The 115,343-nt window shown below is 57.4% G+C and carries 90 protein-coding genes and 1 pseudogene (1 of these 91 cut by a window edge); 37 read left to right on the forward strand and 54 right to left on the reverse strand.

Features of this window, described 5'->3' with window-relative positions; all coding sequences use genetic code 11:
• The 6 genes and pseudogenes from KGD89_RS04925 to KGD89_RS26315 all read right to left on the reverse strand — a co-directional run.
• A protein-coding gene (locus KGD89_RS04925; protein ID WP_025258699.1) for a toxin VasX crosses the window boundary here: on the reverse strand, positions 1 to 647 show its beginning. The gene continues 2,674 nt to the left of window position 1, outside the view; only the first 647 of its 3,321 coding nucleotides appear in the window; its start codon is at positions 645 to 647; its stop codon lies beyond the left edge, outside the window.
• The gene (locus tag KGD89_RS04930; protein ID WP_025258700.1) at positions 644 to 1,543 is read right to left on the reverse strand and encodes a DUF4123 domain-containing protein; all 900 of its coding nucleotides are present in this window, start codon (positions 1,541 to 1,543) and stop codon (positions 644 to 646) included. The genes KGD89_RS04925 and KGD89_RS04930 overlap by 4 nt, the downstream gene beginning before the upstream one ends.
• A complete protein-coding gene (tssI, locus tag KGD89_RS04935; protein WP_025258701.1) occupies positions 1,536 to 3,578 on the reverse strand; it encodes a type VI secretion system Vgr family protein in 2,043 nt (680 codons plus the stop codon). The genes KGD89_RS04930 and tssI overlap by 8 nt, the downstream gene beginning before the upstream one ends.
• Before the next feature lie 78 nt (positions 3,579 to 3,656).
• Entirely contained in the window at positions 3,657 to 4,172 is a 516-nt protein-coding gene (locus KGD89_RS04940) for an Hcp family type VI secretion system effector (RefSeq protein ID WP_025258081.1), read from the reverse strand.
• 546 nt (positions 4,173 to 4,718) lie between these two features.
• A complete protein-coding gene (locus tag KGD89_RS26310) occupies positions 4,719 to 5,585 on the reverse strand; it encodes a methyl-accepting chemotaxis protein (RefSeq protein ID WP_371874973.1) in 867 nt (288 codons plus the stop codon).
• A 39-nt stretch (positions 5,586 to 5,624) separates the two neighbouring features.
• Positions 5,625 to 6,749 (reverse strand): annotated as a pseudogene (locus tag KGD89_RS26315) (nitrate- and nitrite sensing domain-containing protein); the annotation flags it as partial.
• A gap of 328 nt (positions 6,750 to 7,077) precedes the next feature.
• On the opposite strand from KGD89_RS26315, the gene KGD89_RS04950 reads away from it, so the two are divergent.
• Positions 7,078 to 8,343 (forward strand): AAA family ATPase, encoded by a 1,266-nt coding sequence (locus tag KGD89_RS04950; RefSeq protein ID WP_200995188.1) that lies wholly within the window; start codon positions 7,078 to 7,080, stop codon positions 8,341 to 8,343.
• Positions 8,330 to 8,773, forward strand: coding sequence for a hypothetical protein (locus KGD89_RS04955; protein WP_025258704.1), 444 nt, complete (start codon positions 8,330 to 8,332; stop codon positions 8,771 to 8,773). The genes KGD89_RS04950 and KGD89_RS04955 overlap by 14 nt, the downstream gene beginning before the upstream one ends.
• 12 nt (positions 8,774 to 8,785) lie before the next feature.
• On the opposite strand, the gene KGD89_RS04960 is transcribed toward KGD89_RS04955, so the two are convergent.
• From KGD89_RS04960 to KGD89_RS04975, 4 genes are all read right to left on the reverse strand, one after another.
• Positions 8,786 to 9,610 carry an SDR family oxidoreductase gene (locus tag KGD89_RS04960; protein WP_025258705.1) on the reverse strand — a complete coding sequence of 275 codons (825 nt, stop codon included), beginning with the start codon at positions 9,608 to 9,610 and terminating at the stop codon, positions 8,786 to 8,788.
• 10 nt (positions 9,611 to 9,620) lie between these two features.
• The gene (locus tag KGD89_RS04965) at positions 9,621 to 10,085 is read right to left on the reverse strand and encodes a hypothetical protein (RefSeq protein WP_025258706.1); all 465 of its coding nucleotides are present in this window, start codon (positions 10,083 to 10,085) and stop codon (positions 9,621 to 9,623) included.
• A gap of 130 nt (positions 10,086 to 10,215) precedes the next feature.
• On the reverse strand, positions 10,216 to 10,662 hold the full coding sequence (locus tag KGD89_RS04970; protein WP_025258707.1) for a hypothetical protein: 447 nt from the start codon (positions 10,660 to 10,662) through the stop codon (positions 10,216 to 10,218).
• 344 nt (positions 10,663 to 11,006) lie between these two features.
• Positions 11,007 to 11,411, reverse strand: a complete 405-nt coding sequence (locus tag KGD89_RS04975; RefSeq protein ID WP_025258708.1) for a hypothetical protein — start codon at positions 11,409 to 11,411, stop codon at positions 11,007 to 11,009.
• 370 nt (positions 11,412 to 11,781) lie between these two features.
• Between KGD89_RS04975 and KGD89_RS04980 the strand changes: the two genes are divergently transcribed.
• The 3 genes from KGD89_RS04980 to KGD89_RS04990 all read left to right on the forward strand — a co-directional run bounded on the left by KGD89_RS04980 (position 11,782) and on the right by KGD89_RS04990 (position 20,440).
• Entirely contained in the window at positions 11,782 to 14,556 is a 2,775-nt protein-coding gene (locus KGD89_RS04980; protein ID WP_025258709.1) for an RHS repeat-associated core domain-containing protein, read from the forward strand.
• Positions 14,557 to 14,691: 135 nt separating this feature from the next.
• The gene (locus tag KGD89_RS04985) at positions 14,692 to 17,526 is read left to right on the forward strand and encodes an RHS repeat domain-containing protein (RefSeq protein WP_025258710.1); all 2,835 of its coding nucleotides are present in this window, start codon (positions 14,692 to 14,694) and stop codon (positions 17,524 to 17,526) included.
• A gap of 136 nt (positions 17,527 to 17,662) precedes the next feature.
• Entirely contained in the window at positions 17,663 to 20,440 is a 2,778-nt protein-coding gene (locus KGD89_RS04990) for an RHS repeat-associated core domain-containing protein (protein ID WP_025258711.1), read from the forward strand.
• Positions 20,441 to 20,597: 157 nt separating this feature from the next.
• On the opposite strand, the gene KGD89_RS04995 is transcribed toward KGD89_RS04990, so the two are convergent.
• The 13 genes from KGD89_RS04995 to yaaA form a co-directional block, all read right to left on the reverse strand.
• The gene (locus KGD89_RS04995) at positions 20,598 to 22,049 is read right to left on the reverse strand and encodes a mannose-1-phosphate guanylyltransferase/mannose-6-phosphate isomerase (RefSeq protein WP_025258712.1); all 1,452 of its coding nucleotides are present in this window, start codon (positions 22,047 to 22,049) and stop codon (positions 20,598 to 20,600) included.
• 128 nt (positions 22,050 to 22,177) lie between these two features.
• Positions 22,178 to 22,846, reverse strand: a complete 669-nt coding sequence (locus tag KGD89_RS05000; RefSeq protein WP_025258713.1) for an alginate O-acetyltransferase AlgF — start codon at positions 22,844 to 22,846, stop codon at positions 22,178 to 22,180.
• Between the two features lie 12 nt (positions 22,847 to 22,858).
• Positions 22,859 to 24,034, reverse strand: coding sequence for an alginate O-acetyltransferase (locus KGD89_RS05005; RefSeq protein WP_025258714.1), 1,176 nt, complete (start codon positions 24,032 to 24,034; stop codon positions 22,859 to 22,861).
• 10 nt (positions 24,035 to 24,044) lie between these two features.
• Positions 24,045 to 25,595 (reverse strand): MBOAT family O-acyltransferase, encoded by a 1,551-nt coding sequence (locus KGD89_RS05010; protein ID WP_025258715.1) that lies wholly within the window; start codon positions 25,593 to 25,595, stop codon positions 24,045 to 24,047.
• Between the two features lie 166 nt (positions 25,596 to 25,761).
• Positions 25,762 to 26,895: a mannuronate-specific alginate lyase gene (locus tag KGD89_RS05015; protein ID WP_025258716.1), complete on the reverse strand. Its 1,134-nt coding sequence runs from the start codon at positions 26,893 to 26,895 to the stop codon at positions 25,762 to 25,764.
• Between the two features lie 8 nt (positions 26,896 to 26,903).
• On the reverse strand, positions 26,904 to 28,343 hold the full coding sequence (locus tag KGD89_RS05020) for an alginate O-acetyltransferase AlgX-related protein (protein WP_025258717.1): 1,440 nt from the start codon (positions 28,341 to 28,343) through the stop codon (positions 26,904 to 26,906).
• A 14-nt stretch (positions 28,344 to 28,357) separates the two neighbouring features.
• A complete protein-coding gene (algG, locus tag KGD89_RS05025; protein WP_025258718.1) occupies positions 28,358 to 29,962 on the reverse strand; it encodes a mannuronan 5-epimerase AlgG in 1,605 nt (534 codons plus the stop codon).
• A 27-nt stretch (positions 29,963 to 29,989) separates the two neighbouring features.
• Positions 29,990 to 31,498, reverse strand: a complete 1,509-nt coding sequence (locus tag KGD89_RS05030; protein WP_025258719.1) for an alginate export family protein — start codon at positions 31,496 to 31,498, stop codon at positions 29,990 to 29,992.
• On the reverse strand, positions 31,495 to 32,904 hold the full coding sequence (gene algK / locus KGD89_RS05035) for an alginate biosynthesis TPR repeat lipoprotein AlgK (protein WP_025258720.1): 1,410 nt from the start codon (positions 32,902 to 32,904) through the stop codon (positions 31,495 to 31,497). Before algK ends, KGD89_RS05030 begins: the two co-directional genes overlap by 4 nt.
• Positions 32,905 to 32,906: 2 nt before the next feature.
• On the reverse strand, positions 32,907 to 34,076 hold the full coding sequence (locus KGD89_RS05040) for an alginate biosynthesis protein Alg44 (RefSeq protein WP_025258721.1): 1,170 nt from the start codon (positions 34,074 to 34,076) through the stop codon (positions 32,907 to 32,909).
• A gap of 40 nt (positions 34,077 to 34,116) precedes the next feature.
• Complete coding sequence (gene alg8, locus KGD89_RS05045) at positions 34,117 to 35,598, reverse strand: mannuronan synthase (RefSeq protein WP_025258722.1); 1,482 nt, start codon at positions 35,596 to 35,598, stop codon at positions 34,117 to 34,119.
• A gap of 101 nt (positions 35,599 to 35,699) precedes the next feature.
• Complete coding sequence (locus tag KGD89_RS05050) at positions 35,700 to 37,016, reverse strand: nucleotide sugar dehydrogenase (RefSeq protein WP_025258723.1); 1,317 nt, start codon at positions 37,014 to 37,016, stop codon at positions 35,700 to 35,702.
• Between the two features lie 796 nt (positions 37,017 to 37,812).
• The gene (yaaA, locus tag KGD89_RS05055) at positions 37,813 to 38,592 is read right to left on the reverse strand and encodes a peroxide stress protein YaaA (protein ID WP_025258724.1); all 780 of its coding nucleotides are present in this window, start codon (positions 38,590 to 38,592) and stop codon (positions 37,813 to 37,815) included.
• A 184-nt stretch (positions 38,593 to 38,776) separates the two neighbouring features.
• On the opposite strand from yaaA, the gene KGD89_RS05060 reads away from it, so the two are divergent.
• The 5 genes from KGD89_RS05060 (at position 38,777) to moaE (ending at position 42,986) form a co-directional block, all read left to right on the forward strand.
• A complete protein-coding gene (locus KGD89_RS05060) occupies positions 38,777 to 39,913 on the forward strand; it encodes a polysaccharide deacetylase family protein (RefSeq protein ID WP_038400205.1) in 1,137 nt (378 codons plus the stop codon).
• Positions 39,914 to 40,248: 335 nt separating this feature from the next.
• Positions 40,249 to 41,643 (forward strand): PhoH family protein, encoded by a 1,395-nt coding sequence (locus tag KGD89_RS05065; protein ID WP_025258726.1) that lies wholly within the window; start codon positions 40,249 to 40,251, stop codon positions 41,641 to 41,643.
• A 163-nt stretch (positions 41,644 to 41,806) separates the two neighbouring features.
• On the forward strand, positions 41,807 to 42,292 hold the full coding sequence (gene moaC, locus KGD89_RS05070) for a cyclic pyranopterin monophosphate synthase MoaC (RefSeq protein WP_025258727.1): 486 nt from the start codon (positions 41,807 to 41,809) through the stop codon (positions 42,290 to 42,292).
• The gene (locus tag KGD89_RS05075; protein ID WP_025258728.1) at positions 42,289 to 42,534 is read left to right on the forward strand and encodes a MoaD/ThiS family protein; all 246 of its coding nucleotides are present in this window, start codon (positions 42,289 to 42,291) and stop codon (positions 42,532 to 42,534) included. Before moaC ends, KGD89_RS05075 begins: the two co-directional genes overlap by 4 nt.
• A 2-nt stretch (positions 42,535 to 42,536) precedes the next feature.
• Entirely contained in the window at positions 42,537 to 42,986 is a 450-nt protein-coding gene (moaE, locus tag KGD89_RS05080; protein WP_025258729.1) for a molybdopterin synthase catalytic subunit MoaE, read from the forward strand.
• A 55-nt stretch (positions 42,987 to 43,041) separates the two neighbouring features.
• Here the strand turns inward: moaE and rhlB are convergent, their stop codons facing one another.
• Complete coding sequence (gene rhlB / locus KGD89_RS05085) at positions 43,042 to 44,496, reverse strand: ATP-dependent RNA helicase RhlB (RefSeq protein WP_025258730.1); 1,455 nt, start codon at positions 44,494 to 44,496, stop codon at positions 43,042 to 43,044.
• 127 nt (positions 44,497 to 44,623) lie between these two features.
• Positions 44,624 to 45,283: an alpha/beta hydrolase gene (locus KGD89_RS05090; protein ID WP_025258731.1), complete on the reverse strand. Its 660-nt coding sequence runs from the start codon at positions 45,281 to 45,283 to the stop codon at positions 44,624 to 44,626.
• A 480-nt stretch (positions 45,284 to 45,763) separates the two neighbouring features.
• Here KGD89_RS05090 and KGD89_RS05095 point away from each other — a divergent pair, with 480 nt between their 5' ends.
• The 7 genes from KGD89_RS05095 (at position 45,764) to KGD89_RS05125 (ending at position 52,255) form a co-directional block, all read left to right on the forward strand.
• The gene (locus tag KGD89_RS05095) at positions 45,764 to 46,792 is read left to right on the forward strand and encodes an amino acid ABC transporter substrate-binding protein (RefSeq protein ID WP_025258732.1); all 1,029 of its coding nucleotides are present in this window, start codon (positions 45,764 to 45,766) and stop codon (positions 46,790 to 46,792) included.
• Between the two features lie 70 nt (positions 46,793 to 46,862).
• Complete coding sequence (locus KGD89_RS05100) at positions 46,863 to 48,044, forward strand: amino acid ABC transporter permease (RefSeq protein WP_025258733.1); 1,182 nt, start codon at positions 46,863 to 46,865, stop codon at positions 48,042 to 48,044.
• 10 nt (positions 48,045 to 48,054) lie between these two features.
• The gene (locus tag KGD89_RS05105; protein ID WP_025258734.1) at positions 48,055 to 49,152 is read left to right on the forward strand and encodes an amino acid ABC transporter permease; all 1,098 of its coding nucleotides are present in this window, start codon (positions 48,055 to 48,057) and stop codon (positions 49,150 to 49,152) included.
• Positions 49,153 to 49,162: 10 nt separating this feature from the next.
• Positions 49,163 to 49,927: an amino acid ABC transporter ATP-binding protein gene (locus KGD89_RS05110; protein ID WP_025258735.1), complete on the forward strand. Its 765-nt coding sequence runs from the start codon at positions 49,163 to 49,165 to the stop codon at positions 49,925 to 49,927.
• Between the two features lie 146 nt (positions 49,928 to 50,073).
• The gene (locus KGD89_RS05115) at positions 50,074 to 51,300 is read left to right on the forward strand and encodes a CynX/NimT family MFS transporter (RefSeq protein WP_025258736.1); all 1,227 of its coding nucleotides are present in this window, start codon (positions 50,074 to 50,076) and stop codon (positions 51,298 to 51,300) included.
• Between the two features lie 117 nt (positions 51,301 to 51,417).
• Positions 51,418 to 51,909, forward strand: coding sequence for a nuclear transport factor 2 family protein (locus KGD89_RS05120; RefSeq protein ID WP_025258737.1), 492 nt, complete (start codon positions 51,418 to 51,420; stop codon positions 51,907 to 51,909).
• On the forward strand, positions 51,902 to 52,255 hold the full coding sequence (locus KGD89_RS05125) for a GIY-YIG nuclease family protein (RefSeq protein WP_025258738.1): 354 nt from the start codon (positions 51,902 to 51,904) through the stop codon (positions 52,253 to 52,255). Before KGD89_RS05120 ends, KGD89_RS05125 begins: the two co-directional genes overlap by 8 nt.
• Here KGD89_RS05125 and KGD89_RS05130 read toward each other — a convergent pair.
• The gene (locus KGD89_RS05130) at positions 52,245 to 57,575 is read right to left on the reverse strand and encodes an RHS repeat-associated core domain-containing protein (RefSeq protein ID WP_081741912.1); all 5,331 of its coding nucleotides are present in this window, start codon (positions 57,573 to 57,575) and stop codon (positions 52,245 to 52,247) included. The two genes, KGD89_RS05125 and KGD89_RS05130, sit on opposite strands and share 11 nt — an antisense overlap.
• Before the next feature lie 353 nt (positions 57,576 to 57,928).
• Between KGD89_RS05130 and KGD89_RS05135 the strand changes: the two genes are divergently transcribed.
• Together KGD89_RS05135 and KGD89_RS05140 are read left to right on the forward strand one after the other, a co-directional pair.
• Complete coding sequence (locus KGD89_RS05135; RefSeq protein WP_025258740.1) at positions 57,929 to 58,864, forward strand: glutathione S-transferase family protein; 936 nt, start codon at positions 57,929 to 57,931, stop codon at positions 58,862 to 58,864.
• A 403-nt stretch (positions 58,865 to 59,267) separates the two neighbouring features.
• Positions 59,268 to 61,478, forward strand: a complete 2,211-nt coding sequence (locus KGD89_RS05140; RefSeq protein ID WP_025258741.1) for an alpha/beta hydrolase family protein — start codon at positions 59,268 to 59,270, stop codon at positions 61,476 to 61,478.
• A gap of 133 nt (positions 61,479 to 61,611) precedes the next feature.
• On the opposite strand, the gene KGD89_RS05145 is transcribed toward KGD89_RS05140, so the two are convergent.
• Positions 61,612 to 61,962, reverse strand: coding sequence for a glutaredoxin family protein (locus KGD89_RS05145; protein ID WP_025258742.1), 351 nt, complete (start codon positions 61,960 to 61,962; stop codon positions 61,612 to 61,614).
• A gap of 5 nt (positions 61,963 to 61,967) precedes the next feature.
• A complete protein-coding gene (gene yejK / locus KGD89_RS05150; RefSeq protein WP_025258743.1) occupies positions 61,968 to 62,969 on the reverse strand; it encodes a nucleoid-associated protein YejK in 1,002 nt (333 codons plus the stop codon).
• A gap of 390 nt (positions 62,970 to 63,359) precedes the next feature.
• Between yejK and KGD89_RS05155 the strand changes: the two genes are divergently transcribed.
• Positions 63,360 to 63,641, forward strand: coding sequence for an HU family DNA-binding protein (locus KGD89_RS05155; RefSeq protein ID WP_020304671.1), 282 nt, complete (start codon positions 63,360 to 63,362; stop codon positions 63,639 to 63,641).
• A 158-nt stretch (positions 63,642 to 63,799) separates the two neighbouring features.
• On the opposite strand, the gene rlmF is transcribed toward KGD89_RS05155, so the two are convergent.
• From rlmF to KGD89_RS05180, 5 genes are all read right to left on the reverse strand, one after another.
• Complete coding sequence (rlmF, locus tag KGD89_RS05160) at positions 63,800 to 64,768, reverse strand: 23S rRNA (adenine(1618)-N(6))-methyltransferase RlmF (protein WP_038399754.1); 969 nt, start codon at positions 64,766 to 64,768, stop codon at positions 63,800 to 63,802.
• Between the two features lie 135 nt (positions 64,769 to 64,903).
• Positions 64,904 to 67,750, reverse strand: a complete 2,847-nt coding sequence (locus KGD89_RS05165; protein ID WP_025258744.1) for a valine--tRNA ligase — start codon at positions 67,748 to 67,750, stop codon at positions 64,904 to 64,906.
• 151 nt (positions 67,751 to 67,901) lie between these two features.
• Positions 67,902 to 68,354: a hypothetical protein gene (locus KGD89_RS05170; RefSeq protein WP_025258745.1), complete on the reverse strand. Its 453-nt coding sequence runs from the start codon at positions 68,352 to 68,354 to the stop codon at positions 67,902 to 67,904.
• Between the two features lie 7 nt (positions 68,355 to 68,361).
• Positions 68,362 to 68,790, reverse strand: coding sequence for a DNA polymerase III subunit chi (locus KGD89_RS05175; protein ID WP_025258746.1), 429 nt, complete (start codon positions 68,788 to 68,790; stop codon positions 68,362 to 68,364).
• A 57-nt stretch (positions 68,791 to 68,847) separates the two neighbouring features.
• Positions 68,848 to 70,338 (reverse strand): leucyl aminopeptidase, encoded by a 1,491-nt coding sequence (locus KGD89_RS05180; protein ID WP_025258747.1) that lies wholly within the window; start codon positions 70,336 to 70,338, stop codon positions 68,848 to 68,850.
• 327 nt (positions 70,339 to 70,665) lie between these two features.
• Here KGD89_RS05180 and lptF point away from each other — a divergent pair, with 327 nt between their 5' ends.
• Both lptF and lptG read left to right on the forward strand, forming a co-directional pair.
• A complete protein-coding gene (gene lptF / locus KGD89_RS05185) occupies positions 70,666 to 71,787 on the forward strand; it encodes an LPS export ABC transporter permease LptF (protein WP_025258748.1) in 1,122 nt (373 codons plus the stop codon).
• Positions 71,780 to 72,841 carry an LPS export ABC transporter permease LptG gene (gene lptG, locus KGD89_RS05190; protein ID WP_025258749.1) on the forward strand — a complete coding sequence of 354 codons (1,062 nt, stop codon included), beginning with the start codon at positions 71,780 to 71,782 and terminating at the stop codon, positions 72,839 to 72,841. The genes lptF and lptG overlap by 8 nt, the downstream gene beginning before the upstream one ends.
• Before the next feature lie 50 nt (positions 72,842 to 72,891).
• Here lptG and KGD89_RS05195 read toward each other — a convergent pair whose 3' ends face one another.
• The 13 genes from KGD89_RS05195 to gap all read right to left on the reverse strand — a co-directional run bounded on the left by KGD89_RS05195 (position 72,892) and on the right by gap (position 87,455).
• Complete coding sequence (locus tag KGD89_RS05195) at positions 72,892 to 73,377, reverse strand: RDD family protein (protein ID WP_025258750.1); 486 nt, start codon at positions 73,375 to 73,377, stop codon at positions 72,892 to 72,894.
• Between the two features lie 101 nt (positions 73,378 to 73,478).
• Positions 73,479 to 73,691 carry a cold-shock protein gene (locus KGD89_RS05200; RefSeq protein ID WP_007934683.1) on the reverse strand — a complete coding sequence of 71 codons (213 nt, stop codon included), beginning with the start codon at positions 73,689 to 73,691 and terminating at the stop codon, positions 73,479 to 73,481.
• A gap of 394 nt (positions 73,692 to 74,085) precedes the next feature.
• Complete coding sequence (gene gcvT / locus KGD89_RS05205) at positions 74,086 to 75,210, reverse strand: glycine cleavage system aminomethyltransferase GcvT (protein WP_025258751.1); 1,125 nt, start codon at positions 75,208 to 75,210, stop codon at positions 74,086 to 74,088.
• An 81-nt stretch (positions 75,211 to 75,291) separates the two neighbouring features.
• On the reverse strand, positions 75,292 to 78,147 hold the full coding sequence (gcvP, locus tag KGD89_RS05210) for an aminomethyl-transferring glycine dehydrogenase (RefSeq protein ID WP_025258752.1): 2,856 nt from the start codon (positions 78,145 to 78,147) through the stop codon (positions 75,292 to 75,294).
• Between the two features lie 10 nt (positions 78,148 to 78,157).
• The gene (gcvH, locus tag KGD89_RS05215; RefSeq protein ID WP_025258753.1) at positions 78,158 to 78,541 is read right to left on the reverse strand and encodes a glycine cleavage system protein GcvH; all 384 of its coding nucleotides are present in this window, start codon (positions 78,539 to 78,541) and stop codon (positions 78,158 to 78,160) included.
• A gap of 312 nt (positions 78,542 to 78,853) precedes the next feature.
• Positions 78,854 to 80,356: a sigma-54-dependent transcriptional regulator gene (locus KGD89_RS05220; RefSeq protein WP_025258754.1), complete on the reverse strand. Its 1,503-nt coding sequence runs from the start codon at positions 80,354 to 80,356 to the stop codon at positions 78,854 to 78,856.
• Between the two features lie 84 nt (positions 80,357 to 80,440).
• Positions 80,441 to 80,797 (reverse strand): DUF5064 family protein, encoded by a 357-nt coding sequence (locus KGD89_RS05225; protein ID WP_025258755.1) that lies wholly within the window; start codon positions 80,795 to 80,797, stop codon positions 80,441 to 80,443.
• A 110-nt stretch (positions 80,798 to 80,907) separates the two neighbouring features.
• A complete protein-coding gene (locus KGD89_RS05230) occupies positions 80,908 to 81,369 on the reverse strand; it encodes a YbaN family protein (protein WP_025258756.1) in 462 nt (153 codons plus the stop codon).
• A complete protein-coding gene (locus tag KGD89_RS05235; RefSeq protein WP_025258757.1) occupies positions 81,366 to 81,980 on the reverse strand; it encodes a biliverdin-producing heme oxygenase in 615 nt (204 codons plus the stop codon). The genes KGD89_RS05230 and KGD89_RS05235 overlap by 4 nt, the downstream gene beginning before the upstream one ends.
• A gap of 128 nt (positions 81,981 to 82,108) precedes the next feature.
• On the reverse strand, positions 82,109 to 84,679 hold the full coding sequence (locus KGD89_RS05240) for a TonB-dependent receptor (protein ID WP_025258758.1): 2,571 nt from the start codon (positions 84,677 to 84,679) through the stop codon (positions 82,109 to 82,111).
• Between the two features lie 124 nt (positions 84,680 to 84,803).
• On the reverse strand, positions 84,804 to 85,709 hold the full coding sequence (locus KGD89_RS05245; RefSeq protein ID WP_025258759.1) for a FecR family protein: 906 nt from the start codon (positions 85,707 to 85,709) through the stop codon (positions 84,804 to 84,806).
• A 130-nt stretch (positions 85,710 to 85,839) separates the two neighbouring features.
• Positions 85,840 to 86,358, reverse strand: a complete 519-nt coding sequence (locus KGD89_RS05250) for an RNA polymerase sigma factor (protein WP_025258760.1) — start codon at positions 86,356 to 86,358, stop codon at positions 85,840 to 85,842.
• 95 nt (positions 86,359 to 86,453) lie between these two features.
• Entirely contained in the window at positions 86,454 to 87,455 is a 1,002-nt protein-coding gene (gene gap / locus KGD89_RS05255) for a type I glyceraldehyde-3-phosphate dehydrogenase (RefSeq protein WP_025258761.1), read from the reverse strand.
• A 219-nt stretch (positions 87,456 to 87,674) separates the two neighbouring features.
• Between gap and edd the strand changes: the two genes are divergently transcribed.
• From edd to KGD89_RS05275, 4 genes are all read left to right on the forward strand, one after another.
• Positions 87,675 to 89,501: a phosphogluconate dehydratase gene (edd, locus tag KGD89_RS05260; RefSeq protein WP_025258762.1), complete on the forward strand. Its 1,827-nt coding sequence runs from the start codon at positions 87,675 to 87,677 to the stop codon at positions 89,499 to 89,501.
• The gene (locus KGD89_RS05265) at positions 89,498 to 90,463 is read left to right on the forward strand and encodes a glucokinase (protein WP_025258763.1); all 966 of its coding nucleotides are present in this window, start codon (positions 89,498 to 89,500) and stop codon (positions 90,461 to 90,463) included. The genes edd and KGD89_RS05265 overlap by 4 nt, the downstream gene beginning before the upstream one ends.
• Positions 90,464 to 90,538: 75 nt before the next feature.
• The gene (locus tag KGD89_RS05270; protein WP_025258764.1) at positions 90,539 to 91,276 is read left to right on the forward strand and encodes a response regulator; all 738 of its coding nucleotides are present in this window, start codon (positions 90,539 to 90,541) and stop codon (positions 91,274 to 91,276) included.
• Positions 91,266 to 92,729: an ATP-binding protein gene (locus KGD89_RS05275; protein WP_122321847.1), complete on the forward strand. Its 1,464-nt coding sequence runs from the start codon at positions 91,266 to 91,268 to the stop codon at positions 92,727 to 92,729. Before KGD89_RS05270 ends, KGD89_RS05275 begins: the two co-directional genes overlap by 11 nt.
• A gap of 27 nt (positions 92,730 to 92,756) precedes the next feature.
• Here the strand turns inward: KGD89_RS05275 and KGD89_RS05280 are convergent, their stop codons facing one another.
• Positions 92,757 to 94,082, reverse strand: coding sequence for a delta-60 repeat domain-containing protein (locus tag KGD89_RS05280; protein ID WP_025258766.1), 1,326 nt, complete (start codon positions 94,080 to 94,082; stop codon positions 92,757 to 92,759).
• A 409-nt stretch (positions 94,083 to 94,491) separates the two neighbouring features.
• Between KGD89_RS05280 and KGD89_RS05285 the strand changes: the two genes are divergently transcribed.
• The 6 genes from KGD89_RS05285 (at position 94,492) to KGD89_RS05310 (ending at position 101,239) form a co-directional block, all read left to right on the forward strand.
• Positions 94,492 to 95,778 (forward strand): ABC transporter substrate-binding protein, encoded by a 1,287-nt coding sequence (locus KGD89_RS05285; protein WP_025258767.1) that lies wholly within the window; start codon positions 94,492 to 94,494, stop codon positions 95,776 to 95,778.
• A gap of 104 nt (positions 95,779 to 95,882) precedes the next feature.
• The gene (locus tag KGD89_RS05290) at positions 95,883 to 96,791 is read left to right on the forward strand and encodes a carbohydrate ABC transporter permease (RefSeq protein ID WP_025258768.1); all 909 of its coding nucleotides are present in this window, start codon (positions 95,883 to 95,885) and stop codon (positions 96,789 to 96,791) included.
• On the forward strand, positions 96,784 to 97,629 hold the full coding sequence (locus tag KGD89_RS05295) for a carbohydrate ABC transporter permease (RefSeq protein WP_025258769.1): 846 nt from the start codon (positions 96,784 to 96,786) through the stop codon (positions 97,627 to 97,629). Before KGD89_RS05290 ends, KGD89_RS05295 begins: the two co-directional genes overlap by 8 nt.
• A gap of 2 nt (positions 97,630 to 97,631) precedes the next feature.
• On the forward strand, positions 97,632 to 98,789 hold the full coding sequence (locus KGD89_RS05300; protein WP_025258770.1) for an ABC transporter ATP-binding protein: 1,158 nt from the start codon (positions 97,632 to 97,634) through the stop codon (positions 98,787 to 98,789).
• Between the two features lie 119 nt (positions 98,790 to 98,908).
• Complete coding sequence (locus KGD89_RS05305) at positions 98,909 to 100,267, forward strand: carbohydrate porin (protein ID WP_025258771.1); 1,359 nt, start codon at positions 98,909 to 98,911, stop codon at positions 100,265 to 100,267.
• Positions 100,268 to 100,387: 120 nt separating this feature from the next.
• Positions 100,388 to 101,239 carry a D-hexose-6-phosphate mutarotase gene (locus tag KGD89_RS05310; protein ID WP_038400209.1) on the forward strand — a complete coding sequence of 284 codons (852 nt, stop codon included), beginning with the start codon at positions 100,388 to 100,390 and terminating at the stop codon, positions 101,237 to 101,239.
• A gap of 123 nt (positions 101,240 to 101,362) precedes the next feature.
• Here the strand turns inward: KGD89_RS05310 and KGD89_RS05315 are convergent, their stop codons facing one another.
• Positions 101,363 to 102,229, reverse strand: coding sequence for a MurR/RpiR family transcriptional regulator (locus KGD89_RS05315; protein ID WP_025258773.1), 867 nt, complete (start codon positions 102,227 to 102,229; stop codon positions 101,363 to 101,365).
• Positions 102,230 to 102,435: 206 nt separating this feature from the next.
• On the opposite strand from KGD89_RS05315, the gene zwf reads away from it, so the two are divergent.
• Genes zwf through KGD89_RS05330 form a run of 3 tightly spaced genes read left to right on the forward strand, consistent with a single transcriptional unit; the run spans position 102,436 to position 105,297 of the window.
• Complete coding sequence (zwf, locus tag KGD89_RS05320; protein WP_025258774.1) at positions 102,436 to 103,905, forward strand: glucose-6-phosphate dehydrogenase; 1,470 nt, start codon at positions 102,436 to 102,438, stop codon at positions 103,903 to 103,905.
• A complete protein-coding gene (gene pgl, locus KGD89_RS05325) occupies positions 103,892 to 104,605 on the forward strand; it encodes a 6-phosphogluconolactonase (protein WP_025258775.1) in 714 nt (237 codons plus the stop codon). Before zwf ends, pgl begins: the two co-directional genes overlap by 14 nt.
• A 17-nt stretch (positions 104,606 to 104,622) precedes the next feature.
• Positions 104,623 to 105,297: a bifunctional 4-hydroxy-2-oxoglutarate aldolase/2-dehydro-3-deoxy-phosphogluconate aldolase gene (locus KGD89_RS05330; RefSeq protein WP_025258776.1), complete on the forward strand. Its 675-nt coding sequence runs from the start codon at positions 104,623 to 104,625 to the stop codon at positions 105,295 to 105,297.
• A gap of 146 nt (positions 105,298 to 105,443) precedes the next feature.
• Here KGD89_RS05330 and KGD89_RS05335 read toward each other — a convergent pair whose 3' ends face one another.
• The gene (locus tag KGD89_RS05335) at positions 105,444 to 105,677 is read right to left on the reverse strand and encodes a DUF3820 family protein (protein WP_025258777.1); all 234 of its coding nucleotides are present in this window, start codon (positions 105,675 to 105,677) and stop codon (positions 105,444 to 105,446) included.
• A gap of 219 nt (positions 105,678 to 105,896) precedes the next feature.
• On the opposite strand from KGD89_RS05335, the gene KGD89_RS05340 reads away from it, so the two are divergent.
• Positions 105,897 to 106,367: a PA2169 family four-helix-bundle protein gene (locus tag KGD89_RS05340; RefSeq protein WP_025258778.1), complete on the forward strand. Its 471-nt coding sequence runs from the start codon at positions 105,897 to 105,899 to the stop codon at positions 106,365 to 106,367.
• Between the two features lie 56 nt (positions 106,368 to 106,423).
• On the opposite strand, the gene KGD89_RS05345 is transcribed toward KGD89_RS05340, so the two are convergent.
• The 5 genes from KGD89_RS05345 to KGD89_RS05365 form a co-directional block, all read right to left on the reverse strand.
• On the reverse strand, positions 106,424 to 107,935 hold the full coding sequence (locus KGD89_RS05345; protein ID WP_025258779.1) for a sensor domain-containing diguanylate cyclase: 1,512 nt from the start codon (positions 107,933 to 107,935) through the stop codon (positions 106,424 to 106,426).
• Positions 107,936 to 108,106: 171 nt separating this feature from the next.
• Complete coding sequence (locus KGD89_RS05350; RefSeq protein WP_025258780.1) at positions 108,107 to 109,471, reverse strand: heavy metal sensor histidine kinase; 1,365 nt, start codon at positions 109,469 to 109,471, stop codon at positions 108,107 to 108,109.
• Positions 109,461 to 110,138, reverse strand: a complete 678-nt coding sequence (locus KGD89_RS05355) for a heavy metal response regulator transcription factor (protein WP_025258781.1) — start codon at positions 110,136 to 110,138, stop codon at positions 109,461 to 109,463. The genes KGD89_RS05350 and KGD89_RS05355 overlap by 11 nt, the downstream gene beginning before the upstream one ends.
• A gap of 10 nt (positions 110,139 to 110,148) precedes the next feature.
• Complete coding sequence (locus KGD89_RS05360; RefSeq protein ID WP_025258782.1) at positions 110,149 to 113,250, reverse strand: multidrug efflux RND transporter permease subunit; 3,102 nt, start codon at positions 113,248 to 113,250, stop codon at positions 110,149 to 110,151.
• Complete coding sequence (locus KGD89_RS05365) at positions 113,247 to 114,407, reverse strand: efflux RND transporter periplasmic adaptor subunit (protein ID WP_025258783.1); 1,161 nt, start codon at positions 114,405 to 114,407, stop codon at positions 113,247 to 113,249. The genes KGD89_RS05360 and KGD89_RS05365 overlap by 4 nt, the downstream gene beginning before the upstream one ends.
• A 350-nt stretch (positions 114,408 to 114,757) precedes the next feature.
• Here KGD89_RS05365 and KGD89_RS05370 point away from each other — a divergent pair, with 350 nt between their 5' ends.
• Positions 114,758 to 115,138 (forward strand): hypothetical protein, encoded by a 381-nt coding sequence (locus KGD89_RS05370; protein WP_025258784.1) that lies wholly within the window; start codon positions 114,758 to 114,760, stop codon positions 115,136 to 115,138.
• Positions 115,139 to 115,343: the final 205 nt, after the last annotated feature.

Raw genomic sequence — 115,343 nt, forward strand, 5'->3', positions numbered from 1 at the left:
AATTGGGTCGCTTGCTCCCAGAGGTAGTCCTTGCTTTCCTCGGGTTTGGCACCTGCAATCGCGGGTGCCTTGCTTGGCTGTTCGGCAATCTCAGCGATCCACTTTTCTGCCTGCTTGGGTGTCAGCAGGTTGGCCGCACCTTTCTCCGGGTCGGCCTTGGCAAGACTGACCTTCTGCATGAAGTGCTCACGCTCGGATTTGTGCTTGATGACCTGCGCGCATTTGGCGGCAGTCCATTGCACTTCGGAGTAGTTGACATAGAGAGTGTCCGAGCGCGGAAAGACCAGCGCGGCTTCGCCTACGTTGTTTGTGCGTTTATCGGCGCTGACTTCGCTTTTGTTCCACAACAATTGGGTCACGATGCCATCTTGAATCCGGTATTCATGAAGGATGGCTTGAGGCTTCTTGTCGACGATGACGTAGAGCCAGCCGTCGCGGATCAGGCGAATGCCCAATGGACGTGAAGTGGTCTTATACGGCATTACCAGTTCGCTCGACGGGTCGAGTCGCTCGACCAGGCCATAGCGCAGAGGGATGAGCTGAATCTTGGCTTTCATCAGGGGGCAGCCGCCCATGGCGGATTTGCCATCGTCTCGGCTCTTTGCAACGGCGTTCGGGCTTTTGCCGGCCGACGTGGGCGTGGTCATCCTTGGCTCCTGTTGAAGGCTTCAGCCCGTTCCTGTGCAATATCAGCGACCCGTTCGAGTCGCTGGGCGGGCGTTTGTTCCGATGGGGTCTTGAGAATTGCATCGAGGTCTGGATGATCTTCCAGCGCTCGCTCCCCCAGAAACCCGTGAATATTGGCGTAAAGGGTAATGTCGAGTTCGGTGTTGAAGCCTCGGTCATAAGAGGTCGACGCAAGGGTATGCAGATGTTCCCAACGTTGCAGGGGTGTGGCTTGCGCCTGATAGGACGGGAAGTATTCGTGCATGTGTTCATCGAGCCGAAGGACAAGACTGCGGAAATTCACTTCGTTTAGCTGGCTGAGTTGTTCGTCGCTCAACCGGTAGAGCTGCTTGTGGTCAGGCTCCAGTGCCTTGCCCGGTCGTTGATCCACATGCCAGCACCCCAACGCTGCATCGGCAGTGACGATCTGTGTACAAGGACCGAACAGGGTCGCGTCCTTGATGCTGTTTGCATGAGCGAGCAGGGCATGGGTCACGGCGGGATCGGCGATACGCAATAAAACTTCTTCACCTTGCGGATGCACCACACTGGTGAGCCAGCGAAAATGCGCGACCATGCGATCCCATGGCTGGTCGCTGAAAACAAGGTAGCCCCACTCTTTGGGGGCCGCGCTCAGGAATTGCATCAGGATCGGGTTGTTCTGTGCTTTTACCCGGACAAGGCAGGGAGAAATATCACCCAGTTCTGCCCACCGCGTACCCAGGTAAAGCGGCTCGAACTCCGGATTGTCCGACCACTGATAGAGGTGCCGTGGCAGATGCTCGACACTCACGCCATCGAGCAGTAAACCTACCGTGCCGTTCCACGGCAGGCCTTTGGGAAGGCCATTTTCCAGCGCCCACTCGGACTTAAGCATCCTGCGCCTCCTGCTTGGCAGCTTCGCATACCGCACAAATCGGCTTCTTCTGCATCAATGCCTGACGCTGTGCCGGGATCAGCAGTTTCCCGGCCTTGTCCGCATCCGCCTGCTTCAACGGCCCCGGCAACAACGGCGCTGCCCCCGTCCCGCTCCCTGGGCTGCCACCGTCATTGACGTTGACCATTGGCCCGCTCAGGGTTACGCCGCTGGCGTCGATCTTGATGAAGGTGCCGCCGGTTTTGAGGGTTATTTCGCTGCCGGCTTCGATCACGAGTTTCATGCCGCTGCTCAGGTGAATTTCCTGCCCGGCCTCAATGAACTGTCCCGTTCCGATCTTGACGTGCTGGTTGGTCGCGACGGTCAGATGATCGTCGGCCCGCGCTTCAACCTTGCGGTCGGCATAGGTTGTGTGATGCTCCTCGGCCTTGAACTCGCTGTAGCTGTTCTGCTCCACGGTGTCGTGGCGTTCGTTGCCGACGCGGATCTTCTGGTCGTGCTCGATGTTCTCGTCCCAGTCGCGCTGGGCGTGGAGGTAGATCTGCTCCTGACCTTTCTTGTCCTCGATGCGCAGTTCGTTGTAACCACCGCCGCCCGGTGAACTCAGGGTCTTGAAGGTGCTGCGGGTCTTGTTCGCCGGCAGCTCGTAGGGGACGACGTTTTCCTTGTGGTACAGGCAGCCGCTGATCAGCGGCTGGTCGGGGTCGCCTTCCAGGAAAGTGACCAGCACCTCCATGCCGATGCGCGGGATGGCGATGCCGCCGTACTGGGCGCCAGCCCAGGCGGAGGACACGCGCAGCCAGCAACTGGTCTTGTCGTCGGCCTGGCCTTCACGGTCCCAGTGGAACTGGACCTTGACGCGGCCGTATTGGTCGCAGTGGATCTCTTCGCCCTTGGGTCCGGTGACCACGGCGCTCTGGCTGCCGAGGATGCGGGGTTTGGGGTGCAGCAGCGGCGGGCGGTTCGGCACGTCCCAGGGCGTGGCCTTGAAGCGGTTGCGATAGCCCTGATGGAAATCGTCCTTGAGCGCTGTCGTGTCGCTGGTCACCGACTCTTCCAGCACTTGAGGCTGTTTGCCCTCGTGGACGATTTCGGTCAGCAGCCACAGGTCGTTCCACTTGGCCTTGGGGTGTTGGGTCAGGGCCAGGAAATGGCCGCTGACCAGCAACGGTTGATCACTTTTGCCTTCGGCCAGCTGGTAGTCGCTGCGATGACGCTCAAGGGCGCGCTTGGCCAGGTGCTTGCCGCGCTCGCGGTCCACGAAACGACCCGGGTAGTCGTAATCCTCGAGGTCGGGCAGAGCGTCGCCCCGGTTTTCGCTTTCCAGCGTCAGGCGGGGTTTCTCGAAGTCGTAATCGCGACGGGTGGTGCGGCTGGTGCGGGTTTCCAGGCGCAGGTCGAAGCGCTTGATGACCGGGTCGTTGGCGACCAGGCCGGAGTCTTGCTGATAGGCCACGGGGGCGAGTTTCGGGAACACCGTCTGGTCATCGCCGAACACCAGCTTGTGGGCCGTGCGGCTGTGCTGGAAGTGGTAGTGAATCCCTTCTTCCTCGCACAGGCGCTGGATGAAGTGCAGGTCCGATTCATCGTACTGAACGCAGTAGACGCGCTCGGGATAAACCGACCCGACCTTGAATTCGTAGGCGTTGCTCTGGATGCCATGCTCTTCGAGGACCTGGCCGATGATTTTCGGCACGCTGAGGTTCTGGAAGATGCGCTGGTTGATGCGGTGGGCCAGGTAGGACAGTTGCGGGCGCAGGGTCACCGAGTAACGGGTCAGTCGCTTGCCGGAGTCACCCTGGGCGGCACGATGGATCTGGCCGTGAATGCCGCTGCCGTCCGGCGAAAGCTGCAGGAAGGCGGGCTTGTGCAACAGGGTTTCAAGGTCCAGGGACGGCTGCTCGCTGACCAGTTCCACGTCGAACACGAACGGTTGGCTGATGGCTTCCCGTCCGTTGAGGGCCAGGACTTGCAGGTCGCTGTTGGAGCCTTCGATGGTCAGGCTGAAGTGGGTCTGATTGGCCGGCGCGAACATCCCTTGTTCCTCGATTCTGAAAGGGCGTAAACAACATCGACCAGCAGAAGCTGGCCGATGCTTGAAACCTCAGCCGTCTCAGGCCACAGGCGAACGCCAGTCATCGGAGCCCGAAGTACCGGACACTTCGTGGGTCCAGGTGATTTTGCGGTAGGTCATTTCGATGTCTTCCAGGTGCGTGAAATGCGCGTTCGCAGGGTCCTGGCAGTTGTGCATGTAGTCCTTGGAGCTGACGAGGATCGCGTCTTCCAGAACGGTGGTGTAGTAGTGCTCCTGAGTGCCTTGAGCCGAGGTGCGGAACCATTTGATTTCGACTTTGCTCAGGCGCTCGCCGGAAGTCAGGGCCGCTTGCAGCAGAGGCGAGGACTTGTCGAAGACCTTGGTGATTTTCACCGGCTTGTGAACGCGCTGGCCGGTTGGCTGGCCGGACTGTGGGTCACGCGGGATGATCACGTCGTGATGGAAGGCTTGCACCATCACTTCGTCTTCGTGGCCTTCCTGGAAGGTGTTGCCCACGGAGTCGGCGGTGAAAGCGCCGGCAGTGATCAGGCCTTGTTTTTCGCCGGTGATGGACATGTACGCGGGTGTAGCCATGGATGCTCTCCTTGCTGAAACTTGAGGGTCCCGGGAGGCGAATTTGCCTGGTGGGTGGCAAATACTCATCAAGCTTTGTGCCAGTCCGAAAAATAGCTATATAAATCAATACTATGCATGATTTGTTCGTGGCCTTGAGGACTTTTCATGGGTGAAATCTCTTGAAAGTGCGCAAGAAGTTGCGCACCACTGCGCAACTTCTTGCGCACTCGTCTACAGGCTTCTAAACACAAGCCTTGTAGAGAACTGTCCACAGGTTACTCACAAAAAATTGCGCAACTTCTTGCGCATAATAGCGATGTGATGTCATTCGGGTAGGAAGCGCCTCAAGAGTGGTTTTTTGGAGAGCTTCATGAGGCGAGGAGCGGTTCACAGGCCACAATCCGTCGCAGCCAAGGCTCAAGGTCTGCGAGTCAACGGGGGGAAGTGGGAGGCAGCTTGCTGGCGACTTCAGCATACAGACGCAGAATATCTGTCGGTTTTCAGGCCTTTTTCGCCAGCAAGCTGCCTCCCACAAGTTTTGCTCATGCCTTGACTGATCGGTTATCAAACCACCTTGAAGCGGTTGACCAACCCTTGTTGAAGCTCGGCCAGACGTGCCAGTTCGCGGCTGGTATGAGCCGTTTGTTCGGCGCCTGCGCTGACTTGAACGACGAGTGTGTTGATTTCGTTGACGTTGCGGTGGATTTCTTCGGCCACCAGGCTCTGTTCTTCGGCAGCCGAGGCGACCTGAATGTTGCGGTCGCTGATGCTCGCGATGCCGTTGGCGATTTCCTCCAGCAAGTCGCCTGCACGTACCACGTTGCTTGCGCCTTCCTGAGCCTTGTTCAGGGTTTCCTTCATGGATTGTGCTGCGCTGTCGGAGCCGGCTTGCAGGTTTGCGATCATGCTCTGGATGCTGACGGTGGAGTCCTGGGTTTTCTTGGCCAGTTGGCGTACTTCGTCGGCCACGACGGCGAAGCCACGGCCCTGTTCGCCAGCCCGTGCGGCTTCGATGGCAGCGTTGAGTGCCAGCAGGTTGGTCTGCTCGGCGACACCACGGATCACGTCCAGCACGGAGGAAATGGAATCGCTCTCGCCCTTGAGGTTATCGATGATCTGCGAGGTCTGTTCTGCCTGCACCGAAAGGTCCTTGATCAGGCGAATGGTGTTGTCGATCTCGGTCTTGCCCTGGACGGTGCTGGTGTTGACGCGCTGTGACATCTCGGCGGCGTCGGTGGTGCTGCGAGCGACATCCTTTACCGTGGCACTCATCTCGCTGATGGCCGTGGCGACCTGATCGGTGCCCAGACGTTGCTGGGCTACGTTCTGGCTGGTCTGGACCGCAACCGCCGAGGATTCATCGGCTCCCAGAGCGACTTTGGTGGTCGCGCTGCCGATCTCCCGGATCACTTCGCTGATCTGCTGCGCCATGTTGTCGAGGTTGCGCGAGATTTCACCGAACTCATCCGTGCCGGTGTATCGGGTTCTGACAGTCAGATCCCTTGTCGACAGGGCGATCAGGGTACGGTTGACATCGCTGACCGCAAATTTGATGTTGCGGATGATCAACTGTGACAGGCAAAGCACTGCGATCAGCATCACAATCACGGTCGCGATGGCGATATACAGGCTGCTCTGTGCACTTGCGCGGGCATGGGTTGCCAGGTCCAGTACGGCCTGACTCAGTTCTTCCTCGACAGCACCCATCTGATCGATACGGTTGGTCGACAGGTTGAACCAGTCTTCAGGCTTGATATTGAGCGGGTCACCCAGTGGCGTGTCGAAGGCCAGACGCTGCAGACGGGCCACTTCGAGCGAACCGGGTTGCTGAAGGACGTTGTCCATCTTGGTTTTGAAGATCTGCGGTGCCCAGCGCTGGAAGGCTTCAAAGTAGCCGCTGAATTCCCCCAGGTTACGGCTGAAACGCGACAACAGGCTCGCATCGAAACGATTCTGGTTGAAGGCCAGACCGAGCAGCACTCGCTCGCGACCGGCACGCTCTTTCATCGCCACGAACTGGTTGAGCGAGCTCAGCGCCCGAAGGATTGCGGGCTCATCGACACTGGCTTCCAGCGAATAGGTGAAGTCGACCAGGTTTTTGATGATATCTGTGAAGCGCGCACCCGACTCAGTGCTGTTGAGTCCCATCGCATCTACCTTCTGACGCAAGGGGCCCAGCTCGTCTATGGTCTGCAATACCTTGTCCAGGCCACTCTGGCGAGGCAGAGCCTTTATCACTGCGGCTGCCTTGTCGGTGTCTGCACGGAAACTCTTGAGCTTGTCCTGCATGGACTTGCCGCCGCTGCCCAGGAATACCCCGCTTGCACCTCGTTCGCGCTGGAGGGTCGTGACCAGGTTGCTCAGTTTTTGTGCAGTGCTGCTGGCCGAAACGGTGCGGCTCATGGCATCCAGAGACTGGATCTTGTCGGCAATGTAGATACCGGAAAAGGCTAGAAGCCCAAGGAGGGGGAACATCAGAATGAGCATTAACTTCATACTCAAAGGAGCATTTTTAAGCATTGCAGACCTCATTTCTTGCAGACTGACCGTAAACGGATGTGTGTTGCTATCGCTCCTTGCTGTAAGGAGTTGCATAGATGATCGAATATCAGCCTGCCATAGCGGTCTTGCCTCCGTTTGAGTGTATCGGCAGCTCAACGGTAAGCTTTATGGGTTGTGCGCACTGTTGGTGCGAAGATGGGTGAGGGTGGTGCGAAATGGGGCGCAGTTATTAGTGAACAAATCCGCTCCCTGAAAGAGTTTTTTGTAGGGTTTTAGGCAGTTAATCGCATTTTTTGTAAAAAAATTGCGAATATTGATGATAAGTGATAGCTTCGCATGATGTTAATGCGGGGTGCTACAGATGCTTGTTCAATACCGGGTACAAAATTTTTTGTCGTTCAACACCGAACAGACATTAAGTATGTTGGCGTCAACGTCAACCAAAGAAAATCATCATCAAAGTAATGTGTTTGATGTCAACGCATTGGGAATAAGGAGTCTGGTAAAAAGCGTCGCGATTTTTGGTGCCAATGCTTCAGGTAAGTCAAATCTGTTTCGTTCCTTGGCCATTTTTAAGCACTTGGTATTAGGGGCGCTAACTTCGATTACCTCTGAGCGGATTGGTTTTTCCATCCCGTTTTTCCTGAAAGAAAACTATTATGATAGACCGACTGAGTTTGAAGTGACCTTCCTGAAAGGCGACAGGCTCTATAGATATGGCATAGCCCTTGATGATGGTATTATTACTGAAGAGTGGCTTTACTGGACTCGTGAGTCCAGAGAAACACTGCTTTTTCATAGAGAAGGGCAGGAAATAAATTTTAACCAGCGCTCTTTTTCTGAGGCAAAACTTTTTGTTTCAAGATTCGGTGATAAAAATATTGTTGAAAAAACAAAACCGACTGTACCTTTCATTGCAGTATTGTCTTCCTTCGATGGAGAAAAGTCTAATCAGGTTGTCGAGTGGTTTAGGAACTTTAATGCTATTTCTGGCATTTCAGATGATGGCTATAAAGAGTTTACGACTACCCTTTATCAGAAAGACCCTGAGTTTAAAGCCTGGGCTCTGGACGTTCTGAAAAGTGTCCAGATCGATGATGTGGAAATTATCGAGGAAGAGGCGAAGGGGCCTTTGTCATTTTATGAGGGAAGACATTCTTCTGGAGCTGCCTCCGGTATGGAGCCTTCGGTAAAAAATGACAGTGGTAAAAGCAAAAAGATAAATATTGTGAAATCCAAGGGCGAGGACGGTGAACGCTATGAAGTTCCCTTTGCCTTAGAGTCGGAGGGCACCAAGAAATTATTCTATCTGTTGGGGCCTTGGTATAACTCAATAAAAAAACAAGAGGTTTTATTTGTTGATGAATTTGACAGCAAGTTTCATACCCTGCTGAGCGAATTCATCATCAAGCTCTATCATGAAAAAAACACCCAGGGCAGTCAGCTCTTGCTGACCTGTCATGACACTAACTTGCTGGATAAAAAGATTTTTCGTCGTGATCAGATATGGTTTGTCGAAAAAAACCAAGAGCAGGAAAGTGAGCTGTTTTCGCTGTTGGAATACAAAGAGCACTACACACGAAAAGGCGATAGCTACAGTAAAGATTATTTAGCCGGAAAATATGGCGCCATTCCCCTGTTTTCAACGTCTCAGCTTTTGGATGAGGTTTGCGATGGGGAGGGATAGATCCGGGCGTGGCAAGCTTGAGCGTAAAGAGAATACCCGTGAGGAGCGCAAGCCTGTTGTGCTGGCAGAGCTTATTGTGTTCAGTTTTAAACACCTTGAGGAGTCTCAGCCCAAAGATGATCCTCAGACCCTTCAAGTGTGGCAGCAGGAAAAGCTGTTTCCTGCTTTATTGACGCGTCTGAAAGAGCTGTCTCGTTTGACCCGAGACGAGGCTGTTAAACAGCAGCTTATCAAGGTATATGGTGACTTTCCGCCTCGTAGTGATTTCACCGCCCCAAGCCACATTGACAAAAATGTGGCTTGGGGCGTGATAAAGGGAGTGGGTGGCCAGAGGGGCACGGTGGCGGGCTATATGATTGAAAATACGTTTTATGTGGTATTTCTGGATAAAGACCACCGCTTCTGGATAACAGAAAAGAAAAACACATGATCGTGTAAAACCTTACAGCACTTTGTCCAGCCCGAAGCGTTTTTTCAATCCTCCTTCCAGTAGCCCCTTGGGCAACAGCCATGACATCAGCGGCAAGACCCGCGAGCCGTTGCCCAAGCGCAGCAGGCGTGGCGGGTTTGCCTGCTGGATGGCCTTGAGCAGTTCCCGGGCGAAGTCGGTGGCTGGCGTCGGGTTGTCCTGGGATGCTTTGGCTCTGGAGCGGATGCCTTCGCGTATGGGCCACCAGGGGGATTGTTCGCTGATCAGTTGTTCGGCTTCATGGGTGGCGTTTTTCGCGAAACTCGAGGCGATGGCGCCGGGCTGTACTTCCATGACCTGAATCGAGAACGGTGCCAGTTCCAGGCGCAATGCATCGCTCAGTGCATGCACAGCCGCCTTTGAGGCGCAGTAGGCTCCAGCAAAGGGAGTGACCAGCACGCCCGAGACGCTGCCGATATTCACCACCAGCCCTTTGCTGCGCCGCAAGGCCGGAAACAAGGCCCGGGTGACGCCCACCACGGAAAACACATTGGTCTCGAACTGACGCTGCATGGCCTCTACGCCACCATCGAGCAGCGGCCCCATCGCGCCATAGCCTGCGTTGTTGATCAGCACGTCCACGCCGACGCCTTGCCGTTCAAGTTCACTGGCCAGGTGTTCCAGGGCGGAGCTGTCATTGACGTCCAGTTGGATGGCGCTGAAACCGGCAGCATTGAGGCCTGCGACGTCTTCAGCCTTGCGTGCCGTGGCCCAGACGTCATAACCCGCGTTTTTGAATGCGTCCGCCAGAGCCCGGCCAATGCCGCTCGAGCAGCCGGTGATAAGTGCTGTAGGCATGTGGTTTTCCTTAATCCGAGAAGCTGCCTTGAAGGTGTTCGGGACGAAACTCCAGGCTTTGTGGGCGATAGCCCGGCCGCAAGGGAGGTAACGGCAGGCAATCCTGCCACTGACTGCCTGGCTGCAATGCACCGGGACCGCTGTAATGCGGTGCAGTGTAGGCGTCTTCAGCCAGGTTCACGGTATCGCCGGGTGCATAGGCCGCCACGCGCCAGCGTAGTTCGCGCAGGGGAACCGTGTTGGTATTGTCGATGAGCACCAGCAAGGGTTTGCCTGCCGGGCATTGTTGCGGCGCGTAATCCAGACGCAACCCCAGGCGCTCCAGTTGACGCGCTTCGCGGCTGTCCTGCCAGATCACGACGGTAGCGACTACCCCCAGGCCTGCGGCAGCCGCCAGTGATACCGGCAAGGCCTTTGCCGGATAGCGCAGCAGCAGGATGAGCCAGGTCAGGATAAGCACAATACCAATCAGCATGATGTGCATCTCGTCAGCATGGAAGCTGGCATCGTACCGAAAGGCAGGTGGGCTTTACCAATGGCAGTCATGAATGACGGGATATTCTGCCTGTCCCTGTTGTGTCGAGGTTAATTCTTCAGGTCGCAGCCTAGACAATGCTGTACTCGATGGACTCTTTGCCCGCCACCCAGATATCAGGCGTTATGCTGAGAAAGACCTGAATCCTGGCCTTGTCGCCAGGCTTGAACGCCTTGAGGATTTCGTTCTGTTTGACGGCATCAATCGAATCTTTTCCCTGTTCAAGGTTGAGCCGGGTCGAGATGATTTTGCCACTGTTGTCCGGGGTGGAGAATGTCATCAACACTTCATGGAATGCCCCGTCCTCGAAGCCCGGTAGTACAAGCGTGAACCCTTTGTTGGCGATGAGGGCGCTCAGTTCTGCGCGCTCGTTTGCTTCGCGTATATAGGGCTGTGTGACAGACTCGGAGACGGCCCCGTCACTCAACGGTATTGTGAATTGTGTGGTTTCAGATGGATTTTCGGGGGTGTTGATCTCGACCGTTACGCCAGTAACGTCTATGCCTTCGCTGCTCATTTTTGACTGTCCTGAAAGATAGAGTGTTTTTATAGGTGTGTTATATCGATTGGTAATTACGTGCTGTCTTATCGCTACTCTCGTGTCGAGAGGCTTAAGCAAGCCCGGTAACTTTCAGTCAAGCCTGTTTGCCGAGGCTTATGACATGGGGCGACGAGTGGGGGAGTATGTGTGGCTACAAGCTACAAGCTACAAGCTACAAGTTCGCAATTGGCTTGAGGCTTATAGCTTGAAACTTGACGCTTACCTGCCACTTGTCCGGGCCAGGCTTTTACCCATTGCAGGGGTGAGTGGCTAGATAGCCCGAAGGATTCCTGACCTGTTAACTATTCACGCGGCAGCATTTAAACGATGTTGTACTCGATGGAGTCTTTACCGGCCATCCAGATGTCACCATAGACCCTGAGAAACACCCGGATCCTGGCTTTGTCTCCGCGCTTGAACGTGCCGGTGATTTGGTCTTTTGTCACGGTATCAATCGAGGCCTCCCCTGATTTGAACGTAATCAAGTTCGAGTTGATATTAGCGCTATAGTCCAGTGTGGAAAAAGTCATGATCAGCTCATCAAAGATCTCTTCCTTGAAGGCCGGAAGTACCAGAGTGAACCCTCTGTTTGCAATGCTGACATCCAGTTCTGAAGTTTCGTTTGCCTCGCGTACATAAGGCACCGTGATAGCCTCGGAGGGAGTGGCGTCACTCAGTTGGATTTGCAGGTTTATAACGTCTGATTTGCTTTTGGTAGTGCTCATTTAATTTCATCCTGAAATAAATTTATAAAAGGTATATGGGTTTTTAATGCGGGGTGGTAGGTGTCTATTTGATGGCCAGATGTTACTTCCATGTCATGATGTTTGAACAAGGTTAAGAGTGTCTTGAAGAATATGTCTACTGTTATTTGTTACAGGAGGCGACAGACGGATATGTATAGAATTAATGGTTTCAAGGCGTAAGGTTTTTTGAGAAATAAGTTACAGATTGTAATTTCGGGCAGCACGTGAGTAAGTTGCTTGAAACTTGAGGCTTATAGCTTGCCGCCTAAAACTCCACCTATCCGAAACTTTCTCTGCGCTGGCAACCGCTGAACTAGCCTTCATGCAGTGACTGGCAGAGGTTCACGCCATGGATGGCTTATCCGCAGATCTACATCGAGACACACCGACGCTCGCGGTCGTTGATCCGCGGCGTCTGTCTGTGCGCTCCGTGGCCTGGTACCGCAAGCAAGCCAATGATGCGCCTGCCTTGCGTATCAATCGCTCGCTCTTTGATCCGGCTGGCCGGCCGATTGGCAGCCACGACCCCAGGCTCTGGGAAGAAGGCGCGCCGGCCAATCTCGTCAATGTTCATTCCCTCAGTGCTCAAGTGCTGGCCAGCGAAAGCGTCGATGCCGGTTGGCGGGTTTCGTTGCTGAGCGAAAGTAGCGAAGTGCTGCAAGCCTGGGACAGTCGAGGCACTGTCCGGCGTGTGGAATATGATGAACTGCTCAGACCAACAGGTGTTTTTGAAAATGACCGCTGCATTGAGCGTCTGGCGTATGGCGATGTTGATTCAGTTCCCCACAACCAGTGCGGCCAGTTGATTCGTCACGACGACCCGGCAGGCACGTGTTTGAATATCGAGTTTGGCCTGACCGGCGCAGTGATCGAGCAGACGCAGCATTTTCTCAAGGACTTCACCGGCCCCGACTGGCCCGAATCGCTGTCAGAGCGCGACGCCTTGCTGGAACCTGGTAGCGGCGCGACCACGGGCTGGGCTTATAACCCGCTCGGCGAGGTCATCGGGCAAACCGATGCGCAGGGTAATGTTCAGCGTTTTGCCCAAACGGTGGCAGGTGAGTTGCACTCCTGCCATTTGCAACTCAGCGGGCAGCCTGAGCAGATACTGGTCAATGAGATTCGCTACGACGCCCAAGGCCGTGTGGAGTCGGAAACGGCAGGTAATGGCGTAATCACCACTGCTCGGTATGGTGATGAAGACGGTCGGCTGCTTGAGTTGAAAGCGATACGCAGCGCCGGTGAGTTATTGCAGGGCCTGGCTTACGACTACGACCCGACGGGTAATGTCATCCGCATCGAAGATCGTGCCCAGCCGATCCGGTACTTCGCCAATCAGCGCATCGAGCCGGTTTCAACGTATCAATACGACACGCTGTATCAACTGACAGAAGCCACGGGCCGAGAGTTGGCGACGGTCAATCACGGCCCCGTCTTTGCAGATTTTCAGAGCCCAGCGGACCCCGCACAACTGGCCAATTACACGCAGACCTACGATTACGATGCGGGTGGCAATCTGAAGCAGTTGACTCATGTCGGGTCGCAAAGTCATTCCAGAACGCTGGTTACAGCCAGGCTCAGCAACCGAAGTCTACCGGTGATCAACAACCAGCCACCCGACGAAGACACCATTGCTGCCGCCTTCGATGCCAATGGCAACTTGCTGCAACTTCAGGCTGGGCAAACCCTGATCTGGGACCTTCGTAACCAGTTGCAGGAGGTAAGGCCGGTTGCGCGCGAGTCCGGCGTCGACGACAGCGAGCGCTATATCTACGACGCCAGTGGCCAACGCCTACGCAAAGTGCGCACGACCCAGGCCAAGGCCGTCGCCCATATCGCAGAAGTGCGCTACCTGCCGGGTCTGGAAATCCGCACCGATACTGCGACCGGCGAAACCTTGCAGGTGATCACGGCACAGGCCGGGCGCAACGGCGTGCGTGTTCTGCACTGGCAGGCCGGAAAACCTGCCGAACTGACCAATGATCAATACCGCTACAGCCTGACCGATCATCTGGGGTCAAGCACCCTGGAGCTGGACAAGGATGCTCAGATCATCAGCCAGGAAAGTTATTACCCATTTGGTGGGACTTCATGGTGGGCTGACCGCGATTCTATTGAAGCCAACTACAAGACGGTGCGTTATTCCGGCAAAGAACGGGATGCGACCGGGTTGTATTACTACGGCCTGCGGTATTACGCGCCGTGGTTGCAGCGTTGGATCAATCCGGATCCGGCGGGAACTGTGGATGGTTTGAATCTGTTCTGTTTTGTCAGGAATAACCCATGCAGTGGTTTTGATAGTGACGGCAGGGGGTATAAAGGTATTAACGATGAATTTGAGAAAGGAACAGAACAACGTCGGAAGATCATATACCGGGGTTTGGAGGAGATGAAAAAAGCGGGCGAGAAGGGGTTGGTAGCGGATATTGATCTTGCTATCGAGAAAAGCGTGTTCCTGATGACTCGTGAAATGAATCGCTTGAAGAAAAATGATGCGTCCTCCCTTTTCGAATTCATTGGTATGCGACCTCCTGAGGACTTGAGTGCTTCAAAAGGCTATATAGGGCATGTGATTGCCGGTTATGAAAAACTCATCAAAGCTATGTCCCGCTATCAGAAAGGTGGGGACTTGCGTGAGCAGTTTGTTTTTGTGAAAGACGTCGAGAATGAGCGGCGCTTCGCACATGTGGGCAAGGATGATCCACACAAACGTATATTTTTTACAGGAACCTTTCGGGTGCAAAGTCCTGTGTCAAAAATCGGATCTCTCATACATGAGATATCGCATATTGAATTGCAGACCAGTGATGATTTTTATTACGAAAAAGACGCGGTGTTTTTATCTATGAAGCCCGATACTGCGACCTACGCTTTGAAAAATACAATTAATAATGCCATTGCGAAAAATGTTCGCTTACGAGAAGAGTACAAACCCAAGGGGCCTGGCGCTCCATCATTCAGAGCATGGTTGACCACTGTCGCGGATTTCTGGGGTGTTTATACCATGGCGCAAATAACGCCTGAAGAAAGTGCGAAGTTTCACGGCTTATCCAAAGACCGCTTCGTTCAGGTCCGGAGTAGAAGCAGTGACCATCCTCCGCGCAAAGAGGTGTTGTGGCAGTGAGTCAAAAAAAACCAACGACACCCTGCGGATGGAGATACGCAGGGTGTTGCCAGGGGGCTGACGCACTTCCTGGCTACAAGCTACTTGAGGCTTATAAATAAAAAAGCTGCAGCTTAGAGCCCCCAAGGACAAAACATGAATAGTCGATCTGCCGCATTATACCGGCATACGCCAGAACTACAGAGGATGGACCCTCGCGGCCTTCCTCTGGCCGCGGTGGCTTTTTGTCGTAGGGATGCAGCCGAGGAGCCTCAGGTTCGTGTCCATCGAAACTCTTTCAATGCTGCGGGGCGTGCCGCTCTTCAGTGGGACCCGAGGTTATGGGCCGACCAGGCGCCTGCCAATCTCGCGATGACTTACTCTTTGAGCGGTCGGATGCTGGCCTGTGACAGCGTCGATGCCGGCTGGCGCTTGGTGCTGCCGGGGGACGCAGGCCAGGCGGTTGAAAGTTGGGATGGGCGAGGAACCGTGAGTCGTATTGTTCACGATTTGTTGCTTCGGCCGATTGCCGTGTCTGAAGGTTCTCTGTGCGTGCAGCGGTTTTCCTATGGGGGGCCGGATTCGGCTGATCAGAATCTGTGCGGTCAATTGATTCGCCATGACGATCCGGCGGGCACGTGGCTGAATAGCGAGTTCGGTTTGAATGGTGCAGTCATTGAGCAGACGCAGCATTTTCTCAAGGACTTCACCGGTCCCGACTGGCCCGAATCACTGACAGAGCGCGACGCCTTGCTGGAGCCCGGTAGCGGTGCGACCACGGGCTGGTCATATAACCCGCTTGGCGAGGTCATTCGGCAAACCGATGCGCAGGGGAATGTTTATGCGTTGGCGCATTCTGTTGCTGGTCAGTTGAAAGAGAGCCGCTTACAACTCAAGGGCAAGTCGTCGCAGGTTATCGTCAGCGATATTCACTACGACGCTCAGGACCGGGTCGAATCTGAAGTGGCTGGCAATGGTGTGATCAGTACGGCGCAGTACCAGAACGAAGACGGCCGTCTGGTGCAACTCAGTTCCAGGCGCAGTAACGGGCAGGTCTTGCAGGAGCTGACTTACAACTACGACCCGGTCGGCAACGTGATTCATATCGAAGACCGTGCCCAACCTATCCGGTACTTCGCCAATCAGCGCATCGAGCCGGTTTCAACGTATCAATACGACACGCTGTATCAACTGACAGAAGCCACGGGCCGAGAGCTGGCGACGGTCAATCACGGCCCCGTCTTTGCAGATTTTCAGAGCCCAGCGGACCCCGCACAACTGGCCAATTACACGCAGACCTACGATTACGATGCGGGTGGCAATCTGAAGCAGTTGACTCATGTCGGGTCGCAGAGTCATTCCCGGATTCTGGTGACCGCTTTGCATAGCAATCGCAGCCTGCCAGTGATCAATAACCAACCGCCCAGCGAAGAAGACATCGCCGCAGCTTTTGATGGCAACGGCAACCTGCTGGCATTGCAAGCGGGGCAAACCCTGAGCTGGGACCTTCGTAACCAGTTGCAGGAGGTAAGGCCGGTTGTGCGCGAGTCCGGCGTCGACGACAGCGAGCGCTATATCTACGACGCCAGCGGCCAACGCCTACGCAAAGTGCGCACGACCCAGGCCAAGGCCGTCACCCATATCGCAGAAGTGCGCTACCTGCCGGGTCTGGAAATCCGCACCGATACCGCCACCGGCGAAACCTTGCAGGTCATCACGGCACAGGCCGGGCGCAACGGCGTGCGTGTTCTGCACTGGCAGGCCGGAAAACCTGCCGAACTGACCAATGATCAATACCGCTACAGCCTGACCGATCATCTGGGGTCAAGCACCCTGGAGCTGGACAAGGATGCTCAGATCATCAGCCAGGAAAGTTATTACCCATTTGGTGGGACTTCATGGTGGGCTGACCGCGATTCTATTGAAGCCAACTACAAGACGGTGCGTTATTCCGGCAAAGAACGGGATGCGACCGGGTTGTATTACTACGGCCTGCGGTATTACGCGCCGTGGTTGCAGCGTTGGATCAATCCGGACCCGGCGGGAACTGTGGATGGGTTGAATCTGTTCTGTTTTGTCAGGAATAACCCATGCAGTGGTTTTGATAGTGACGGCAGGGGGTATAAAGGTATTAATGATCTGCGTGAGCTGTCTCTTAAATATATCAGGAAGCTGAATGTTAAATACCGAGGGGTTGAGGAAATGCAGAAGGCGGGTGAGCATCCTTTGGTCTTTACTCTCGATGTTGCGATAGATACAAGTCTGCAAATGATGGAACGCGAAGTGAGGCGTTTGAAAGCCAATGATGTGACCAGGCTCTATGAATTTGTGGGCGCTCCGGTTCCAGATAACTCGAATCATGAAGATACGTTTGCGACCTATGTGGCTGCCGGTTATGAAGAGCTTATCAAGGGTATGTCTGCCTATCAGGCAGGGGGAGATTTACGTGAGCAACTCGTTTACGTGGAGCATGGAAAGGGACATAAAGACGCTTCAGATACATTGGCATTTACTCTTTTGTATGATCCCAATAAGCGGATATTTTTTAATCAGAATTTTAGAGGGCAAAATGTCATGGGGCGAATAAATACGTTGGTACATGAACTGTCGCACACAGTTTTGGATACGGGTGATGCATTCTATTATGACGTATTCGATACGAGGGCTGATTATCCGGTTGAATATACGTGCGGAGAATTAAGTCGTTATAAGGAAAGAGCGATTGAACAGAACATTGATTTGCGGAAGGGCTACAGATCCTGGGCTCATGGGTTCAAGTCATTTGAAATGTGGTTGGCCCAGAGTGCGGATTTTTGGAGTGTTTATGTCGGTCTTCAGACTTCATCCCAGGAAAACGAGGTTTTGCATAATGTGTCTGTGGACCGTTTCGATACAAGGGCGGACGTCAGGAACGATTTTTCATTCAATGATCATCTAGATCAGATAATGAAACTCCGATCCGGTCAGGTCAGGCGGCCTGACCTGCGATGAAAACCACCCTCTATCCAAAGAGGGTAGTGGTCGCAAGCCGTATCCGCTGAAATCAATGCCGCCCATCCAGTGCATACCTTCCTGACGTTGGTTGACAACTAGCCTTAAGGGACTGGATTCAGGGACGATTCTAATCATGGCTGGCTGGTCCGCTGATTTGCATCGACACACTCCGAGCTTGCAGGTGATAGATCCGCGCGGTCTGCCTGTCGATACAATTGCATTCTACCGTTGCCAAGTGACCGAAGAGCTGGACGCCCGTGTTGGCCATGTGCAATTCGACCTTGCAGGACATCTGGTTCGTACTTGGGATCCTCGGCTGTTGGAGCCACAATTGACGGCCAACCTTTCCATGATTCATTCGCTCAGTGGCAAGATATTGGCCACTGAGAGCGTCGATGCCGGTTGGCGGGTTTCGTTGCCTGGCGAGGGGCGTGAAGAGCTGAACGCCTGGGATGGCCGAGGCACCATTCGGCGCATGGAATACGATGCGTTGCTCAGGCCAACGGGTGTTTTTGAACGTGACCGATGTGTCGAGCGTCTCGCCTATGGTGATGTGCATTCGGCTCCCCGCAATCAGTGTGGCCAGTTGATTCGTCACGACGATCCAGCGGGCACTCTGTTGAGTCGTGAATTTGGTTTGACCGGTGCAGTGATCGAGCAGACGCAGCATTTCCTGCGCACTATCGATTCGCCCGACCGGCCCGAATCACTGTCAGAGCGCGACGCCTTGCTGGAGCCCGGTAGCGGCGCGACCACGGGCTGGTCATATAACCCGCTTGGCGAGGTCATTCGGCAAACCGATGCGCAGGGGAATGCTCATGCGTTGGCGCATTCTGTTGCTGGTCAGTTGAAAGAGAGCCACTTACAACTCCAGGGCAAGCCGTCGCAGGTTATCGTCAGCGATATTCACTACGACGCTCAGGAGCGGGTCGAATCTGAAGTTGCTGGCAATGGGGTGATCAGCACGGCGCAGTACCAGGATGAAGACGGTCGTCTGGTGCAACTCAGTTCCAGGCGCAGTAACGGGCAGGTCTTGCAGGACCTGACTTACGACTACGATCCGGTGGGCAATGTGACTCGTATCGAAGACCGCGCCCAACCTATCCGGTACTTCGCCAATCAGCGCATAGAGCCGGTTTCAACGTATCAATACGACACGCTGTATCAACTGACAGAAGCCACGGGTCGAGAGATGGCGACGGTCAATCACGACCCCGTCTTTGCAGATTTTCAGAGCCCAGCGGACCCCGCACAACTGGCCAATTACACGCAGACCTACGATTACGATGCGGGTGGCAATCTGAAGCAGTTGACTCATGTCGGGTCGCAGAGTCATTCCCGGACTCTGGTGACCGCTTTGCATAGCAATCGCAGCCTGCCAGTGATCAATAACCAACCGCCCAGCGAAGAAGACATCGCCGCAGCTTTTGATGACAACGGCAACCTGCTGGCATTGCAAGCGGGGCAAACCCTGAGCTGGGACCTTCGTAACCAGTTGCAGGAGGTAAAGCCGGTTGTGCGCGAGTCCGGCGTCGACGACAGCGAGCGCTATATCTACGACGCCAGCGGCCAACGCCTACGCAAAGTGCGCACGACCCAGGCCAAGGCCGTCACCCATATCGCAGAAGTGCGCTACCTGCCGGGTCTGGAAATCCGCACCGATACCGCCACCGGTGAAACCTTGCAGGTCATCACGGCTCAGGCCGGGCGCAACGGCGTGCGTGTTCTGCACTGGCAGGTCGGAAAACCGCCCGAACTGACCAATGATCAATACCGTTACAGACTGACCGATCATCTGGGGTCAAGCACCCTGGAGCTGGACAAGGATGCTCAGATCATCAGCCAGGAAAGTTATTACCCATTTGGTGGGACTTCATGGTGGGCTGGCCGCGATTCTATTGAAGCCAACTACAAGACGGTGCGTTATTCAGGCAAGGAGCGAGACGCAACCGGGTTGTATTACTACGGCCTGCGGTATTACGCGCCGTGGTTGCAGCGCTGGATCAATCCTGATCCGGCGGGAGTGGTGGATGGTTTGAATATGTTCCGCTTCGTTCGCAATTCACCTCTGCGGTATACCGATAGTGAAGGCGCTGATCCCCGCGATGTCATTGTTGCGACGGGGTTTTCCAATTTTACCCCCCTGCAGCAAGCCAAGCTGAAAGATGCTCTTGATGTGTCTGCCAAGCTATTGCGACGCACCATCGCTGAGCTGGGCAAAAGTCGCCCTGAGCATGGTGTTTCAAAAGCCTTTGCTGCAACCTATGGCCGGGATCTGCCTCCGGAGTTGAAGAAGTCTACTGTTGCTGGAGTACGAAAAGAGCTAATCGAACAGCAAAATTTTTTGTCATCCCTCCTTAAGCCGGAAATGGCTGAATCCCTTGAGCTTTTCGATACCGATACTGATGTATTGGCCAAAACGTATGTGAGTGATGAAATGCTCAGGGAGTTTGTCCGTATGCAAATATCCAGAACGTTTCTTGAGTCATATCATGCGCTGAACATTGCCCAAACATTGATTCATGAAGCGTCTCATGCGGTTAGTGCCACCGTGGATGCTTTTTACAATGGGAAGAGTTTTCTTCCAGCCAAAGTCAGCCCGGTAGTGGTTAAACAGTGGTCAAAAGAAATCAGAAAGACCCTGAAGTACATCGTGCTGAATGGACCGGAGGCACATGAGTTTGCTCCGTCCGCTTATCGAGATGCCATGCTGGCTCTCGATGATAATGCGGACATAAGGGCGCGTCGAACAGAAGCATTTGGTGATCCCAAAATCCGGGCTTCGTTATTAAGAATGAATGCCGACCATTACGCTGGACTTGTCATGGCTTCAAGACTGCCGGCAAGGCTGATGGCCAAGCGAGTGCGAAGAGAGAGACGTCGAGAGGCTAAACGTCAGAGAGTGGCATGACTGGCATCGGATTGAACCAATAAAAAACCCCCAGTAACACCCTGCGGATGGGGATACGCAGGGTGTTGCCGAGGGCCTGTTGCTCTGTAAGCGACAAGTTGCAAGCTACAAACCTCAAGTTACTTGAAGCTTCCAGCTTGAAGCTTGCCGCTATCTTTTAACGTGCAATCGTCTGCGTTTTCACGCCCGCTTCCAGCGCACCGGAACGGCCATACACATCTTCGTAGCGTTCGATGTCGTCTTCGCCCAGGTAGCTGCCGGATTGGACTTCGATGATTTCCAACGGGATCTTGCCCGGGTTTTTCAGGCGATGGACCGACGCGATCGGGATGTAGGTGGACTGGTTTTCAGTCAGCAGGAACACGTTCTCGTCGCAGGTTACCTGAGCCGTACCGGATACCACGATCCAGTGTTCGGCGCGGTGGTGGTGCATTTGCAGCGAGAGGCTGGCGCCCGGTTTGACCGAGATGCGCTTGACCTGGAAGCGGCCGCCCATGTCCACCGAGTCGTAGGAGCCCCACGGACGATAGACTTCCAGGTGGTTCTGGGTTTCGCTGCGGCCCTGCTCGTTGAGGGTGTTGACCATCTGCTTGACGCCCTGGACCTTGTCCTTGTGGGCAATCATCATGGCGTCCTTGGTTTCGACAACTACGATGTTGTCCAGACCGATCACCGAAACCAGTTTGCCGTTGCCATGGATCATGCAGTTGCGGCTGTCCTGGATGACGACGTCGCCTTTGGTGACGTTGCCGTTGGTGTCTTTTTCATGCACTTCCCACAGCGACGACCAGCAGCCGACATCGCTCCAGCCAGCCGACAACGGCACGACGCAAGCGCGTTGGGTTTTTTCCATGACGGCGTAGTCGATGGAGTTGTCCGGGCAGCAGGCGAAGGTCGCGGCATCGATTTCTACTGCACCGGCGTCTTCCTGGCTGCGCTCGAGGGTCAGCAGGCAGGTGTCGTAGATGTCCGGATCGTGCTTTTTCAGCTCTTCCAGGAAGCGGCTGGCGCGGAACAGGAACATGCCGCTGTTCCAGTAGTAACCGCCTGCTTCGACGAATTCGGCAGCGCGTTTTTCGTCTGGCTTCTCAACGAAGTGCGATACGCGGCTCACGCCTTCAGGCAGCAGGGCATCGGCGGTGGACTTGATATAGCCGTAGCCGGTTTCAGGCTTGTTGGCCGGTACGCCGAACAGAACCATTTCGCCGCGCTCGGCTGCGACGGTGGCCAGGGCCAGTGCGCGCTGAAGGGCTTTCTGGTCTTCGATCACGTGATCGGCCGGCATGACCAGCATCAGTTCGTCGTTGCCTTCATTGACCAGCATCATCGCAGTCAGGGCCACGGCGGGTGCGGTATTGCGCCCGAACGGCTCCATCAGGATGGCCTGGGTGTTGAGGTCCAGTGCTGCCAACTGCTCGTTTACGATGAAACGATGCTCCTTGTTGCAGACCACGATGGGCTCTTGCATACCCTCGAACACCAGACGCTCCAGAGTTTGCTGGAACAGAGTATGTTCGCCTGTCAGTGCCAGGAATTGTTTAGGGAATTGTTTACGCGAAAGCGGCCAGAGTCGTGAACCGCTACCGCCTGACAAGATCACTGGAATCATTTTGTTTCTCCAATAGCATTCAATAAGTCAATAAGGGCTGTACGTGGTTTCTGTCGTTTCTGTCTTGTTCTTGTACTGCGTCGGCGGGTCCGTGGCTGACAGAGGCCATGAACCCGCCAACTTGATCTTTAGCGAGTCGCTACTGGTGGCTTGACCCACACTGGCGAGAGGTTGCTGCCGCTGCCTGTGATGTACAGCACGGCGGCTTCGCCACGCTCCAGGGCCACAGGCTTCACGTCAGTAACTTTCTTGTCGCCGTCGTACAGCGCCAGGCTGACTTTGACCGGGTTGATTTCACGCTCGCCGGTGCTTTTGGCTCCTACGGTCTTGACCACTTCGGTCTTGCCGTCGGCAGTCTTCAGGGTCAGCGACTTGTCGCTGAGGTTCTGTACGCGAACCAGGGACTTCTGCTTGTTCTTGAACGGAGCTTCTTCAACCAGTTGCGGCTTGCCGCTGGCGTTGTTGACGATGGTGTAATAGTGATCACCCGCCAGTTTCACCGGCAGGGTCTGGCTGCCCAGTTTGGCGGTGTAGTCGCCCTGTGGCATGAAGCTGAACGCGGTGCTGCCCAGTGGCGCGACTTCGTTCAGGTTGGTGTTGCCGACGCTGGCGCTGATCTCGGCGTTGCTGGCGTTGTAGACGCGCACGAAAGTCGAGCCTTTCGGTGCGGTCGGGCCGTAGAGGGCGGAGTCACCGGCAAAGGCTTGCAGGGACATCAGGCCCAGGGTTGCAGCCAGCGCGCAGGTTTTGAACAGGCTTTTCTTGGCCGAACGATTTGGAGTGTGCTGTAGGGTCATAATTGAGTCCTCTCAGTTTTGCGCCTGGTCAGGCGACTCGGATTGTTTGGTGTTAAGGGCCAGGTTCTCTTGGCTATCACGTGACTTCTTCAACTCGGCGATCCACTTTTGATCGAACTCGCCCAAGTCGTTATGAGCAGGCAGATAACGCTCCGGGAACTCCCAGATAACCACTTGTGGTGGAGTGGTCTTGAACGCATCGGTTTGCAGATACTTGAGCATCGGCAGAATCGGTCCGTGACCGTCTTCTGCATAGTTGACGACGTCGCTGCGTAGTGCCTGCTTCAGTGCGCCGACGAAGTTCCAGTTAGGGTTGGCGCTGTAACTGGTGCCAACCAGGCCAACAGGAATTTCGGTGTCTGCAAACAAGGCATCATCACCGGCAGCAGTTCCTTCGACAGGATTTGTGCTGCGTTGTTGCAAATCATCTGGCTTTGGAAGCAAATTACTGAACAGCGGATCCAGTGGCAGGAAGTTGGTCAGGTCGCCTTTGTAAGGTGTTGCTTCTTTGGCCTGAGTAACGAATTGCTCGGGTTCACCTTCCAACGGAGTCTTGCTGGAAATCGCGACACCCAGTTGCTGCGCGGCCACTTCTGCACCCAACGGGGTCCAGTGAGTGTCGGTGCGCAGGAACACCTGGCCTTTCTGCTTGGCGGCCTGCAACGGCGCCAGCAGGTCAGGGGCGAAGATGCCGGCTTGCGCGACCTGCGCATGGAATTGCTGGTACAGGTCGGTGTGCAAGGTGGCCGGTTTTTTATCGCCCATGTGCTCGGGATACAGACGGGTCTTGGCTGGAACAATCGCCAGTACCAGTTCCGTACCCTGCTTTTTCAGCTCGTCGCGTACGCCCTGGATAATTGCCAGGTTGTCCGCTTCGTTTTTCTCGCTATTGGCAATGGCATCGAACTCTTCGTCGGTGTAGAGCCACTGGTCTTTGCCGACCACGACGCCTGGACGGCCTTCGTTGAACAGCTTGAAGTCCAGGGCAGCCCAGAGGTTGGTGCCCAGGCGCTTGATCGGGAACTCATCGTCGTAATGAGTTTCCGCCGCCTTGGTCCACTTGCCGTCGAGCACGGTGGTTTCAGCCGAGGTCGAGAAGTTGCTGAAACTGCGCAACGACCAGATACCCAGGATCACCAGCAGTGACATGAACAGCGTGACGTAGAGGATTCGTAATGAACGGGTCATGTCAGGCTCCTCAGAACTGGAAGTAAAGGAACGGCGAGAAGCTCTGCGCCGAAAGTTTGAGAATCGAAGCGATGAACAGCAGCAGGATCAGCGCACGCATGGCGTAGCGAGACCAGTCGGCAGTCCAGTAGGCCGGTTGCACCTGGGCGTTGGTACCGACGGTGTAGCCAGGCAGGTTGATGCTGCCAGGTGCGTCGCCAGGTACTGCCTTGATGGTGCCGGGCTCTGCGGTCGCCGGGCCGTCTGCCTTGGGCTTGTCGCTTTCCGAGCGGCCCTGGTAGAAGTCGCGCAGACCGAAGAACGCCAGAGTTGCGTAGGCCAGGATCAGCGTTGCCACTTGAATGCCGGTCAGGCTTGCACGGTTGAGTTCCGACAGGTTCCAGTCGCCGAAGCTGAACATGGCGCTGTACATGCGGCCTGCAACGTGCAGGTTTTCAGCACGGAAGATGACCCAGCCGATAACCACCAGCAGGAAGGTCAGCGCCCAGCGGATCGGGTTGAAGCTGTAAGGCTTGGTGTTGATGCCTACCGCTTTTTCGATCGCCAGCCACATGCCGTGCCACGCACCCCAGATCACGTAAGTGATGTTCGCGCCGTGCCACAGACCACCGAGCAGCATGGTCAGGAACAGGTTGCGATAGGTTGCGATTTTGCCGCCACGGTTGCCGCCCAGCGTGATGTACAGGTAGTCACGCAGCCAGGTGGAAAGGCTGATGTGCCAGCGACGCCAGAACTCGGTGATCGATTGGCTGATGTAAGGCTGTTTGAAGTTTTCCATGAAGCGGAAACCCATCATCAGACCCAGACCGATTGCCATGTCGCTGTAACCGGAGAAGTCGAAGTACAGCTGTGCGGTGTAGGCCAGTGCACCCAGCCAGGCATCGCCTGTGGTCGGGTTTTCCAGCGCGAAGCAATGGTCGGCGACAATGGCCAGGGTGTCGGCGATGAACACTTTCTTGATGAAGCCCTGCATGAAGCGCGTGCAGCCTTCGGAGAACTTGTCCAGCGTGTGCGTGCGGTTGTTGAACTGGTCCGCCAGGTCACGGAAACGCAGCACAGGGCCTGCAATCAGGTGCGGGAAGATCGCAACGAATGCAGCGAAGTCGATCAGGTTGCGCGTGGCCGGTGTATCACCGCGGTAGACGTCGATGATGTAGCTGATGGACTCGAAGATGTAGAACGAGATACCGATCGGCAACAGCACGTGGGTCAGGATGAAAGGTTCCAGGCCCATCGAGGTCATGGCAGCGTTGATGCTGTCCACACCGAAGTTGGCGTACTTGAAGTAGCCCAGGATACAGAGGTCTACGCCCACGCCGAGCAGCAGCCAGCGCTGCGCCGGTTTGGTCCTGACTCCACTGGCCCCGATCTGCAGGCCGATCCAGTAGTTCCAGACAGTGACGGCGATAAACAGCGCCAGGAAGTCCACACGCCACCAGGCATAGAAGATGTAACTGGCGATCAGCAACAGCAGGTTGCGGTAGCGTTGCCCGCTTATGTAGTACAAGCCGAAGAAGATCGGCAAGAACAGAAACAGGAACACGTTGGATGAGAAAACCATCCTTATCTCTCCGTTTGTCCAACATTCAAGGGCTCAAAGCCCCCCCAAACCCCCCATGAAATTCGGGGGGGAATACTGCATTTACCTGTGCCTGTTCTGTGGGAGGGAGCTTGCTCGCGAACAGCTCAGTCGCGAGCAAGCTCCCTCCCACAGAGCCATGCGTGAATCACGAACCGCCTTTGTCACCTTTGTCATGGGACGGGTCGTAGACTTTGGTCAGGTCGCCGCCCAGACGGAACGTCTTGAACGGTTGCATCTCATGCTTGTGTTCGATCACATCCGGGCTGCAGCTGTAGAGCGAGCAGAACGGTTCGAGCCAGGCGAATTTCGGATCTTTTTTCAGCTCGCTCATGTCCTGCTTCACGCCACCGCGGGAAGAGAAGTCGTCAGGATCCTTGACCCCGGCGAGTACGCGGTCACCCAGGCGTTTGAGCGCGCCGTTGTTTTCGTTACGCAGATCGATGCCATTGGCCAGGGAGAAGCTGGCGATCATGGCCAGCGGCGGCAGGGCGTAGTTGTGATACGCCAGTGCGCGCTGACGACGCTTGACTTCGTTCGGCAGGAAACCGTCCTTGTCGATCTGGAAGGCAGCGATCTTGTATTCCTTGATTGCCCAGTCGAACAGGTCGCGGCGGTTGGTGGCGACAGCGGTCGCCATCACCGACCAGGCGGCCCAGTACGAATGGTTGTTGATCTTCTCCATCGGCAGGTTGCTCCAGTCACTGACCACCTGGTCGGCCAGCTTGCTGAACCAGGCTTCGATGACTTGAGTCTGCTGCTGACGGTTGGCCAGCGGGCGCGACTCGGAGAACTTCAGGTGCAGATAGGACGAGGCCATGCTGCCCAGTGCCCATTTGCGCATGGACTTGCCGGTGTGGTTGAACTCACGGGACTCCAGCGCATCGGCCTGGGCCCAGGTGGTGAGCATGTTCAACGCACAGTCGAGTTGTTCCGGGCGGCCGTCACGCATGTACTGCATGACGACTTTGCTGATACCGCGCTCAAGGGTCGTGATGTCTTTGGTTGCATCGCGAAATGCTTCTTCGGACTCTTCATTGAGCGTGGCCCGAGCCTTGTCGGAGCCTTCGTACTTGCTGCGAAACACCAGCTTGTCGGTGTACGGCTTTGGCACGGCTTCACACTGGAAATCGTGGCTGCCGGTTTTCATTTTCTCGATAGGCGCCAGGTAACCCTGGGGGGGAACCAGCGCCGTGGTGGCGGATGCGCCCGATACCCATGCCATCGATGACAGGATTGCCATCGACAGCAGGGTAGGGCGTATCAGTTTCGGAGTCTGCATAAGTCACCTCATAGTCCGGCTTGAGCGGTGTGTTGCGCGCTGCCTGGGAACGCATTGCGCTTGCATACTTTTGCTTCGACTTTCAGTGGTTCTGTTCCGGCTTCCGGGCCCTGGATTTCAAGAGCGAGCAATTGTTGATTTGCCCAGTCTTCGTCCTCACGCAATTCAAAGGCGAAACGTCCGTCGGTATCGGCGGTGTCCGGCTTCTCGATTTTCAGGTCCTCGTGACGACCGTTCATGTACCAGAGTCTGGCCTGAAGGGTTTTCACCGAGGTGTCGTCGAACTTGATATCGATCTGGTTCTGACTGTTGCGGATGTCCTTGATGCCATTCTTGCCGTTGACCAACACTTCGTTGTTGCCCGGCTTGAGAGTGGTGCTGGCGCTCATCACCGCAGGCTTGCCTTCGCAACCGTTATCCAGCAGTGCCATCATCTGGCGGTAGATGGTTTCCTGGTCCAGGCGATACAGCGGCGAGAATTCCCAGATCAGGATCTTCGGTGGACGCTGCTGGAAGTCTTCGCTACCCAGGTACTGCAGCATTGCGCCTTCCAGACCGCCACCAGGGAACGCCACGTTCAGCACATCGGCACCGATGTATTCCTGGAGGAATCCACCGAAGTTGTAGTTCTTGCCGCTGTGACTGGTACCGACCAGGGTGATTTCCGGATTTCCGGAGTCGCCGAACAGATCGCCGTCACCTGCTTCGCCCTTGGGCTCGGTGGTGAACTGATCCATGTACTGAATCGCGTAGCTGGTGCCGCACAATTGACCAGCCATGTTGTGCAGGGTTCCGGTCTTGCCCATGCGTCCGGACTTGTGACTCTCGAATTCACGCTTGGGAATGTCGGCGTAGCCCGGAACTTTCTTCACGGTTTCGGCAACGATTTTCGCGGTGCGTTGTGCGCCGTACGGTGTCCAGTGCTGGTCGCCGCGGAAGTAGAAATCATGGGCCTGTTGCTCGTTGGTTAACGGCGACAGGTCGGGCACCCAGTAGCCCATCTTGCTGAATCGACCGAGCATGGCCTGATAGTTTTTCAGGGCCTTGTCGTAGTCGAATTTGTCGCGATCGGCAGGAAACAATTTGTTGCGATCTACCAGGCCGCGAGTCGGTTGATAGACCATCACCAGCTCCACGCCTTTGCTCTTGAAAGCCTCGTGCAGTTCTTTCAGGCGACGATAGCCGGCGGGCGTCGTGTCGAATTCGGTACGCAGGTCTTCCTGGGTACGGAACAGCCAGTCGCCCTCGGCCTGGATCAGGGTGGTGAAGTTCTGCTGATAGCGCGTGGTGTAGTTCTTCGCGTCATGGGCAGCAGGGCACAGGCTGCAGCAAGGCTCGGCCGTAAAGGTCGGCGCTTGCGAGTCATCTGCGCGAGCCGCACCAGCGGCGGCCATCAAGGCGGCGGTCAGGCTGGAGAGGCTCAATAGCTTGATCAGTTTGGCGTGCATAAAAATACCTTTCCTCATTCCCGCAGTTCGGTCTGGCTTTCAACGGGGTCGATCAATACGGCTTTCTTCTGACGTATCAGCAGGTCAAGGATCTCGTCCTGACGTTCACCCAGGATGCCATTGAGGCTGATGCCTACTTGTTTGGTCGGGGCGAGCATCGATACGCGATAAAGCTCCACGCTCAGGGGCGAGTCGATGGACAGCGGGCCGGAGCCGTTGCTGGTCAGCTCGCCACCTACCAGGATCAGCGACACTTCGGCGTCGAAGGGGTCCAGGGCGATGTCGCGGTCGGTATTGGTCAGGTCCTTGATGTGTCCGTAGACGCCCATCAGGCCGTTGGCCATGGCAACGTTTTCATAGAGCTTGATGTTCACGCTGTTACGCACGCGGATACCGTGACGGCGGTTGGCGATGACGCGGTTGCCCCACAGCAGGTTGTTGCCGCTTTCGTACAGGGTGATGCCGTCGGTGTGGTTCTGGTAGATCTCGTTGTAGGCGACGATGTTGTTGACGCTGTTACGGTCCAGTACCACGCCTGAGAGTTTGTTGTTGTGGCTCTTGTTGCGGAAGATGAAGCTGTTGTCCACTTCCCGGGAAATGATGATCCCGTGCTTTTTGCGGGTCCCGTAGACTTCGTTCTCGGCAATGATCAGGTTGTGCGAGCGGTCATGGGGGTCAATGCCATAGACGATGTTGTCTTTGTAGGTATTGCCCTTGACCACGAAGTCGCGGGTCTCGTAGCAGTAGAAGCCGTACCACAGGTCAAAGAACTCCGAGTCGACAATCCAGCCGGTCGGCTCGGGGCGCTTGAGGATCTTCGCGGTGTTGGGTGTGTACTGGGAAATACTGATGCCGTAGGACTTGCTCTGGTCATAGCCCATGCTCGACATCTTGGTATTGGCGATCCAGGTTTCGGAACCGCCCCAGGTCAGCAGGAATGGCCGGAACTCGTCAGGCTTGCGATACAGCGCCAGACCGTTGCGTTCTTCACTCCAGGCGTCGACCCTGGTGTGAGTGATGAGCAACTTGCCTTCGCTGACCAGGAACGAGCCTTTCTCCTGAGACAGGCGCAGTTCCCGGGTTCTCTTGTCGATCTCGAAGATGCCGGTTTCCTTGACCAGGATCGGCAGGCGAGCGATGTACACGCCTGGCGATACTTCGCTCAGAAACTGCTTCGGCACTTTCCTGGCCAGGTCCTGCAGGCTCACATAACCGTCGGAAATCATGATGGCCTGCGGGATGCCGCGTTGGCGGACAACCCATTCGGCCATCTTGTTATCGCCGCCGATGAACTCCTTCAGGCCCGTTTCTTCCATCATGCGCGCCACGGTGACTTTACCTGGCTTGCTACGATCGATCTTTTTCAGGGCCGCTTCAGCGGTGTAGCCGCTGATGTCCGGCAGTACAGGCTTTTCCATCGCCAGCGGCTCGATGGGCGCGCTGCTGACGGTGTAGCTCTTGGCCTGTTGCAGCTCCTTGACGATCGCCTGGGAGGCGACCGGCGCAGTGTTGGCCAGCGCAGCAGTGCTGGCCATCAGCAGCGCGCTGCTCAGCACTGCGCTTTCGAGCAGGGCGTGAGGCCAGGTGCGGTTACGCACATTGCTTGCTTGACTGTTCATCTCATCGCACTCCTTTGGCGGTTCGCATCAGAAGCGCCAGATGACGTCGACAATGGCGCGGTGCATGTATTCATCCACGCCGTTGTGGTAAGCGTCGCCGGGCTTGAAGACACCTGCACGCAAGCGCACCAGTGCCGAAGGTTCGTCGATCGACTGGCTTACCGACGCAGGCAGCAGGCCCTGTTTGAAATACTTGGTGACGACCAAATCCATTTCCTGACCCAGATCCTTGCGGCCGTCTTCCAGCGGCAGGGAACTGAAGGTGTTGGTCGGTATGCCGTTGGCATCGACGATTTCGCGATTCGGGTTGATGCCTGCGCCGCCGATACCCGAGTTGCCGTCCACGCGACGGAACTTGTGGTAGATCAGGGAAGCGTCGTATTCGTCGTTCATGCGCCACGAAGCGAACAGCGAGCCGGTTTCCACGTTGGCCATTTCGCCCTGGAAGGCTTCACCGAAGCGGTGAATCCGCGAGCGGGTGCCTGTCCAGTTGGAGCGGTTACTTTCCAGACCGTTCTGGACGTAGTCCTTGCTGGCGCGCGAGTAGGCGGCACCGACTTGCCATTGCGGATCGAGACGCAAACGAATGCCCAGGTCCGTGGCCCAGCCATTGAGGTCATTGCTGGTTTTCTGGCCGGCCAGGTACTGGTCGGTGGCCGGGTTGTAGATGGCACCGATTTCGTCGCGATTACCGGTCATCGCGGTCAGGCTGCCCCAGTAGTTGACGGTGTTGGTATTGCGATGGTTGTAGGCATCGCTGTCAGCCGTCAGACCCAGCCAGGTCAGGTCGCCATTGGACGTCTTGTCCAGATCGTCCAGGACTTCGTTCTGGTTCTTGAGCTTGCCGTCGTCCTGGCTGTGGTGGGCACGGATACCCACCCATTGGCCAGGTGTCCACTGGTAGCTGGCCGAGCCGAACAGGTGCAGGCGGTCTTCATCGTCCGGAGCCAGTTCGGTCAGGTCGGTGCGGTATTCGCTGAAGCGTTGTGCAGCGCCCAGTTCGGCACGCAGCAAGGTGGTGTCGAAGGTCCAGTTGATGGCTTCGATGTTGGTGTCGTGCCACTGACCGTCATCGTTGCGCAGACGCTGGCGACCTACCTTGAGGATTTCGCCAGGGTAGGGCGTGAAGCCGCTGTAGCCGATCCAGAATTCACGCAGTGCCGCGTAGCTCTTTTCGACTTCGCGCTCGCTGGAGTTGCCACGGGAGCGCTGGGTGCCGGTTTCGCCATTGTTGGAAGTGGTGGTCTGTTCCAGCGGGTCAGTCTGGATGGTGTCGGTGGCGGTCACCACCTGGCCCATGGCGTAAGCGCTCCAGTTGCCGCTCTGGCCGTAGACCCATGGACGCAGGTCCAGGCCCAGGCCCTGTACGTCACCGCCGGAGCGGGTGCCCAGGTCGCGGTCGTCTTCGGACTGAGCGCTGACCTTTACTTCGATACCGAAATTCTGTTCTTCAGTCAGCGCAGCCAGTGTCGGGCAGGCCCACAGCAGAGTAAAACCTAGGCCCATGCCGGCGGCCATCAGGGGATTCAACTTCATAGCGCTTCCTCACCGTCTTTTTCTTCTGTCAGGGTCTGAACCAGTACGTTCTGTCTGGCTGTTACGCCCCGAACCTTTTGTTCGCGTTGCAGCAACCCTTGGGCGGCGGCGCGTTTTTCAGGCGGTAGTTGAGCATCCAGTACCTGGGCAAGCTCGGTGGCTTGCGGTGTGCCTTGAGCCAGTGCCAGCTGGCCGAAGACCCAGGCGTTGACCGGGTCGGGCTTGGTGCCCTTGCCTTGTGAGAACAGTTGCGCGATGGCGAAATCGGCGCTGTTCTGGCCGCCACGGGCGGCGGTCAACAATTCATCCAGAGCCTTCTGTGGGTAGACTTCACCCAGATAGCCGCGACGGTAGATCTGACCCAGGTAGTAGTGGGCGGAGAGTTCGGTCGCTGCGGCTTTCTGCAGGTGCTCTTCGGCTTTCTTGGCGTCGGCCGGAACCCACTTGCCTTCGTAGTAGAGACGGCCCAGCAGCAGTTCGGCGCGGGGTTGGTCCGCAGCACGACCGTTGTCCAGGTATTCCATCATCTTGTTCACGTCACCCAGTTCAGGGAAGTCGTAAAGCAGTTTGGCCAGGGTGACCCACGAAATCGGGTAGCCGGGTGCGATATCTTCCAGCAGTTGCTGGGCAGTCTTCTCGTCCGGAGTACCGATCTGGCTGTCACCCAGCACACGGGCTACGCCGTCCACTCGCTGAGCACCGACGCGACCCGAGGCATGTGCGCTCTTGAGTTGCTCGATCAGTGCTGCCTGCTGCTCGGTCTGGCCGCGTTTCTGGTAAACGGTGGCCAGTTCGACGTAGCAGATATCGGTGCTGTTGAGTGCCTGCTTGCAGATGCTTTCGACTTCATCCAGGTGCTGGTCATAAGTGCCCTGGGTGCGATACAGCAGCACCTGGGCCAGACCGGCTTCCGGATAACCCGTGGCGCGCCACTGGTTGATCTTCTGCTGGGCATTCACGTTCGGGAAGCTTTGCGGGTATTGCAGGTAAAGCATGGCCAGCGGCAGCAGGGTGCCCGACTCACCATTGGCAAATGCCTTGGTGAGCAGCGCTTCTGCTTCGTGGTGCTCGGCCACTGTGGCATCGGGCTTCACGGCCAGCAGACGCCCCAGACGCGATTGCGCCCGAGGAGACGTTTCGGCAGCGGCACGATAGGTGGCCTCTGCCTCTTTGAGCTGAGCCGGATCTCCGGTGCTGACCTGGATGTCGGCCAGGCCGACTTGTGCATCGCTGTAGCCCAGGTCCGCCAATTGCCGATAGTTCTGCTGCGCCAGTGCGGTGTCGCCGTTTTTAAGGGCTTCATTGGCGAGGCGTTGATCGGGCAGGCCGGCGCAGCCGCTCAGGCCGATCGCGACGGCGAGGCTCAATAGCGTGGGGGTCGACAGGCGTCGTAGTGGGCTGTTCATGATTACAGACCCGCAGCCATGGCTTTATCGATCAGCCAGTTAACGGACGGGCCACGGTCGCTGACGACTTCGACAGGACGGCCGGCCAGGCTGCTGCTCAGGCTTTCGTCAGGCTGGATCTGTACACGGATGTCGGTAGACAGGTCGGTGTTGCTCAGGTTGCTGCTGCTGATGATCTTGCCGGTACGCAGTTGATCTTCGCCAGCGATCTGGAAGCTCACAGGAGTACCAGGCTTGACGTCGTTGAACTGGCGATAGGTGAAGCGTGCTTCGACAGTGGCAGGTGCGTTACGTGGCACCAACTGGAAGATCACCTGGCCTTTGGAGGCGAACTGGCCATCGGCAACCAGTTGACGAACCACAACGCAATCGCAAGGGCTGGTCATGGTGCCGCTCATTTGCTTGCCATACAGCTCTTCGATCTTGGCCGGTTGCAGGTCTTCACCGGTCAGGCTGCCCTTGAGCATTTCCAGCATGCTGGTGTTGAAGGTTGCCAGCGGCGCGCCTTTGGCGGCATCGCCATTGACCTGAACCAGGCTTTGCACAGTACCTTCACGAGGCATGGTCACATCCATGCTCGGCACCGATACCAGACCGGCCGAAGCGTGGCTGACGAAGTACAGGCCGTAGACGGTCTTGAAAATGAAGCCGAAGGCCGCCAGACCGACGATGAAAATACCCAGGCTGAAGGTCACTGCACGCAGACGACCCAGGGCGCTCATGCCTGTGGTTTCTTTCTTGTTCTTGCGAGCCTTGGTGAAGTTGTCACGCTGCAGGGTAGCCAGTACTTCACCCATGCTGACGATGTCGCCGCTCAGGTGGGAAGTGATGATGTGGCGCAGGGTGGCGATGTCTTGTGCTTCAAGGTTCTGGAACTGGCAGCCGATACGCCCGCTGGAGCTGATGGAGCGCACTTGCATTTCGACGTCCATGGCCAGGCCGAGGTTGTCGATGAGGAACTGCAGGCGACCCTTGATAACTTCGCCTTCGGTCATTTTGACGTTGCTTGGGGCAACGAAGCTGAGACCACCGGCCGACAGGTCTTCGACCCGGACCAGAGGAGCATTCTGCTCACCGTTGAGCAGGCGCAGCTTGGCTGGAACCTTGACCCGTGCGTGTTGGCGCTGGGCTTCGGATTCATGTACGACGTTCGCATTCACGGCTGTATTCATGGCTAATTTTCCTACTTGAGCAATTGATTCATTGGCCCGGTCACACCATCGTCAGCAGTACTGCGACGAAGATGGTGCCAGCTGAAAAAGTCATGGTTCGGGACGACCAGGTGTTGAACCAGCCCTGAAAGCTGGCCATGTCGCGGCTTAGTTTCGTGTCCTGACGCGTCCAGGACTGTCGATCCAGGCGGAAGAAAACGTAGATTTTCATCAGGGCGCCGACGATCTGGTTGTAATAGAGAATGATGGGGTAGGCAGGCCCTATCCTGTGTCCCGAGCAGGACAGCAGCAGTGTCAGGATCAGGCGGGTCATGCCGATCCACAGCAGGTACATCAGGATGAATGCGCCGCCATACTTGAAGCTGGCGATGATGGCGACGGTCAGGCCCAGGATGGATGTCCACATCGACACACGCTGGTCGAACAGCACAACGCTTGTGAACAGACCCAGGCGACGAATGCCCAGACCCAGTGCGCGGGAGTTCTGACGCAGGTTGTTGCCGTACCAGCGGTACATCAACTTGCGACTGGCCTTGAGGAAGCTTTTTTCTGGCGGGTGTTCAACGGTGTTGATGGCGGCATCGGGTACGTAGAACGTGTCGTAGCCCAGACGCATCAGGCTGAACCAGCTCGACTTGTCGTCACCGGTCAGGAACTTGAAGGTCCCCAGACGCCAGTGATTGAGCGAGTCGCTCTCCACGTCGGCAATGAACTCCGGATCGGTTACCACGGTGGCGCGGAATACCGACATGCGACCGGTCATGGTCAGGACGCGCTTGGACAGAGCCATGGAGCACATGTTGATGTGACGCTGGGCGAAACGCAGCTTGTGCCATTCGCTCATGATGTAACCGCCACGAACTTCACAGAACTCGTTGGTGGTCAGGCCGCCGACGTTATCGAACAGGTGGAACCACGGAACGGTCTTGCTGACGACGCCTTCATTGAGCACGGTGTCGCCGTCGATCACTGCGACCACTGCACGGTCATCGGGCAGGTGGCGCGAGATAGCGCGGAAGCCATAAGCCAGGCCGTCGCGCTTGCCGGTGCCAGGGATACGCACGAAGTCCAGCTTCACACGCTCAGGCGGGTTCATCTTGGTCCAGAGACTCTTGACCAGCAGCTCATCCGACATTTCCACCAGCGAGCAAACGATGGTGGTTGGCAGACCGCAGTTGATGGCTTCACGAATGACCGAGCTGTACACCTGGGCGGTGGTCAGGGCTTCGATACGGAAGCTGGTGACCATCAGAAACACATGGGATGGATCTGCAGCCTTGCCCATTTTTTTCAGCTTGCGGCGCAAGTGTGGATAGACCACATACAGAAACAGCATCCCCCGCACAAAGTGCGTGATGCCCATGGAGTAGCGCCAGATGCCGACAGCACCAATCAGGAAAATAAAGTTCCTCGACTGTGAGTCGAAGATACTTGTGGGCAATGCAGTTGCGATGCCCATTAATAAACTTAGGTAAAACAGCCAGCCTGCGGCCTCTAGTAGGCCGTGCTTTAGCCTGTCCATATCCATGATCTGTATCCCAAAGTCAGTTGCAAGCACCAAGCCCCAGGCTGCAAGCGGTAACGCTTGAGCTTGTGGCTTGGTGCCTGGCGCTTGCGGCTGATTTACCAGCAGATACCTTCAGCGCGACCGTCTTCGCTGGTCGGCTTGGACATGAAGCCCACCAGGTCTACAACGTGCTTGCCGTGTGGAGTCTGGTCGGCCAGGGCGCGGAAGCGCTCGTCACCGTTACCCAGGATGATCACGTCGGAGTTGTTGATGACCTCATCGAAGTCCGAGTTCAGCAGGGACGACACGTGAGGGATCTTCGACTCGATGTAGTCTTTGTTGGCGCCGTGTACGCGAGCGTATTCGACGTTGCTGTCGAAGATGCTCAGGTCGAAACCTTTACCGATCAGCATTTCGGCCAGTTCGACCAGCGGGCTTTCGCGCAGGTCGTCGGTGCCGGCCTTGAAGCTCAGACCCAGCAGGGCGACTTTGCGGGTGTCGTGGCTGGCCACGATGTCGAAAGCGTTCTGTACCTGGGAGACGTTGCTGCGCATCAGGGAGTTGAGCAGCGGTGCTTCCACGTCCAGGCTGCCTGCACGGTAGGTCAGGGCGCGAACGTCTTTCGGCAGGCAGGAACCGCCGAAGGCGAAGCCTGGGCGCATGTAGTACTGGGAGAGGTTCAGTTGCTTGTCCTGGCAGACCACTTCCATCACTTCACGACCGTCGACGCCGACTGCCTTGGCGATGTTGCCGATTTCGTTTGCGAAAGTGACCTTGGTGGCGTGCCACACGTTGCAGGTGTACTTGATCATTTCGGCAACGGCGATGTCCTTGCGGATGATCGGTGCGTCGAGTTCTTCGTACAGCGATTGCAGAACGTCACCGGAAGCCTTGTCGAACTCGCCGATAACGGTCATTGGTGGGTGATCGTAGTCTTTGATCGCGGTGCTTTCGCGCAGGAACTCAGGGTTCACTGCAACGCCGAAGTCGACGCCGGCTTTCTTGCCGGAGCAGTCTTCCAGGATCGGGATCACAACGTTGGCGACGGTGCCCGGCAGTACGGTGCTGCGGACCACGATGGTGTGACGGGAGGTCTTGTCACGCAGGACATAACCGATTTCACGGCATACCGACTCGATGTAGTCGAGTTCCAGGTCGCCGTTCTTCTTGCTTGGCGTGCCTACACAGATCATCGACAGGTCGGTGGCGCGGATGGCTTCGGAGAAGTCCGTGGTGCCGCGCAGTTTGCCGTTGCGAATGCCCTGCGCCAGGAGGTCTTCCAGGCCTGGTTCGACGATAGGCGATTTGCCGCTGTTGATAAGGTCGATCTTGGTGTTGGAGATATCCACACCAACAACATCATGACCACGTGCAGAAAGGCAACCGGCACAGACTGCACCGACATAACCCAAACCAAAGATGCTGATACGCATCGTACTCTCCTCGATTTTTCACGCCATAAAGTTGGCTGGATATTAATTTTGGCCAGCAGATGTCACACGCGAGTCAGTAGGGCTTCTAAAAGCCACTGAACTAACGCAGGCATATTTAATTAATGAGTGCCAAACAAAGGTGGCAAACTCAATGGCACTAAGTGCAAGTGGCAGGTCCCCTGATCGGGCCGTGCTCTCTTGTGTGTGGCAAACTACTCCTTGTATAGCGATCCTCGGCAGGTCGATCTGCAAGCCTTGGCTTTGACGATCTGGAGCCCTGCTCTATACACCGTTCACGGTGTTCGCTTGTCTACCTGACTCAATTAGTGATGTGAGTTTAAGTTCAGAGTCTTAAGTAGTGATTCCGCAGAATTACACTGGATCTCTGGCAACTTCCTTTTGCTCTCGCTGCGCTGTAAGTGATCTCTTACAGGGTTGTCGAGAATTGTTACGGGATGTAGGAGCCTATGGATTCGGGATTAGTTCCGGGCCGCTCGTCCTGTTTTTGAGAATTTTTCCGATCTGCTTTTGGTAGTTCATACTTTCAAAATGATGGCACTCTTGTTGGAGGCCTTATCAATAAAGGGGTTCCCGAGCGGCAATATTTTTTTGCCATTACAGGGAAGAGGCGCAGTGCCACTGCTCAAAAAAGTTGTCTTTTTTTCGAGAAAGTTCGTTTTGAAAATGAACGCCGCGTGGAGTGATGTTTATCCGGCGTCATAAAAATGGCGTAAAAGGTTTGAAATAGAGCGGCTGGCTTGCGTAGCGCCCCTGGCACTACGCAACATTGACGCCATCACTGCTCTGGAGTGTCGCGCAGGAAGACCAGTTTGTCCGTGGTCGATTGTTCGGAGCTGTAGCGGTAACCCTGCACATCGAATTCCTTCAGTGCTTCGGGTGTGTTGATCTGCTCGGTGATCACAAAACGGCTCATCATGCCGCGGGCTTTCTTGGCGTAGAAACTGATGATCTTGTACTGGCCGTTTTTCAGATCCTTGAATTCGGTATCGATGATGCGGGCTTTTAATGACGAGCGTTTGACTGCGGAAAAATATTCGTTGGATGCCAGGTTCAGCAGCAGGTCATCGCCCTGACCGGCCAGGGCCTGGTTCAGCCATTCGCTGATGCGCGTGCCCCAGAAGGCATAAAGATCCTTGCCACGGGCATTGGCCAGCTTCGTCCCCATTTCCAGGCGATAGGGTTGCATCAGGTCCAGAGGGCGCAGCAGTCCATAAAGGCCGGACAACATGCGCAGGTGATCCTGGGCGTAGGAAAGCTGGGCATCACTCAGTGTTTCGGCCTGCAGCCCGGTATACACATCGCCCTTGAATGCCAGTATCGCCTGTTTGGCGTTGTCGGGCGTGAAGGCCGGCGTCCAGCTGCCGAAGCGTGCCGCGTTCAAGCCCGAGAGTTTGTCGGACAGGTGCATCAGCTCGCCGATCTGTGCGGGTGTCAGCTCGCGAAGCTGAGTGATCAATGCCTGGGAGTGATCCAGATATTGCGGCTGGGTGTAGCGTGCGGTGGTCGGCGGGGTCTCGTAGTCGAGGGTTTTCGCTGGGGAAATCACCATCAGCATGAAGTCGTCTCCTTTAATCGTCGGCCGATTCTATGGGGTGATGGCGGATGACTCCAGCTATGGTGGCGATAGATGTGTTCATGGGCCGTGGCTTTGTAACGCGCAGGACATAAGACACTGCCCCGGATCAGCTATAGTGCCGCGCGGGTGATGGCATTGATATTGGATCGAGAGGGCATTGGTTTTGCGTATCGTTTTAGCAGTTTGCGCGTGTCTGTTCTGGTTTGAAGCTCAGGCGGCGGTGCCTGAAGTTGCCACCATTGATCGCAGCGTATGGCCCGAGCGTCTGGAGACGCCGGCCTTGTTCGATGTTGCCTCCCGTGCCGAGATCCTGGCTTTCGCCCATGCCTTGTCCGTCAGTGAAAACCTGGGCGAAGAAGGGCTCAAGCAACGCCTTGGCCTTCGTTATATCAACGTGCCGTCGTTGAACGTGGTTCGCCACCGCCTGTGGCTGCGCCTGCTGGAGAACTATCAGGCGGCCCAGAAGAGCTGTGAGGAAGATGCGAACTTCTGCGTGCTGGTCGAGGACATGGAGCAACTGCGCCAGCGCGCCGAGGAATATCAGGTTTCACCCGATTCCTTCTATACCGCCTGGGCCAGACCCAGTGCGGTCTTCCACGAGCGGTACCTGAACGAATTGTTGTACATGGCCGCCCTGTTTCCGCAGACCAGTAGTGAAATCGAGCGCTACAACTCCGATGAAATGAGCGGCGATGAAATGCCGGATCGCACCTTTGTGCTCAATTTCGACAGTGGACCGAGCCCGGCAGATGGCAATACGGACTGGCTGGCCGACTTCATGCGTCAGCAAAAAATGACGGCGACCTTCTTCGTGCTGGGTAAAAGCCTGCAGGCGCGCCTGGAAAGCAGCTCGGCCGCCAGTCTGCAGGCGCTCTACCGGCAGCAGTGCGTGGGGATTCAAGGCTGGGAGTATCGCTCCCACAGTAACTGGGTCGACTGGCAGGATTCCGTGCAGCGCAGTGCCGCCCTGGTCCAACAGGTTCTTCCGGACAACTTCGTACCGCTGTTCCGACCGCCTTATGGCCATCGTCGTGCTGACAGCGGCGAATACTTCCGTTCGCAGCATTTGCGAGTGTCGCTGTGGAATATCGACTCCCAGGACGCCATGGGGCGTCTCTCGGCCCAGCAGGTGGGTGACCGGGTGCTGACCCTCATGCTGCTCTGGCGCAAGGGCACAGTGGTGTTCCATGACATGGGCAACAAGGCGCAGTCGGCGTTGCCGTTGCTGCTGGCCAATACCGCACAAAGCGAACTGATCTGGGATGACTGCCGGAATTTCTCTGAAACCCAGGAGGAATAAGGGGTTGAGGGTATAAAGCGGAGAGGGTGGGGCAGGTTTTTTCGGCCAATCCGGCCTGAGGTGACTTCCGACTGTAAACGTGCCGACGGCACTCGCCAAGCGCTATTCGTCATACTGTGAAATAAACTTCAAAAAACTGTCAAAGAGCTTTTTTCTGTCATCGGTTTTGCTGTATTACGAGAACAGACCGCCGAAACCTGCAACACAGGTGGCGTCCTCAACGACCCATCTTGAGCAACATTCTTCCCTGCCTCAAGGGAAGGAACCGGCGGCCTTTTCGTGGCGCAGCTTTGTAGTGGTTCTGCGCCACCTGGCTTCTATAAAGGTGAGCGAGTATGGATGATCACGGACGCAACCCTTCCACTAACCAGCCTATCCTTTACGTGCTCGATACCAACGTATTGATCCATGATCCAAACGCACTGCTGAATTTCGAAGAACACCGCGTAGCCATTCCGATGACGGTTCTGGAGGAACTGGACAAGCTCAAGGACGGCAAGCATTCAGTCGCTGCGGAGTGCCGGCAGGCGATCCGCCTGATCGACAAGACTCTGGGGGAAGCCTCACCGGAAGAAGTCGAAAAAGGTGTGCCTATCGACCGTGGCACGGGCGTATTCAAAGGCTTCCTGTCGATTCTGATGAGCCGACGCGAGGAACCCAACAGCCTTCTTCCCGAGCATTTGAACGACAACATCATCATCAACCAATTGGTCGACCTGCACGCCCGCGACAAGGACTTGCGTCTGGTGCTGGTGACCAAGGACATCAACATGCGCCTCAAGGCGCGAGCCTGTGGCATTGCCGCCGAGGATTACAGCACTGACCAGTTGGTGGATGACGTCTCGCTGCTGTCGCGTGGCTACCACGATATTCCGGGCTCGTTCTGGGACCGGGTCAGCAAGGTCGAAACCCGTCAGGATCATGGCCGCACCTGGCATCGCGTGCAGTTGAGCGAAAGCCTGCCCGCGGTTCACATGAACGAGTTCATCATCGACGAGCAAGGCTTCGTCGGCTGGATCAAGGGCGTGCGCAGCGACGAGCTGCTGATTCTCGACATGCATCAGGAACCCTTGCTGCATCAGGAAGCCTGGGGCCTGAAACCTCGTGATATCTACCAGGGGTTGGCGCTGTTCGCGTTGCTCGATCCGGATATCCATCTGGTCAACCTGTCCGGCGCGGCAGGTTCGGGCAAGACCATCCTGGCGCTGGCCGCTGCCATCGAGCAGACCATGGTCAGCAAACGCTATCGCCGCATCATCGCAACCCGCAGCGTGCAAGGCCTGGATCAGGAAATAGGCTTCCTGCCCGGCACCGAAGCGGAAAAAATGGAGCCATGGTTGGGGGCGATCACCGACAACCTCGAAGCCTTGCACATGGATGACGAAAACACCCATGGCAGCGTGGATTACATCCTCAGCAAAGTGCCGTTGCAGTTCAAATCCCTGAACTACATCCGGGGCCGCAGCTTCCAGCAAAGCCTGATCCTGATCGACGAGTGCCAGAACCTGACACCACACCAGATGAAAACCATCATCACCCGTGCCGGTGCCGGTTCCAAAGTGGTCTGCCTGGGTAACCTGGCGCAGATCGACACCCCTTACCTGTCGGCCACCAGCTCGGGGCTGACCTACCTGACGGAGCGCTTCAAGGATTTCCCGAACGGCGTGCACATCACCCTGCAAGGGGTTCCACGCTCGGTACTGGCTGAATATGCCGAGAGTCATCTGTAAAGCAGCGGTAAGCGGTAAGCGGTAAGTTGCAAGCTGCAAGCTGCAAGCTGCAAGCTGCAAGCGAGAAGCCAGAACGTGGTTCGCTTGTAGCTTGCAGTTCTTGCCGCTTGTAGCTTGTGCCCTTGGCTAACTACAATCGCCTCTCCTGTTCAGGAGTAAGGTTGTGCTGACTCATCTCGATTCCCAAGGTCGCGCCAATATGGTCGACGTCACTGACAAAGCCGTGACGTCCCGTGAGGCTGTGGCTCAAGCGCTTGTGCGCATGTTGCCTGAAACCCTGAAAATGATTGTCAGCGGTGGTCATCCCAAAGGGGATGTGTTTGCCGTTGCACGTATTGCCGGTATTCAGGCAGCGAAGAAAACCAGTGATCTGATCCCGCTCTGCCATCCGCTGATGCTCACCAGCGTCAAGGTCGAGCTCAGTGCCCAGGGCGACGATGCGGTGCTGATCGTTGCGCGCTGCAAGCTGGCCGGGCAGACGGGTGTGGAAATGGAGGCCCTGACCGCTGCCAGTGTGGCTGCGTTGACTATCTATGACATGTGCAAGGCGGTTGATCGCGGCATGGTCATCGAGTCGGTGCGGCTGCTGGAAAAACTCGGCGGCAAGAGTGGTCACTTCATCGCCGAAGAGCCGGGAGCTGCGCAATGAGTGTGCAGGTTCAGTATTTCGCCCGTTACCGTGAAGCGCTGGGGCTGGACGGTGAGCGTGTCGAGGGCACTTTCTCCACCCTGGACGAACTGCGCCAGCACCTGCTGCTTCGTGGTGAGGCCTGGCAAGTGCTGGCCGAGCAGAACCTGATGTGCGCCCGCAATCAGGAGCTGTGCCAACTGGATGAGCCGCTGGTGGATGGCGACGAAGTAGCCTTCTTCCCTACGGTGACCGGAGGCTGAGCATGGTGATTCGCGTGCAAGCGGAGGCGTTCGACCCTGGTGCTGAAGTCAATGCGCTGCATGCGGCCAATGTCGGTATCGGTGCGGTGGTGAGTTTTGTCGGTTACGTGCGGGATTTCAACGAAGGGCGTGAAGTCTCGGGCATGTTTCTGGAGCACTACCCAGGCATGACCGAAAAGGCCTTGGCAAAAATCGTTGCAGAAGCCGAGCAGCGCTGGCCATTGCTCAGGCTGGAAGTGCTGCATCGGGTCGGCGCCCTGGAACCCGGCGAGCCTATCGTGTTTGTTGGCGTTGCCAGTGCCCATCGTCAGGCCGCGTTCGAGGCCTGCGATTTCGTCATGGACTACCTCAAGACTCGCGCACCGTTCTGGAAGCGTGAAAACACCGCCGAAGGCCCGCGCTGGGTCGAAGGGCGGCATAGCGATCAGGCAGCGGCGGATCGCTGGAAATGAGTGGGGGTGTTCGCGAATGAATTCGCTCCTACGAGGTGCGTAGGAGCGAAGAAGGTCAGGCCTTGTTGCGCACCACAGCCCGCAACAACTCGGTCGGTGGCATTTCGCAGCTGATCTTGTGACCCAGCTTCTCTTCGATGGCCGGGAGCTGATAGGAATCGTCTTCCCCGGCAAAGCTGATCGAAACGCCATCGGCGCCCGCACGGCCTGTACGACCGATCCGGTGTACGTAATCGTCCGGCACTTCCGGCAGGGTGAAGTTGATCACGTGGCTGATGCCATCGATGTGAATACCGCGGCCTGCGACGTCTGTCGCCACCAGAACCCGGATCTTGCCTTCGCGGAAACCTTCCAGGGTCTTGATCCGTTTGTGCTGAGGAACATCGCCTGACAGTTGCGCGGCGTTTACGCCGTCACGTACCAGACGCTCCTCGATGCGGCGCACTTCGTCCTTGCGGTTGGCAAAGACCATCACCCGTTCCCAGCCGTTGTCGGTGACCAGGTTGTACAGCAGCTTGTACTTGTCGGCTGCAGCCACCGCGTAGATATGCTGTTCGACGTTGCTGTTGGCGACGTTCTCGGCTTCGATTTCGACGATGGCCGGGTCGGTCGTCCATTGCTTGGCGAGGTTCATCACGTCATCGGTGAAGGTCGCGGAGAACAGCAGGGTCTGGCGCTCGCCCTTGTGCGGGGTCTGGCGAATGATCTGGCGGACCTGCGGGATGAAGCCCATGTCCAGCATGCGGTCGGCTTCGTCGAGGACCATCACTTCGACCATGTCCAGATGCACTTCACCGCGCTGGTTGAAGTCCAGCAGGCGTCCCGGTGTCGCAACCAGGATGTCGCAATGGCGTGCTTCGAGTTGCTTGAGCTGCTTGTCGAACTCCATGCCGCCCACGAACGTCATGACGTTGAGGTTGGTGTACTTGGTCAGCGCCGCGGCGTCCTTGGCGATCTGCACCACCAGTTCGCGGGTCGGGGCGATGATCAGGGCGCGGGGTTCGCCCATGTAACGCTCTTTGGGCGGCGGCGTCTGGGTCAACTGGGTGATGATCGAGATCAGGAACGCGGCGGTCTTGCCCGTACCGGTCTGGGCGCGACCGATAGCGTCCTTGCCCTTGAGGGTGTAACCCAATACGCCCGCCTGGATCGGCGTGCAGTACGGAAAGCCCAGGTCATGGATCGCGTGCATCAGTTCGGGGGCCAGGTCGAAGTCATGGAAGCGGCTTTTGCCTTCCTGGGGTTCGACGGCGAAATCTTCGAGCTTCCAGGCGACGACCGGCGGCTTGGGCGCGCGCTCTCGACGTGGACGTTCTGCCTTGGGCTTGTCGCTTCGGGCCTGCGCGGGAGCAGCGGGCTCCTTTGCCAGAGCTGGAGACTGGGCTGCACGATTCTGTGATTCGCCTTCAGGGCGAGTCGGGGATACGGGGCTGGATGCTGCGTGGTTGGGCGCGAGCTGCTCAGCCTCGCTTTTACCGAACATCTTTTTAAGTGCTTTGAGCACGGTCATCTCGTCAATTGATTAAGGAATGTACGCCGAGCAGTGTAATGCAAGAATCGGGCGCGGCGTAGTGTCATCCTTGGTTCGCTACAAAGGTGTCCGATCAGGGCGGTTCAAAGCTCTATTAAAGAAGACGTTACCGAAGTTTCTCGGCCAGCCAGATCTGGATGTCGGAAATTTCCTGGGGTAACACTTGATGACCCATTGGGTACTCTTTCCATTGTGCGGTTACACCCAGAGTCTTCAGGTACTCGTAAGCGGTTCGACCCATGGCGTTGTGGACCACTTCATCGTGAAAACCATGCAGGCACAAGGCCGGGATGCGTTGCTGACTGGCTGACAGCGTCATCTGGTCATTGAAGGTCGGCGCGTAAGTGGAGAGCGCCAGCACGCCGCCCAGCGGACCCTGCCAGCGTTTGTAGGCCGTGTGCAGCACCACGGCGCCGCCCTGGGAGAAACCGGCCAGGAAGATTCTTGCAGGGTCGATGCCGCTGTCGCGTTGTTGTTCGATCAGGCTCAGAACCTGTTGGGCCGAGGCTTCCATCTCATCGTGATCGATGGAGCGGGCTTCGGAGGTCATGCTCTTGATGTCATACCAGCTCGGCATTTCATAGCCACCGTTGACGGTGACAGCGCGTTTCGGGGCCTGGGGCAGGATGAAGCGCGTAGTGCTCAGTGTTTCCTGCAGGGCCTCGGCGACGGGCAGGAAGTCATAGCGGTCGGCTCCAAGGCCGTGCAGCCAGATGACGCAGGCATCGGGTTCGGCGGTGGGTTGCAGGATCAAGGACTCGCTCATGAGTGCTCCAATAGTGTGCGTTGGTTGTTTTTCTGCGCATTAATTAGGTGCGTGCGCAGTTTAAAAGTGAAAGAAGATGTCGCAAGGTTACAAGTTTTCGACTTGACCTGTCGCTAATTCGACATCGCCAGCATGATGGTACGGCCTTTGCTATGAAACGTGTGGAGTCAAAGCGCTCACATCGATCGGTAACACTATTAGGCTACTACTTGTGACGATCGAAGGCAGCACGGGAGTCCATGCGTCAGGACTCTTGCCATGATTGATCCTGTACCGCTCTGGTCCGGGGAAAATACGGGGCTTTGGTAGAAGGGCTATAAATGAAGGGTGAATGTGAGTGATGAGAGGTTCTCATACTCGATTCATGTTTAACGCCCAGCGTCGCATGACCCAAAAAAAAGCCAGCACGGGTCATTAATGCCTCACAAGGGTGCGGCGTGACTGAAGACCCACACAATAAAGAGCACACTGGAGGTTTGAATGAAGATGTTGAAATCCACACTGGCGGTCGTGACAGCTGTAGCAGCACTCGGCGTGACCGGTGCAGCTAACGCCGGTGCCACACTTGACGCTGTCCAGAAGAAAGGTTTTGTTCAGTGCGGTGTCAGCGATGGCCTGCCAGGGTTCTCCGTTCCAGATGCTACAGGCAAGATTACCGGTATCGACGCAGACGTGTGCCGTGCCGTAGCTGCTGCCGTTTTCGGTGATGCGACCAAGGTAAAATTCAGCCAGTTGAACGCCAAAGAGCGTTTCACCGCGCTGCAATCGGGCGAAATCGACATTCTGTCGCGTAACACCACCTGGACCAGCTCCCGTGATTCGGGCATGGGCCTGGTATTCGCCGGCGTGACTTACTACGACGGTATCGGCTTCCTGGTAAACAACAAGCTGGGCGTCAAGAGCGCCAAGGAACTGGACGGTGCAACCGTTTGTATCCAGGCTGGTACTACCACTGAGCTGAACGTCTCCGACTACTTCCGCTCCAACGGCCTGAAATACACCCCGATCACTTTCGACACCTCCGACGAAAGCGCCAAGTCGCTGGAAGGCGGCCGTTGCGACGTGCTGACCTCCGACCAGTCGCAGCTCTACGCACAGCGCAGCAAGCTGGCCAAGCCTGACGACTACGTCGTTCTGCCAGAAGTCATCTCCAAGGAGCCTCTGGGCCCGGTCGTGCGTAAAGGCGACGAAGAGTGGTTCTCCATCGTTCGCTGGACCCTGTTCGCTCAGTTGAACGCTGAAGAAGCAGGCATCACTTCCAAGAACGTCGAAGCTGAAGCCAAGGCCACCAAGAACCCTGACGTTGCCCGTATGCTCGGCGCTGATGGTGAGTACGGTAAAGACCTGAAGCTGCGCAAGGACTGGGTTGTTCAGATCGTCAAGCAAGTAGGTAACTACGGCGAGATGTTCGAGCGCAACCTGGGCGAAGCGACCCCGCTGAAAATCAAGCGTGGCCAGAATGCTCTGTGGAACAAAGGTGGCATTCAGTACGCTCCACCAATTCGCTGATTGACCCGGCGCCCGACAGGCTTTCAAGCCTGTCGGGCGTTGTTCTGTTCGATTTTTCCTGGGGCATTTCATGGAAAAGCAAATCGTCGCACCAAAGCAAAAGCTCTCTTTGAGCGACCCAAAAGTGCGCGCGTGGTTATTTCAGATCATCACCGTAGTGGCGGTGGTCTCGTTGGGCTGGTTCATGTTCGACAACACCCAGACCAACCTGCAGCATCGTGGTATCACATCGGGTTTCTCGTTTCTTGAGCGCAGTGCCGGTTTCGGTATTGCCCAGCATCTGATCGATTACACCGAAGCGGACAGCTATGCCCGCGTTTTCGTCATCGGCTTGCTCAACACCTTGTTGGTATCGGTCATCGGTATCTTTCTGGCAACCATCCTGGGCTTCATCATCGGTGTCGCTCGTCTGTCCCAGAACTGGATGATCAACAAGCTGGCGACCGTGTATGTCGAAGTCTTCCGCAACATTCCGCCGTTGCTGCAGATCCTGTTCTGGTACACCGCCGTCTTCCTGACCCTGCCCGGACCACGTCAGGCTCACGGCTACCTGGATATGTTCTTTGTCAGCAGCCGTGGGTTGAACATGCCCAAGGCCATTCCTGCCGAAGGTGCATGGGCGTTCCTGATCAGCATCGTCATTGCCATCCTGGCGGTGGTCGCGATGGTGCGTTGGGCCAACAAGCGTTTTGAAGCCACCGGCGAGCCGTTCCACAAGTTCTGGGCGGGCCTGGGCCTGTTGCTGGTCATTCCCGGCCTGAGCATGCTGATCTTCGGCAGCCCGGTACACTGGGAACTGCCTCAGCTCAAAGGCTTCAACTTCACCGGCGGCTGGGTACTGATCCCTGAACTGATCTCCCTGACCCTGGCGTTGACCATCTACACCGCGGCGTTCATCGCCGAAATCGTGCGTTCGGGTATCAAGTCGGTCAGTCACGGCCAGACCGAAGCCGCTCGTTCCCTGGGCCTGCGCCCCGGGCCAACGCTGCGCAAGGTCATCATTCCGCAGGCTCTGCGAGTGATCATCCCGCCGTTGACCAGCCAGTTCCTGAACCTGGCGAAGAACTCTTCGCTGGCTGCAGCCATTGGTTATCCGGAAATGGTTTCGCTGTTCGCCGGTACGGTACTCAACCAGACCGGTCAGGCCATTGAAGTCATTGCCATCACCATGAGTGTGTACCTGGCTATCAGTATCAGCATTTCAATGCTGATGAACTGGTACAACAAGCGCATTGCGCTGATCGAGCGGTGAGGAAACGCGCATGACGACTCATACTTTCAAACCTGACATGCCACCACCGGGCAAAGTATTCGGCCCGGTTGCGTGGATGCGGCAGAACCTGTTCTCCAGCTGGATCAACACGCTGCTGACCTTGTTCTCGTTCTACCTGATCTATCTGATCGTCCCGCCGATGATCAGTTGGTCCCTGCTGGACGCCAACTGGATCGGCACCACCAAGGAAGACTGCACCAAGGCAGGTGCATGCTGGGTATTCGTCCAGCAGCGTTTTGGCCAGTTCATGTATGGCTACTTCCCGACCGAACTGCGCTGGAGGGTTGATCTGACTGCAATCCTGGCGATTGTCGGTGCAGCGCCTCTGTTCATCTCGAAGTTCCCGCGCAAGGCGTTCTACGCCATCGGCTTCCTGGTGCTTTACCCGGTCATCGCGTTCTACCTGCTGCATGGTGGCGCGTTTGGTCTGAGCATTGTGGCAACCAGTCAGTGGGGCGGCCTGATGCTGACCCTGGTGATCGCGACCGTCGGTATCGCCGGTGCGCTGCCGCTGGGTATTCTGCTGGCACTGGGGCGTCGTTCCAACATGCCGGCCGTGCGCGTGGTGTGCGTGACCTTCATCGAGTTCTGGCGCGGTGTACCATTGATCACGGTGCTGTTCATGTCGTCGGTAATGCTGCCGCTGTTCATGCCTGAAGGGATGAACTTCGACAAGCTGCTGCGCGCCCTGATCGGCGTCATCCTGTTCCAGTCGGCGTACATCGCCGAAGTGGTGCGCGGTGGCATGCAGGCAATCCCTAAAGGCCAGTACGAAGCGGCCGCAGCGATGGGCCTTGGCTACTGGCGCAGCATGGGGCTGGTGATCCTGCCGCAGGCGTTGAAGATGGTTATCCCCGGCATCGTCAACACCTTCATTGCCCTGTTCAAGGATACAAGCCTGGTGATCATCATCGGCCTGTTTGACTTGCTCAACAGCGTCAAGCAAGCCACCGCCGACCCGTCATGGCTGGGTATGGCCACCGAAGGCTACGTCTTCGCGGCCCTGGTGTTCTGGATCTTCTGTTTCGGTATGTCCCGCTATTCCATGCATTTGGAACGTAAGCTGGACACAGGCCACAAGCGTTAGGAGTTTTGTGATGAGTGAAGTTATCAGTAAGCCTCTGGGCGCTGAAGGCATGATCCGGATGGAAGGCGTACACAAGTGGTACGGCCAGTTCCATGTATTGAAAGACATCAACCTGAACGTGCGTCAGGGCGAACGTATCGTATTGTGCGGCCCGTCGGGTTCGGGCAAGTCGACCACCATTCGTTGCCTGAACCGTCTGGAAGAGCACCAGCAGGGTCGCATCATCGTCGATGGCACCGAACTGACTTCTGACCTGAAGCAGATCGAAACCATCCGCCGTGAAGTCGGCATGGTGTTCCAGCACTTCAACCTGTTCCCGCACCTGACCATCCTGCAGAACTGCACGCTGGCACCGATGTGGGTTCGCAACATGCCGAAGAAAAAGGCCGAAGAAATCGCCATGCACTACCTGGAGCGCGTACGCATTCCAGAGCAGGCTCACAAGTATCCGGGTCAGCTTTCCGGTGGTCAGCAACAGCGTGTGGCGATTGCCCGTGCCCTGTGCATGAAGCCGAAAATCATGCTGTTCGACGAGCCGACCTCGGCACTCGACCCGGAAATGGTCAAGGAAGTACTCGACACCATGGTCACCCTGGCTGAAGAGGGCATGACCATGCTCTGCGTAACCCACGAAATGGGCTTTGCCCGCACCGTGGCCAACCGCGTGATCTTCATGGACAAGGGCGAGATCGTCGAACAAGCCGCACCAAACGACTTCTTCGACAATCCGCAAAGCGACCGTACCAAACTGTTCCTCAGCCAGATCATTCACTGAGTCGCAGACGTTGCATGAGAAACCCGGACCTTGTGTCCGGGTTTTTTATGCGTGTTCAGCAGCGAACTTGTATTCGGCAAGGTTCTCCAACAGGATGCACACCCTTTGCGCAATGCGCTGTAACACATCCTGCCCACGAGAGACTCATGACGACCAAGGCGCCTCAGGCGAGCACGACCCCAATCCAGCACACTCCCACCCTCAAACGCCCATGGCTGTTATTGCTTGGCCTGGTACTGGTTGCCCTGAACCTGAGGCCTGCGCTCTCCAGCGTTGCGCCATTGCTCAATGCGATTTCCGACAGCCTTGGGTTGTCGGCGGCCAGGGCCGGGCTTTTGACGACTTTGCCAGTGTTGTGCCTGGGCTTGTTCGCGCCACTGGCACCACGACTCGCAAGACGTTTCGGCAGCGAGCGGGTGGTGTTGGGGATTCTGCTGCTATTGGCGGCGGGCATCCTGCTGCGTAGCCATTTCGGTGAGATCGGGTTGTTCGCCGGGAGCCTGCTGGCCGGTGCAAGCATCGGTATCATTGGTGTGTTGCTGCCGGGTATCGTCAAGCGCGACTTCCCCAGGCAGGCCGGTGCGATGACCGGCGTCTATACCATGGCGCTGTGCCTTGGTGCGGCGATTGCTGCCGGCTTGACGGTGCCATTGACCCAGTATTTCGATAATCGCTGGAGTGTCGGCCTGGGGTTCTGGATGATCCCGGCGGTACTGGCCGCACTGGTCTGGTTGCCCCAGGCTCGCGAGCTGCATGCTCATCATCAGGGGGTGTATCGCGTGCGCGGTCTGCTGCACGATCCGCTGGCCTGGCAGGTCACGCTGTATATGGGGCTGCAATCCTCTCTGGCCTATATCGTCTTCGGCTGGTTGCCTTCGGTGCTGATCGACCGCGGCATGACACCGACCCAGGCGGGTCTGTTGTTGTCCGGCTCAATCATCGTGCAACTGATCAGCGCCTTGAGTGCGCCTTGGCTGGCAACGCGGGGCAAGGATCAGCGTCTGTCCATTGTGTTCGTCATGCTGATGACTCTGGGGGGATTGTTCGGTTGCCTGTATGCGCCGCTGGAAGGGCTGTGGGGCTGGGCCATTCTGCTGGGGCTGGGGCAGGGCGGTACGTTCAGTCTGGCGCTGGCGCTGATCGTGCTGCGCTCGCGTGACTCCCATGTGGCCTCCAATCTGTCGGGCATGGCTCAAGGGATTGGTTACACCATTGCTTCCATAGGCCCGCTGGCGGTGGGCGTGGTGCATGATGTGACGGGAAGCTGGGATTCGATCGGCTGGATCTTTGCTGCGTTGGGTCTGGGTGCCATTGTTGCTGGCCTGGGTGCCGGGCGAGCGTTATATGTGAATGCCGTCAGCGAGAAGGTTTGAACCGGTGTGCGGGAGCGATTCATTCGCGAACAACATTTATCCTGCGAATGATGATGGCAAAGTGTCGATTTGCCGCTTATCGTGCATCATCTTTTGCTTCCAAACGGACCTGCATGCATGAGCAACGAACAAATAAGCCAAGCCAATAGCGCATTGATTACCCGCTTCTACGAGGCTTTTGCCCGTCTGGATGCCGAAGGAATGGCGGCCTGTTACAGCGATGATGTGCTCTTCAGCGACCCGGTTTTCGGCGAACTGCGTGGCAAGCAGGCCGGTGACATGTGGCGGATGCTGACCTCCCGCGCCCAGGATTTCTCGGTGGTTTTCGATAACGTCCGCGCCGATGAGCGCAGCGGCGGCGCGCATTGGGTGGCCACTTACCTGTTCAGCCAGACCGGCCGCACCGTGGTCAATAACATCCAGGCCCGTTTCGTCTTCCATGATGGCAAGATCACTGAGCATCATGACAACTTTGATCTGTGGAAGTGGTCGCGTCAGGCGCTGGGCACCAAGGGCCTGCTGCTGGGATGGACACCGCTGGTGCAGAACGCGATTCGTGCCCAGGCTCAGAAAGGGCTCAAAGTGTTTACAGAAAAACGCCATGCCTGACGTTGTGAATGCCGTTACCTATGTCGCAGCACCTGTGGGCAAACCCTGGTTTGTCTATCTGGTGCGTGCGGCCAATGGTTCGTTGTATTGCGGTATCAGCGATAACCCGCAGCGGCGGTTTGCTGCACATCAGCGTGGCAAGGGTGCGAGCTATTTCAATTCCAGCCCGGCGGTGGCTCTGGTGTACGTGGAAGCCTGGCCGAGTAAGGGCGAGGCTTTGCGTCATGAGCGGTTGATCAAGAAGTTGCGCAAGAGTGCCAAGGAGGCCTTGGTAGCCAGCAATGGCGCTGAAGTGCCAGGGCTCAATAGCAACCTTGGCACTGACGTCTCAGCCATCAGAATTTAACGGGTCTGTACCTGAAGCCAGCGTAGAGGATCGGGTCCTCCCAAAGGCTGTAGGGGTTTTGCTTGAGCACTTTATGTTGAATCTGTTGCGAAAAGGTCGTTGAGAGTGCCGCAGTTCCAGCGGTCCCTGATTCGGCTGCCGCAGCGAAGACTTTGGCCATGGAAGTAGAGCCCCGAGTCATAGTGACCGGGCCAATGAACCCCTTGGTCGGCCTGTTGACGAGACTCCTGAATTGCGCGGCAAATGAACTGCTCCCACCGTTACCCGAAAAACAGACGAGCAGACGAATATTGTCATAGAGCGTCGGGTCAACGCCTTTGTCATTGAGCATCCTCAACACATCGGCAGCGGAGTGCTCTGCGTTATTGAGGATCACGCTTGAGCTGCTGTTGAGCAGTTTCTCTTCAATGATATTCAGGTCTTTGCCATGCACGGCAATATTCAGACGGTCCTTGGCTTTGTAGGTATCAACGAAGGTATAAAGCTCTCCGTCGATTTGCGTGAGCGATCGCATGGTGCCGCTCATTGTGACGAACTTCTCGGTCGTGTCAGAGGTTTTATTCAGGGCTGCAACGGCACGGCGCTCGGCATTGATCGCAATGCCTGACAGCGAGCCTGTGGCATAGCGCCCGACCTTGATCATGTCGGCAACATCAAAAACGTTACCGATTGTCGATGTGCCAAACGAGACCCAGTCCAGTATGTTGGCGGTGTGAGGGTCGCGTTCTGCCAGAGCTGCTGCCGCGACGCCAAAACTTCCGGAAACGATTTCAAGCCCCAGCGTGGCAATTCCAAAAGCTGTGGATGTACCTCCTGTAGCTACTGCCAGTGTGGCCCCTAAAGCCAGGTCCATCGAGGCCCTGACAATCGGGTCCTCAACGAAGGCGCCATGAGAGACTTCGCTGTACTGCCTGACAATCTCGGCATGGCCATCCGGATCAGTGAAGTTAACCGGGTCATTGCTGCAATACGCATAGCCATTAAGCCCACCTCTCCCGAAGGGGCTGAAGCTGTCCGGCGTCTGGAAGGTCTGTATCGCACTGTTATAGACACGCACGCCATTGCCCAGATGGTACGTGCCAGTAGGCCGGTCGATGGGCTCGCCGTTGAAACCCAGCCAGCTGCGTTGGCTCCAGTCATCGGGGCGATAACCGAATGGCGTATAACTGAAGAGCGTCTGGGCCTTGGTCGCTATGTCGTAACTGGCAATGACGGAACCCATGGCGTTCTTGAGTTCAAAGCTGTTGCTGAGATTACTGCTGCTGGCGGTTTCTTCTGACTTCAAGGTCTGCTGCAACAGATGACAGGCGTTACTCTGGTTGGTCATACGGGACAGGCGCGAGTAGTAGATGCCCTTGATCTGGATAACACCATCTCGCGCATATTGCCGACCATCACGGTAATAGTAGCGTTCGTAATAGTAAGTCCCGAAGCAGGCCCCGACCTTGCCTTGTTCGTCATAGAGATAGCTGTATTCACGGAAGTCCGAACCGGAGCGAAGGAGTTGCCCAAGTTGCCCGGCATCGTTGTATGCCATTGAGTAACCACTTTCGTTATTGCTCAGGCGTCCAAACGTGTCGTAATCAAGCGTAACGGCACCGATGCCAGTGGCTGAGTGAGTGATCGAACGAAGTTGAGTCTTGTCTTTCGCATCATAATTGAAGGTGGCAGTGTCCTGGCCGCCGTCGAAGACGCTGATGCACTGTTGAATGCTACCCAGCGGGTTATAGGAGAACGTTTGCTTGCTGAGTTTCTTGCCGCTGGCATCCAGTGGTCTTTGTGATCCGCTGCATTCATAGACAGCCAACTGACCGCCAGACGTGTAGGAAAAGCGTTCCAGAGACAGTTCAGTCTTGTCACGAAGCAGTGTGATATTCGCCAGTCGGTTATTGCCATCGAAGCTTTGTCTGAGGGTCAGGTCCGGGTACCCGGAAGCACTGAAAACGCGCTCGATTTCACGGTTTCTAGCATCGTATTTATAGGTGATGGTCATGCAGGTCTTGCTGGCCAGTTCTGTGACACTCTCTTTGACAAGGCGCTCATCACTGTCATAACTCAGTGTGGTGCTGACATCCTTGCCGGAGGTACCGGTCAAGCGTCCCAAGAGGTCATAGGTGTATGTCGTCTGGTTGCCGAAATCGTCCGTGTATTTAAGCAAAACGCCTCGCAGCGAATAAGTGGAAGTGGCCTTTGTTGTATGGGTGGGATAGCCGGTCGTCGTTTGGGTCAATGTGGATGTCGATGAGTCATACGCGAATTGAGTACTCACCTTTTGAGAGGCTGTGATCGAGGGAGGAGGCGTGCTGCTCAATGTGCCCCATGTGTTGCTGCCTGTATAACTGAAGGTTTTCTTTCTGCCGCCGGTCTGCACTTCGACAACACGGTCAAGGCCGTCGATCTTGCGGCTTCCCCACTCATGGACGTATTTATCCGACGGCTTATTGAATGTCAGGCGTGATGCCAGAGGGGAGGTCGTGTGAGTGGGATACTCACACGTATGTTCAACCGCGTCTCCGAAAGACTTCACCAGCCGATCAAAGTCGTCCCACCCAAACGTCTGTTCAAGGCCGTTAATCCCTTTCTGTTTATTGATCCGGCCAGCCGCATCGTATTCATACTGGATCGATTGGTATTCGATACCGCTCGCGTCTATCAGGGATTCCTTTTCAATGCTGCCCAGTGAATTGTATTGCGTGGTTTGCTTGCAGCATGCGGTGGAGAGGTACTGCTGTTTCGCCGTTCTTACCTGAGTGACAGGGTCATACTCGTCATATTGGGCAATACCGCCCTGTACCTGGATTTTTGACGGCTGGCCCCAGTTATCGTAAACGCATTCCAGTTGCCGTTTACCGATAGGCGATGTTTCAGACGCAGCGGGTGCATAGTCATATTCAACAGTGATTTTTTCTCGGCCCAAACCATCGTAGGACGTACTCGAGAGCTGTCGCCATGCGAGCTTGGCATCGCTCGAACCACGGGTTTCGGTACTGGCGATACGGCCAAAGGCGTCATAGCATTCCCGGTATTGTTGCCCCCCTGGAAATGTCGTGATCACAGTAGGGCAACCCTGGGTCAGCGAATATTCAAAAACGGTTTTGTGTTGGGGGCCGTTTTCTTGAGCCTGTTCGGATTTGCTCAACATTCGACCATAGGCATCGTAGCTGTAACTCACGCTGTTACCGTGTGGATCCAGCGAGTACAACAACTGCGAAGATCTCATGGAGTGCACTGCTTTGGTCACACTCTGAGTGTTTTCAGAAGACTGGAAGGTTGTGGTCGTTGTGAGCGTATCGCCCTGCAACTGGTAAACATAGGCCGTCTTTTGAAGCGACAGGGGAATAGCTTTTGCGGAAGGATCAAGCAGTCGTTGGGTCAGTGATTTGATGCGGCCGAAAGAAATGACACCAGGGTCCGTGTAATACTCGGTTTCCTGTACGACCATGCGGCTATTGAGCCAGTCTTTCAGTTTGATTTTGTCATCGGACTGCGGATTATAAATAATCAGCTTCACACTCGGTTTGAGCGTAGGGCCAGCGACTATCTGTCCCTTTACTGGCAGGCTGCTATAGCTATAGAACGTCCAGCGCAGATCGACACGTTTGCCGTTGACGGTACGGTAGCGTTTTTCGGATTCGACATAGGTCCGGAAGTAATTAGGATCGCCAGGGCACTCGATCTTGACGGGAAGGTTATAAGACTGGGCTCCGGTATTGGTCAGGTACGGGCTGTTTACGACGTTTCGATTTTCGATGGTTCCCCACGTCATCCCTTGTTTGCCAAATAATAAGAAACCCCAGCCAATAGGGTTCATGTAATCGAGTACCCATCCGAGTTTCCCATGCAGGCCTGAGGTGTCTGTATAGGTGCTCGTATTGACCACTATCTCCTCCTCCTTGGCCTGGCCTCGGTAGTAGGTGAACTCGGTCGTCACGTCATTCGCGGTACGTTTGATGAGGTTGCCCAAAACGTCAAAGTTTGAATACTCGGTTTCGGTTCTTTGTGATTGCTTGTTTTTGTAGGTGGTCAGGGTGGAAAGCGATAATTGACTGGTTTTGGAGTCGAAGTCTCGCTTGAACTCAGTGGTCTTTACGCAATCGCCTTGGGTGATGATTTTTTTTGACAAAAGATCGTCGGCGTCAAACAGTAATTCTGTTGTGATCGATGCGGCGTCGAAGGTGGTCACCTGTTTGGCAGATGATGCGGTAAACGTATAGTCTTCTACCCGGTTGGATGAGGCATTGTTACCTGTCAGGGTGTAACGAGCGATACGGTTGTCTGTCGAGTAGGTCACCAGCTCTTTTACAGGACGAGAGTGCTGGATAGCCGTGAGGTACTGGCCGGTGTAGGTGAACTCCTGAGTATCGACATCCAGGCCATTGTTTTTTTCGTATTTGATCAGCCAGGAATTTTGCAGGTAAAGCGTGCACAGCGTCGTAGGGGCCTGATCCGGGCGCTCGATGAACTCAATGGCGTCAAGGCTGATTGTCTGATTGGCCAGCAGTGTTTTCTTTGTCAGGGTGTTTGTTTTCAGCAGCACCTGAGTATCGTCTGAGACTTTGCTGAGCAGGAGGCTTTTATTAAAGGTGCCTTCCCATTCAAAATAAAGAGAGCAGCCTGTGCTGTTGATGATTTGTATGGGGACAAGGCATCTGTCTGGGGGAGTGGATAGGGAATCAGAGGCGGAGGCTTCGCTAGTGATGGGTCTTTTAAATATGTCCTCCAGAATTTCCACCGTGCCGTCTTTGTGGATGACTTTCATCCAGGAAAAGGCGAATTCTTTAATAGTGATTCCAGGCTGTGGTGAGTAAGGTATCAGCGATTTAAAAAGGGTAAGTGTTTGCCCTGAATGCAAGTGAAGCTTGATTATGTCGTCATAAATCGTGACATAGCTGAAACGGGGAGCCCACCCTCCAGGCGTAAACTTTATTCCTGCGGAATAGTAATAGTTTAGGGCCAGTGAAGGACCCGCACCGCCATTTCCGACAAGAGTTGTAATGGGTAAGTAAGCATTGAATTCGCCCGTTTGTAGATTCCCATTGTTACGTTCTGATGTGCCCGTATTTAAATAGGACGGTGGGTCTAGGGCTAATGAGTATGACTGTTCATAAAGGGTGTAATCAATGCGCACAACGTCGTCAGTGTTGAGTGTCTTGTTAGCGCTGTAAACCGTGTTGTAGAGAGTCAGGGTCTTCTGGGTTAGATCAACGGAGATCAGGTTACCTTTCTCCATATCGCCTGAGTTAGATCCAAATCGTCCGTAAACCCGGAGTGGCGTATTTTTTGGAAGTTGGTTGAGTTGCTTGAGAAGTGCCTTTTCCATGGTAATGGTCCAGGATCAGGTTGGGCTCCTGATCGAGCGTTCTGGGGTTGAAAAGATAAAATCTCTGTTTATTTTAAATTTTACGGCGCTCTTGTCTGCTGATAAAAATGTCAGTGCTTAGTTTTTTTGTGAGACGTTCATTATGTTTTTTCGATTTTTTATAAGAGGGGGATAAGACGGGCGGTAAGCGAGCCTCACAGAAAATACAGGTGTGCAGGTATGGGATGTGATGAACAACGACGGGCTTATTGATGTCGACACCTGAGTAGCCTGTGCCACGCCATGGTCCATGCTGTGCTTCAGCCCCTTGAGCGGCTACGCTGAGGACGACCGATCACAACAAGAGAGTTCACATGTCAGAGCTGATCCTTCATCACTACCCTGCATCGCTGTTCGCCGAAAAGGCCCGCCTGATGCTCGGCTTCAAGGGGCTTTCATGGCGCTCGGTGATCATCCCGCGAATCATGCCCAAACCTGACCTGACGGCCCTGACTGGCGGTTATCGCAAGACGCCGGTTCTGCAGGTCGGTGCGGATATCTACTGCGACACCGCATTGATCGCGCACCGTCTGGAGCAGGAAAAAGCCTCCCCGACCTTTTATCCCGAGGGCCATGAATTCACGGTAACCGGCCTTGCCGCCTGGGGCGATTCGGTGCTGTTCATGCATGCGGTCAGTCTGGTGTTCCAGCCTGCCTCGCTGGCCGTGCGTTTCGCCAAGGTACCCCCTGAAGCGGTCAAGGCCTTCGTCGCAGACCGGGCAACCTTGTTCGACGGCGGAAGCGCATCACGCTTGCCGCTGGAACAGGCTCAGCATCAATGGCCAACCCTGATGGCGAGGCTGGAGCAACAGTTGGAGCGCAATGGCGACTTCCTGTTTGGCGAGCCTTCGATTGCCGACTTCTCCGTGGCGCATACCCTCTGGTTCCTCAAGCAGACTCCCGTGACATCACCTCTGGTGGACGATTATCCGGCGGTGTCGGCCTGGCTTGGGCGTGTGCTGGGCTTCGGTCATGGTGCGCATAACGACCTCGCTGCTGTCGATGCAGTGCAAATCGCCGCCGATGCCACACCTGCGGCATTGCCCGATGAAGCGTTTATTGACCCAAACGGCTTCAAGGCTGGTGATCGGGTGGCAATTTCAGCCGTTGATTATGGTGTGGATGCGGTAGAGGGCGAGTTGCTGTTCAGCGGGCGCGAAGAGCTGATCCTGCGCCGCGAAGATCCCCGTGCAGGCGTGGTGCATGTGCATTTTCCGCGGTTGGGGTTTCGGATCGTAAAACGGTCGTAAGTGAGTTATTCGCGAGAGGCCGTTATATCTCCCCAACATGTATAGTCTGAAATGCCGTCTTGCGGATAAATCCGCTTGTACGGCTTTTTCAGGGAAAACTTCAGGGCTGCTTGTTTATCACAGTTTATCCAAGGGCTACCCTTCGAGACGCATTTGGATAGTTTTGTGTACATGGTGATTAGCTATTAGCTGTTCGATGCATGATTCAATAGGGTATGAAGGGGGCGTGTTTTCTCTTTGAGTTTTCATGTTGCATGTGCTTGACTCTTGTAATGAACTTAAAAAGTTTGTGCGTGCAGCAGGCCAGGGAACGTGTGCTGCACGCAATCACTCTTGAGTGAGACAGACTTGCGAAAGCCGGATAATGGATTCTATCAGGATGTACCAATACAGGAGTTTATCAATGAAATCTCAGGGCTGGAAAATTGTTAAGAACGAGTGGGGCGATTATGTTGAGCTTCACTTGGATGTGCCTATGCCGATCAGCAGCAGGTACCCGACTTTACTCATCGATGGTTTGGAGTACGAAGCGATACTTTCGGAAGATCGTAAAGTGCTAAGAACGACTGTCCCTGTTTTTGAAGTTGAGCACGTGAAAGAGGTGACGAGTCCAGAGCTGTTTCTTCCGTGCAAAAATAAACATGATAAACCTTTTAAAAAAAGCAAAAGAAAGACTTCCGAATCGGCCAGGCTGGCTGCGCCTGATGCACTCTCCGTGGGGCCGTATGCTGTCATTCGCTATGATTATGATTACGGCGATGAAGCATTGGAGCTCCCGGACGGATGGTCAGGCATTGAGTTTCGAGCCGCGGTGTATATGCCTGATTCACAAGGTGTGTACCCGGTAGTTATTCTTTTGCATGGGAGGCACTCCACGTGTGAGTTTCCGAGTGAGTCCTATTGGCCTTGTAGAGGAGAGGCGCAGCCGATTCCCAGCTTTGAAGGGTATGGCGCCGCAGCAGAAGCACTTGCCAGTCATGGCTATGTCGTTGTCTCTTTATCTGCCAATGGCATCACTGCATACGAGTCGGTCGGTTTTAGGGAAAATGCAGACCGGGCGCGAGGGCATTTAATTCTGGCGCATCTCGATTTATTGAGTGAGGCAAATAAAGGGAACCGTCCGGAGCTTTCATTACTGGAAGGCAGGCTGGATCTGGATGCTATAGGTCTTATGGGGCATTCACGTGGCGGATCCGGTGTAGCGTGGGCTGTCTCCTTAAACAGGTTACTTGATAAAAATCATGGTATACAGGCTGCTGTACTATTAGGCAGTACGACGTTTGACGATATTGCCATTCCCGGCACGCATACGGCTGCCATCCTGCCATTTCTGGACGGAGACGTAGCCTGGTTAGACGCGCAACGTAACTCCGATATCTCTCGCTTTGCATTTGAAGATGACGTGTTTCGAAGTTCTGTACTGCTGTTAGGGGCCAATCATAACTACTTCAATACAGAATGGTCCCCCGGGAGCCGTTCTGGAGGAGATGATACTGAGGGGTTCTGGGGAGATATTGAAGTCAGTCGCCATCGACCTATAGAGCAGCAGCGTCTCGGTGCATTCTATCTGGCTGGATTTTTTCGCTTGATCTTAGGGAGGGAACAGGAGTTTTTAGTCCTGTTTGACGGTTCTCCAATCACCATCCCTATGCTTCCACGGGCGTCAGTACAAAGTACAGCTTATTTTCCGGCGTCAAGCCGTTATACCGTTCAAAGCTTTGAAAATATGCACTCTCATGACACCTTGTTGATGCCTGGAGAATGGGATTGGACTGTAACTGAAGGTGTTGGAGAAGTTGTCGCGGCTCCCTTGCCGAAGTTTTGCGGGCTGCGGTCTACGCATCATCGACGTCACGGTTTCCTAAATCTCAAGAGCCTGGGTTTTCAGTCGCCAGCCAAACTGGAACTGCATGTTCGTGACGTGGGAAGCCCTGTTGATTTGTCGCTTTACACGCATTTGAGTTTTCATATCGATTACATGCAGGAAGAGAGCCCGGTAGAGTCCGTTGAGCTGCAGATTACTCTGGATGGCGCTACAGTGGATCTTACCCCAACGCTACAAGAGAGATGGCCGCTTCCTGAGATAATTAATGGGGTTGAAACGTTTCTTCAGCGTCAGATATCAGTGCCATTAGAGGCATTCTCTTTGGAGGGGCCTGTGAGCGCGTTGACTTTTACCTTGCCCAGTGGCGGAGACATCGGCTTGTCCGATATTGTCTTCGTGAAACCTTCACTTGGAAAAAACGAACCCTTGAGGTTGCCGTTTGTCAGCGCGATGGAAGATGTTTTTGTTGTCGCCACCGGCCAGGAACAAACGTTGGAAGTTGAGGCTTTTTTGTCAGAGGCGAGTTTGGTTCGGGTGCCGATGTGGATGAGTTTCAGAATAATACATAGAGTGCTTGGTGAGATGTCTTTTGAAGAACCTCTGGTATTTGAACCCGGCGAGCAATCGAAAACGGCCAGGTTTACCATTCCGGCAGGTGGCTTCAGATCGTTCATTGGTGGGGAGGTTGAGGGGCGTCCTTGTTATATCGTGCCAGTCAAGCTTGAGGCTCTGGCGAATGCATTATTTGCTCGTCCGGCCATGCAGTTCCAGGTACTGCCGTTTCCCTGAAATAATAGCCAATGGTTTCGCGCGAAGAGCCTTTATAAAAAGGCCGCATGAGAAACGATGCTTTCGTCTTGTTAACATCTGAATACAATCTCTGCAGGCGCTGCCTCCGGCAGCGCCTGCAGGGAATCCTCAGTCACTTCAGCGCTGCCAATATTGCCTCTTCGCTGAAGCCTCTGATAATCGTGCCATTCACATCAATCAACGGGATCCCGCGTCCACCCAGGGCTTCATAGGCTTTGCGGCCCTCGTCTGACTTCTCGATGTCGTATTCGGTGAAGGCGATGCCCTTGCTGTCGAGAAAGCGCCGTGTCTGCTTGCAGTAGCCGCACCACTCGGTCGCATACATCACGACCCTGGCCTGGCTGTAGCTCTGCGCAACGCTGGCAGGTTGCGGGCTGAACAGGTTCTCGATCTTGCCCCAGTTCTGATAGACCACAACCACCAGCATGATCAGCGCGAACTTCTTGAGGGTACGCAGCAGCATGACGATCAGCGCCGTTTCAGCTGGTCGGTGAGCTGGGTTGGCAGGCCCTTGATGATCAGGGTGCCGGCTTGCTCGTCATATTCGATCTTGTCGCCCAGCAGGTGTGCCTCGAAGCTGATCGAAAGGCCTTCTGCACGGCCTGTGAAGCGCCGGAACTGGTTCAGGGTGCGTTTGTCCGCCGGGATTTCCGGAGACAGGCCGTAGTCCTTGTTGCGGATGTGATCGTAGAACGCGCGCGGGCGGTCCTCATCGATCAGTTCGGACAGCTCTTCCAGGCCCATGGGCTCGCCCATTTTGCTCTGGCTGCTGGCGTAATCCACCAGGGTCTTGGTTTTCTCGCGAGCGGACTCTTCCGGCAGGTCTTCGCTTTCCACGAAGTCACTGAACGCCTTGAGCAGGGTGCGGGTTTCGCCGGGGCCGTCCACGCCTTCCTGGCAGCCGATGAAGTCGCGGAAGTACTCCGAGACTTTCTTGCCGTTCTTGCCCTTGATGAAGGAGATGTACTGCTTGGATTGCTTGTTGTTCTGCCATTCCGAAATGTTGATCCGGGCAGCCAGATGCAGCTGGCCCAGATCCAGGTGGCGGGACGGGGTCACGTCCAGTTCGTCATTCACCGCCACGCCTTCGCTGTGGTGCAGCAGGGCGATGGCCAGGTAGTCGGTCATGCCTTGCTGGTAATGGGCGAACAGCACATGGCCGCCCACTGACAGGTTGGACTCTTCCATCAGCTTCTGCAGGTGCTCCACCGAGACGCGAGAGAACGCCGTGAAGTCGTTTGCGCCGTCCAGATACTCTTTCAGCCAGCCGCTGAACGGGTGCGCACCGGATTCGGCGTGGAACAACCCCCAGGCCTTGCCCTGTTTGGCGTTATAGCTCTCGTTGAGGTCCGCGAGCATGTTCTCGATGGCCTGGGACTCGGCGAGTTCGGTATCGCGAGCATGGAGAACAGCGGGCGTACCATCGGGTTTCTTGTCGATCAGGTGGACGATGCAATGACGGATCGGCATGGATATCTCGGCTGGTAATGATGAAGAGCGGACAGCTCGTGCAAGGCCGTCAGTGTAACGCAGGCCTGCGAAAAATGGCCTTGCAGAGCCCGGTTTTCCACTCGGCAGGATGTTTTATGATCAATTTTTGAGCGATTACCGCTTAAACCTGACCAAAAGGATAGGTAAGGGCGGATATTTGCCCGGCTCTGTGCTAGTTTTGCCCGGTCTTGCGCACTCAAGCGCGCCAAGCATGCAGATCGTCTACGTGTGGGCCGAACCAAATCCCGGTTTAAGTATCTACATTTCGCGATTTATCGTGGCTGCCAGCGGAGTCTGGTTCATTGCCCGGCCTTTGGCCGACGTTACGTTCTGCAATCCAAATGAATTTGATAGGGAAGGAACACCACCATGGCTCTTACCAAAGACCAATTGATCGCCGATATCGCTGAAGCTATCGACGCGCCAAAAACCACCGCGCGTAATGCTCTTGAGCAGTTGGGCCAAATCGTTGCCGACCAACTGGAAAACGGCGTTGAAATCACCTTGCCAGGTATCGGCAAGCTGAAAGTTGCTGAGCGTCCAGCTCGCACCGGCCGCAACCCTTCGACTGGCGCTGCCATCGAAATCGCTGCCAAGAAAGTCATCAAGTTCGTACCGGCCAAAGTGCTGAACGACTCGATCAACAAGTAAGCTCACGCTTGCTGTGAAAAAGCCGTGCACCGGTTAACCGGGCACGGCTTTTTTTGGTCCTGTAAGAGCGCGCTTGCCCGCGACCGAGTGCGAAGCGCTCGCAAAATTTACGACTGCTACGCAGCCGGTCGTCGGAGTGCCGCCCAGGGCAAGCGCTCTTACATGAAGGTCCAGGCCACGAAGCGGCTTTGCTTCTGGCCCTGGCCCATTTCAACGATCCGGCTCTTCAGCACGCCGGCTCGTGTCAGCGCAGCCTGAATGGCAGGCAGGTTCGAGGCCTTGGACACCAGGGTGCTGAACCAGCGCACTTGTGTCGGTATCTGGGCGCTTTCGTGGATCAGTTGGGTCACGAAGCCGATCTCGCCACCTTCACACCACAGTTCCTGGGATTGCCCGCCGAAATTGAGCACCGGCAGCTTGCGCTTGGGGTCAGCCTTGCCCAGTGCGCGCCATTTACGCTGGCTGCCGCGCTGCGCTTCTTCCAGTGAGGAGTGGAAGGGCGGGTTGCACAGGCTCACCTCGAAGCGTTCGCTGCTGTCGAGCAGGCCCAGCAGGATGTGCTTGCGATTGGTCTGCTGACGCACGCTGATGGCCTTGCTCAAGCCATTGGCCTTGATGATGGTCGTGGCGGCGGCGATGGCGGTGCTGTCGATATCCGAGCCCACGAAGTGCCAGCCGTAGTCACTATGACCCAGCAAGGGGTAGATGCAGTTGGCACCGGTGCCGATGTCCAGCGCCTTGATCGACGCGCCGCGTGGAATCTCGCCATTGTTCTCGCTGGCCAGCAGGTCGGCGAGAAAATGCAGGTAATCGGCACGCCCCGGAATTGGCGGGCACAGGTAGTCAGCCGGAATATCCCAATGGGCGATGCCATACAGCGCCTTGAGCAACGCCCGGTTGAAGACCCGCACGGCCACAGGGTTGGCGAAGTCGATGCTTTCCTTCCCATAGGGGTTGAGGATCACGAACTCGGCCAGTTCCGGGCTGCTTTTGATCAGCTTGGGAAAGTCGTAGCGACCCTGATGGCGGTTGCGCGAGTGCAGCGTGGCCTTCTCGCGAGGCTCTGTTGGCTTGGCAGGACGCTGGGGCTTTTTGCGGGGAGGTTTGGGTTTGTCTGGCGTGGTCATGGGGAGTCGTTCTGAAGATGCGAATGCTGCGCCCCGTAGGAGCGCGCTTGCCCGCGACCTCGTACTCACAACGGATATTGATTCCGACTGAAGGTACGCTGTCGCGGGCAAGCGCGCTCCTACCAGCACATAGGGCTACAAACTGGCGATACGTGCGTGTTGCTCGGCCAGCTTGCTCAGGGCCTGTTCGGCTTCTGTCAGCTTGGCGCGTTCCTTGGCGATGACTTCAGGCGGTGCCTTGTCGACGAACGCCGCGTTGGACAGCTTGCCGCCCACGCGCTGGACTTCGCCTTGCAGGCGCTGGATTTCTTTGTCCAGACGCGCCAGTTCGGCACCCTTGTCGATCAGGCCGGCCATTGGCACCAGCACTTCCATTTCGCCCACCAGGCCGGTCGCGGACAGCGGTGCTTCTGCACCTTCAGCCAGTACGGTGATGGATTCGAGCTTGGCCAGTTTCTTGAGCAGGTAGTCGTTCTCGCTCAGGCGACGCTGGTCTTCGGCGTTGACGTTCTTGAGGAACAGTTGCAGCGGCTTGCCCGGACCGATGTTCATTTCACCACGGATGTTACGCACCGCCAGCATCAGGCCCTTGAGCCATTCGATGTCGCCTTCGGCAGCCGCATCGATGCGTGCTTCATTGGCCACCGGCCAGGCTTGCAGCATGATGGTCTTGCCGTCGATGCCGGCCAGCGGCGCGAGGCGCTGCCAGATTTCTTCGGTGATGAACGGCATGAACGGATGCGCCAGACGCAATGCGACTTCCAGTACGCGAACCAGTGTGCGACGGGTGCCGCGCTGACGTTCGATCGGTGCGTTTTCGTCCCAGAGCACAGGCTTGGACAGCTCCAGATACCAGTCGCAATACTGGTTCCAGATGAACTCGTACAAGGCTTGTGCCGCGAGGTCGAAGCGGAACTGATCCAGTTGGCGGGTCACTTCAGCTTCAGTGCGTTGCAGTTGCGAGATGATCCAGCGGTCAGCCAGGGACAGTTCGACTTCTTCGCCGTTCTGGCCGCAGTCTTCGCCCTTGTCCAGCACGTAGCGCGCCGCGTTCCAGATCTTGTTGCAGAAGTTGCGATAGCCTTCCACGCGGCCCATGTCGAACTTGATGTCGCGACCGGTGGACGCCAGCGAGCAGAAGGTGAAGCGCAGCGCATCGGTGCCGTAGCTGGCGATGCCGTCGGCGAATTCCTGACGGGTCTGCTTTTCGATCTTCCTGGCCAGTTGTGGCTGCATCAGGCCGCTGGTGCGCTTCTGTACCAGGGTTTCCAGGTCGATACCGTCGACGATATCCAGCGGGTCCAGGACGTTGCCCTTGGACTTGGACATCTTCTGGCCCTGGCCATCGCGCACCAGACCATGCACATAAACCGTCTTGAACGGTACTTGCGGCGTGCCATCCTCGTTTTTCACCAGATGCATGGTGAGCATGATCATCCGGGCGACCCAGAAGAAAATGATGTCGAAACCGGTGACCAGCACGTCAGTGGAGTGGAAGGTTTCCAGTGCCTTGGTCTTTTCCGGCCAGCCGAGGGTGGAGAAGGTCCACAGGCCCGAACTGAACCAGGTGTCGAGTACGTCGTTGTCCTGTTGCAGCGCAACGTTCGGCCCCAGGTTGTGCTTGGCGCGCACTTCGGCTTCGTCGCGACCGACGTAGACCTTGCCGGACTCGTCGTACCAGGCCGGAATGCGGTGGCCCCACCAGAGCTGACGGCTGATGCACCAGTCCTGGATGTCGCGCATCCACGAGAAGTACATGTTTTCGTACTGCTTGGGCACGAAGGCGATGCGGCCGTCTTCCACTGCGGCAATGGCAGGTTCGGCCAATGGTTTGGTGGAAACGTACCACTGGTCGGTCAGCCACGGCTCGATGATGGTGCCGGAGCGGTCGCCTTTCGGGACTTTCAGGGCGTGGTCATCGACGCTGACCAGCAGGCCGGCGGCATCGAATGCGGCGACGATCTGCTTGCGCGCCTCGAAACGGTCCAGGCCGGCGTATTCGGCAGGCAGGCGGCCGTCGATGGACTCGTTAAGCGTGCCGTCGAGGTTGAACACCTGAGCGGCAGGCAGCACCGAAGCGTTCTTGTCGAAGATGTTCAGCAGCGGCAGGTTGTGGCGCTTGCCGACTTCATAGTCGTTGAAATCGTGGGCCGGGGTGATTTTCACGCAGCCGGTGCCGAATTCAGGGTCGCAGTAATCGTCTGCAATGATCGGGATGCGACGGCCAACCAGTGGCAGCTCGACGAACTTGCCGATCAGCGCCTTGTAGCGTTCGTCTTCAGGGTTCACCGCAACGGCCGCGTCACCGAGCATGGTTTCAGGGCGCGTGGTGGCAACGATCAGGTAATCCAGGCCTTCAGCGGTTTTCGCGCCGTCGGCCAGCGGGTAGCGCAGGTTCCACAGGTGACCTTTCTCGTCGTGGTTTTCCACTTCCAGATCGGAAATCGCGGTGTGCAGCTTGGTGTCCCAGTTGACCAGACGCTTGCCACGGTAGATCAGGCCGTCTTCATGCAAACGAACGAAGGCTTCCTGTACGGCGGCGGACATGCCGTCGTCCATGGTGAAGCGCTCGCGGCTCCAGTCCACGGACGAGCCCAGGCGACGGATCTGACGGCTGATGTTGCCACCGGACTCATCCTTCCATTCCCAGATTTTTTCCAGAAACTTCTCGCGGCCCAGGTCGTGACGACTCTGGCCCTGAGCTTCGATACGGCGCTCGACCAGCATCTGCGTGGCGATACCCGCATGGTCGGTGCCCGGTTGCCACAGGGTATTGCGGCCCTGCATGCGACGAAAACGGATCAGGGCATCCATTATCGCGTTGTTGAAACCATGACCCATGTGCAGGCTGCCGGTCACGTTCGGCGGCGGGATCATGATGGTGTAGGAGTCCCCTGCGCCCTGGGGAGCGAAATAGTTTTCGGACTCCCAGGTCTGGTACCAGGAAGTTTCGATGGCGTGCGGCTGGTAAGTCTTGTCCATGCGCGGCGGGACCCTGTGGCATTGATTCAGAAAAGCCGACAAGTATAGACGCAGGGGAAGCTGCAAGCGACAAGCTTTGAGCGGCAAGTTGAAAGCTACAAGCCTCAAGCGTTTGATCCAGCTTGCCGTTTGAAGCTTGAAACTCCTGCTCTTAGAGCTTGCCGCTTGTCGCTGTTGCGTTTGCGACAAGCCTCTCCAGCCTCGCCTCAAGCCGGCGCTTTATCTCCGTCTCGATATGCGGGGCAAAGTCGTCGATCACGTCTTGCATGATCAGTTGCGCCGCGGCCCGCAGTTCTCTGTCCAGATGCAGCAGGGCATCGGGGTTCGGGCTGGATTGCGGTTCCGGTTCGGGAGCGGGCTGGGGGGCTGTTGCTTGCACGGGGGAGTCAGGCAGCAGCGTCGGAATGTCCGGATTGTCGTAATCCGCTTCCTGTGTTCTGTCGGGTTTGTTGCCGACGACGTCGAACAGCAACGGGATCTGGACTTCGCGGTGGATCGTGTCCGTCAGCAGGGGCGGTTGCAGGTTGTCATCGCCGAGCAGTTGGCGGATCGATTCGAGGTCGTCCAGCAGAAGCGCAGGTTCAGCTTTTTTTGAAGTATCCATCGTGTACTCAAAGACGCTGTAGTCGGTGATCTTGCGGAGGATAACCCTGTTCGCGGTACGAGCGGAAACTCTCTCGTGCCGCCAGACGTATTGCCGGTTCTTCCACGACGACTTCCGCCACCCGGGCGAAACGCTTGAAGAAGGTCGGGATGCGCAGGTCAAGATTGACCAGCAGGTCCTGATGTTGCCCGGGATCGTCCCCAAGGCCCAGTACAACCGGAGCCTCGTGATCGCTTTCGGCTTCGCCATGGGGCAGGAAAACTTCGCCTTTGAATCGCCACAGCCGGGCGTCGAGGTCTTCGCGCTGGGCGGCGTCGCTGCAATGCAGGTAGACCTTGTGACCCAGGCGCCAGGCTTTTTCCGTCAGCTTGCAGGCGAAATCCAGGCGTGCTGCAGGGGCGGCGCTGGGGAGAATATAAAAGTCGACTTGAGTCATGTCTGTTCCAGAGCAGGCGGCGTATCGACCGACAAGGCCGATACGCCGCCAGGCATCTTATGCGCCAGCGCGGTCGAGCAGGTATTGGGTCAGCAGCGGAACCGGACGACCGGTTGCGCCTTTTTCCTTGCCGCCGCTCAGCCATGCAGTACCGGCGATGTCGAGGTGTGCCCAGTCATACGCCTTGGTGAAGCGCGACAGGAAGCAGGCTGCGGTGATGGTGCCGCCTTTCGGGCCGCCGATGTTGGCGATGTCGGCGAACGGGCTGTCCAGTTGCTCCTGATACTCGTCGAACAGCGGCAGTTGCCAGGCACGGTCGTCGGCCAGCTTGCCGGCGTCCAGCAGTTGATTGATCAGCACGTCGTTGTTGCCCAGCAGGCCGGACGTGTGGCCGCCCAGTGCAACCACGCAGGCGCCGGTCAGGGTCGCGATGTCGATGACTGCCTGCGGCTTGAAGCGCTCGGCGTAGGTCAGTGCATCGCACAGCACCAGACGGCCTTCGGCGTCGGTGTTGAGGATTTCGACGGTCTGGCCGCTCATGGTCTTGACGATATCGCCCGGACGGGTCGCGGTGCCGCTCGGCATGTTCTCGGCGCAGGCCAGGATGCAGACCAGGTTGATCGGCAGTTGCAGCTCAAGCACGGAGCGCAGGGTGCCGAACACGCTGGCTGCACCGCACATGTCGAACTTCATTTCGTCCATGCCCGCAGCCGGCTTGATGCTGATGCCGCCGGTGTCGAACGTGATGCCCTTGCCGACCAGCACGAAAGGTTTTTCGCTTTTCTTGCCGCCCTGGTAGTTCATGACGATCAGGCGCGGTGGCTGGGCGCTGCCCTGAGCCACAGCCAGGAACGAGCCCATGCCCAGTTCGGCCAGTTTCTTCTCGTCGTGTACTTCGACCTTGAGATTCTTGTGGGCCTTGCCCAAAGCCTTGGCCTCTTCGCCCAGGTAGGTCGGGTGGCAGATGTTTGGCGGCAGGTTACCCAGGTCGCGGGTAAAGGCCATACCCTTGGCGATGGCTTGGGCGTGGGTGGCTGCGCGCTCTACATCGGCGACGCTGGCCTTGGCGGTCAGCAGGGTGATTTTCTTCAGGGCGCGAGGTTCGGCTTTCTGGCTCTTGAAGCGGTCGAACACGTATTCGCCGTCAGCCAGGGTTTCGACCAGCAGGCGAGCCTTGCCGTAAGTGTCGCGATTTTTTACCGCGACCTGATCCAGAGCGATGGCTGCATCGCTGCCGCCCAGGCCCTTGAGGGTAGAGAGTACGCCGCTGATGACTTTCTTGAATTGACGGTCCGACAGCTCGGTTTCCTTGCCGATACCCACCAGCAGGACGCGCTCGGCCTTGAGGTTGGGCAGGCTGTGCAGCAGCAGGCTCTGGCCAACCTTGCCAGCCAGGTCGCCGCGCTTGAGAACGGCGGCAATGGCGCCTCCGCTGAGCGTGTCCACGCTTTGAGCCGCGGTGCCCAGAACGCGATTTTCGCCCACTGCAACCACCAGGGTGGCGGTCTTCAAGGTTTCTGGGCTTACGCTTTTAACAACCAATTCCATGTCGGGTCCCCGAATAGACTGCGAGCTTTCGCAAAATGAATGATGTGAGCGGCAAGTCGAGGCCTTGTGCAGCCGACGCCAGCGTCAAGCCTTGCAGTTTGACCCTGCTTTGCAGCCGCTGACAACCCCGAACAACCGCTCTTACGGTCCGTGTAGGAAGTTGTTGTGAGAACTATCCAGACCGCGCAGTGACAGGAACACTCAATCACAGGATAATGCCGCATATTTTTTGGCGGCTCGCACCTTTGCCGGGTGTGAATGTCTGGTTGCCGTGGCTCATTTTCCCTTGTTCGGCTGCCTGAGCCTGACAACTCTGGAGTGTCTGGTTTGATTGTCTTCCGTTATCTGTCCCGAGAAGTGCTGGTCACCTTGAGCGCGGTAAGCGCTGTATTGCTGGTGATCATCATGAGCGGGCGCTTCATCAAGTATCTGGCCCAGGCTGCTTCGGGTGCGCTCGATCCGGGCGTACTGTTCCTGATCATGGGCTTCCGTCTGCCGGGCTTCCTGCAGTTGATCCTGCCGTTGGGGCTGTTCCTCGGCATTCTGCTGGCGTATGGCCGTCTGTATCTGGAAAGCGAAATGACTGTGCTCTCCGCTACCGGCATGAGCCAGCAGCGTCTGCTCGCTATCACCATGGCACCGGCTGGCGTCGTGGCGCTGCTGGTTGCCTGGCTGAGCTTCAGCCTCGCGCCGCAAGGTGCAACCCAGTTCTCGCTGCTGATCAACAAGCAGGATGCGATGACCGAGTTCGACACCCTGGTGCCGGGGCGTTTTCAGGCGTTGCGCGACGGTTCACGGATTACCTACACCCAGGAACTGTCCGAGGACCGCACCAACCTGAGTGGTGTGTTCATTTCCGAGCGGCGCATTTCCACCGACAAGACCAAAGAGCCGAGCATTACCGTGCTGGTGGCCGACAAGGGGCACCAGGAAGTGCGTGCTGACGGCAGCCGTTTCCTGATCCTTGAAAACGGCTACCGCTACGACGGTAATCCAGGCCAGGCCGATTATCGTGCGATCAAGTACGACACCTATGGTGCGATGCTGCCCAAGCCTGAAATCAGCGAGGACGTCACCGACCGTGAAGCCATTCCCACCAGCGAGCTGATCGGCAACGACACGCCACGCTACCGGGCCGAGTTGCAATGGCGTATCTCGCTGCCGATCCTGGTCTTCATCGTGACCCTGATGGCCGTGCCGCTGGCACGGGTCAATCCTCGCCAAGGGCGCTATCTGAAGCTGCTGCCGGCAATTCTGCTTTACATGTCCTACCTGACCATCCTGATTGCCGTGCGCGGCGCCCTGGAGAAAGGCAAGCTGCCGATCGGCCTGGGCATGTGGTGGGTCCACGGGATTTTCCTGTTGATAGGCATGGCGTTGATTTACTGGGAGCCATTGCGGCTGAAAATGGCGAGTCGCCGTAGCGTAGCGGAGGTGGCTCGTGGTTAAGCTCGATCGATACATTGGTAAAAGCGTATTCCTGGCGATCATGGCGGTGCTGGGGATCATTCTGGGGCTGGCATCGCTGTTCGCCTTCATCGACGAGATGGGCGATATCAGTGACAGCTACACCCTGATGGATGCTGGCAGCTTCGTCCTCATGACCGCCCCGCGGCGGGTCTACGACATGCTGCCGATGGCCGCCCTGATCGGTTGCCTGATCGGTCTGGGTACCCTGGCCAGCAGCAGCGAACTGACCATCATGCGGGCCGCCGGTGTGTCCATTGCACGCATCGTCTGGGCCGTCATGAAGCCCATGCTGTTCCTTATGGCTGCCGGTGTGCTGGTGGGTGAGTATGTTGCGCCCTACGCTGAAAACCAGGCTCAGGCCGCTCGTTCGCTGGCTCAGGGCAGCGGCGACTCCCAGAGTGCCAAGCATGGCTTGTGGCACCGTCAGGGCGATGAGTTCATCCACATCAACACGGTTCAACCCAACGGGCTGATGTATGGCGTGACGCGCTATCGTTTCGATGAGCAGCACCACATGCTGACGTCGAGCTTCGCCAGACAGGCCAACTACATGACCGATTACTGGGAGCTGAAAGACGTCAGCACCACGTATTTCCGTGATGGCAGCACCGAAGTCATCAAGACGCCGGTGGAGCGTTGGGAAGTCTCCCTCAGCCCGCAACTGCTGAGCACGGTCATCATGCCGCCCGAGTCGTTGTCGATTTCCGGTCTGTGGAGCTATGCCCACTATCTGGCGGATCAGGGCCTGAGCAATGGCCGTTACTGGCTGGCGTTCTGGACCAAGGTCCTGCAGCCGCTGGTGACGGTGGCGCTGGTGCTGATGGCAATCTCGTTCATCTTCGGCCCGCTGCGTTCCGTGACCCTGGGGCAGCGTGTCTTCACGGGTGTGCTGGTAGGCTTTACCTTCCGTATTATTCAGGACCTGCTGGGCCCGTCGAGCCTGGTGTTCGGCTTCTCGCCGCTGTTCGCGGTGCTGGTGCCGGCAGCCGCCTGTGCCCTGGCGGGTGTGCTGTTGCTTCGCCGCGCAGGATGATCATCCAGTGAGTTGAAAAAGCCGACCTCGAGTCGGCTTTTTCATGGGCGCTATTTCTGTTTGGGGACCTTTACCAGCAGGGTGCCGGAGTACATGTCATGCCAGGTACGCTGCTGCTTGTCGAACAGGCACCAGACAAAGCCCAGCCCCAGGCACAGCCACGAAGCGATGGACACGATAAAACGCAGCAGCGCCTGCATCAGGCTGATGGCGGTGCCGTCGGCGTTCTGTACGCGAATGCCCCATACCTGCATGCCCAGCGTCTGGCCGCCATGGGTCCAGAACTTGGCGAAGAAACCGAAGGTGACCAGCAGGAGAATAGAGGAGAGCAGAGGGTCGCCATCCAGCGAGCCGGATTCGGACAGAACGCGCAGTCTGGCCTCTCCGATGAAAGCCATCAGCACCAGCTTGTAGACGAAGGCGGTAACCAGTTGCAGAGCGAAGCAGAGGAAGGCGTCGTAACAGATGGCTGCCAGACGTCGAGCAAGGCCAGCGGGGGCGAAATCGCCTTGCGGTCGAAGCAGGTGTTTGGACATCGCGAAGCTCTCGATTACGGTCAAGACCGCATCTTACGAAATCGCGTCCATAAAAAAGCCCCTGAGATCAATAAAATCAGGGGCTTTTCGGGCTTTGGTTATTAACCTTCGGCCTGTACTTCATCAGCCTGCATGCCTTTTTGGCCCTGCACGGCGACGAAGGTCACTTTCTGGCCTTCTTTCAGGCTCTTGAAGCCGTTACCTTGAATTGCGCGGAAATGTACGAACAGATCCGGACCGCTTTCTGGAGTGATAAAACCAAAACCTTTTTCGTCGTTGAACCACTTGACGGTGCCGCTCTGACGTTGGGACATTTTCTTATTTCCTTGACGCTTGAATTGGTGACAGCCTCTTTCACACGAAAGAGTACTGGGGCTGGTTGCAAGAAGTAAGAAACGTAGAACGGGATGTAGCAACGCTTTGAGCTACTGCCCAGGTCCAGATTCAGCGACCTATGCAAACACAGTCAGGAAACTCTACGCCAACTCTCGTTACAAAAACAAGCCCCGCTTTGCCCCTTGTTTTCATGCTCGTCAGAGAGCTGCAGGGATCTTTCAGTCAGGGTTTAAAACTGCCCGTTTATGGACCGTTTGTGCACTTTGTCGGGGCATTTTTTCGACGACAAAACCCCTGTTGCGCGGCTCTGTGAAAGAACCATGCAACAGGGCAATTGTGCCGTGAATAATTGCTGTTTTTTTGACGCTGTTTTCAGCCGCGGAAGTAACGTTGCGCAACAAAAGGCATTTTGCTTACCAGCATCGGGACTTTCTTGCCGCGTACCACTGCCCAGACTGGCGTATCCAGCGCAGTGAAGTGGCTGTCCAGATAGCCCATCGCCAAGGGGCCGCCCAGTGTCGGACCAAAACCGCCACTGCAAACGCTGCCGATTGTCTGGCCTTCCGCATCGACGATTTCGGTGCCTTCACGCACCGGCGTACGTTCCTGCGGCAACAGGCCGACACGTTTTTTTTCTACGCCGGCTTGCTGCTGGACGAATATTTTTTCGGCACCGGGGAATCCGCCGGCACGAATACCTTCGGCGCGCCGTGCCTTGGAAACGGCCCACAACAGGCTGGCTTCGACGGGGGATGTCTCGACATTCATGTCGTGGCCGTACAGGCACAGACCGGCTTCCAGGCGTAGCGAGTCACGCGCCCCCAGGCCGATTGGAGCCACTTCCGGCTCGTCCAGCAGGCGACGCGCCAAGGCTTCGGCCTGTGCGGCCGGAACCGAAATTTCATAACCGTCTTCGCCGGTGTAGCCCGAGCGGCTGACATAGCACTCGCTGCCCTGCAGCGTGACACGGGTGAACTGCATGAACGTCATGCTTGCCACTTGCGGAGCCAGGCGTGCGAGCACGGTAGCCGCTTGCGGACCTTGCAGGGCGAGCAGGGCGCGTTCTTCAAACAGGGGTTCTATGGCGCAGTGCGAAGCCAGATGCTTGCGCAGGTGCGCCAGGTCTTCGTTCTTGCAGGCGGCATTGACCACCAGCATCAGTTGATCGTTGCCCAGGTTGGCAACCATCAGGTCATCGAGGATGCCGCCGTTTTCGTTGGTGAACATTGCATAGCGCTGCATGCCGACCGGCAGGTCGATGATGTCCACCGGGACCAGGGTTTCCAGTGCCTGCGCGGCGCCTGCACCGGTCAGAAGAATCTGGCCCATGTGCGAGACATCGAACAGACCGGCTTTTTCACGGGTATGCAGGTGTTCTTTCATGACGCCGGCCGGGTATTGCACGGGCATGTCATAACCGGCGAAGGGCACCATTTTGGCGCCGAGTTCGCGGTGCAGGGCGTGTAGCGGTGTGGTCAGCAATTGTTCTGTCGGCATGATGGGTTCCGTATACAAGAGAAGGCCTTCGCGAATGAGTTCGCCTCTACAGCAAGAGCGTTCTTCGCGAAGGCTGGGCGATCACGCCTCTTGGTAGCTTTCGATGGACGGGCAGGCGCAGACCAGATTGCGGTCGCCGAACACGTTGTCGACACGGCCCACAGGTGGCCAGTATTTGCCTTCGATCAGCGACTCGACCGGGTACACGGCCTGCTCGCGGCTGTACGGATGGCTCCATTGACCGGCGATTTCCGCAGCAGTGTGCGGCGCGTTTTTCAGCGGGTTGTCATCCTTGTCCAGGGTGCCGTTTTCGACAGCGTGGATTTCCTCGCGGATCTTGATCATGGCCTCGCAGAAACGATCCAGTTCTTCCTTGGATTCGCTCTCGGTCGGCTCGATCATCAGGGTGCCGGCCACCGGGAACGACATGGTCGGTGCGTGGAAGCCGAAGTCGATCAGGCGCTTGGCGACGTCATCGACGCTGATGCCACTGGTTTCCTTGAGCGGGCGCAGGTCCAGGATGCATTCGTGGGCCACCAGACCGTTGCTGCCGGTGTAGAGCACCGGGTAATGATCTTCCAGGCGACGGGAGATGTAGTTGGCGTTGAGGATCGCCAGTTGCGAAGCGCGCTTGAGGCCTTCGCCGCCCATCATGCGAATGTACATCCAAGTGATGGGCAGAATGCTCGCGCTGCCGAACGGTGCTGCGCAGACTGCGCCTTCCTTGCGCTCCATCTGGCCGTGGCCGGGCAGGAACGGTGTCAGGTGCGACTTCACGCCAATCGGGCCGACGCCCGGGCCGCCACCGCCATGGGGAATGCAGAAGGTCTTGTGCAGGTTCAGGTGCGAAACGTCGCCGCCGAACTTGCCTGGTGCGCAGAGGCCGACCATGGCATTCATGTTGGCGCCGTCGATGTAAACCTGGCCGCCGTTGTCATGGATGATGCCGCAGATTTCACGGATGCCTTCTTCAAACACGCCATGGGTCGACGGGTAGGTGATCATCAGGGCCGCGAGTTGATCGCGATGCTCGACGGCCTTGGCGCGCAGGTCTTCGATATCGACGTTGCCGCGTGCGTCGCAGGCGGTCACTACCACGCGCATGCCGGCCATGTGGGCGGTGGCCGGGTTGGTGCCGTGGGCGGACGACGGAATCAGGCAGATGTCGCGGGCTTCATCGCCACGGCTCTGGTGGTAGGCACGGATCGCCAGCAGGCCGGCGTATTCACCCTGAGAGCCCGCGTTGGGTTGCAGGGAAATGGCATCGTAGCCGGTGGCGGCGCAGAGCATCGTTTCCAGTTCGCTGGTCAGTTGCTGGTAACCGGCGCTTTGCTCGGCTGGCGCGAACGGGTGCAGGTTGCCGAACTCGGCCCAGGTGACCGGGATCATTTCGCTGGCAGCATTGAGCTTCATGGTGCAGGAGCCTAGCGGAATCATGGTGCGGTCCAGCGCCAGATCCTTGTCGGCCAGCTTGCGCAGGTAACGCATCAGCTCGGTTTCGGAGTGATAGCGATTGAAGACCGGATGGCTGAGGATCGCCGATTGACGCGCCAGGGCCTTGGGCAGATACGACTTGGCACTGGAAGCCAGGGTTGCGAAGTCCGGCAGGGTCTGACCGTCGGCAGCAAAGATCGTCCACAGGGTTTCGACCGCCGACTGCGAGGTGGTTTCGTCGAAGGACAGGCCCAGGTATTCGGCGTTGATTTCACGCAGGTTGATATGGTGTGCGCGTGCCTTGGTGTGCAGCGAGGCGGTCTTGGCGCCGGTGTTTATGGTCAGACTGTCGAAGAAGAATTCCTGCTCGATTTTCAGACCCAGTTGGCTCAGGCCTTCTGCGAAGATCGCAGTCATGCGATGCACGCGGTTGGCGATTTGCGTCAGGCCGGCAGGCCCGTGGTAGACGGCATACATGCTGGCGATGTTGGCCAGCAGCACTTGTGCGGTGCAGATGTTGCTGGTGGCTTTCTCGCGACGGATATGTTGCTCGCGGGTCTGCATGGCCAGACGCAGTGCCTGCTTGCCATGGCGATCCACCGAGACACCGACCAGACGGCCCGGCATGTCACGCTTGAACGCATCGCGGGTGGAGAAGTACGCCGCATGCGGGCCACCGAAGCCCAGCGGCACGCCGAAACGCTGGGCGCTGCCGATGGCTACGTCTGCGCCGAATTCGCCCGGTGGCGTCAGCAGGGTCAGGGCCAGCAGGTCGGCGGCCACCGCCACCAGCGCGTTGGCGCTGTGGAAGCGTTCGATCAGTTCGCGGTAATCGAACACATCGCCATTGCTGGCCGGGTATTGCAGCAGCGCACCGAAGTAGTCGCTGACATCGCCCAGTTCTGCTTCATCGGCCACCACGACGGTAATGCCCAATGGCTCGGCGCGGGTGCGCAGCACGTCCAGGGTTTGTGGATGGCAGTGGGCCGAAGCGAAGAAGTGCTGGCTGCTTTTGTTCTTGCTCAGGCGCTTGCAGAAGGTCATGGCCTCCGCAGCGGCGGTGGCTTCATCCAGCAGCGAGGCGTTGGCAATCGGCAGGCCGGTGAGGTCGCTGATCAGGGTCTGGAAGTTGAGCAGCGATTCCAGGCGGCCCTGGGAAATCTCTGGCTGATACGGCGTGTAAGCGGTGTACCAGGCCGGGTTTTCCAGTAGGTTGCGCAGGATCGGAGCCGGGGTGTGAGTGTTGTAGTAACCCTGGCCGATGTAGGTCTTGAACAACTGGTTCTTGCTGGCGATGGCCTTGATCGATGCCAGGGCATCGGCTTCGCTCTGGCCGGCGGGCAGGTTCAGGACGCTGGTGCCCTTGATGCTCTGCGGGATCACGCTTTCGCTCAGTGCCTCGATAGAGTCGAAGCCCAGGGTTTGCAGCATGGCCTGTTCGTCACTGGCGCGAGGGCCGATGTGGCGGGCAATGAATTCGTTGGCGGTATTCAGGTCAGTCATGGCTCGCTCCTCAGGCTTCGGCGTTGGCTTTGATCAGTCGGTCGTAGGCGTCCTGATCCAGCAGGCCGTTAATGGCATTGGCGTCTTGCGGGATGAAGCGAAAGAACCAGCCTGCGCCCAGCGCATCTTCGTTGACCAGTTCGGGGGTGCTGTCGAGTTCGGCGTTGACGGCGACCACCTCGCCATCCAGCGGCATATTGATGCTGCTGGCGGCTTTCACCGATTCCACGACCGAGACTTCGGCGTGTTGAGTGTAGGTCTGTAATTCCGGAAGTTGCACGTAAACCACGTCACCGAGGGATTCCTGTGCATAAGGCGTGATGCCTACCGTGACACTGCCATCGGCTTCGGCCCGCAGCCATTCGTGCTCAACGGTGAATCGCAACTCGCTCATAACAACTCCTCAAGGGTAAAAGCCAGCGGCGTGCGCTGGTGCTATGAGAAGCTGTTTTGCAAGTTTGCGGCCAATATAGAATTTGTCTTTTAAATCAATAGCTTAAATTATTTATGGAAAGAGGTTTTTTTCAGGGCTGTAGCGAAATCGATACAGTAGCGGAGGGCTGCAAAATCCTCATGGGATCAAAGCCTTGCTGGTGGGGGACTGGAAGGGTTTGGAATGAATTCGTTACGGTGTAGTGATTTTGTTACGGTTGTTCGTGAATGAATTCGCTCCCACAAGCAAATTCATTCGCGAAAAGGCCAGCCATTACTTCCCTATCCCATACTTGCGCAACCGGTGCGCAATCGCGGTATGGGAGGTGTTCAGCCGTGCCGCCAGTTGCCGGGTCGAGGGGTGATCGGCATAAAGCTTCTGCAATAGTTCGCGCTCGAAATCCTCTACGGCCTGTTCAAGGCTGCCGACTTCGCCATCGTTCTGGCGAGCGACAGCGGTACCTGCTATATCCAGATCGCCGATGTCCACCACTGTGCTTTCACTGATGGCCGCGGCGCGGAATATCACGTTCTGCAACTGACGCACATTGCCCGGCCAGCGGTTGCCCAGCAGGGCCGGATAGGTGCCGGTCGCCAGGCGGCATACCGGGCGCTGGATCTGGGTGCAGGCCTGTTCCATGAAGTAACGGGCCAGCAGCAGAATGTCCTGACCGCGCTCGCGAAGCGGCGGGACTTCCAGGTTCAGCACGTTCAGGCGATAGAACAGGTCTTCGCGAAAGGCGCCTTCGCTGACCATCTTTTCCAGGTCGCGGTGGGTGGCGCTGAGGATGCGCACGTTGACCCTGACTTCCCGATCCCCGCCAACCCGTCTGAAGCTGCCGTCGTTGAGAAAACGCAGCAGCTTGGCTTGCAGGTAAGGCGACATTTCGCCGATTTCATCCAGAAATACGGTGCCTTGGTTGGCCAGTTCCATCAGCCCTGGTTTGCCGCCACGCTGGGCGCCAGTGAACGCGCCGGGCGCATAACCGAACAATTCGCTTTCAGCCAGGTTTTCCGGGAGCGCCGCACAATTGAGCGCCAGAAAGGGCTCACCATGGCGAGCGCTGCTGGCGTGACAGGCTCGGGCGACCAGTTCCTTGCCGGTGCCGGTTTCGCCCTGAATCAGCAACGGCGCATCCAGCGCTGCGACTCGCTGGGCGCGGGTCTTGAGTATGCGAATGGCGGGAGATTCACCCAGCAGCGCATCGAAGCCTTCTGCATGGTCATGATGCAATGCCGACAGGCGCTCACCGATCCGGCTGGGCAGGTACAACGTCAGCAGGGCACCGGCTTCGGTGATGGGCGTGGCGTCCAGCAGCAAGGCTTCGCCATTGAGGGTGACTTCGCGCATGGGCAGGCGAAAACCGTTTTCCAGCAGCGTGGCCTGCAGGCTCGGGTCGGCGAACAGTTCACCGATGGGCTCGCCTTCAGGTTCGCGGCCTATCAACGCTATCAGCGCCGGGTTGGCCAACAGCACATGTCCGGCACTGTCCAGCGCCAGCACCGGGTCGGTCATGGCGGCGAGCAGGGCATCGAGTTGCAGGTGGCGGCGCTGGCCGGGGAGGATATCGACCACGGTGATCGCTTCGACGCCACGCACCCGGAACAACGCATCCTTGAGCTCTTCGAGCATCTGATGGCTCAGGGTCGGCGCATCGATGTAAACGTTGGGAGGCACCATCTCCACGGCATCGAGATTCAGATTGCGTCCACCCAGGATGGCCAGCACTTCCTGGGTGATACCGACGCGGTCGATGAAGCAGACATGGATACGCATGGGACGTTATGGCTTCTGGAGGGCGAAGAGGCGCAAGTATGCCTTGTGGGCCAAGGTTTTTCGCGAATGAATTCGCGAAGAAGGTTACTCCAGATGTTCCGGCTTGACCGGTTCACCCGGCCGGGCATTCAGCTTTTCGCGCACGTCCTTGAACATCCTGTCGTAGTCCTTGTGCAGGTCGATGGGCATTGCGGCGAGGTTGGGCAGGCCGTGTTTCATGCCGATGCGTCCCGCGTGATGGGCGAAGTTGAAGGCCAGATCCCTGGGTAACTGAAACTCTTCAGAGAAGGTCTTGCCGTTGATCTCGCCCTGCATGGTGAAGTGCATGCAGGTTCCTTCCTCGGGATCTTCACGCACTTCGTAATGGACATGAATGTCGTAGCTGAACCCTGAGCGTTGCAGGGCGGCGTGGGTGAGGTGCAGATGACCTGGCTCAAACATTGAGGTCGCTCCGTCAGAAATTGAAAGTGTACGGGTAGACCCCGGCATGTGTTCCGGGGTTCAGCACCATGAACAAGCACCTGACAGGATAGCCGGGTTGTTCTTTTGGGTTACTGATTCAGATCACGGGCAGGCTCGGGTCTGGACCACAGCCACATATTGCCCATCGCCATGCCCGCGATAGCGAGGTAGAGCCACCAGACATGGTTGAGCAGGCTCAGCATCACGATGGCGCACACCAGCATGCTGATGGTTGCGCTGATCTTGGCGCTGCGCGTGACCAGTCGGCCATTGCGCCAGTTGCGCAGGAGCGGGCCGAACACGCGATGGTTTTCCAGCCAGGCATTGAGGCGCGGCGAGCTGCGGGTCGCGGCCCAGGCGGCCAGCAGAATGAACTCGGTTGTCGGCAGGCCGGGGATGAATATGGCGGCAATGCCTATCCCCAGGCTGACGTAAGCGAGGATGCCAAACAGAAAGCGCGAAAGTCTGGAGCCGGGCGGTTTATAGGTCATGTTCACTACAGGCAGGTTCACAAAGCCCGGCCAGCTTAACAGCACCGGGCGTTTTTTCATGCCTGAACCTGTTCGCCCTGTGGCGCATGCGCGTAAGCGTGTTGCAACAGCACTGCGAAGCGCTCGAACGCCGCAATGGCGCCCCGATCCAGCTGTGCTTCTTCTTCGGCACTGAATGTCAGGCCGTCCAGAGTCCGGATAAAGGTTTTCCAGCCTTCGGCACGGCCACCGGCCGGTTCACCCAGATGCCGTGCACCAAAGCTTTCGCTGAGGTTCAGGGCGGCGGCACGCTTGATCAGGAAGGCCGCGCCCAGCTTCGAGCCTTCGGAGACGAACAGCCAGCCCAGGGCTTCGGCCTTGCCCGGATTCTGCACCGCGCCTGCGACGGATTGAGGGATGTCGGTGTTGAGGTCCGCGAGGTCGGCCCTGGCCTGTTCTGCACGGCAGCGGGCGGGCAGGTCGGCGACGATATGGATCAGCTCGGGGTCGTTGTAGAGGTTTTGCAGTTCCGCCTGGAAAAGGTACTGGGCAACGACAAAACGCTTGTAGCTGTCCAGGGTTTCAAAAGGCGCATTGGCCTTGACTGCCTTGTCGAGCCGCTCGTGGGGCGCATGGGTAATCTGGTTGAGACGCTGGGAACGCAGGGCAGGACGAGTCTGCTCGGTTGTCATCAGGTTCTTCCTTGCAAAATGAGAGGGCGTTGTTGAATAGACGAATGGCCAGCCCCCAAAGCGTAAAAAAAACACGCCGCCGATCAGGCTCGATGGCGTGTTTTTCACAAGGCTGGTGGTGGCTGGAATCAGATGTCCCAGACCAGATTGACGCTGAAGTTGCGGCCCGGCTGGGTCAGGCGATCCAGGTTGGCCGGCGCGGTAGCACCTGCTTCACCGACACCGTCGTAGCCGCGAACGTCATCCCAGAGCCAGTATTTCTTGTCGGTCAGGTTGTAGAGGCCGGCATTGACGGTGACGTCGTTCGTGACCTTGTAATAGCCGCTCAGATCCAGAATGCCGAAGCCCGGTGTGCGGAACTGTGAGGTCGAACCGTCCGGCTCATGGAATTCGCTGTCATCCACACGGTTCTTGCGTTTGACCAGTGTCCAGTTCAGCAGGCCTCCGTAGTTGCCCTGCTCGTAGCCCAGGCCGAAAACGCCGGTCAGTGGGTTGACGCTGTTGAGCGGTTCGCCCGTGTCGTTGTTGCGGCCCTGGGCGTAGGCAATCGAGCCCTGGGTGTAGAGGCCTTGCGGCGCGCCGAAGCTGTCCAGATTCAGGCGGCCCTTGATCTCGGCACCTTTGATGGTGGCGTGCTTGATGTTGTAGGACTGGAAGGTAAGTTCATCGTAACCGGCAGCCAGACCGTCTTCGTTGATGAAGTCGCGGTACTTGTTATAGAACACGGCGACATCGAACGAACCGGACTCGAAGCGGCCACGCAGTCCGGTTTCATAGCTCTTGCTCTTTTCCGGCTCCAGGTTCGGGTTGGGCTCGACCACATAACCGGTCGTGGTGTTTTCGAAGCTGCCGTACAAGGCCTTGGCCGACGGTGTGCGGAAACCTTCGGCGTACTGGCCGTACCAGGTGTATTCGTCGCTCAGGGCATAGGTCACGCCGAATTTGGGCGATACCCGGTCCCAGGTCCGGTCCTTGTTATTGCCGCCGCTTGGATCGTCCAGGCCTTCGGAATTGAGGAATTCCTCGGTCATCTTCGGCTTCAGGCGGGTGTAGTCGTAACGCAGGCCAGGCATGAAGGTCCAGTCGTTCCAGCTGATCTGGTCCTGGGCGAACAGCGCATAGCTGGTGATGGTCGGGTCCGGGAAGTCACTGGTCGGCACCGGGTTGTCGCTGGCCACGGGGCTGGTGGCTCCGGCCACGGTACAGGCACCGAGCACCCGCGCACAGATGGCACTGCCGGTCCGCAGACCGCTGACTTTCTGTTGCTTGAGCGTGGTGCCGTAAGTCAGTTCATGATGGGTATCGGCAATCGCGAAGGCCTTGTCGAACTGAGCATCGAAGATCCACTGTTTTTCCTGATAGAGCGTGTCGCGAGTGCGCAACAGGTCGCGGCTGAACGGGAAGTAGCGTTCCTCGGTGTTCTGCTCGGTCTTGGCGTTCTGGTAGTTCAGACTCCATTTGGCTTGGTCGGCCAGCAGGCTGTCGAGGGCGAAAGTGTGTTCGATGCCAAAGCGCTCGCGGGTGATGGTGTCGTTGGTGGAGCGACCGCGGTACATGCCAACCCCGACGCCGTTGCCGAACGGCCCGCCGACCGCGCTGAGCTGGTTGGTGTCGCGATCATCCTTGTACTTTTCGTAGGTCAGCGCCAGGCGCGAGTCGTTGGCGTAGTTCCAGCCTAGCTTGGCCAGCACATTCTTTGCGCGCTGGTCTTCCGGGTTGGCTTCGGTACGGGTCAGGCCGGTGCCGCTGGTACTGCCGTAGGATTCGGTTTCATGACCTTCGCGCTGGCTCAGGTGCAGCAGCGCGTCGAAATCACCCTGGCGACCGGCGACGGTGCCCGAGGTCAGCCAGCTTTCATCTGCCGAGCTGTAGCCGGTTTTCAGGCGCGCCCCGACGTCTTTGCCGGGTTTGATGATGTCTTCCGGGTCCAGGGTGTAGTAACTGACCACACCACCGATGGCGCTGCTGCCGTACAGCGCCGAGGCTGGGCCGCGCAGGATTTCGACGCGCTTGACGATTTCCGGGTCCACATAATTGCGGCGGGTCTGGGCGAAGGGACCGGTGAAGAAACTGTCCGGCACCTCGACGCCATCGACCTGGGTCAGCACCCGGTTTCCGTCGATGCCTCGAATGTTGTAGCCGGTGGTGCCGCCACGCTGGCCTGCGCCGCCCACCGAAACACCCGGTTCGTTGCGTACCAGATCGCGAATGTCATTGACGTTCTGGCGGTCCAGTTCGGCGCGGGTGTGCACGCTGACGGTGTTGGGAACCGAGGCGATGTCCTGCTCCTGACGTGTGGCGCTGACGGTGGTCTGTTCAAGAGCGATGACACCGGAGACGCGCTTTTCCAGCACGATGTTGTTGTCACCCAGATTGCGATAGCTCAGTTGACTACCCGACAGCAGGCGCTCCAGTGCCTGAGCGGGCTGCAGGTTGCCATTGGCGCCAGGGGAGACGACATTTTGCGCCAGGTCCGACGACATGCCGACCTGCCAGCCGGTGACGCGGCTGAACTCATTGAGCGCAGAAACCAGCGGTTGTCGGGTAATCGAGAACGTGTAAGTACCGGCAGCTCGTGCCTGTGGAGCGTTTTCGGTCGCGGCAATGGCGGGCATCGCCTGCATGCCGGCGCTGAAAACCGCCACGGTCAGCAGCGAAAGTGCGAATCGCTTGCGCGTGTGAGTGAACGAGGATGACATCTGTGGCGCTCCCTGACGTACTGCTGGTTATAGTGTTGTGCTTCTGATTGTTAATACGAATCAGTTGCATCGGCTATGACTAGACGAACGAGGGAGGACGAGCGCGTAAAAAAAGTTTTGTCGATCAGTTGATGAGTACAACGGCGGGCAATTCACGCACGTTGGCCGAGGTGATGTGCGCCAGTGAACGCACCACGTTCAGGGGATTATCCAGCTTGTAGTTGCCGGTCACGGTGATGCGATCCAGTGCCGGATTGGTGTTGATGATCCAGCCGGGGTAGTAGCGCCGCAGTTCTGCAAGCACTTCACCGAGCGGGCTGTTATCGAAGATCAGTCGACCCTGGACCCAGGCCAGGTCCTTGGCCGGGTCGAGCCTTTCCCGATGGCCAAAGCCCGATGGGCCGACACGCACGCTGTCGCCCGCACCGAGACTGACTCTGGAGTCGCCGCGTATGGCGCTGACGTCCACTGCGCCACGCTGGACCTGAACCCGTGCCTCGCCATCGAGGTAACGCACCGAAAACTCGGTGCTGTTGGCGCTCATGCGGATCGGGCCGGCTTCGATTTCCATCGGCACGTTCGGGTCGAGGGCCACGTTGAAATAGGCTTCTCCTCGATAAAGGTGTGCCACACGCTGGCCGTCGTCCAGGTGGCTGGAAAAGGCCGAATCGGTGTTGAGCAGGACTTTCGAGCCATCGGCCAGTTCTAGGCGCTGGCGTTCGCCAACCACGGTCAGGTGATCGGCCTGGATGCGCAGCGGCAGGTTGCTGAAGTTGAGCAGCCCCAACAGCAGAACGGCGGCCATCGCCACAGGCTTCCAGTGTGGCCGGACCCGCTGCCATGCCGAAGGCTTGCGCGGTGACTGTAAGGTCGCTGCCGCGTGTTGCACCGTTTGCGAGTTCCAGATGGCCTGTGCCTTCTCGAAGGCTTTGGCATGGGCTGGGTCGGCCAGCAGCCAGGCCTCGAAACGCTCCTGCTGCCCAGGGTCTGCGCCTTCCAGTTCGATCAGCCAGGTCAGGGCTTGATCCATTGCGCTGTCACTCAGTACATCCTGGGCAAGCGACTGCGGGCGTTCTGTTTTCACGGTGTTCCTCGGCTACTTCGGTTCGATCTGTTTGCATCAGTGCGGGGTAGCAGACTGCGGCAGCGTCCAGGCCCGGTCAAGCCAGGTCGAGTCTTGCCACGACTCCCACACAGATCGCCATGATCAGTTTCAGTTCTTTTTGTACGGTGCTTGCAGAGATGTCCAGTTGTTCGGCGATCTCCAGATAGCTGCATCCGTTAAGGCGGCTCAACGTGAATATTTTCTGTTGGCGCGGGCTGAGTTTACCCACAGTGGCACTGAGGCTTTCAAGCAGGCGCTTGGCGTGAGTAGCATCTTCGGGCGTGCTGAGTTGCGCGATGACACTTTCGACCTGCTCGGCGGGGGCATCTTCGACCAGAGTGCGGCCATGAATGCGACGCGAGCGCAAATGGTCCAGCGCCAGGTTGCGGGCGGTCTGGTAGACGAAGGGTTCCAGGTGATCTATCGGGCGTTCGGTCAGGGCGCGGGTGACCCGCAGCCAGGTTTCCTGCAGCAGGTCTTCGGCGGTGCTGTGATTGCCCACCATGCCTTGCAAGGTTCGCAACAGCACCTCGCGTTGAGCGACAAACACGTCATTGAAGTGCGATTGCGACACAGAAATACCTGACCGGGAAAATCAGTGGATGATAATGCTTATCATCCACATATTCGGTCAAGTCGGCTTTCTGTATTTTTCTTAATACTCGGCTGTTACTGCGCGTTGTGCAGCGCCAGGCAGTTGTCGAGCATGCGGTTGGAGAACGCCCACTCGTTGTCGTACCAGGCCAGTACCTTGAGCAGCTTGCCGCTGACCTTGGTGTGGTTGGCGTCGAAGATCGACGACAGCGGGTTATGGTTGAAGTCGTGAGAAACCAGCGGCAGGGTGTTGTAGCCCAGAATCCTGGAGTGCTGGCTGGCTTCCTTTAGCAGTGCGTTGACTTCGTCGGCGGTGGTTTCACGCTTGATATTGACGGTCAGGTCCACCAGGGAAACGTTGATCACCGGTACCCGCACGGCCATGCCGGTGAGCTTGCCCGCCAGTTCCGGCAGCACCAGACCCACCGCCTCGGCTGCGCCGGTCTTGCTCGGGATCATCGATTGAGTGGCCGAACGGGCGCGGTACGGATCGGTGTGATACACATCGATCAGGTTCTGGTCATTGGTGTAGGCGTGAATGGTGGTCATCAGGCCGCTTTCGATGCCCAGCTCGCGATGCAGCACCTGAGCGACCGGTGCCAGGCAGTTGGTGGTGCACGAAGCGCTGGAGATAATCTGATGCGATTGACGCAGGGTATCGTGGTTGACGCCGTATACGATGGTGGCGTCCGCGCCTTTGGCAGGAGCCGAAATAATCACTTTCCTGGCCCCGGCGGTGATGTGCGCGGCGGCTTTTTCGCGGTCGGTGAACAGACCGGTGCATTCAAAGACGACATCGATGTTCTGGGCTTTCCATGGCAACTCGGCAGGGTTGCGGATGGCGCTGACAGCGATACGGTCACCATTGACTGTCAGGCTTTCGCTGTCGCATTCGACGGTGCCGGCGAACGGGCCGTGAACTGTGTCGAAACGCAGCAGATGAGCGTTCATCTCGCTATTGCCCAGATCGTTGATAGCGACGACCTGCAGGTCTTGCCGGTAACCTTGGGTATAGAGTGCGCGTAGGACGTTACGGCCGATCCGGCCAAAACCGTTGATTGCAATGCGAATAGTCATACAGTCGTCCTTCAAGAATTGTTGTTGGAATTACAAGATTATTCTCATAAAAATAGAAAACAAGCATTTTTAGTGGCAATATTTTGTTTTATCTACAACTACAAGCCTGAAAGGCTGCTTCAGTTGATCGAGATCAGGTTTTTTGCGCCTTGGCGCAGCATCCCGATAGCTGGCATGGTCTTTACGGGTGACCATAGACGTTAGCCTGGAGTTCATCACATGCATCCCCGCATTCTTGAGGTAACCGAGCGTCTCATCGCTCGCAGTCGCGAAACCCGTCAGCGCTACCTTCAACTGATTCGCGGTGCAGCGAGCGACGGCCCGATGCGCGGCAAGCTGCAGTGCGCCAACTTTGCCCACGGTGTGGCCGGGTGCGGCACCGAGGACAAGCAGAACCTGCGCATGATGAACGCCGCCAACGTCGCAATTGTTTCTTCATATAACGACATGCTCTCGGCGCATCAACCGTACGAAGTCTTTCCTGCCCAGATCAAGCAGGCGTTGCGTGACATTGGTTCGGTCGGTCAGTTCGCGGGCGGCGTGCCAGCCATGTGCGATGGCGTGACCCAGGGCGAGCCGGGCATGGAACTGGCCATCGCCAGCCGTGAAGTGATCGCCATGTCCACAGCGGTGGCGCTGTCCCACAACATGTTCGATGCGGCATTGATGCTGGGCATCTGCGACAAGATCGTGCCGGGCCTGATGATGGGGGCGCTGCGTTTTGGCCATTTGCCGACCATCTTCGTACCCGGCGGGCCGATGGTTTCCGGTATTTCCAACAAGGAAAAGGCCGATGTGCGCCAGCGCTACGCCGAAGGCAAGGCGACCCGCGAACAACTGCTGGACTCGGAAATGAAGTCCTACCACGGCCCCGGCACCTGCACGTTCTACGGCACCGCCAATACCAACCAGTTGCTGATGGAAGTCATGGGCCTGCACCTGCCGGGCGCGTCGTTCGTCAACCCGGGCACTCCGCTGCGCGATGCGCTGACCGTCGAAGCCGCCCGGCAGGTCACCCGCCTGACCAAACAGAGTGGCGAGTTCATGCCTATCGGCGAAATCGTCGATGAGCGGGTGCTGGTCAACTCCATCGTGGCCCTGCACGCCACGGGTGGTTCCACCAACCACACCCTGCACATGCCGGCCATTGCACAGGCTGCCGGTATCCAGTTGACCTGGCAGGACATGGCCGACCTGTCGGAAGTCGTGCCGACCCTGAGCCACGTCTACCCCAACGGCAAGGCTGACATCAACCACTTCCAGGCTGCGGGCGGCATGTCGTTCCTGATTCGCGAATTGCTGGCGGCCGGTCTGCTCCATGAAGACGTCAACACCGTGGCAGGTCGTGGCCTGAGCCGCTACACCCAGGAGCCTTTCCTTGAGGATGGCAAGCTGGTCTGGCGCGAAGGTCCACTGCAGAGCCTGGACGAAAGCATTCTGCGCCCTGTGGCGCGTCCGTTTTCCCCTGAAGGCGGTCTGCGGGTCATGGAAGGCAATCTGGGACGCGGCGTGATGAAAGTCTCCGCCGTGGCGCCCGAGCATCAGATTGTCGAAGCTCCGGCCAGGGTTTTCCAGGATCAGCAGGATCTGGCCGACGCCTTCAAGGCCGGCGAACTGGAGCGGGATTTCGTGGCGGTGATGCGCTTCCAGGGGCCGCGCTCCAACGGCATGCCTGAGCTGCACAAGATGACGCCGTTCCTGGGCGTGCTTCAGGATCGCGGTTTCAAGGTTGCCCTGGTGACTGACGGTCGCATGTCCGGCGCCTCGGGCAAGATCCCGGCGGCAATTCATGTCTGCCCGGAAGCCTTTGATGGTGGCCCTTTGGCTCTTGTGCAGGATGGTGATGTGATTCGCGTCGATGGCGTAAAAGGCACGTTGCAAGTTCTGGTCGAAGCGTCAGAATTGGGAGCCAGACAACCGGCAGTCGGTCAGCTCGACAATGGTGTCGGCTGTGGCCGTGAACTGTTCGGCTTCATGCGCATGGCCTTCAGCTCGGCGGAGCAGGGTGCCAGCGCCTTTACTTCAAATCTGGAGACGCTCAAGTGAAATTGGCTCTGGTCGGTGATATTGGCGGCACCAATGCACGTTTTGCCATTTGGGAAGACGACAAGCTGCATTCGATCCGGGTATTCCCCACTGCCGATTATGCCGGGCCGGAACAAGCCATCGAGATCTATCTGCAGGACCTCGATCTGCAACGCGGTGATATCGGCTTCGTCTGTCTGGCCGTAGCCGGTCCGGTGGACGGCGATGAGTTCTATTTCACCAACAGCAACTGGCAACTGAGCCGCTCGACGTTCTGCGCCAACCTGAAGGTCGATGAGCTATTGCTGATCAACGACTTCACGGCCATGGCCCTGGGCATGACCCGCCTGCGTGACGATGAATACCTGACCATCTGCCACGGCATCGGCAAGCCGGATCGCCCGCGCGTGGTGGTCGGGCCGGGAACCGGGCTTGGAGTCGGGACTCTGATCAGCACCGGCGAAGGCCGCTGGATGGCCTTGCCCGGCGAGGGCGGTCATGTGGATCTGCCGATCGGTACGGCCCGTGAAGCCCTGTTGTGGACGCGGCTGATGGCCGAGCACGAGCATGTCAGTGCCGAGACGGTACTGAGCGGCGCAGGCCTGTTGCAGTTGTATCAGGTCAGTTGTGCGCTGGACGATATCGAGCCGGTACACAAGTCGCCTGCGGCCATTACCTCGGCGGCGCTGTCGGGTGATCCGGTGGCGGCCGGGGTTCTGGATCAGTTCTGTGTGTTTCTGGGCCGGGTGGTGGGCAATAACGTCCTCACGCTGGGTGGCCTGGGTGGGGTATATATCGTGGGTGGCGTGGTGCCACGCTTCGTCGACTTCTTCAGCAACAGCGGCTTCAAGCGCGCACTCGCTGAAAAAGGCGTGATGAGCGATTACTTCAAGGGCCTGCCGGTCTGGCTGGTCACTGCCGAATACCCGGGTTTGATGGGGGCAGGTGTCGCATTGCAACAGGCGTTTGGAAAGGATCTCTGATCCGCTTTTCCGCGCTGTATGTCACGGATGGCAACTCAATAAAAACAACGTCACTGTCAACAAGGACGATTCAATTTGAGCTCAGTCAGTAAATCGATTCTGTTGGTCGATGATGACCAGGAAATCCGTGAATTGCTGGATACCTACCTCAGCCGCGCCGGTTTTCAGGTGCGTACGGTGGGAGACGGCGCGGATTTTCGTCAGGCGTTCAACGAGGCTCCCAGCGACCTGCTGATCCTCGACGTCATGCTGCCCGATGAAGACGGCTTCAGCCTGTGCCGCTGGGTGCGTCAGCATCCGCGCCAGCCTCATGTACCTATCATCATGCTCACCGCCAGTTCCGACGAGGCCGACCGTATCATCGGTCTGGAGCTGGGGGCTGACGATTACCTGGGTAAACCTTTCAGCCCTCGTGAGTTGCAGGCCCGCATCAAGGCCTTGCTGCGTCGTGCGCAGTTCGGCCATGAGCGTTCCGGCAACGACGTGATGGTGTTCGATGAGTGGCGTCTGGATATGGTCAGCCATCGGCTGTTCCATAACGATGGCGAGGAAGTGATCCTCTCCGGTGCGGACTTCGCGTTGCTCAAGCTGTTCCTCGATAATCCCCAACAGATCCTGGACCGCGACACCATCGGCAACGCCACGCGCGGACGTGAGCTGATGCCGCTGGAGCGTATTGTCGACATGGCCGTCAGCCGTCTTCGTCAGCGTCTGCGCGATACCGGCAAGGCGCCGCGTCTGATACGCACCGTGCGCGGCAGTGGTTACCTTCTGGCGACGAATGTCAGTGTGCACGCCAGCAATGGCTACTGAAACGACCCTCTTGAAGTTGCGACGCCCAAGGCTGCCGCGTTCACTGCTGGGGCGGATGCTGTTGCTGACGTTGCTGGCGGTCTTGATGGCTCAGGCCTTGTCCAGCGTCATCTGGCTTTCCCAGTTGCGTGCCACGCAAATGGTCGGCCTGGTGACCAGCGCCCGCAGCCTGGCGTATTCCATGGCGGCCAGTGTCAGCTACTTTCGCTCGTTGCCTCTGGCCTATCGCCCGCTGGTGCTGGATCAATTGCGTAGCATGGGCGGTACGCGCTTTGTCGTATCGCTCAATGACCGTCCGCTGGACATGCAGATATTGCCGCCAACGCCTCGCAAGCAGGCGGTGTTGCAGGTCGTCGATGAAGTATTGCGCCAACACCTGGGCAACGATCCCGATATCGCCGTGTGGTTCGTGCGCCCCGATGACCTGCGGATTTTCAACAGCGGCCTGAAGCTCGATGAGCTGCCTCGTTCATGGGCGCATTACGCCCTGACCCTGGAACCGCTGGACCCACCCGTGCTGGTGACCCAGATTGAACTGGCCCCCGGCGAGTGGCTGTATATCGCCTCGCTGCTGCCTGAACCCTATACCTCGCTGGAAGAACAGGAACTGCCCTTGCAGCAGGTCTGGTTCATTGCCCTGACCAGTATTTTCCTGCTGGTCTTCATCGGTCTGCTGGTGCATTGGCAAAGCCGACCCCTCAAGCGTCTGGCGCGTGCGGCGCGGGACATGTCCCTGGGCGCTGACGTCGAGCCGGTGGTCGAAGGCGGTGGCAGCGAAGTGGTGGAAGTCAGCCGGGCCTTCAACGCCATGCGCAACCGGATCAGCCGTTACCTGACCGAGCGCGGCCAGTTGTTCAGTGCCATTTCCCATGACCTGCGTACGCCCATTACCCGCTTGCGGTTGCGGGTTGAACTGCTGGAAGACGAGAAATTGCAGACCAAGTTCAGCCGCGATCTCGATGAGCTTGAGCTGCTGGTCAAGGGCGCATTGCAATGCGTGAAGGACACCGACATTCACGAGAATATCGAGCAGGTGGATCTCAATCACTTGCTCGAGTGCCTGATCGAGCCTTACCTGCGAGACGGGCGTGTCACCCAGAAGGGCGTGGCAGAAGCGGCTTACCCCGGCAAGCCGCTGGCGCTCAAGCGGTGCATCGGCAACCTGATCGATAACGCCATCAAATACGGGTACCGGGCGCATCTGAAAGTTGAAGACAACGACCTGGCGTTCGTCCTGCACGTGGATGACGAAGGGCCGGGCGTGCCGGAAAAGCGGCTCGAACATGTCTTCGAGCCGCATTTTCGTCTGGCCGGCAGCCAGCAACAGGGCTACGGCCTCGGCCTGGGCATCGCCCGCAATATCGCCCACAGCCATGGAGGCGAAGTCAGCCTGCAGAACCTGCGTGAGGGCGGATTGCGGGTGACACTGTTTTTGCCTCGGTCAGTGGATTGAGGCAGATTTTCAACGGCATGCCTGTTTTCAACTGACGAATCGATAAATGAGATGGGATGACAAAAACGGTGTGATACTGGCGCAGTAGGCGCCGCTGTCCGGATCTTCGATTATGTAATTCAAGCTATCGACCACCTCTTCGTAATAAATCACCCCGTCTGCTCCCACTCGGGTGTCTGGCTGCCCGTCTTCGAGCAGGCGGGCCATGAAGCCTTTCATTTCGGCCACCGAGTTTATGTGCCGACCGCCCAGAACAATCCGCCCGGAACTGTCGACAATGGCCGTGAAGTTGACGGGGACGGCATTGTCGGGTTCTCTTGACTCGATCAGTACGGTTGCTCCCTGATTGAACTCGGGAATACGTTGACCATTCATGTCGATCTTGCAAATGGCCAGAACACCTCTGCCGCGAGCGATGTTTATACTGCCTCTGTTTCCGGCGCAGACAATATTGCCGTCAGCGTCCGGTATCAGCGTATTCCAGCGCGAATAAGCGTAATTGCCAAAGTCTGTAAAATATCCATCTGAGGCGAATGTGGTATCGAGGGCCCCGTTTTCATGAAACCTGGCAATAAAGGGAACACCTGGATGTTCGCCGCCGATGACAATCCTGCCATTGTCTTGCACGACTAAACGATAAGGCTTGAACCACATATAACTTTCGGGCTCCATCAAGCCATCGGTATTGAATGTCGGGTCCAGTTCTCCGTCCGGGGTGAGCCTCAGGACATAAGTGCGATGAACATATTCAACCATGTCTCTTACTGTGGTGAGGACGAGCAGTTTTCCATCGCTCAATACCTTGAGGTCACCGTATTGTTCATCGGGGAATCGCAGGGACTTTGTCTGGGGAATGCGGCTGGCAAGTGCGCGCAATGGCGCCGGCCATTGCCCTGTGTTGCCGGGGAGTGGATACAGGCGCAGCCCATTGTTGCCAAAGGCCGGATCTTTCTGGCCATCCGCTGTAAAACAGGCCAGTACCAGGCTACTGACTCGCTGGCCCTTGATCGTTATTGTGGTATCCAGCCGGGTCAGGTACCGGCCATCTGGCAATAGATCCACATTCAGCAGATAACCGTCGTTCTCGGCCAGAGGGGCGCTGCGTACATTAACAAAGGCATAGCCATTCTGACCGAAGGTTGTATCCAGGCTGTTATCAGGTTTTATTCTGACCAGGCAGGGAGGCTGGCTATAAACTTCATCCTGGCAGCCGGCAATAAAAGAACCATCGGCCAGCCTGAGCAAGGTATCGACAGAAAAATTTCTCTGGCCTTCTATCGGGTTGGGAATGAAGATGGGTTGAAAGCCCGGATCAATTTCACCGGACCTGGGCGAAACAGGGGTGTTGTTCATTGTCGTATTCCTTATAAATGAAAATACACGTCCCTTCCTGTTTTTAAGAAGAACGGAAGTGGGGCGTGCTGAAAGGCGTCCTGCCTTTTTAATTCTAGGTAATCAAAGGCGCTGCAATAGGTTCACGTTATATTCATTTGCACTATGAAGTAGAGAGTTTCACGTAATCTGAGTGAGGGTATAAAGTCAATGATGTCGTTGTGGTTGAGTTTTCGGTGATGACCGGTTTTTGAATAATGTACTAACCTGCCTTGAGTCGGGCATGACTGTCCTGCAGGGAGGGAGTAAATGTAACCATCTTGTGACTTTTGCGCGTCCCTTCGTTACCGTGCTCGAAAAACCCTTGGTTAAACTGCTTTGAGCGCAAGCACAGACTTGCTCATGCATAACAACAAGAAAGGTCAAATCGATGAATTCACTCTCACGTCTCGCTGTTGTCATTTCCCTCGCCTCGTTGTTCCCTCTGAGCGTTACTGCTGCCGATTCCAAAGGCACTATCGAAGTCGTGCACTGGTGGACGTCCGGTGGCGAAAAGGCCGCTGTCGATGTTCTGAAAGCGCAGGTTGAGAAAGACGGTTTTACCTGGAAGGACGGCGCAATTGCCGGCGGTGGTGGCGCGACAGCCATGACCGTACTCAAGAGCCGTGCAGTTGCGGGTAACCCGCCTGGCGTTGCTCAGATCAAAGGCCCGGACATCCAGGAATGGGGTGCCACCGGCCTGCTCGATAACGATGCGTTGAAGGACGTTGCCAAGGAAGAGAAGTGGGATTCTCTTCTGGACAAGAAAATCTCCGACACCGTGAAATTCGAGAACGAATACGTTGCCGTGCCGGTGAACATCCATCGCGTCAACTGGCTGTGGATCAACCCGCAAGTCTTCAAGAAAGTCGGTATCGACAAGGCACCGACCACTCTTGAAGAGTTCTACGCAGCAGGTGACAAGCTCAAGGCAGCCGGTTTCATTGCGCTGGCCCACGGTGGTCAGCCATGGCAGGACAGCACCGTATTCGAGGCTGTAGTCCTCTCGGTCATGGGCGCAGAAGGCTATCAGAAGGCCCTCGTCGATCTTGACCAGAAAGCCCTGACCGGCCCGGAAATGGCCAAGTCATTCGCCGAACTCAAGAAAGTCGCCACTTACATGGATGCCAACCGTGCCGGTCGTGACTGGAATATCGCGGCGGCTGATGTCATCAACGGCAAGGCCGGCATGCAAATCATGGGCGACTGGGCCAAGAGCGAGTGGACCGCCGCCAAGAAAATCGCAGGCAAGGATTACGAGTGCGTAGCCTTCCCTGGCACTGCCAAGGCGTTCACCTACAACATCGACTCGCTGGCCGTGTTCAAGCAGAAAGACAAGGGCACCACCGCTGCTCAACAGGATCTGGCCAAGGTCGCGCTGGGTGAAAACTTCCAGCAGGTCTTCAGTATCAACAAAGGCTCCATCCCGGTTCGTAACGACATGCTGGCCAATATGGAAAAGCACGGTTTCGACTCCTGCGCCCAGGCTGCTGCAAAAGATTTCCTGGCTGACTCGAAAACCGGCGGTCTGCAGCCAAGCATGGCCCACAACATGGCGACTACGCTGGCGGTACAAGGTGCATTCTTCGATGTCGTGACCAACTACATCAACGATAAAGATGCCGACCCTGCGGCTACTGCCAAAAAGCTGGGCGCTGCAATCATGTCCGCCCAGTAATGATCGTTACCTGAACCCCAGCCGCAGTTCGTGCTGATGAAACCGTACCCCGGTTTCACACACGCCTGCGGCCTGGATTCGATATTCCGGATTGGATATTCCCGATGAGCTCTGTCGCTGTGTTCAGCAAAGCCTCGCCTCTGGATGCGCTGCAACGCTGGTTGCCCAAGTTGGTACTGGCACCCAGCATGTTCATCGTGCTGGTTGGTTTTTACGGTTACATCCTGTGGACCTTTGTGCTCTCGTTCACCAACTCGACGTTCCTGCCGACCTACAAATGGGTCGGGCTGGCGCAATACATGCGCCTGATGGACAACGACCGCTGGTGGGTGGCAAGCAAGAACCTGCTGGTGTTCGGTGGCATGTTCATCGCTATCAGTCTGGTGGTCGGTGTGGTGCTGGCGGTGTTGCTGGACCAGCGCATTCGTCGTGAAGGGGCGATTCGCACCATTTATCTCTACCCGATGGCGCTGTCGATGATCGTCACCGGTACGGCCTGGAAATGGCTGCTCAACCCGGGCCTTGGCCTGGACAAGATGCTGCGCGACTGGGGCTGGGAAGGCTTTCGCCTGGACTGGCTGGTCGATCCGGACCGCGTTGTGTATTGCCTGGTCATCGCGGCGGTCTGGCAGTCTTCCGGGTTTGTGATGGCGCTGTTTCTGGCGGGCCTGCGGGGTGTCGATCAATCGATCATCCGCGCCGCACAGATGGATGGCGCGAGCCTGCCGCTCATCTACTGGCGCGTGATATTGCCCAGCCTGCGTCCGGTGTTCTTCAGTGCCGTGATGATTCTGGCGCACATCGCCATCAAGAGCTTCGACCTGGTGGCGGCGATGACGGCCGGCGGTCCCGGTTATTCGTCCGACCTGCCAGCGATGTTCATGTACTCCTTTACCTTCAGTCGTGGCCAGATGGGCATGGGCTCGGCCAGTGCGATTCTGATGCTCGGCGCGATCCTGGCGATTCTGGTGCCGTACCTGTATTCCGAGCTGAGGACAAAACGCCATGACTAGTCATATTGGCAAACCTTCCATCAGCTTCAGTCGGATTCTGATTCATGCCGTGCTGCTGCTGGCATGTCTTCTGTATCTGGTGCCCTTGGTGGTCATGCTCCTGACCAGCTTCAAGGCACCTGAAGATATCGGCAGCGGTAACCTGCTGAGCTGGCCAAGCGTGGTCACGGCTATCGGCTGGATCAAGGCTTGGGATATCGTCGATGGCTACTTCTGGAACTCGATCAAGATCACCATCCCGGCAGTGATCATCTCCACAGCTATTGGTGCGTTGAACGGCTATGTGCTGTCGATGTGGCGCTTTCGCGGTTCGCAACTGTTCTTCGGCCTGTTGCTGTTCGGCTGCTTCCTGCCGTTCCAGACGGTCCTGCTGCCAGCGTCCTTCACCCTCGGCAAAATGGGGCTGGCCAGCACCACTACAGGCCTGGTGTTCGTGCATGTGGTCTACGGGCTGGCATTCACCACGCTGTTCTTTCGCAACTACTACGTCAGTATTCCGGATGCGCTGGTCAGGGCGGCACGTCTTGACGGTGCGGGCTTCTTCACGATTTTCTGGCGGATCATCCTGCCGATGTCCACGCCCATCATCATGGTCTGCCTGATCTGGCAGTTTACCCAGATCTGGAATGACTTCCTGTTTGGCGTGGTGTTTTCCAGTGGCGAATCCCAGCCCGTTACCGTGGCGCTGAACAATCTGGTCAACACCAGCACCGGGGCCAAGGAATACAACGTTGACATGGCGGCGGCGATGATTGCCGGGCTGCCGACACTGCTGGTCTACGTACTGGCTGGCAAGTATTTCCTGCGCGGGCTTACGGCCGGCGCGGTCAAGGGGTAATCATGGCGACTCTCGAACTACGTAACGTAAACAAGACCTACGGCGCCAACCTGCCGGACACGCTCAAGAACATCGAGCTGAAGATCAATGATGGCGAGTTCCTGATCCTGGTAGGCCCGTCCGGCTGTGGCAAGTCGACGCTGATGAACTGCATTGCGGGCCTTGAGAGCATCAGTGGCGGCGCGATCCTGATCGACGACGAAGACGTCAGCGGCACCAGCCCGAAGGATCGTGACATCGCGATGGTGTTCCAGTCCTACGCGCTCTATCCGACCATGAACGTGCGGGAGAACATCGAGTTCGGTCTGAAAATCCGCAAGATGCCCCAGGCTGCCATCGACGAAGAGGTGAGCCGGGTTGCCAAGCTGTTGCAGATCGAACACCTGCTCAATCGCAAGCCGGGCCAGTTGTCCGGTGGTCAGCAGCAACGGGTCGCCATGGGACGTGCTCTGGCGCGGCGTCCGAAGATCTACCTGTTCGATGAACCGCTCTCCAACCTCGACGCCAAGCTGCGGGTCGAGATGCGCACCGAAATGAAACTGATGCACCAGCGTCTGAAAACCACCACTGTCTATGTCACCCACGACCAGATCGAGGCCATGACCCTGGGCGACAAGGTGGCGGTCATGAAGGACGGGATCGTGCAGCAGTTCGGTACGCCCAAGCAGATCTACAACGATCCGGCCAACCTGTTCGTCGCCAGCTTTATCGGGTCGCCGCCGATGAACTTCATTCCGTTGCGTCTGCAACGCAAGGAAGGCCGTCTGCTGGCCGTGCTCGACAGCGGTCAGGCCCGTTGCGAGCTGCCGCTGGGCTTGAGCGATGCCGGGCTGGAAGATCGCGAAGTGATCCTTGGGATTCGTCCGGAGCAGATCACGCTTGCATCGGGCGAGCCCAACGGTCTGCCGACCATTCGCGCCGAGGTGCAGGTCACCGAGCCGACTGGTCCGGATACCCTGGTTTTCGTCACGCTCAATCAGAGCAAGGTCTGCTGCCGTCTGGCGCCAGACGTCGCGCCTCAGGTGAGTGAAAGCCTGACCCTGCAATTCGACCCGGCCAAGGTCCTGCTTTTCGATGCACAGAGCGGCGAGCGCCTGGGTGTCCTGGGAAAGCAGCAAACGGCTGAGCGCGTGGGCAATGTCACGCAAATGATCCGTTAAGCGTTACCGAGCACAGCTGTCGGGTCGAGCGCTGCCATACCGCATGACCCGCCAGTGAACACGAAGCAGTAAGTAAAACGTGCACCAAAGCTAATAACAATAAAACGAGGATTGATGGGATGAAGAAGATCAAGGCTAAATCGCTTTCCCGGTTCCAATTGGTACGCAAACTGTCAGTTGTGGGTGCGATGAGTCTGGCGGGCAGCGTACATGCTGCCGATGCGTTCGACGCCAACTCACCGTGGATGACGGGCGACTGGGGTGGCACACGCACCGAGTTGCTCGACAAGGGGTATGACTTCTCTCTGGAATACGTTTCCGAGATGGCCAGTAACCTCAAGGGTGGCTTTAACGACGACACCACCGGTCGTTACAGTGACCAGTTCGCTTTCGGCTTGAAAGTCGACCTGCAGAAAGCCTTTGGCTGGCAGGATGCAGAATTCAAGCTGGCCATTACCGAGCGTAGTGGTCGCAACATCTCCAATGACCGGATCGGCGATCCTCGTGCGGGCACGCTCAGTTCCTCTCAGGAAGTCTGGGGCCGTGGCCAGACCTGGCGTCTGACGCAAATGTGGATCAAACAGAAGTATTTCGATGGCGCCCTGGACGTCAAGGCTGGCCGGTTCGGACCAGGCGAAGACTTCAACTCCTTCCCGTGCGACTTCCAGAACCTGTCGTTCTGCGGCTCGCAGGTGGGTAACTACGTCAACACCTGGTACAACTGGCCAATCAGCCAGTGGGCCTTGCGCATCAAATACAACATCACGCCTGAGGTCTATGCTCAGGTCGGTGTGTACGAGCAGAACCCGTCCAACCTCGAAACCGGCAACGGATTCAAGCTTAGCGGTAGCGGCACCAAGGGCATGATCCTGCCGGTCGAACTGGTCTGGACCCCGACCGTCAACTCGCTGCCCGGCGAATACCGTGTCGGTTTCTACAAGAGCACGCCAAGTGCCGACGACGTTTATGAAGGTGCCGACGGTCAGGCTCAGCCGATCTCTGGCGGTGCGTTCAAGTCTCACAGCAGCAAGCATGGCTGGTGGATCGTGGCTCAGCAGCAGTTGACGGCTCACAACGGCGATTCGTCTCGTGGTCTGAGCATCTTTGCCAACGCCACTGTGCATGACAAGGAAACCAACTTCGTCGACAACTACCAGCAGATCGGCCTGACCTACAAAGGTCCGTTCGATTCGCGTCCAAAGGATGACATCGGTATCGGTATCGCCCGTATCCACGTCAACGACGATGTACAGGACCGTGTCCGTCTGCAAAACCAGCTTAACGGCATCAACGACTACGACAATCCGGGCTACCTGCCGGTACAGGACACCGAGTACAACTCGGAAATCTACTACGGCTTCCATGTCACCAACTGGCTGACCGTGCGTCCTAACCTGCAATACATCAAGCATCCTGGCGGCGTTAGCCAGGTTGACGATGCCATTGTTGCGGGCCTGAAAATTCAGTCTAAGTTCTGATTTCACAAACCGCTCAAGGTCGTGTGTGCTTTACGGGCAGCCTGGCTGCCCGTTTTTTTATGGTCATGAATACCTTTATTTTCAGAGGTGCGGTTGGCGATGTCCCTCACTAACGCGCAGATGCACGAGCACCCTTTACAACGCTTTTTCACCTCCCGACGCGTCAGGCCGACCTTCGAGTGGGATCGCTACCAGTTGCGGGATGTGCTGGTGATCGATCATCCCCAGTGCCAGGCCGTGTTCAGTCGTCAGGGCGGGCAGTTATTGCATTTCCAGCCTCGGGGTCAGAAACCCTGGCTCTGGTGTGCTGCGCAATGGCCGCAGGTCGGCGCCATTCGTGGTGGCGTGCCGGTCTGCTGGCCTTGGTATGGCCGTCATCCCAGTGAAAGCGGCTGGCCTGCCCATGGCTGGGCGCGTCTTCTGAACTGGAAGCTGATCGACAGCGCTGAGAGCGAGGCAGGCGTGACCCTGCACTGGCAGTTGCAGCTCTGGGACTGGCAGGTGGATCTGCATGCCGAACTGGGGCAGGGCATGGAACTGCGCCTGAGCACCCGGCACGAAGACAGCGAGCCCTGCCATTTCAGTCATGGGCTGCATGCTTATTGGCGTATCAGCGATGTGGCGGGCGTCGCGCTGGAGGGGCTGGATGGCGCGCAGGGCTACGACAAGCTCAGTCGGCAGGTCTGCCAGCAGGAAGGCGAGCTGCGGGTTGCTGGAGGCTGCCAGCGGGTCTTCGAGCATACCGGCGCCTTGCAGCTTCAGGACAGCGCCTGGAAACGGCGTTTGCACATCGACACCAGCGACAGCCCGAGCACGGTGGTCTGGCATCCCGGCAGCAGGCCGCTATTGGGTGTCTGTGGCAGCGAAGCCAGCGGCTTTGTCCGTGTTGAAGCGACTTCATGTGAGAGTGAACACGGAAGCCTGGAGCCGGGCGAGCAGGCGCAGATCAGGTTGCAGGCCTGTCTGGCATAGGATCGAATTCGTTCCTTGCGCGCAGGAGCGGATTTATCCGCGAGACGTCATTGAAGGCGATACAGTTTCTTCGGATGCATGGGCCTCTCGCGAATAAATTCGCCCCTGCCGGTTGGGGGGCGATCAGCCCTGATCTTCCGCCGGATACCGGCTGTCATTCAGGCTTTCCTTGATCTTGCGCAGGTGTGGCTGGAAGTCCACGCCGCGGCGCAATGTCATGCCCGTGGCCAGTACGTCGAGGACGGTCAGCTGGATGATCCGGGACGTCATCGGCATGTAGATGTCGGTGTCTTCAGGCAGCGGAATATTCAGGCTCACGGTGCTGGCCTTGGCCAGGGGAGAGCCCGCAGCAGTGAGACCCAGTACCGAGGCACCGTTGGCCCGTGCAATGCGTGCCACTTCCACCAGCTCACGGGTGCGTCCGGTGTAGGAAATGATCACGAACAACTCACCGGTATGCGCCACCGAGGCGATCATGCGCTGCATCAGCACGTCCGCATGGGCGGTAACTGCCAGGTTGAAGCGGAAGAACTTGTGCTGGGCATCCAGCGCCACGGGTGCCGATGCACCCAGGCCGAAGAAGTGGATCTGGCGGGCCTGGATGAGCATGTCCACCGACTTGCTGATCAGGGTCGGGTCCAGTTGCTGGCAGGCGCTGTCCAGTGACGCGATGGCGCTGCCGAAAATCTTCTGGGTGTAGGCCTCGGGATTGTCGTCGGCTTCCACTGCCCGGCTGACATAGGCCGCACCGCTGGCCAGGCTTTGTGCCAGTTGCAGTTTCAGCTCGGGGTAACCGCTGACGTTGAACGAACGGCAAAAGCGATTGACCGTCGGCTCGCTGACTTTCGCCGCCTGGGCGAGGGCCGCGATGCTGAGCCGCGTGGCCATCTGCGGGTTGAGCAGGATCACCTCGGCGACCTTGCGTTCAGCCTTGTTCAGCTCTTCGAGCCGGACCTGGATCTGCTCCAGGAGATTTTTTGCGCGGTCCATTTCAAGTCCTTGTCGCGGCTGATTACCAACGGTTTTGTATTAGCTCTTTAGCCTGTAGCAAAGGTGGCCTATCGTACTGGTGGCCTGTGTCGATCACCACTGGAATATGGTTTTAGACAAAATGTTGTGGTTATTACTACATATGGCCTTGAGTAACGCCTTTAAAAAAGGTATTTGTAGCCTAACTTGATAAAAGAACCAACATTATGCCCTCGATTACGGTTGAACCGTGCACTTTTGCCTTGTTTGGCGCCTTGGGCGACCTGGCGGTGCGCAAGCTGTTCCCGGCTCTTTACCAACTCGACCGCGCCGGATTGCTGCATGACGACACCCGGATTCTTGCCCTGGCGCGCGAGCCTGGCACCGAGCAGTCGCATCTGGCGTACATCGAAAAATCCATGCGTCGCTTCATTCCCGAAGCTGAACTGGAAGCGGACAACGTTGAACGTTTCAAGGCACGCCTGAGCTATCTGCACGTGGACTTCCTCAAGGCAGAGGATTATGTGGCCCTTGCCGAGCGTGTCGGCGATGCCGAAACGCTGATCGCCTACTTCGCCACACCTGCGTCGGTCTATGGCGCCATCTGCGAGAACCTGGCATCGGCCGGTCTGGCCGATCGCACCCGCGCGGTGCTGGAAAAGCCCATTGGCCATGACCTGGCGTCCTCGCGACGGGTCAATGACGCCGTGGCGCAGTTCTTCCCGGAAAACCGCGTCTACCGGATCGACCACTATCTGGGCAAGGACACGGTGCAGAACCTCATTGCCCTGCGCTTCGCCAACAGCCTGTTCGAGACCCAGTGGAACCAGAATCACATTTCCCACGTGGAAATCACCGTGGCCGAGAAGGTGGGCATCGAAGGCCGCTGGGGCTATTTCGATCAGGCCGGCCAACTGCGTGACATGATTCAGAACCATTTGCTGCAACTGCTCTGCCTGATCGCCATGGACCCGCCCAGCGACCTGTCGGCCGACAGTATTCGTGACGAGAAGGTCAAGGTGCTCAAGGCACTGGCGCCTTTCACTCCCGAGCGTCTGGCGACCCAGGTGGTGCGTGGCCAGTACACCGCCGGTTACAGCGAAGGCAAGTCGGTGCCCGGCTATTTGGAGGAAGAAAACTCCAATACCCAGAGCGACACCGAAACCTTCGTGGCCCTGCGCGCCGACATCCGCAACTGGCGCTGGTCGGGCACGCCGTTCTATCTGCGTACCGGCAAGCGTATGCCGCAGAAGCTGTCGCAGATCGTGATCCACTTCAAAGAGCCGCCGCACTACATCTTCGCACCTGAACAGCGTTTGCAGATCAGCAACCGCCTGATTATCCGCTTGCAGCCCGACGAAGGCATTTCCCTGCAAGTGATGACCAAGGATCAGGGGCTGGATAAAGGCATGCAGTTGCGCAGCGGCCCGTTGCAATTGAATTTTTCCGACACCTACCGCAGCGCCCGGGTCCCGGATGCCTATGAGCGGTTGTTGCTGGAAGTGATGCGCGGCAATCAGAACCTGTTTGTTCGCAAAGATGAAATCGAGTACGCGTGGCAGTGGTGCGATCAGTTGATCGCCGGCTGGAAGAAGGCAGGCGATGCGCCCAAGCCTTACGCCGCCGGTTCCTGGGGCCCCATGAGCTCCATTGCTCTGATTACTCGTGACGGGAGGTCGTGGTATGGCGATATGTGATCTTGAGCTGCCAGCAGGGCTGGTGGCACGCGAATTCGATAACCCGCAGCAGCTGGCCGGTGCGCTGGCTGGCAATGTGGCCGAGCGCCTGAACGCTGCCATCGCCGCCAATGGCGTGGCGACCCTGGTGGTGTCTGGTGGGCGCAGCCCGGTGGCGTTTTTCCAGAGCCTGGCTGAGCAGCCTGTGGACTGGTCCCAAGTGGTCATCAGCCTGGCTGACGAGCGCTGGGTTCCTGTCGAGCATGCCGACAGCAATGCTGGCCTGTTGCAGCGCCACTTGCTGCAAGGCCCGGTGGCCGAGGCGAAGTTCATTGGCCTGTACACCCCGGCCGCGAGCCTGGAAGAAGCGGCTCTGGCAGCCGATGAGATTCTGGCGCAACTGCCTGCCATCGATGTGCTGATCCTCGGGATGGGCGACGACGGGCACACCGCGTCCCTGTTCCCCGGCAGCCCGAATCTTGCCCAGGCGCTGGACCTGAATGACGAGCGCCGCTGCCTGCCGATGCTGGCCCCCAGCGTGCCTCATCAGCGCCTGACCCTGACTCGCCGTCTGCTGGCTTCGGCGCGTCATCCGATTCTTTCCGTGTCCGGCCAGGCAAAGCTCGACACATTGCGCACGGCGCTGGCGGGCGACGATATCGCTCAACTGCCGGTCCGTGCCTTCCTCAACTCAACACTTGAGATTTACTGGTGCCCATAAGCAAAGGATCCGTCGCCATGACAACGAACGAAAATAATCAGCCGCGAAACAGCATGGCGAACAAGATTGCCCAGATCGACGAACTCTGCGCCAAGGCCAGAATCCTGCCGGTCATTACCATTGCCCGCGACGAGGATGTCCTGCCGCTGGCAGACGCCCTGGCGGCCGGTGGCCTGACGGCTCTGGAAATCACCTTGCGTTCGGCGTTCGGCCTGAGCGCGATCCGTATCCTGCGCGAGCAGCGTCCCGAATTGTGCGTGGGCGCGGGCACCGTGCTGGATCGCAAGATGCTGGCCGATGCCGAAGCGGCCGGCTCGCAATTCATCGTGACCCCCGGCAGCACTCACGATCTGCTGCAAGCGGCGGTCGATAGTCCGCTGCCGATGCTGCCCGGCATCAGCAGCGCTTCGGAAATCATGATCGGTTATGCCCTGGGGTATCGTCGCTTCAAGCTGTTCCCGGCTGAGATCAGCGGCGGCGTGGCGGCAATCAAGGCCTTGGGCGGCCCGTTCAACGAAGTGCGTTTCTGCCCGACTGGCGGTGTGAATGCCGATAACCTCAAGAGCTATATCGCGCAGCCTAACGTGATGTGCGTAGGCGGCACCTGGATGATCGACAACGCCTGGGTCAAGAATGGCGACTGGGGTCGCATTCAGGAAGCCACGGCAGAGGCGCTTGCGTTGTTTGACTGAACACTTGGCCTCGGGCATCCGGCGCGAGGCCTTCAAAGAAGTTGTTGTGGGTTTGTATGGTTTTGCGGTGCCCCCTGGTCCGGGGCGCCGCTTTTTTTTGCCTGCATTATCGGAGTCCATTCGCTACAGCGTCCGGGTAGGAAACTTCAGTCGCGAAGAGATTGGCGAGGTCTTGTGCGCAGCGGGTCCAGCAGCGCGCTCAGGCCGTTATGGTCGATTTCCTGCATCAGGGCCAGCAGCCCACCCAGCTCGCCTTGGGGGAAACCTTCGCGAGCGAACCAGTTCAGGTAATGGCCTGGCAGGTCGGCAATCAGTCGGCCCTTGTATTTGCCGAAAGGCATTTCACGAGTGACCAGCAGTTTGAGTTTTTCAGGGTTCATGTGTAAGCCATCAGTAACGTAATGCCAATGAGAACTTGCCTGCATTCTGCATGCAGGCAAAAAGACAGTTCATGCAGAAAGAGCGGGTTGTGTATTGGTCGTTTTTTCTAAGTCATTGAAAAATATCTATAAAAAATAATAAAAGAAGCTGGCATGGGCTCTGCAATCACTAAGGTCAGCAACATTACTTTCTTCACACTGCCCAGTAAGGATATTGAAATGACCGACGTCAATAAAGAATCCATTGACCTGCTCAACGATCTGATCGAAACCAGCAAAGACGGTCAGAAAGGCTTTGAAACCAGCGCCGAAGACCTGAAGAACCCTGTCCTCAAGAGCTTCTTCACCACCCGTGCCAGTGAGTGCAGCGTTGCCGTCAGCGAGTTGCAGGCTGAAGTCCGGGCGCTCGGTGGCAAGCCGGAAACCAGTTCCAGCGCTGCTGGCTCTCTGCATCGCGTGTGGGTAGACCTGAAGTCTGCGCTGACCGGCAAGAGCGATGAAGCCATTCTCAATGAAGTGGAGCGTGGCGAGGACCATGCTCTGGAAGCCTACAAGAAAGCCCTGCAAAAGGCTCAGGAGAAATCCTTGCCTACCAACGTGGTTGCCCTTGTGCGCAAGCAGCTTGATGGCACCCAGCGCAATCACGATAAGGTAAAGGCCTTGCGTGATCAGGTGCGTCGCGCTTCCTGATAGCGGTTTGCCGTAAGCTTGAAGAAAAACGCCAGCCAGTCTGGCGTTTTTTGCGTTCAGCTCCGGGCGAACAGCCTCTGCTCCACTCGATTGCGTCCATTGTTCTTGGCCTGATACAGCGCCTTGTCTGCCAGCCCGAACAGGGCTTCGAGCTTACTGTTCTGCTGGACGATCTGTGAGGCGACACCAATGCTGACCGTGATCGACTGGGTGTCGTCGGTAAACGGAGGAATGGCTTCGACCGCCAGTCGGATCGACTCAGCCAACACCATCGCGCCCTGCAGATCGGTTTCAGGCAGCACCACGACAAACTCCTCGCCACCATAGCGGGCGGCTATATCGCCAGGGCGACGGATATTGCGTGAAAGGGTGTAGGCGACCTTGCGCAGTGCCTCATCTCCGCCTTGATGGCCATGGCGTTCATTGAAGGCCTTGAAATGGTCCACGTCGATCATCAGCAGCGACAGTGGCTTGCCGGAACGCAGCGCTCGCGCCCATTCGATGTCCAGCGCATCATCGAGCTGACGCCGGTTTGCCAGCCCGGTCAGGCCATCGGTCGCGGCGAGGCTGGCCAGTTTGTCTTCAGCCATGTGGCGGCGGCGCAGCTCACGGCACAGCAGCAAGGTCAGCCAGACAATCCCGATGCACAGCACACCAGTGGCGCTGCCCACCAGCCAGGCATTGCGTCTCCAGACCGCATACACCTCTTCCTCGGCCTGACCGATCACAACAATCAGTTGCAAATCGCCGACACGGGAAAAGGTATAGAAGCGCATGGCATTGAGCTGGGATGACATGGCGGTGAAGCTGCCGGTGCCTTCCTGCACGATACGCTTGAAGTTTTCCGAGGCGCTGTAATCCTTCCCCGTCAGGTCCTGGCCTTCGATATCGGGGTAGCGGACCAGCATGGTGCCCTGTGCCGTGATCAGGCTGATGCTGCTGCCTTTTTCCAGCACCTGGCTCTTGAACAGTTGCTTGAAGTAAATCAGCCGTATGACGCCACTGGCGACGCCTTCAAATTCGCCATTGGGGCCAGACAGGCGACGGCTGAGGCTGATGCACCAATCAGGATTGCCCGAGCGTGTCTTGAACGGGCCGCTTACGTGCAGACCCAGGGACGGGTTTTTCAGGTGGTTCTGGAAATAGGCGCGATCTGAAAAGTTATCGTTGCGCGGGGTGACCGACAAAGAGTCAGCAATAATCTTTCCGGTGTTATCCAACAGCACCATGTCGCCCTTGAACGGCGCTATTGTGGAGCGATCAAACAGGACAAGTTGCCGCAGTTCTGCCGAAATACCCATCAGGTCTGGACGCTTCCACGACTTGAGAATGCCTTGCAATGAAGTGTCATACAGCTCGGCATTGCGCAGGACATCGGCATTGATCAGTTGAACGATATTAGAGGCTGTGCGGGCCGCCGACGATGTGGCATCGGCACGCTCGCGAGCCAGCAGAAACGCGACAATGATCAGAATGGCAAGCATCGACAACGAGCTGCCGCCGATCAGCACTTTCTCGGAGCGTGTCCACTTGTAGTTTGCAGATTGCAGAGGTGCAGGAGAATTCATCGCAGCCGTTGTACGTCCAAAACAGGGCGGTCAAGGCCGGGATATATATCACGCTCTTTATGAAAATATATAAATTAATTCAAGTAAGGACGGGTTTTTCGGGGGCAGTACAGTGAATAAGAATATTTCATTAGTGTGCTGTTTGTTGACGTTGTTTTTATGACGCTGGCGTTAGAGCGGTAGATGGATTCCGAACGTATTGAAACCCTGCTCGCTTCTCACAAAGACCGTACCGCCGTGCATCAGCGCAATGGCTTTGACGATTGCCAGACCCAGGCCATGATTGGCGCCGCTGTTGCTGCGTGATGCATCTACCCGATAGAACCGCTCGAACAGCCGGGGCAAATGTTCTCGCGGTATTGGTGGGCCGGGGTTGGCGACGCCGATGCTGACATGTTCGCTGGCTGACTGAATGTCCACGCGAATCACTTCGCCCGGCTCGGTATGTTGCACCGCATTGTGCAGCAGATTGATCAGCGCGCGACGCAGGTGGGCTTTCTCGATGGGAACGCTGGCATCACCTTGCACTTGGACTTTGACCTGAGCGTCTTCGAGGATGAAGTCCAGATAATCGAGAGTAGTGGCGACTTCCTGGGCGAGGGAGGCACAGGTCAGTTCGGTGGCTTTGCTGCCCTGGTCGGCGCTGGCCAGGAACAGCATGTCGTTGATGATCGAGCGCAGCCGCTCCAGCTCTTCAAGGTTCGATTGCAGCACCTCGAAGTAATGCTCTGCCGAGCGGCCACGGGTCAGTGCCACCTGGGTCTGGCCAATGAGGTTGGTCAGCGGCGATCGCAGCTCATGGGCCACATCGGCGTTGAACGATTCAAGCCGTGAATAGGCCTGTTCGACACGCTCCAGCGTCGAGTTGAAAGAGGTGACGAACTGTTCCAGCTCCGGCGGTAGCGGCGACATGCGCAGGCGACCGGACAAATGCGGCGGCGACAGTTTGCTGGCTTCCCAGGAAAGACTGGCCAGCGGTCGCAGACCAATGCGCGCCACCCAGTAACCCAGCACCGAAGCCAGCACGACGCCGACCACTGCCAGGCTGATAAGGGCAATCAGCAGCGAGTGCTGGGTATGCCAGAACGTTTCTGTGTCGATGGCGGTCATGAAGCGCAACGTAGGGCGCTGGTCCTTGGCCGGGAACTCGCTGACCAGCACTTTGAAAGGATATGGATGATCGGCCAGCCTGAAGTCGTGCATGCCCAATGGGCCTTGGGCCAGACGGTGGATCTCGGCGTTCGGGTTGCCGTATTCATAGAGCGGATCGTCGCTGACCACCCAGAAGCGGATGCGCTTGTCTTCCTCGCTCAACAGGCTGAGCTTGTTCTTGATCTTGCCCCAGTGCTCGGGGTTGCCGAAGCGACTGACCGCCGACTCCAGCACACTGTAGCGCGCATCCACCTCGGCCTTGGGCAGCAGGTCCAGGCCCTTGTCGACTTGCAGGTACAAGACCCAGCCGATCAGCAGAAATACCCCGAAGGCAACCAGCGCGAACAGGCCGCTCAGGCGCAAGGCGATGGAATCAGTCCGCACCGCGGTTCTCCAGCACATAGCCCATACCACGGATGGTGTGCAGCAGCTTCTGTTCGTGAGGACCATCCAGCTTGGCACGCAGGCGCTTGATCGCGACTTCGACGACGTTGGCGTCGCTGTCGAAATTGATATCCCAGACCATCTCGGCAATCGATGTCTTGGAGAGGATTTCCCCCTGACGCCGGGCCAGTACACTGAGCAGCGAAAACTCCTTGGCGGTCAGCTCCAGGCGCACCCCGGCGCGAGTGGCCTTGCGGCTGATCAGGTCGATCCACAGGTCGGCGATGCTGATCTGTACCGGTTCATGACCGCCGCTGCGCCGGGTCAGGGCTTGCAGGCGGGCAACCAGCTCCAGAAAGGAAAAGGGCTTGCCCAGATAGTCGTCGGCCCCTTCGCGCAGGCCGCGAATCCGGTCATCGACCTGCTCGCGTGCGGTCAGCATGATCACCGGCGTCTGCTTTTTCGCCCGCAGGGCGCGCAGCACACCAAAGCCATCGAGGCCCGGCAGCATCACGTCGAGAATGATGACGGCGTATTCGTTTTCCAGGGCCAGGTGCAGCCCTTCGATACCGTCCCGGGCCAGGTCCACGGTATAGCCTTGTTCGGTCAGGCCACGATGCAGGTAATCCGCTGTTTTCTCTTCGTCTTCGATAATCAGCACGCGCATGGGACGACTCTCACTTGTGGATGGCCAGCGCTGGCGCAGGCTCTGGCTGGCGGCGATGGAACAGCCGCTCCAGTTGCAGATAGATGACCGGTGTGGTGAACAACGTCAGCATCTGGCTGACCAGCAGGCCGCCGACCACTGCAATCCCCAGGGGCTGGCGCAGTTCGGCACCGACCCCGAAGCCGAGCATCAGCGGCAAGGCGCCGAGCAGGGCAGCGAGGGTGGTCATGATAATCGGACGAAAGCGCGTCAGGCAGGCTTCGTAGATTGCCTCTTGTGGCGTCATGCCTTGTTCGCGCTGGGCTTCGAGGGCGAAGTCCACCAGCAGGATGCCGTTTTTCTTGACGATGCCGATCAGTAGCACCACGCCGATCAGCGCCATGATCGAGAAGTCCTGGCCCATCAACCACAGCAGCAACAGCGCGCCGATGCCTGCCGAGGGCAGGGTGGAAATGATGGTCAGCGGGTGGACGAAACTCTCGTAAAGCACACCCAGAATGATGTACACCGCCACCAGCGCTGCCAGAATCAGCCAGGGCTGGTTGGCCAGAGAACTCTGGAATGCCTGGGCGGCGCCCTGGAAGTTGCCGATGATCGCTGCCGGCATGGCGATTTCTTTCTTGGCCTCATCCAGCATGCGTACTGCATCGCCCAACGCCACGCCCGAGGCCAGGTTGAATGACAGGTTGGCGGCCGGGAACATGCCGTCATGACTGATGGACAGCGGCCCCATGGTCGGAGCGCTGACCTTGGCCAGTGCCGACAGCGGCACCATCTCGTTGGTCAGCGGCGAGCGCAGATAGAAGTAGTTCAGGCTTTCGGCCTTGCCGCGCTGTTGCGCGTCCAGTTCCAGTACGACCTTGTATTGGTTGACCTCGGTCTGGAATTCGCTGATCTGCCGCTGGCCGAAGGCGTCGTAGAGCGCTTGATCGACGTCTGCGGTGGTCAGCCCGAAACGTGAGGCGGCGCTGCGGTCGATGTCGATATGGGTCACGCTGCCGCCCAGTTGCAGGTCGTTGGACAGGTCGCGGAATGCCGGGTTGCTGCGCAGTTTTTCGGTCAGGCGCTGTGTCCAGGTGTTGAGCAGGTCGCCATCGTTGCTCTTGAGCACGTACTGATACTGGCTGCGGCTGGGGCCGGAGCTGAGGTTGATGTCCTGCCCGGCGCGCAGGTAAAGCACGATGCCGGGGACCTTGGCCAGTTTCGGACGCAGGCGGTCGATGAACTCATTGACCGACACGTCGCGCTGGGCCCGTGGCTTGAGGGAAATCCAGAAGCGGCCGTTGGCGATGGTCTGGTTGCTGCCGCTGACGCCCACCGAATGCGAGAACGCCAGCACCGCCGGATCGGCGCCGACGATCTTTGCCAGCTCCAGGTGTTTTTTCACCATGTCGGGGTAGGAAATATCGGCTGCGGCTTCTGTGGTGCCGAGGGCGAACGCGGTGTCCTGAACAGGAAAGAAGCCCTTGGGGATCAACACATAACCGACAACAGCCAGTACCAGCGTCAGGCCGAATACCCCTAGCGTCAGGCGCTGGTGAGCCAAAGCCTTGCGCAAGCCGCGTTCATAAAACGCCAGCAGTCGTTCACCAAACCCGGGTTTCTTGTGTTGGTCGTGCTTGGGAGCGCGCATGAACATGGCTGCGAGGGTAGGGGCCAGGGTCAGGGATACGACGACTGAAATCAGGATGGTCGCCGTGGCTGTCAGGGCAAACTCCTTGAACAGTCGCCCGACCACGCCGCCCATGAACAGCAGCGGAATGAAGGCCGCCACCAGAGAGAAGCTGATCGATACCACCGTGAAGCCGATTTCCCCCGAACCCTTGATAGCCGCCTCGCGCATGCCCTGGCCTGCTTCAAGGTGGCGATGGATGTTCTCCACCACAACGATGGCATCGTCCACCACGAAGCCGACGGCCACCACAATCGCCACCAGGGTCAGGTTGTTCAGGCTGAAGCCCATGACGTACATCATCGCGAAGCTGGCAATCAGCGACACGCCCAGTACGCTGCTGACGATAAGGGTGGCGGACAACTGGCGCAGGAACAGAGCCATGACCGCGATCACCAACAGGACGGCGATCAGCAGGGTCAGTTCGACTTCATGCAGCGAGGCGCGGATGGTGCGGGTCCGGTCGTTGAGCACTGAAACGTCCACGGATGCAGGCAGCATTTCCCGCAATCGCGGCAGTTCGCGCTGAACGCGGTCCACGGTATCGACAATGTTGGCGCCTGGCTGGCGGAAGATCGCGATATTGACGCCCTGCTGGTCACCGGACCAGGTTTTGACGTAGGCGTTTTCGGAGCCATTGATGACCCGCGCCACATCCTTGAGATGCACGGGAGCGCCGTCCTTGTAGGAGACAATCAACTGCGCATAGTCCTGGGGCTTGAACAACTGATCGTTGGCAGACAGTGTGGAAATACTGTCCTTGCCATACAAGGCGCCCTTGGCCAGGTTCAGGCTTGTCTGCTGAACAGACTGGCGTATATCCGCCAGGGTCAGGCCCAGTGCGGCGAGTTTTTCCGGGGCTGCCTGGATGCGGATCGCCGGGCGTTGCTGCCCTGCGATTGCCACTTGGCCAACGCCTTCTATCTGGCTGATCTGCCGGGCCAGCAGGGTTTCGGTGATATCGCTCAGTTCGGTGCCGGGCATCAGGCTGGAGCTGACGCTCAGGATCAGCACCGGGCTGTCAGCCGGGTTGACCTTGCGCCAGGTTGGCAGGTTTGGCAGGTCGGCGGGCAAGCGTCCTGCGGCCGTATTGATGGCGGCCTGCACTTCCTGGGCGGCGGTATCGATGCTTTTGTTGAGGGTGAATTGCAGGGTCAGATTGGTCGAGCCCAGCGCGCTGCTGGAGGTCATCTGGGTCATGCCCGGTATGGCGCTGAACTGCACTTCAAGCGGCGTGGCCACCGAGGACGCCATGGTTTCCGGGCTGGCGCCGGGAAGTTGGGCGCTGACCTGGATGGTCGGGAATTCGGCTTCCGGCAACGGCGCGATGGGCAGGCGCGGGAAGGCGATGGCCCCCAGCAATACCAGCGCAAACGTCAGCAGCAGGGTGGCGACCGGGTGATCAATGCACCAGGCCGAGATCGAGCCCCGACCTTTCATTGCGCGCTCCCCACCTTGAGCAAGGCAGGCTGTGGCGATTCACTCACTACTTCGATCCGCGCCCCTGGCCGGAGTCGCGACTGTCCGTCGCTGACCAGTACGTCACCGGCTTGCGGGCCGCTGATCAGGGTCAGGTCGCTGTCCTGATAAAGCACCGTGACGGGCACCACTTCGACTTTCTGTTCGCTCGTGACTCGATACACATAATGCTGGTCGATGCCACGCTGCACGACCTGCGGCGGGACCTTGAGCGAGTTGCGTTCGATGCCGGTCTGGATCTTGACCGTGACCAATTGTCCAGGCCAGAGCTTTTCATCGGCGTTGTCGAACTGTGCCTTGGCGCGAATGGTGCCAGTGGTCGCCGATACCTGGTTGTCAATCAGCGCCAGTTTGCCTTCGCCCAGCAGTGTGCCGTTGGCGCCATCGCCCAGGTAAGCCTTGACTGCCGCCGAAGCGGGATTGGCGGTCAGGGTCTGCAAGGTGGGCAGCATGTGTTGCGGCAGGGAGAACTCCACCGCCACCGGGTTTATCTGAGTGACGGAAAACATGCCGGTGGCATCGCTGACACGTAGAAAGTTGCCTTCATCGACATTGCGAATCCCGACCCGGCCAGTCACCGGGGAGCGAATCTGGGTGTGGGAAAGTTGTACCTGTGCGGCATTGATGTTGGCCTGATTACCCAGCACGGTGGCAGTGAGCTGACGAACCAGAGCCTGTTGCTGGTCGAACGTCTGCCGGGAGATGCCGTTGTCGTCAGTCAGTTGGCGATAACGCTTGAGGTCCACTTGCGCCACATCCAGTTGCGCCTGGCTCTGGGCCAGTTGGGCGCGGGCCTGTTCGAGTGTGGCGCGAATCGAGCGGTCATCCAGGGTTGCCAGCAGGTCGCCGGACTTGACCGATTGCCCTTCCTTGACCAGCAGGCGGGTGAGGATGCCGTCTACCTGCGGGCGAATCACCACGCTTTGCAACGACAACACCGAACCTATTCCGGTTACGAAACGCGGTACGTCCTCGGCACTGACACTGATCACTTTGACCGGCACGGCGACCGGGGTGTTTGTCTTGGTAACAGCAGGGCGTGTCAGGTTCCAGGCGGCAATCGCGGCAAGCGTTGCTAAGGTGGCCACAGCAATGACGATTCTGGTCTGTTTACGCATGTGAAGGAGGCGCCGGTAGGGTCAAGTGAGAAACCATGAAGTCTGGTGCTCCTTATAGCGGGTAAACCCGGTCAGTAGAATGACTTTTAGCTGTCAGAATTGTCAGCAAGCGACCAGCAGGGAGTCGCAGCATCAAGAAACGCCAGTTTCAGGCGATATCTGTTTCAGGTTGCACGGGAACACGCTTGAATCACTCACAGGTTCTAGAGCACGAAGTTATTGCAGCATTACTTGCAGAAAATTCGCGCTCTACACAAGAAACATCCTACAGGCAATGTAAGATTTTTCTGGCGATTAATCCTTTTGTCGACTTAACTAAAACCTGTCGGTTGATCTAGCGGAGTAGAACCATGAAGCGCGAGGCGTCGGTGTGGAGAAAGTTTGTCGGGGCTGTATCCAGTGTCCGGAAACTGTCTGCTTTTATCAGTGTTTCTGTGGTGTTCTTATCCGCGCCCATCATGGCGCAAAGCGAAGGGCTCAGGTTTCACGGCAAACTTGTCAATACAGGCTGCACTGTCGAAAGGACTGTCACCCGCGTGACAGATAGTGACGTTCGTTATTTACAGGTTTCCGGTATCACGGTGCAAGTCCGTGCCGGGCGCGATGCATGCGGCGAGCAGGCCATTCCGTTCAGCCTGCACTATCAGCTATTGCCGGTTACTTCATTGCAGGCAGGCATACAGAATCCCGGGAATATCCAGACAGGGTTGCTCATACTGACTTATCAATAAGCGCCTTCTTCTCATGAACCGTCATGTTGGGCAGTGTGACGGTTTTTCAGGCTTTGAAAAAAAGCGAATTCTGTTTAGCTAAATGCAATCTTTGGTTGAGTGTTTTGCTCTGTCTTTCTGCGCAGTCCGCGGTCCGTATGGCGTGTAGGCTATTTTTAATTTTTCCTACAGAAACGTCCTGCAATTAAAGTTGGTCTATCTCCTG

Source organism: Pseudomonas cichorii, assembly GCF_018343775.1.
GTDB classification, from domain to species: domain Bacteria; phylum Pseudomonadota; class Gammaproteobacteria; order Pseudomonadales; family Pseudomonadaceae; genus Aquipseudomonas; species Aquipseudomonas cichorii.

Bases quoted from the DNA above. Each gene is read 5' to 3' on its own strand.
- KGD89_RS04930 (WP_025258700.1), bottom strand. From the start codon at position 1,543: ATGCTTAAGTCCGAGTGGGCGCTGGAAAATGGCCTTCCCAAAGGCCTG.
- tssI (WP_025258701.1), bottom strand. From the start codon at position 3,578: ATGTTCGCGCCGGCCAATCAGACCCACTTCAGCCTGACCATCGAAGGC.
- KGD89_RS04940 (WP_025258081.1), bottom strand. From the start codon at position 4,172: ATGGCTACACCCGCGTACATGTCCATCACCGGCGAAAAACAAGGCCTG.
- KGD89_RS26310 (WP_371874973.1), bottom strand. From the start codon at position 5,585: ATGGCGCAGCAGATCAGCGAAGTGATCCGGGAGATCGGCAGCGCGACC.
- KGD89_RS04950 (WP_200995188.1), top strand. From the start codon at position 7,078: ATGTTGGCGTCAACGTCAACCAAAGAAAATCATCATCAAAGTAATGTG.
- KGD89_RS04955 (WP_025258704.1), top strand. From the start codon at position 8,330: ATGGGGAGGGATAGATCCGGGCGTGGCAAGCTTGAGCGTAAAGAGAAT.
- KGD89_RS04960 (WP_025258705.1), bottom strand. From the start codon at position 9,610: ATGCCTACAGCACTTATCACCGGCTGCTCGAGCGGCATTGGCCGGGCT.
- KGD89_RS04965 (WP_025258706.1), bottom strand. From the start codon at position 10,085: ATGCTGATTGGTATTGTGCTTATCCTGACCTGGCTCATCCTGCTGCTG.
- KGD89_RS04970 (WP_025258707.1), bottom strand. From the start codon at position 10,662: ATGAGCAGCGAAGGCATAGACGTTACTGGCGTAACGGTCGAGATCAAC.
- KGD89_RS04975 (WP_025258708.1), bottom strand. From the start codon at position 11,411: ATGAGCACTACCAAAAGCAAATCAGACGTTATAAACCTGCAAATCCAA.
- KGD89_RS04980 (WP_025258709.1), top strand. From the start codon at position 11,782: ATGGATGGCTTATCCGCAGATCTACATCGAGACACACCGACGCTCGCG.
- KGD89_RS04985 (WP_025258710.1), top strand. From the start codon at position 14,692: ATGAATAGTCGATCTGCCGCATTATACCGGCATACGCCAGAACTACAG.
- KGD89_RS04990 (WP_025258711.1), top strand. From the start codon at position 17,663: ATGGCTGGCTGGTCCGCTGATTTGCATCGACACACTCCGAGCTTGCAG.
- KGD89_RS04995 (WP_025258712.1), bottom strand. From the start codon at position 22,049: ATGATTCCAGTGATCTTGTCAGGCGGTAGCGGTTCACGACTCTGGCCG.
- KGD89_RS05000 (WP_025258713.1), bottom strand. From the start codon at position 22,846: ATGACCCTACAGCACACTCCAAATCGTTCGGCCAAGAAAAGCCTGTTC.
- KGD89_RS05005 (WP_025258714.1), bottom strand. From the start codon at position 24,034: ATGACCCGTTCATTACGAATCCTCTACGTCACGCTGTTCATGTCACTG.
- KGD89_RS05010 (WP_025258715.1), bottom strand. From the start codon at position 25,595: ATGGTTTTCTCATCCAACGTGTTCCTGTTTCTGTTCTTGCCGATCTTC.
- KGD89_RS05015 (WP_025258716.1), bottom strand. From the start codon at position 26,895: ATGCAGACTCCGAAACTGATACGCCCTACCCTGCTGTCGATGGCAATC.
- KGD89_RS05020 (WP_025258717.1), bottom strand. From the start codon at position 28,343: ATGCACGCCAAACTGATCAAGCTATTGAGCCTCTCCAGCCTGACCGCC.
- algG (WP_025258718.1), bottom strand. From the start codon at position 29,962: ATGAACAGTCAAGCAAGCAATGTGCGTAACCGCACCTGGCCTCACGCC.
- KGD89_RS05030 (WP_025258719.1), bottom strand. From the start codon at position 31,498: ATGAAGTTGAATCCCCTGATGGCCGCCGGCATGGGCCTAGGTTTTACT.
- algK (WP_025258720.1), bottom strand. From the start codon at position 32,904: ATGAACAGCCCACTACGACGCCTGTCGACCCCCACGCTATTGAGCCTC.
- KGD89_RS05040 (WP_025258721.1), bottom strand. From the start codon at position 34,076: ATGAATACAGCCGTGAATGCGAACGTCGTACATGAATCCGAAGCCCAG.
- alg8 (WP_025258722.1), bottom strand. From the start codon at position 35,598: ATGGACAGGCTAAAGCACGGCCTACTAGAGGCCGCAGGCTGGCTGTTT.
- KGD89_RS05050 (WP_025258723.1), bottom strand. From the start codon at position 37,016: ATGCGTATCAGCATCTTTGGTTTGGGTTATGTCGGTGCAGTCTGTGCC.
- yaaA (WP_025258724.1), bottom strand. From the start codon at position 38,592: ATGCTGATGGTGATTTCCCCAGCGAAAACCCTCGACTACGAGACCCCG.
- KGD89_RS05065 (WP_025258726.1), top strand. From the start codon at position 40,249: ATGGATGATCACGGACGCAACCCTTCCACTAACCAGCCTATCCTTTAC.
- KGD89_RS05075 (WP_025258728.1), top strand. From the start codon at position 42,289: ATGAGTGTGCAGGTTCAGTATTTCGCCCGTTACCGTGAAGCGCTGGGG.
- moaE (WP_025258729.1), top strand. From the start codon at position 42,537: ATGGTGATTCGCGTGCAAGCGGAGGCGTTCGACCCTGGTGCTGAAGTC.
- rhlB (WP_025258730.1), bottom strand. From the start codon at position 44,496: ATGACCGTGCTCAAAGCACTTAAAAAGATGTTCGGTAAAAGCGAGGCT.
- KGD89_RS05090 (WP_025258731.1), bottom strand. From the start codon at position 45,283: ATGAGCGAGTCCTTGATCCTGCAACCCACCGCCGAACCCGATGCCTGC.
- KGD89_RS05095 (WP_025258732.1), top strand. From the start codon at position 45,764: ATGAAGATGTTGAAATCCACACTGGCGGTCGTGACAGCTGTAGCAGCA.
- KGD89_RS05100 (WP_025258733.1), top strand. From the start codon at position 46,863: ATGGAAAAGCAAATCGTCGCACCAAAGCAAAAGCTCTCTTTGAGCGAC.
- KGD89_RS05105 (WP_025258734.1), top strand. From the start codon at position 48,055: ATGACGACTCATACTTTCAAACCTGACATGCCACCACCGGGCAAAGTA.
- KGD89_RS05110 (WP_025258735.1), top strand. From the start codon at position 49,163: ATGAGTGAAGTTATCAGTAAGCCTCTGGGCGCTGAAGGCATGATCCGG.
- KGD89_RS05115 (WP_025258736.1), top strand. From the start codon at position 50,074: ATGACGACCAAGGCGCCTCAGGCGAGCACGACCCCAATCCAGCACACT.
- KGD89_RS05120 (WP_025258737.1), top strand. From the start codon at position 51,418: ATGAGCAACGAACAAATAAGCCAAGCCAATAGCGCATTGATTACCCGC.
- KGD89_RS05125 (WP_025258738.1), top strand. From the start codon at position 51,902: ATGCCTGACGTTGTGAATGCCGTTACCTATGTCGCAGCACCTGTGGGC.
- KGD89_RS05130 (WP_081741912.1), bottom strand. From the start codon at position 57,575: ATGGAAAAGGCACTTCTCAAGCAACTCAACCAACTTCCAAAAAATACG.
- KGD89_RS05135 (WP_025258740.1), top strand. From the start codon at position 57,929: ATGTCAGAGCTGATCCTTCATCACTACCCTGCATCGCTGTTCGCCGAA.
- KGD89_RS05140 (WP_025258741.1), top strand. From the start codon at position 59,268: ATGAAATCTCAGGGCTGGAAAATTGTTAAGAACGAGTGGGGCGATTAT.
- KGD89_RS05145 (WP_025258742.1), bottom strand. From the start codon at position 61,962: ATGCTGCTGCGTACCCTCAAGAAGTTCGCGCTGATCATGCTGGTGGTT.
- yejK (WP_025258743.1), bottom strand. From the start codon at position 62,969: ATGCCGATCCGTCATTGCATCGTCCACCTGATCGACAAGAAACCCGAT.
- KGD89_RS05155 (WP_020304671.1), top strand. From the start codon at position 63,360: ATGGCTCTTACCAAAGACCAATTGATCGCCGATATCGCTGAAGCTATC.
- rlmF (WP_038399754.1), bottom strand. From the start codon at position 64,768: ATGACCACGCCAGACAAACCCAAACCTCCCCGCAAAAAGCCCCAGCGT.
- KGD89_RS05165 (WP_025258744.1), bottom strand. From the start codon at position 67,750: ATGGACAAGACTTACCAGCCGCACGCCATCGAAACTTCCTGGTACCAG.
- KGD89_RS05170 (WP_025258745.1), bottom strand. From the start codon at position 68,354: ATGGATACTTCAAAAAAAGCTGAACCTGCGCTTCTGCTGGACGACCTC.
- KGD89_RS05175 (WP_025258746.1), bottom strand. From the start codon at position 68,790: ATGACTCAAGTCGACTTTTATATTCTCCCCAGCGCCGCCCCTGCAGCA.
- KGD89_RS05180 (WP_025258747.1), bottom strand. From the start codon at position 70,338: ATGGAATTGGTTGTTAAAAGCGTAAGCCCAGAAACCTTGAAGACCGCC.
- KGD89_RS05195 (WP_025258750.1), bottom strand. From the start codon at position 73,377: ATGTCCAAACACCTGCTTCGACCGCAAGGCGATTTCGCCCCCGCTGGC.
- KGD89_RS05200 (WP_007934683.1), bottom strand. From the start codon at position 73,691: ATGTCCCAACGTCAGAGCGGCACCGTCAAGTGGTTCAACGACGAAAAA.
- gcvT (WP_025258751.1), bottom strand. From the start codon at position 75,210: ATGCCGACAGAACAATTGCTGACCACACCGCTACACGCCCTGCACCGC.
- gcvP (WP_025258752.1), bottom strand. From the start codon at position 78,147: ATGACTGACCTGAATACCGCCAACGAATTCATTGCCCGCCACATCGGC.
- gcvH (WP_025258753.1), bottom strand. From the start codon at position 78,541: ATGAGCGAGTTGCGATTCACCGTTGAGCACGAATGGCTGCGGGCCGAA.
- KGD89_RS05220 (WP_025258754.1), bottom strand. From the start codon at position 80,356: ATGCGTATCCATGTCTGCTTCATCGACCGCGTCGGTATCACCCAGGAA.
- KGD89_RS05225 (WP_025258755.1), bottom strand. From the start codon at position 80,797: ATGTTTGAGCCAGGTCATCTGCACCTCACCCACGCCGCCCTGCAACGC.
- KGD89_RS05230 (WP_025258756.1), bottom strand. From the start codon at position 81,369: ATGAAAAAACGCCCGGTGCTGTTAAGCTGGCCGGGCTTTGTGAACCTG.
- KGD89_RS05235 (WP_025258757.1), bottom strand. From the start codon at position 81,980: ATGACAACCGAGCAGACTCGTCCTGCCCTGCGTTCCCAGCGTCTCAAC.
- KGD89_RS05240 (WP_025258758.1), bottom strand. From the start codon at position 84,679: ATGTCATCCTCGTTCACTCACACGCGCAAGCGATTCGCACTTTCGCTG.
- KGD89_RS05245 (WP_025258759.1), bottom strand. From the start codon at position 85,709: ATGGATCAAGCCCTGACCTGGCTGATCGAACTGGAAGGCGCAGACCCT.
- gap (WP_025258761.1), bottom strand. From the start codon at position 87,455: ATGACTATTCGCATTGCAATCAACGGTTTTGGCCGGATCGGCCGTAAC.
- edd (WP_025258762.1), top strand. From the start codon at position 87,675: ATGCATCCCCGCATTCTTGAGGTAACCGAGCGTCTCATCGCTCGCAGT.
- KGD89_RS05275 (WP_122321847.1), top strand. From the start codon at position 91,266: ATGGCTACTGAAACGACCCTCTTGAAGTTGCGACGCCCAAGGCTGCCG.
- KGD89_RS05280 (WP_025258766.1), bottom strand. From the start codon at position 94,082: ATGAACAACACCCCTGTTTCGCCCAGGTCCGGTGAAATTGATCCGGGC.
- KGD89_RS05285 (WP_025258767.1), top strand. From the start codon at position 94,492: ATGAATTCACTCTCACGTCTCGCTGTTGTCATTTCCCTCGCCTCGTTG.
- KGD89_RS05290 (WP_025258768.1), top strand. From the start codon at position 95,883: ATGAGCTCTGTCGCTGTGTTCAGCAAAGCCTCGCCTCTGGATGCGCTG.
- KGD89_RS05295 (WP_025258769.1), top strand. From the start codon at position 96,784: ATGACTAGTCATATTGGCAAACCTTCCATCAGCTTCAGTCGGATTCTG.
- KGD89_RS05300 (WP_025258770.1), top strand. From the start codon at position 97,632: ATGGCGACTCTCGAACTACGTAACGTAAACAAGACCTACGGCGCCAAC.
- KGD89_RS05305 (WP_025258771.1), top strand. From the start codon at position 98,909: ATGAAGAAGATCAAGGCTAAATCGCTTTCCCGGTTCCAATTGGTACGC.
- KGD89_RS05310 (WP_038400209.1), top strand. From the start codon at position 100,388: ATGCACGAGCACCCTTTACAACGCTTTTTCACCTCCCGACGCGTCAGG.
- KGD89_RS05315 (WP_025258773.1), bottom strand. From the start codon at position 102,229: ATGGACCGCGCAAAAAATCTCCTGGAGCAGATCCAGGTCCGGCTCGAA.
- zwf (WP_025258774.1), top strand. From the start codon at position 102,436: ATGCCCTCGATTACGGTTGAACCGTGCACTTTTGCCTTGTTTGGCGCC.
- pgl (WP_025258775.1), top strand. From the start codon at position 103,892: ATGGCGATATGTGATCTTGAGCTGCCAGCAGGGCTGGTGGCACGCGAA.
- KGD89_RS05330 (WP_025258776.1), top strand. From the start codon at position 104,623: ATGACAACGAACGAAAATAATCAGCCGCGAAACAGCATGGCGAACAAG.
- KGD89_RS05335 (WP_025258777.1), bottom strand. From the start codon at position 105,677: ATGAACCCTGAAAAACTCAAACTGCTGGTCACTCGTGAAATGCCTTTC.
- KGD89_RS05340 (WP_025258778.1), top strand. From the start codon at position 105,897: ATGACCGACGTCAATAAAGAATCCATTGACCTGCTCAACGATCTGATC.
- KGD89_RS05345 (WP_025258779.1), bottom strand. From the start codon at position 107,935: ATGAATTCTCCTGCACCTCTGCAATCTGCAAACTACAAGTGGACACGC.
- KGD89_RS05355 (WP_025258781.1), bottom strand. From the start codon at position 110,138: ATGCGCGTGCTGATTATCGAAGACGAAGAGAAAACAGCGGATTACCTG.
- KGD89_RS05360 (WP_025258782.1), bottom strand. From the start codon at position 113,250: ATGAAAGGTCGGGGCTCGATCTCGGCCTGGTGCATTGATCACCCGGTC.
- KGD89_RS05365 (WP_025258783.1), bottom strand. From the start codon at position 114,407: ATGCGTAAACAGACCAGAATCGTCATTGCTGTGGCCACCTTAGCAACG.
- KGD89_RS05370 (WP_025258784.1), top strand. From the start codon at position 114,758: ATGAAGCGCGAGGCGTCGGTGTGGAGAAAGTTTGTCGGGGCTGTATCC.